The organism is Azospirillum endophyticum (assembly GCF_016595245.1).
GTDB lineage: Bacteria > Pseudomonadota > Alphaproteobacteria > Azospirillales > Azospirillaceae > Azospirillum > Azospirillum endophyticum.
On the sequence record NZ_JAENHM010000091.1, the window covers coordinates 1 to 108,483 of the forward strand.

The following is a 108,483-nucleotide window of genomic DNA, read 5'->3' on the forward strand; positions in this document are numbered from 1 at the left end:
AAAACGCCGTTGGCGTTTGGCCGATCCCGCCCCGCAAGGGGAGAAGGGCCACTCGCTACCATAGGATGTATTTTCTTCGCGGATGCGAGATCTGTGAATGCCGTAGCGCCCAGCGGGGGAGGGTCAGGGTGGGGGCTGGCTCAGCGTCCCCCAACTGTCATCCCCCCCGCTTCCACACCGTCGTCTCGATGTAGCGGCTCGCCAGGAAGCGGTAGGTTTGCTTCTGCAATGCCTCCACCCTCGGCGAGCGTTCCATCGTGACCTGGTCCCAACCGTGCAGCAGGTCCTCCCACTCCAGCAGCTTGGCGCGCAGGTCGTCGCGGATCTTGCGGATGAACTGGATGGTGGGATGGAAGTTGCGCAGCGCGCCGACGATGTCGCCGGTCTGGGCGTCGGCCTGATCGAAGATCATGTCGTACTCGCGCAGCGGCTTGCGGATCAGCCCCTGCATCCGGTTCAGCTCGCTGCAGAAGGTGCGGTCGGTGCGGTAGATGGTGGCGAGCTTGCCGATCGCCTGGTCGATGCGGCGGATATGCCTGAAGCGGTCGCGCAGCGCCTCGATGTAGGACAGCTCCTGCGCCAGATCGTCGACGCGGTCGGTCAGATACTGTTCGGCGTTGTTGGTCAGCTTCAGCCGCTCGGCGATCTTGGCGAAGGCCGCCTTCATCTTCTCGTGTGTCTGCGGATCGTCCAGCAGCTGTTCCAGTTGCGACTGGTCGGAAACGATGATCTCGTTCCCGGTGAAGGAGGAGACGATCTGCATGGTCAGCCGCCCTTTGGCGGTGATGCGGTGCCTGTCCTCCACAGACCAGGAGGCCCGGCCGTCCAGCAATTCGCCGGGAATTTCCTCGCCGGGACGGATGAGCTTCACGAAGGCCAGCCCCTGCTCGATGACCTCCAGCAGGCGGGCGTCGTGGGTGCCGTCCTCGATCTGGAAGGACTCCAGCAGGGTGGGGAAGGCCAGCGTCGCCTTCAGGTCGCCCAGCAGGATGTTCAGCACCGGCTCCTTGTTGTTCGGCTCCTGGCAGAAGAAGGCGCCGGGCAGGCTGAAGACCTTGTGCTGGAAATCGAAATGCGTGTCCCGCATCGGCTGTACCAGGACATTCTCCTGTGCCGCCTTCTCGGCGATGGCAGCGTCCGGAGCGGTATCCTTATCCGCAGAGGGGGGCGTCTCGTCGCTGCTGGAGATGTCGGTCATGGGCGGGGGTGGGACTCGGCGGGGGAGGGGGACCGTGGATTGCTTCCCCAGCCTACAGCAGATCGCGCAGACGGAACCACATCATTGCGAGGACAAGGGCCGGGGTGCGGAACCGCCGTCCGCCGGGGAAGGGCGTGTGGGGGATGCGGGCGAACACGTCGAACCGCTCGGCGGTGCCGCTCACCGTCTCCGCCATCAGCCGGCCGGCGATGCCGGCCAGCGCCACGCCATGGCCGGAATAGCCATGGGCGTACAGCGTCGTCGGCGACAGCCGGCCCAGATGCGGCATGCGGTTCATGGTGATGGCGACCCGCCCGCCCCAGAAATGATCGATGCGGGCATCCTTCAACTCCGGGAAAATGGCCAGCATCTTCAGGCGCATCGCCTGCTGCAGCCCCGGTCCGTCCACCCCCGAATAGCTGACGCCGCCGCCGAACAGCAGCCGGTGGTCGGCGGACCGGCGGAAGTAATCGAGCGAGAACTTCAAGTCCGACACCGCGATGTTCGTCGGCAGCAGCCCGCCCGCCCGCTCCGCCCCCAGCGGTTCGGTGGCGATCATGTAGGTCGCGACCGGCATGATGGTGCGGTCGAGCGCCGGGGAGAGGCCGCCGAGATAGGCGTTGCCGGCCAGGATCAGGTGCTTGGCCGTCACCCGGCCGCTCCCGGTGCGGACCCAGGGCGCGGCGCCGCTGTCCATGGCGAGGACGCGGCTGTTCTCGAAGATGCGCACCCCGGCGGCGTCGGCGGCGCGGGCCAGTCCCAGGGCGTAGTTCAGCGGATGCAGGTGGCCGCTGCCCTCGTCCAGCAGGCCGCCGATATAGGCGTCGCTGCCGACATGCGCGCGGATGCCGGCGCGGTCGAGCCGCCGCACCCGGTCATAGCCGTAGCCGTCGCGCATCTCGCGTTCCAGAGCCGCGACGTCCTGCAGGTGGCGCGGCTTCAGCGCGGCATAGGCGAAGCCCCAGGTCAGGTCGCAGGCGATGGCGTGGCGCTCCACCCGCCCGGCGAGCTGGGCCTTGGCCTCCTCGCCGAACTCCCACAGGCGGCGGGCATCCTCCTTGCCGACCCAGCCCTCGATCGTCGCCATCGGCTTGTTGTAGCCGGTGATGATCTGGCCGCCGTTGCGGCCCGACGCGCCCCAGCCGCAGCGTTCCGCCTCCAGCAGGACGACGTCGTACCCGCGCTCCGCCAGCTCCAGCGCCGCCGTCAGGCCGGTGTAGCCGCCGCCGACGATACAGACGTCGCAGGCGGCCTCCCCCTCCAGGGACGGGCGGTCGATACGGGGAGCGGCGGAGGCCGCGTACCAGCTGTTCAGGTAGGAGGCTTTCGGCATGGCCGCAGTTAAGTCCCAGCCGATGGGGGAGGTCAACGGAAAGGCGGATGTTTCACCGAACCGTCATGCGGAACCCTCTGGCGCGGCCCGCCGCAACGGCGTCATAGTGTCGCTGTCGTCCACAGCACGGAGGGGGCTGCCCATCGCCCGGAGCGGTCCGCCATACCCATGGGTTTTATGGAAGACTTCATCAAGAAGAACCGCATTACCGAAGTCGAATGCCTGGTGCCCGACATGTCGGGCATCGCGCGGGGAAAGATCGTCCCCGCCGAAAAGTTCCTCCGCATCCTGCGCGACCGTGGCCTGCGCCTGCCCGAGGCGATCTTCGTCCAGACCGTGACCGGGGAATTTCCCGACGACGAGGACATCACCTCGGACGAGAATTCCGACATCTACATGATCCCGGACGAACGCACCATCCGCTTCGTCCCCTGGTACAACGAGCCGACGGCACAGGTCATCACCGACTGCGTCTATGCCGACGGCCGCCCGGTCGACGTCTCGCCCCGCCATGTCCTGAAGCGCGTCCTGGCGCTGTACGAGGAACGCGGCTGGAAGCCGCTGGTGGCGCCGGAGCTGGAATTCTTCCTGGTCCAGGTCAACAAGGACCCCGACTATCCGCTGGTGCCGCCGGTCGGGCGCAACGGCCGGATGGAAAGCGGGCGGCAGGCCTTCGGCATCGACGCCGTCAACGAGTTCGATCCGATCTTCGAGGCGGTCTATGATTTCTGCGAGAAGCAGGATATCGACATCGACACGCTGACCCACGAGGCCGGTGCCGCCCAGATCGAGATCAACTTCAACCACGGCGACGCGCTCGAACTGGCCGACCAGGCCTTCCTGTTCAAGCGCACGGCGCGCGAGGCGGCGATCCGCCACCAGATCTACGCCACCTTCATGGCCAAGCCGATGCAGGGCGAGCCGGGCAGCGCCATGCACATCCACCAGTCGGTGGTCGATGCCGTCAGCGGGCGCAACCTGTTCTCCAACCCCGACGGCACCGACAGCGACCTGTTCATGGCGCACATCGCCGGCCTGCAGAAGTATCTGCCCTATGCGATGCCGATGCTGGCGCCCAACGTCAACAGCTACCGCCGGCTGGTCCCGAACTCCGATGCGCCGATCAACGTGCATTGGGGGCGCGACAACCGCACCACTGGCCTGCGGGTGCCGGTGTCGCAGCCCGACGCCCGCCGGGTCGAGAACCGGGTGGCCGGGGCCGATGCCAATCCCTATCTCGCCATCGCCGCGTCGCTGGCCTGCGGCTATATCGGCATGACCCAGGGGCTGGAGCCGAACGATCCGATCAAGGGCTCCGCCTATCGCCTCGCCTTCACCCTGGCGCGCCACCAGTCGGAAGCGCTGACCAAGTTCAATGCCTGCAAGCCGCTGAAGGAAATCCTCGGCGAGCGCTTCATCGACGCCGTCACCTGCGTGAAGCAGGCGGAGTACGAAGCCTACAACCGCGTCATCAGCTCTTGGGAGCGGGAAAACCTGCTGCTGAACGTCTGATATCGTAGGATATTCAACGAAGGGGCGGCCGGCGGAGGATTCTGCCGGCTGCCCCTTTTCGTATCCGGTTCCCGCATCTTCGGTTCCCGCGTCCGGCGCCTGTCCGACGTCGAGGCGCCGGCCGGTTGCATGGCGGTTCGCGCCGGCCCGGTCGACTTTCGTTTGCCGATCCGCGCCGAAGTCTCGAACGATCGGCCGGGACTCCTGCCGATCCATGGTGTCCACCGGCCGTTCTACCCCGACAAGCCTGTCCTTGCACCCCGATCGATCGACGATGGCGGCAGCCTGCCACGACCGCGCTGCGCGGCCATGGCGCTCAAGCTGAAAAACGCGAGATCTCCGCTAGTCCGTTGATGGCGCCTGAAACACGAAATCGAAGACTTTCGAAGCAAAACCGCAGTGTATTTTCAACGCTGTCGAAAGAGCTGAGAGGGGGGTGCGGTCGCAGCGAGGGTAAAGGCCGCACCGGAATTTATTATCTCCTTTGAGAATGTTCAACAATCGCAATCGATCGCATTTGGCGACGATTGCCCTCTCCCGCCCCGGGAGAGGGAGCCACGTGCGATTGCCTTGCCGGATCGTCTCGTCGCGGGAGGGCCGACGCAACGGCAATGTCCCGACGCAACCGATGGATGGCCAAGCATGAGCATGCAACCAGCGATCCCGTCCCTCCGGACAGGCCTCCTCGGCGTTGGCCGGGTCCAACGCATCATCATCCTGGCATCGATGTTCGTGGTGCTGACGACCGGACTGCTCGGGCTGGCGCTGCACCGTGGTGGGCATGCCAGCAACCTGACCGACATCCAGAACCTGTTCGTGCTGGAAAATCCGGATCTGATCCCGGTCGACAGCTGGGACCCGATGATCGCGGCACTGGACTGGCTGCACGAACGGCCCGGCGAGAATGTCTATGAGGGCGTGTTCTTCAAGCAGCAGATCAAGTTCCAATACCCGGTGACCTCGCTGCTGCCGTTGGAAGCGATGAAGGCGCTCGGGGTGCTGAATCTCGTGGCGTTCGAGCGCGTCAACCTGCTGTTCGTGCTGGCGACGGCGGCCGGCATGGCGATCCTGGTGCTGGACATGGCGGCCCGGCTGCAAGTGCCCGGAGCGCGGGACGACCGGCTGACGCAGGTGCTGCTCGGCGGCTTCGGCTTCGTTGCGACCCTGTGCTTCTACCCGGTGCTGAAGGCCTTCTCGCTGGGGCAGGTCCAGGTCTGGCTGAATGCCGCCTTCGTCTTCGCCTGCATTGCCCTGCTGCGCGACCGGCGCGTGCTGTGCGGCGCGCTGCTCGGCGCGTCGACCCTGATGAAGCCGCAGATGTCGCTGTTCCTGGTCTGGGCCGCCCTGCGCGGCGATTGGCGGATGGCGGCGGGGTGGGGGGCGGTCGTGGTGCCGGGCGTGGCGCTGGCGACCCTGGTCTACGGCTTCGCGCCGATGGTCGATTATCTGGACGTGCTGCTGTTCATCGGCCGGCACGGCGAGAGCTATCACGTCAACCAGACGGTCAACGGGCTGGTCAACCGCCTGCTGCACAACGGCAACAATCTGGACTGGTCGGCGGAGGCCTTCGCCCCCTACCACCCGGTGGTCCACGTCGCGACGCAGATCTCCGGCCTCGTCTTCGTCGGCTTCGGCCTGCTGTGGCGTCGGCGCGACCGGGGGGCGGAGCGCATCCTTCCCTTCGTCGCCGCCGGCATCTGCTTCACCGTCGGTTCGCCGGTTGCCTGGGTGCATCATTACGGCATCCTGCTGCCGGCCTTCGCGCTGGCCTTCCTGACCCTGCTGGAGCCCGGCCTGCGGCGTCCGGCCGGGGCGGCGGCGCTGCTGGCGGTGGCCTATTTCCTGGCCGGCAACCTGCTGTTCTGGCCGGTCAACGCGCTGGCCGACACGCCGCTGAACGTCCTGCAATCCTATCTGTTCTTCGCCACCCTGATGCTGCTGGGCCTGCTCGTCGTCCTGGCCGGCCGGCACGACCGCACCGCCACTCTCCTATGGGGAGAGGCGGGAGCCGACGGCCGTGGCCATCGCGGCCCCCCCGCGGGCGCTCCCGGCCTGACCGCGACCGAGGTCGCGTTTCCCCGGGCCGCCATGGCCGACTCGTCGGCCGCGACCGCCGTCGAGCCCTCCGTCGAAGGAGAGCCGCCGCTGTTCGTCGATCTCGACGGGACGCTGCTGAAGACCGACCTTCTCTATGAATCGCTGTTCGGCCTGATCAAGGCCAAGCCCTGGGCGGCGCTGCTCGTCCCGCTGTGGCTGGCCGGGGGAAAGGCGCGGCTGAAGGCGGAACTGGCCCGGCGGGTGGACATCGACCCGGCCGGACTCGTCTACAACCCCGCCGTCCTGGAGCGGCTGGAAGCCGAACACAAGCGCGGGCGCCGGCTGGTGCTGGCCACCGCCGCTCACCATCGCTATGCCGATGCCATCGCCCGGCATCTCGGCCTGTTCGATCAGGTCCTTGCCAGCAACGACGGCCTGAACCTGAAGAGCGAGCGCAAGCGCGACGCGATCCGGGCGCAGGTTCCGTCCGGCGTCTTCGACTACATGGGCAACGACGAGGCCGATTATGCCATCTGGCAGGCCGCCCGCCGCGGCATCGCGGTGGATGCCTCGGCCGCCGTGCTGCGCCATGCCGCCACCCTGTGCCCGCTGGAGACGGTCGCCACGCCGCGCCGGCCGCGCCTGCTGCTGATCCTGCGGGCGCTCCGCCTGCACCAGTGGCTGAAGAACCTGCTGGTCTTCGTGCCGCTCGTCGCCGGACAGAAGCTGGGGGAGGTCGGCCCGACCCTGCAGGCCGCGGCCGCCTTCCTCGCCTTCGGGCTGTGCGCGTCGAGCATTTATGTGCTGAACGACCTGCTCGACCTGCCGGCCGACCGCCGCCACCCGCGCAAGCGCCGCCGCCCCTTCGCCGCGGGAGACCTGCCGCTCGACCTCGGCCTGTCGCTGATCCCCGGCTTGCTGCTGGCGAGCCTCGCCCTGTCGGTGGTGGCGCTGCCGCCGCTGTTCCTGGCGGCGCTGGCGACCTATGCCGCCTCGTCGCTGTTCTACAACCTGTTCGCCAAGAACCGCGTGATCTGGGACGTGATGCTGCTGGCCGGGCTCTATTCGCTGCGGGTGCTGGGCGGCGCCACGGCGACCTCCATCGTGCCGTCCTTCTGGCTGCTCGCCTTCTCTATGTTCCTCTTCCTCAGCCTGGCGATGGTGAAGCGCTATTCCGAGATGGACAGCATGCTGAAGCTCGGGCTGGGGCAGGCGGAGGGGCGCGGCTACCTGACCGCCGACATGCCGGTCCTGCAATCCATCGGCGTCTCGGCTGGCTTCCTCTCGGTGCTGGTGATGGCGCTCTACATCAACAGCCCGGAGGTCGGTCGCGTCTATGACCGGCCGCAGGCGCTGTGGGTCATCTGTCCGCTCCTGCTCTTCTGGATCGGGCGGGTCTGGCTGCAGACCCACCGCGGGCTGATGCATGACGATCCGGTGGTGTTCGCCGCCCGCGACAAGTGGAGCCTCGCCATCGGCGTGGTCTGCGGCGCCGCGCTGTTCCTCGGCCGGACGTGACGAGTCGGTCCGCTCTCCCTTTCCCTTTCCCTCTCCGCCAGCCTTTTCGGAGCCCCCATGCCCATCACCGTCGTCGGATTGATCCTGCTGAGCGTCACCCTGTCGGCCATCGCCCAGATTTCCCTGAAGATCGGCATGTCCAGCCCGGCGGTGTCGACGGCGCTGGCACAGGGGGAGGCGGGGCGGATCGCCCTGTCCGTCGTCGCCACCCCGCACATCCTGACCGGACTCGGCTGCTACGGGCTCGGCATGATGGTCTGGCTGGCGGTGCTGGCCAAGGTCGACGTCACCATGGCCTATCCCTTCGTCGGTCTGGGCTTCCTGGTCACGCTGGCCCTCGGCGTCCTGCTGCTCGGCGAGACGATCAGCCTGACCCGCCTGATCGGCACGCTGCTGGTGGTGCTGGGCGTGGTGCTGACCGCGCAGAGCTGACGGCATGCCGCCGCACCCGCCCTCGGTCATGACAGGACTGTAACGATGCGGCGCCGGGTTTTCCGGCGCCGCATCGGCTTTTCGGCGCTTCTTCGATCCGTTTCGAAGGCAGGGCAACATCCGGCAACGCTTCCCGGCATGGTTCACTTCAAAGCCGAAATAAAACGCTACAATTGCGGCATTGACCGGAAAACCGCTGTGGCTATAACTGACGCCATAGTCGCGAGTGCAAATACTGGCGTATGCAATTTTAGAGTGGGCGACCCGGTCGACGGCCGACTGGCCATGGACCGGGGAAGGCTTTCCCTTGCCGGCCGCGCCACCTGCCAACGGACTCCCTGGTCCGTGGGCGGCGCGGCCGGCCGCCGCCTCTTTCAAGGGGTGTGTTTCAGACACCGCCAACCTCGACCCAAACCGTTGACAACACACCCGGGCCTGGGTGCAATAGCGCCCGCGAGCCGGGTCTGCCGTTGGGATGTGGCGGCGCCCGCAACACTCACGAACAGGTCGGGGCAAAACATGAAAAAACTCGCTCTCAGCCTCATCGGCGCGGTCGCCGCGATTGCCATCGCCGGCCCGGCGATGGCCCAGGCCAAGAAGCCGGTCAACATCTACATCTGGAACGACTATCTGGGTGAAACGACCCTCGCCGACTTCACCAAGGCCACGGGCGCTGAGACGAAGGTCGACCTGTACGACAGCCTGGAACTGCTGGAGCAGAAGGTGCTCGTCGGCAAGTCCGGCTATGACGTGATCGTGCCGACCGCCGAGCCGACCCTGTCCCGCCTGATCCAGGCCAAGGTGGTGGGCCCGCTCGACAAGTCGAAGATCCCCAACTACAAGAATCTCGACCCGAAGGTCCTGAAGCTGCTGGAGAACTCCGACCCCGGCAACAAGTACGCCGTGCCCTATCTCGGCGGCACCGTCGGCATCGCCGTCATCCCGGAGAAGATCAAGGCCGTCGCCCCCGACGTGGCGCTGGACAGCTGGGACCTGATCTTCAAGCCGGAGGTGGCGAAGAAGGTCGCGGCCTGCGGCATCACCGTGATGGATTCAGCCATCGACGTCATCCCGTCGGTGCTGAACTATCTCGGCCTCGACCCGAACTCCGAGAAGAAGGAGGATCTGGACAAGGTCGAGAAGACGCTGATGGCCGTCCGCCCCTACATCAAGCGCTTCGTCACCGGCGAGAACATCAACATCCTCGCCGGCGGCGACGCCTGCGTCGTGATGGCCTACAACGGCGACGCCATCCAGGGCGCCGCCCGCGCCGCCGAGGCCAAGAGCGCCAAGGTCGAATACATCACGCCGAAGGAAGGCGTGCAGGTCTGGTGGGACACGCTAGCGGTCCCGGCCGACGCGCCGAACAAGGACGGCGCCTACGAGTACATCAACTTCGTGCTCGACCCGGCCAACATGGCGAACATCTCCAACAAGGTCAGCTACGCCAACGCGGTGCCGGCCTCGCTGCCGATGGTCGCCGACGACATCAAGTCGAATCCCGGCATCTTCCTGCCGGCCGACAGCAAGCTGAAGCTGTTCTCGCTGAAGCAGATCAAGCAGACCACCGACCGTGCCCGCACCCGGGTGTGGACCAAGGTCAAGACCGGCAAGTAAGCCGGATTTCGTGAGGCGCCGGTCCATGGCGTCGGCCCGCCCCGGCCGATCCCCAGCGATGGGGAGCGGCCGGGGCGTTGTCATGAAAGAGGATACCGGATGGCCGGTCAGCCGATTCGCAAGCCCACCCGCCTGGAACCGTGGCAGGACGCGGGCCAGACCCCTTATGTCCGTATCGAGAAGGTGACGAAGACCTTCGGCGATTTCGTCGCGGTGGACGAGGTCAGCCTGTCGATCTACCGCAACGAGTTCTTCGCCCTGCTGGGCGGCTCGGGCTCCGGCAAGACGACGCTGTTGCGCATGCTGGCCGGGTTCGAGCAGCCGACCGAAGGCAAAATATACATCGACGGCGTCGACATGGCCGGCATCCCGCCCTATGAGCGGCCGGTCAACATGATGTTCCAGTCCTACGCCCTGTTCCCGCACATGACGGTGGAGCAGAACGTCGCCTTCGGCCTGAAACAGGATGGCGTGGCGAAGGCGGAGATCCGCGACCGCGTGACGGAGATGCTGGGCATGGTCCAGCTTTCGGCCTTCGGCAAGCGCCGCCCGCACCAGCTGTCCGGCGGCCAGCGCCAGCGCGTGGCGCTCGCCCGCTCGCTGGTCAAGCGGCCGAAGCTTCTGCTGCTGGACGAGCCGCTGGGCGCGCTGGACAAGAAGCTGCGCGAACGCACGCAGTTCGAGCTGGTCAACATCCAGGAGAAGCTGGGCGTCACCTTCATCGTCGTCACCCACGACCAGGAGGAGGCGATGACGATGTCCTCGCGCATCGCCGTGATGAACCACGGCGTCATCGCGCAGGTCGGCACGCCCACCGAGATCTACGAGTATCCGCACACCCGCTTCGTCGCGGAGTTCATCGGCTCGATCAACATGTTCGACGGCCGCGTCGTCTCGACCGAAGGCGATCAGGTGCTGGTCGCCTCGGAGGAGGCCGGCTGCGAGCTGCTGATCGCCCACGCTACCCCGGCGCCGGCCGGCTCGCCCGTCTCCGTCGCCATCCGGCCGGAGAAGATCGCCCTGTCGAAGGAGCCGCTTGCCGGCGGTGACGGACGCAACACCACCACCGGCATCGTGCGCGAGATCGCCTATCTCGGCGACGTCTCGATCTATCTGGTTCAGCTGCCGACCGGCAAGACGGTGCGCGTCACCGCCCCCAACGTCACCCGCCGCACCGAGATGCCGATCACCTGGGAGGACGAGGTGACGCTGAGCTGGCGCCCCTTCGCCGGCGTGGTGCTGACCCAATGAGCGCGGTCGTTTCCGTCCTCGTTTCCGGGCTCAGCCGGATCGGGCTGTGGGGGCGCGGCGTGGTCGTCGCCGTCCCCTATCTGTGGCTGCTGCTGTTCTTCCTGGTGCCCTTCCTGATCGTCTTCGGCATCAGCTTCTCCGAATCCGTCATCGCCCAGCCGCCCTATTCGTCGCTGGTGGAATGGCTGACCGACGAGGATGCCGGCACCTCGAAGCTGCAGATCCTGCTGAACGTCAGCAATTACTTCCGGCTCGGCGGGGACGACCTCTACATCCTCGCCTATCTGAACTCGCTGAAGATCGCGGCGGTCACCACGCTGCTGTGCCTCGCCATCGGCTATCCGATGGCCTATGCCATCGCCAAGGCCGACCCGGCGCGGCGCGGGCCGCTGATGATGCTGGTGATCCTGCCCTTCTGGACCAGCTTCCTGATCCGCATCTATGCCTGGATCGGCATCCTCAAGGGCAACGGCGTCATCAGCAACCTGCTGGAATGGATCGGCATCACCAGCGGACCGGTCGAGATCCTCTATTCCGACTGGGCGGTCTATATCGGCATGACCTACTGCTACCTGCCCTTCATGGTGCTGCCGCTCTATTCGACGCTGGAGAAGATGGACCCCAGCCTGCTGGAGGCGGCGGCCGACCTCGGCTCCCGCCCCTTCAAGTCCTTCCTGGCGATCACGCTGCCGCTGTCGCTGCCGGGAATCATCGCCGGTTCGCTGCTGGTCTTCATCCCGGCGGTGGGCGAGTTCGTGACGCCGGAACTGCTGGGCGGCCCGGACACGCTGATGATCGGCCGCGTCCTGTGGAACGAATTCTTCGCCAACCGCGACTGGCCGGTGGCGTCGGCCGTCGCCATCGCGCTGCTGCTGGTCCTGGTGGTGCCGATCATGATCTTCCAGCATGTGCAGGGCAAACAGGCGGAGGCCGGGCGATGAAACGGTTCGGGCTCCTGTCCTGGGCGCTGCTGTTCGGCTACGCCTTCCTCTATGTCCCGATCGCCCTGCTGGTCGTCTTCAGCTTCAACGAGTCGCGGCTGGTGACGGTGTGGAGCGGCTTTTCGACCAAATGGTATGGCGAACTGATCCACAACGACGCGCTGCTGTCGGCCGCCGGACTGTCCTTCCAGGTGGCGGCGGTTTCGGCGACGCTGTCGGTCGTGCTCGGCACCTGCGCCGGGCTGGCGCTGACCCGGTTCGGCCGGTTCCGCGGGCGCACCCTGTTCGGCGGCATGATCACCGCTCCCCTGGTCATGCCGGAGGTCATCACCGGCCTGTCGCTCCTGCTGCTGTTCGTGGCGCTGGAGCAATGGGTGGGCTGGCCCGATGGGCGCGGCGTCACCACCATCACCATCGCCCACACCACCTTCACCATGTCCTATGTCGCGGTGGTCATCCAGTCGCGGCTGGCCGGGATGGACGGCAGCCTGGAGGAGGCGGCGATGGATCTGGGCGCCCGCCCGGCCAAGGTCTTCTTCGTCATCACCCTGCCGCTGATCGCCCCGGCGCTGGTCGCCGGCTGGCTTCTGGCCTTCACCCTGTCGCTCGACGACGTGGTGGTGGCGAGCTTCGTCTCCGGCCCCGGATCGACGACGCTGCCGATGGTGATCTTCTCCAGCGTGAAGTTCGGCATCAGTCCGCAGATCAACGCGCTGGCGACCCTGATGGTGCTGGTGGTGGCGACCGGGATCTTCGTCGCCAGCATCGTCATGGCCCGCCAGGACCGCCAGCGCAAACGCGACGAGCAGATGGCGATCCAGAACGGCTGACCGGCCGTCTCTTCGGGCCCCGCCGGTCCGTTTCGCAAGCCTACCCATCCGCGCGCGGCAGACCTCTGCCGCCGCGGATGGCAATTGCCCGTTTCCTTTGCTATGTTGATGTCATCGTCAACAGCGAAAGAGGCTGTGCCATGCGCGCGCTCCTGTGGTTCCCTTTGTTGAGACTCGGATTCTTCAGTCCCGTTTCCACGGCTTATTCGACCAACCGCACGGTCACCGCCCGCCGCGCCCTGCGCCCGCCGTCCGGCCGCTGACCGGACCTCTTGCCGGCTCCCCCTCCCGGCAGGTCGACGCGACGTTCATCCGCGTCCTTTTCAAAAGTTCTTCTGCCATAAGGCCAAGTGCCCGCTGCGGTGGACGCGATTGCCAAACGCGCGCTCCCATGGTTAGGGTGGATCGGGATGGAAAATGTCCCGGCCTTACGGTTCGCCGGCCGCTGTTCGTGCCGCGACCGCGAAGGGCAGGGGCTTGAAAAAATGTAGGGGGATCGACGCATGACGACACCGGACGCCCCGATGCCGACGGGTCAAGGCTTCCGCATGCCCGGCGAATGGGCCCGCCACAGCGGTTGCTGGATGGCGTGGCCGTGCCGGCCGGAAACCTGGCCGGAGGGTGCCTTCGACGCCGCGTGCGACGCCTACGCCGAGGTCGCGCAGGCCATCTCCCGCTTCGAGCCGGTGACGATGGTGTGCGACCCGGCGGATGTGGCCGAAGCCTCGCTCGCCTGCGGCGCGGGCATCCAGATCCTGCCGCTGCCGATCAGCGATTCCTGGATCCGCGACACCGGCCCCAGCTTCGTCGTCGACGGCAAGGGCGGGCTGGCCGGCATCCATTGGGGCTTCAACGCCTGGGGCGGCAATTACCAGGGCAGCGACAAGGACCAGCAGGTCGGCCGCCTGATCCTCGACCATCTGAAGCTTCCGTGCATTCCGGCTCCCCTGGTGATGGAGGGCGGGTCCTTCCATGTCGACGGGGAAGGGACGCTGATCACCACCGAACAATGCCTGCTGAACCCCAACCGCAATCCCGGCCTGTCGAGGGACGAGATCGAGCGGCAGCTGAAGGGCCATCTCGGCGTCGAGACGGTCATCTGGCTGGGAGAGGGCTATCAGGACGACGAAACCGACGGCCATATCGACGAGATCGCGCTGTTCGTGCGTCCCGGCGTGGTGATGGCGATCACCACCGACGATCCCGGCGACCCCAATTTCAAGATCTTCCACGACAATCTCGACCGGCTGAAGCGTGCCCGCGATGCCCGGGGCCGTGAACTGGAGGTCATCCCGGTCCAGCAGCCCGCCCGCCGCGACGTCAATGGCGTGCGGCTGACCCTGTCCTACACCAACCTCTACATCGCCAACGGCGGCATCGTCATGCCGGCCTTCGAGGATCCGGCCGACGACGAGGCCTTCCGCGTCGTCCGCAAGGCCTTTCCCGATCGCGAGGTGGTGCAGATCGCGGCCATGGACATCGTGCGCGGCGGCGGCGGCATCCACTGCATTACCCAGCAGCAGCCGCTTCCCTGAGGCTTCGGCCGCTCTCGACCCCGTTGCCGGGCGGGCGAGGGAACGTGCGGGGGCGGCCGGTGTTCCTGTCGGGCATTCTCCCTTCCGGAAAGCCCGACGATCATGGCCGAGGACACCGCCCGCCGGCTGCAGGCACGCCCCATCGCGGTGACGAAGGCCGCTCCACCCGCCAACACCCAGACGATCCTGCTGATCATCACGCTGATCGTGGTGACGCTGTATGTGGCGGCGGACATCCTGATGCCGATCGCGCTGGCGGTGCTGCTCGGCTTCGTGCTGACGCCCATCGTCACCCGGCTGGAGCGCTGGCGGCTCGGCCGGGTGCCGTCGGTGCTGGCGGTGGTGGCCCTGCTGTTCCTCGCCATCATCGGCTTCGGTGCCGTGGTGGGCAGCCAGCTCGGCGATCTCGCCGACAATCTGCCGACCTACCAGCGCAACATCCACACCAAGATGGAATCCCTGCGCAGCGTCACCGCGTCGGCCGGCGACCGTGGCGTGCTGAAGCAGGCGACCGACGCCTTCCGCGACCTGCAGCAGGAGCTGGAACGGGCCACCGCCGGAACACCGGCGGACCAGCCGGGCGCCGCTGCCGGCCCCGCCCCGCAGGCCAATCCCGCCACGCCGCCGCGCCGGGACCCGGTGCCGGTGCGCATCGACCAGTCCGACAGCGGCGTCTTCGATCTCGTCGGCCGGGTGCTGGGCCCGGCGATGACGCCCATCGCCACCGCCGGCCTGGTGCTGGTCTTCACCATCTTCATGCTGCTGCAGCGGGAGGATCTGCGCGACCGCCTGATCCGGCTCGTCGGATCGGGCGATCTCAGCCGCACGACGGAGGCGATGAACGATGCCGGCGAACGGGTCAGCCGCTATCTGCTGATGCAGGTGGTGGTGAACGTGACCTATGGCCTGCCCATCGGCGTCGGGCTCTGGCTGCTCGGCGTGCCGAACCCGCTGCTGTGGGGCCTGCTGGCGACGGTGCTGCGCTTCATCCCCTTCCTGGGGCCGGTGATCGCCTCGGCCTTTCCGATCCTGCTGTCCTTCGCGGTGGACACCGGCTGGACGCTGCCGCTGCTGTGCATCGCCCTGTTCGTGGCGGTGGAGCTGTTCTCCAACAACGTGGTGGAGCCCTGGCTCTACGGCTCGGCCACCGGTCTGTCCTCGCTGGCCATCATCGTCGCGGCGGTGGTGTGGACGACGCTGTGGGGGCCTGTCGGCCTGCTGCTGGCGACGCCGCTGACCGTCTGCCTGGTGGTGCTGGGCCGCCATGTGCCGCAGCTGCATTTCCTGGAGGTGATGCTGGGCGACCGGCCGGTCCTGCCCGACGAGGCGAAGGTCTACCAGCGCCTGCTGGCCCGCGATCCGGTGGAGGCGACCGAGCTTGCCGAGGAACGGCTCGGCAAATGCACCCCGGTGGAACTGGCCGACGGCCTGCTGCTTCCCGCTTTGTCGCTGGCCGAGCAGGATCGCCAACGCGGCAGCCTGAACCCGGAGGGCCGTCAGGCGGTGGCCGAAGGCATGGCGGGACTGCTGGACGAGTTGACGGAGACCGCCGCCGCGTCCGGCGAGGCGCCGCGCGTGCTCTGCGTCGGCGCCCGCAACAACCTGGACGAGGCGGCGGCCGGGCTTCTCGCCTATCTGCTGTCCGGCCGGGGGCTCCGGACCGACGTCATCCCGTGCGAATCGGTGTCGACCCGCGCCATCGCCAGCCTCGGCACCTCCGGGGTGGATGCCGTGGTGCTGTCCTCGCTCAATCCGTCGGCGCTCGGCCACTGCCGGCGGATGGTGCGCCGGCTGCGCCTGCATTTCGGTCCGCGCGTGCCGATTTTGCTCTGCCTGTGGAGCGCCCATCCGGAATCGGAAGTGCCGGAACGCGCCGGCAGCGAAACCGACGCCACCCTGATCGCCACCGGCATGGCCGGCGCGCTGGCGAAGCTGGAGGAACTGGATATCGCCGTCACGCCGGCACCGGCGGCTGCTCCCTGACCCTTGCCGGTGCCGTTCCCTGTCAGGCTGCCGCCGCCCATCGGTTGCGTCCGGCGCGCTTGGCGATGTACAGCGCGTCATCGGCCGCCTGGATGCAGGCGTCGGCGGTCCAGCCCTGCCGACGGGCCGCGACGCCGAGGCTCAGAGTGACGGGGATGCTGCGGTCGTGATCGACGACGGGATGACGGGCGATGATCTCCCGCAGTTTTTCCGCCACCGTCTCGGCTTGGATCTGATCGGCGTCGGGGAGCAGGACCAGGAATTCCTCGCCGCCCCAGCGCGCGCACAGATCGTGTCCGCGCAGGTTCCGGCGCAGGAGGCTGGCGGTCTCGACCAGGACATGGTCGCCGGCGGAATGGCCGAAGGCGTCGTTCACGTCCTTGAAATGGTCGATGTCCAGCATGATGAGCGCGAAGCCGCCGCCGCTGCGGCCGACGCGGCACAGCTCCGACTCCAGCCTTTCGACCATGTGGCGGCGGTTGGGCAGCTCGGTCAGCGGATCGGTTTGCGAGGCGGCGTGCAGCGCCTGGGCGATCTGCCGGGTATCGGTCTGCATGCGGTCGCTGATCTTGGCGATCTTGGTCAGCTGCCGCATCAGCTTCAGATGATCGTCGGCCAGCGCGCGGAATTCTCCCATCAGGGGATGGGCGGCGTACTCCTCGTTCTCCGCAAGGCGGGCGAGCCAGTCCTGAAGCTTCCGTTCCTGCAGCATCATTCCAACCGTCCCCCGTCGCGATGCCCAGCGTCTGGGCAAACCCGTCGCCATTGCCCCTCCGGACCCGGTGCCGCCGATCATGACGACTCCTCCGTTACGGGAATTCCCGCCATGGCAATCGCCGTAACCGGAACCGCCTTCGCGACGACCGGGGGTTCGACCTTCGTAACGGGCAACCGGACGGTGAAAGCCGATCCCCGATCCGGCTCGCTCGCCACCGAGATGCCGCCGCCATGGCTGTCCACGATGCAGCGGGCAAGATGGAGTCCGAGCCCGGCCCCGGTCGTCCCGGCGGCATTGGACGCGCGGAAATACTTGTCGAACAGCCGGGCCGCGTCGGCCGCATTGACGCCGATTCCCTGGTCCGTGATCCGGACCGTCACATGACCCTCGCCGGTCGAGAGGTCGAGGCGGATCGTCCCCCCGTTCGGCGAATATTTGACGGCGTTTTCCAGCAGGTTGGAAAACACGACGGCCAGAAGGTCGCGGTCTCCGGGGATCGGCGCCGGCCGGTCGAGGCCGTGCAGCTCGAACCGGTGCTCGCCGGCCGCGGCACCGATCTCCCCCACCAGCGCCGTCAGCATCGCCGCGAGGTCGAAGGCGATCGGCCGCGCCGCGGCGGTGCCGAGCCGGTCGTTGGTCAGGCAGCGTTCGATCAGGTGCAGCATCCGCTGGACCGCGTTGCGGATCTTGCCCACCCGCGGCATCGCCGAGACCGGCAGCTTCGGTTCCAGTTCCAGCATCTGCGAGGCGCTGTCGATGATCGCCAGCGGCGTGCGGAATTCGTGGCTGACCATCAGCACGAACTGGCGCTGCTGGAGAGCCATCTCCTTGGTCTCGGTCTGGAGGCGGTCACTGATCTTGGCGATCTTGCGGAACTGGCGCAGAAGCTTGCCATGCCGTTCCGCCAGCTTCTGGAATTCCGCCAGCAGCGGGTTGCCGGCATTGGCCGGATCCCCGGCCAGCCGCTCAACCCACTCATGAAGCTCCTGTTCCTGCGACCGCATCATTATCCCGGGTGCTCAGTGCGCCATCAATGCGCCAAGATTTCAAAAGGCAGCGAGACGTCTTCGGCGAACTCTTCCGCCATGTCGAGCGCGCGGTCGTTGTCGCTGTCGTAATGCCAGCGCACCGAAACCGTCTGACCCTTCTGATGGGCACCGTCCAGCATCTCCAGCACGTCGATCATGCATTTGATGCTGCTGGTGTTGAGATAGCTCAGCCCGATGTCCAGCACCACCGCGGGAGCCGGGTCTTTCAGATAATCCTCCAGCCAGCTGAACACCGGCGCATAGAAGTCGAAGGAGTTCTCCGGATAGGATTCCCCTTCGATGCGCAGGAGCCCGGCCGCCGGATCGAAATCGATCAGGGGCGAGCAGGAGGTTGCCTCGATCCGCAAGCTGTCCATTATGCGTGTTCCGTGAATTCTTATAGCTGGACTTCAAGGCTGAAGAAGAAGTACGCGTCGTCCACCGCGCGTAGCGAATACTCCAGGGGCCGGGTGGCCTTGCGGGCCATGTCGATCAGCCCCAGCCCGGCGCCGGTGGCGCCCGCCTCGCGCGGCTTGCGCGACTGTTCCTTGTAGACCGCCTTCAGGCCGGCCTTGTCCAGTCCCCGCAGCTTCTCCAGCATCGCCGACAATCCGGGGACGTCGCCGGCCTCCATCAGATTGCCGGAACTGACGACGTAATGGTCGTCCTCCTTGCCGATCACGACGATGCCGCTGTTGGCCGGGATCGGGCGGCCCAGCGCTTCCCGCGAAGCCGTGTAGTTGCGGACGTTCTGTGCCTGCTCGACGTAGACGGAGAAGACGTCCATGATCGCCGATTTCTCGATCTGCTCGCTTTCCAGATGGTTGCGGACCGCCTTGCCCAGCTCCTCGATGACGCTGTGGCTGAAGGGGCCGCTGAAGCAGATCAGCAGCTTCTGCCGCGACAGCAGTTCCTGCAGGTTGAAGAGTTCGTTGCCTTTCATCGTGACTTGACGACCTGCCTTACGGGTGGACGGGGGTGGGTGAGGAAGCGTCGGTGCCGGCAGACACCACAGGAACCGGCCATGCGGCGGCGGCCGGCGAAATGGTGAAGCCGACCAGGGTGATGTCGTCGCGCTGGGCCCGGTCGCCCTGGTGGTCGGCGAGGGAGCGGGCGAAGGCGGCCCTGCGCTCGGCCATCGGGATCGCGCCGTGCTCCAGCAGCATGGCGTTGAAGCGCCGGTTGCCAAAGCCGAAGCCGCGGTCGCCGCCGGCCTGATCGAGGAAACCGTCGGTGGTCATGTAGAAGCTGCGCCCCGGCGTCAGCTCCACCCGATGGGTGGTGAAGCGGTGGCCGATGTCGGACCGGCGGTAACCCAGGCTCTGCGCGTCGCCCTTGATCTCCGTGACCGCTTCGCCGCCGGCGGCGCCATCGGTGCGGGCACCGGGATCGACGATGTGCAGACCGATCCGGCCCCCGGCGAACAGCAGGTCGCCGCGATCCGGCCGCACCAGGCACAGCCCGATGTCGAGGCCGTTGTCGAAACGCGGGTTGTCGCGTCCGCGGGCGAGCGCGGTGCGCACCATGCGGTTCAGCCCGCCCAGGATGGCCGCCGGATCGCTGTCGGGCGTTTCCGACAGGACATGGTCCAGGATGGCGGACACCGTCATCGTCATGAAGGCGCCGGGCACGCCATGGCCGGAGCAGTCGGCGACGCCGATCAGGAAGCGTCCGTCCTCCAGTTCGCGGAAGATGTGGAAATCGCCGCCCACGACGTCGCGCGGCCGCCACAGCACGCAGACGCCGTCCAGCCGCCGCGCCATTTCCCGCTCGTCGGGCAGGATGGCGGATTGCAGAAGGCTGGCATATTGGATGCTGTCCATGACCTGCCGGTTGACGACGGCGAGCTGGTCGTTGGACTGGCGCAGCTCCTCCGTCCGTTCGGCGACGCGCTGTTCCAGCCGCTCGGTGTAGTCGTGGACGGTTTCCGCCATGTGGTTGAAGGCGACGGTCAGCTGCCCGATCTCGTCGGCACGGCTGTTGCGCAGGCGCACGCGGTAGTCGCCGGCGGCGATGGCGCCGGCCGACCGGGTCAGCCGGGCGAGCGGCGCCAGGACCAGCCGGTTCAGCAGGACGCTGATCATGCCGATGACGGCGAGCAAGGAGAAGAAGACCAGCCCGGCCATCGGGGCCAGGGCCGTCATGGTGGCGCTTTCCGCCTCCTCCAGCGAGTAGGTCATGCGCAGCAGGCCGACCATCGTGCGCTCGCCGTTGCTGCCGGACATGACGATCTGCCGTTCGACCGTCGCCAGCTCCGCCCGGCCGGCCGGGCGTTCCAGCGCCACCAGCGGCTCGCCATGGCCGCCGCGGCCGCCCGACGCCGCCCAGACCTTGACGCTGCGCACCGCCGGATCCTCGGCCAGCAGGCCGCGGATCATCGCCTCCACCGCGCGGGTGTCGAACTCCCACACCGCCTGGCCCATGGCCGACGCCTGCAAGGTGCCGACCAGCGTCGCGCGGTGGGTCAGCGCGTCGCGCTGCTGCCGCCCGACCAGGACGGACGAGACGCCCATGGCGATCAGCCCGACCAGCAGCGTACAGCCGACGATCATCAGGATGACGCGCGTCAGAAGCGACGATCCGCCGGCGCGGGCGGCATCCTCGCCGGAACCCTGCGGGCCGGCGCCGCGAAGCGTATAGGATTCGGTGTCGTCCCAACCCGTGACGCTCATCCACATCCTCCTGGCCCGACCGATCGGGCTCCGTACATCCATGGCGGGTTTCACGGCAGCCCCGATCCGGTCGTCCAGGTCCGCGGTAATCCCAGGCCCATCAATAAAACCACCCTTGCGAGCAATACGCCGACAGTCATCGTACCGGCCGGCGGACATGATCCGTTTGGCGGAGAAGCCTATCCATAGCACGACCGTCCTAGCCCGTCGTGAAATAACATTCGGCAACAGCTTGGTTCATTGTTGGGAAGCTTGAAAATTCGGAACGATGGAAAACTGTCGGCGACCAATATCGTCCAATTGCAACGATCTGCAACATCGGTGGTCGCTGGGCCGTGAAAGCTTTTGAAAGGTAAGGGATTTTCATGGACGGACGCGCCATCGCCCATGTTACCCTCCGCCACCTCCGCTTTCGGGAAGGTGGCGGGTGCGTTTCTCTGGACTTGCGACTCGCGATATTTATGATTCTCCAGGCTGGAGTGCGAAGGATGGCGTTCGGTAGTCGTGCAGTCGTTGCCCCGAGTTTCGCCGCATTCCGCCTTGGCATCCCGGCCGCCGCCGTCCTGGCGGTTCTGCTTTCGGCGGCCCTGCTCCCGGCGGCTCGGCCGGCCGCCGCCCGTCCGGTGACGGTGCTGGCGCCGGAAGTGCCGCCGATGATGACCGCCGGCGGTACCGGGCGCGAGGCCTCCATCATCGCCGAGACGCTGGCCGCCTGCGGACATGAAGCGCAGTTCAAGGTGGTGCCCTTCGGCCGCCACTGGAACGAGTTCCGCGACGGCGCCCGGGGCCCCGCCCAGCTGGATGCCGTCGCCACCGTGCCGGAGGGCATGGAGATGCCGGGGTCGCGGTCCGTCCCCTACATCCTCTATCAGAACGGGGCGTCGGTGCTGAAAAGCAGCGGCTTGGCGGTGCAGTCGCTGGCCGATCTGGCGGGCAAGCGCGTCATCACCTTTTCCGGCGCTCCGGACGTATTGCCCGGACTGCGGGCCGCGATTCCCAGCTTCGGCGATTTCCGCGAACGCGCCGACCAGATGGTGCATTCCAACCTGCTGTTCGCCGGACGGGTGGATGCGGTGCTGGCCGACGGGCTGATCTTCGCCGAATACAACCGCCAGCTTCAGGAAAAGGCGAAGACCGCCGGCGGCCTGCCGTTCGATCCGGCCCAGCCGGTGCAGTTCACCGCGATCTTCCCGCCGACGCTCTACAGCATGGTGTTCCGCGACGAGTCGCTGCGCGCAGACTTCGACCGGTGTTTTGCGGAGTTGAAGGCGAAGGGCCGCATTGACGCCATCGACCGCGAAACGGTGGCCCGCTATGCCGCCACCGTCGGCGATAGATACCTGCCCCAAAAGTGAGAGATCGGAACCGATATTGCGTGTGCCTGATCGATCCCATCCGCCTGATAGGGTTTGCGTAACCCGTTCGGGCGATTAAGATAACCTGATCTGAACGTGAATGGGAGCGTGAGGGGTCGTGGCCCGGATCATTGTGGTCGAGGACGAAGCCGATCTTCGCGACGATCTTGTCGAATATCTCGACCGTTGCGGCTTCGAGGTGCGGGGTGCGTCGCGCGGTGCGGAGCTGGACCGGCTGCTGGAGGCGGGTCCGGCCGACGTGCTCGTGCTCGACATCAACCTGCCGGATGAGGATGGTTTTTCGGTCGCCCGCCGCATCCGCGCCAGCTCGTCGGCCGCCATCATCATGCTGACGGCGCGATCCGGCCTGATCGACCGCGTCATCGGGCTGGAACTCGGGGCCGACGTCTACCTGGTCAAGCCGGTCGAGTTCCGCGAGGTCGAGGCGCAGATCAAGGCGCTGATACGCCGGATGCAGAAGGGCGCCGGCCCGCTGCCGGCGGCGGAGCCGCTCCAGCCGCCGCCTGCCGCTATCCCCGTCGCCCATGCCGCCGTCAATGGCGCGGACGCACGCAAGGCCTGGGTATTCGACGACATCGAATGGCGCATCCAGCCGCCCGCCGGCGGCGCCGTGCCGCTGACCGCGACGGAGTACAAGTTCCTTTCCCTACTGGTCACCGCGCCCGGCGAGGCGGTGAGCCGCCAGGATATTTCCATCGCGCTGACGGGCCGCGACTGGGATCCCTACAGCCGCTCCATCGATTCGCTGGTCCGACGCCTGCGGATCAAGGTGGAGGAGCGCAGCGGCTGCGCCCTGCCGGTGCAGGCGGTGCATGGCGTCGGCTATGCCTTCGTCGGCCCGGTGGTGAGCAGCGCCGCGGAGGACGGCGCCGGCTGACGGGGCCTTCCCGTCGGGCTCCAGAGGGGGCTCTACCCCGGTCTCGGCACTCGACTCCCGGCCTTCCTTCGGCGATGGTAGCGCCCGCAAGGAAGGGACGAGAGACCATCATGACCGCCGAAACCGCTGGCGCCGCCACCGACTCCGAGAGCACCGCGACCGAAGCCAAGGCCGCCCCCGGCGGCGACGGCAGCGGCCTCTATCTGGTCGACGGCTCCGGCTTCATCTTCCGTGCCTTCCACGCGCTGCCGATGCTGACGCGGCCGGACGGCACGCCGGTGAACGCGGTGCTGGGCTTCTCCAACATGCTGCTGAAGCTGCTGGCCGACGCCAAGGCGGAAGCCGTGGCGGTGGTCTTCGACAGCAAGCGCCTGAATTTCCGCAACGAGTTCTATCCCGACTACAAGGCCCACCGTCCGGAACCGCCGGAGGAGCTGAAGCCGCAGTTCGCCCTGATCCGCGAAGCGACGGAGGCCTTCTGCCTGCCCTGCCTGGAGCTGGAAGGGTTCGAGGCCGACGACCTGATCGCCACCTACGCCCGTCTGGCGCAGGAGGCCGGCCGTCCCGTCACCATCGTGTCGTCGGACAAGGACCTGATGCAGCTGGTCCGTCCCGGCGTCGGCATGTTCGACCCGATGAAGAACAAGGCCATCGGCCCCGACGAGGTGTTCGAGAAGTTCGGCGTCGCGCCGGACAAGGTGGTGGATGTCCAGGCGCTGGCCGGCGACAGCGTCGACAACGTCCCCGGCGTGCCCGGCATCGGCGTCAAGACCGCGGCCCAGCTGATCACCGAATATGGCGACCTGGAGGCCCTGCTGGCCAATGCGGAGAAGATCAAGCAGCCGGCCCGCCGCCAGAAGCTGATCGAATTCGCCGATCTGGCCCGCGTCTCCCGCCGGCTGGTCCTGCTCGACGACCAGGTGCCGCCGCCCAAGCCGCTCGACGAGCTGCGCGTGCGCGAGCCCGACCATCAGCGGCTGATCGATTTCCTGCGCGCCCAGGGCTTCCGCAGCATCGTCTCCCGCGTCGAGATGGAGATGCAGAAGGACGGCCGCATCGCCGATGGCGCGGGCGGCGGCTCGCTCCCGTCCCCCGGTTCGCTCCCCACGCCCGCCGCGAAGTCTCCGGCGCCCGCCGGAAGCTCGGCCAGTGACGACCGCCCGGCCCGCAAGACGGTGCTGAACGTGCCGGAGGTGCGCTACGAGCTGGTGCAGGATGCCGACGCCCTGCGCCGCTGGGTCGACCGGGCGCGCGAGACCGGCGTGCTGGCGGTCGATACCGAGACCGACAGCCTGACTCCGGCCACCGCCACGCTGGTCGGCGTCTCGCTGTCGACCGAACCCGGCATCGCCTGCTACATCCCGCTGGCCCATGGCAATTCGGCCGCCGCCGCCGGCCAGCTCGATTTCGACGCCCCGCCGCCGCCGGTGCAGATCGCGACGGCCGAGGCGATGGCGATCCTGAAGGACGTGCTGGAGGACCCATCGGTCCTGAAGATCGGCCACAACTTCAAGTTCGACCACCAGCTGTTCGCCCGCAACGGCATCACGGTGTCGCCGGTCGACGACAGCATGCTGATCTCCTACGTGCTGGAGGGCGGTTCCCACGGCCACGGCATGGACGAGCTGGCGGAGCTGCACCTCGCCTATACGCCGATCCCCTTCAAGGAGGTCTGCGGCACCGGCAAGAACCAGATCACCTTCGACCGCGTGCCGCTGGACAAGGCGCTGGCCTATGCCGCCGAGGACGCCGACATCACGCTGCGCCTGTGGACGCTGCTGAAGCCGCGGCTGGTCGACGACCGCATGGTCACCGTCTACGAGACGCTCGACCGTCCGCTGGTCCCGGTGGTGGCCGACATGGAGCGGGCCGGCGTCCACATCGACAAGAAGGCGCTGTCCGACCTGTCGCAGAGCCTGTCGCTCCGCCTCGCCGAGATCGAGAAGGACGTCCATGCGCTGGCCGGCCAGAGCTTCAACATCGGCTCGCCCAAGCAGCTCGGCGAGATCCTGTTCGACACTCTCAAGCTCGGCACCGGCAAGAAGGGCAAGACCGGCGCCTATTCCACCGACAGCAGCGTGCTGGAGGAACTGGCGGAGCAGGGCCATGCCATCGCCCAGCGCGTGCTCGACTGGCGCCAGCTCGCCAAGCTGAAGAGCACCTACACCGACGCGCTGCAGGAGAAGATCTCGCCGGTCACCGGCCGCGTCCACACCGCCTTCGCCCTGGCGGCGACCAACACCGGCCGGCTGTCCTCGACCGACCCCAACCTGCAGAACATCCCGGTGCGGACGGAGGAGGGCAAGAAGATCCGCCGCGCCTTCGTGGCATCTCCCGGCCACAAGCTGCTGAGCGTCGACTATTCGCAGATCGAGCTGCGCCTGGTGGCGGAGATGGCGAACATCCAGGCGTTGAAGGACGCCTTCCGCGACGGGCTGGACATCCACGCCGCCACCGCCGCCCAGGTCTTCGGCATCCCGCTGGAACAGATGACGCCGGACATCCGCCGCAAGGCCAAGGCGATCAACTTCGGCATCATCTACGGCATCTCCGGTTTCGGGCTGGGCCGCCAACTCGGCATCGCGCCGGGGGAGGCCAATGCCTTCATCAAGACCTATCTGGAGCGCTTCCACGAACTGAAGGTGTGGATGGAGGCGACCAAGGCCTTCGCCCGCCAGCATGGCTATGTCGCGACGCTGTTCGGCCGCCGCTGCTACATGCCCGGCATCCAGGACAAGAACGCCGCCCGCCGCGCCTTCGCCGAGCGTCAGGCGATCAATGCCCCGATCCAGGGCACGGCCGCCGACATCATGAAGCGGGCGATGAACCGCATGCCGGGGGCGCTGGCCGCCGCCGGCAGCAGCGCGCGGATGCTGCTGCAGGTGCACGACGAACTGCTGTTCGAGGTGCCGGAAGCGGAAGCCCAGGATGCCGCGCGGATCGTGCGCGAGGTGATGGAGGGGGCTGCCCACCTCGGCGTGCCGCTGGTGGCGGAAGCGGGGATCGGCGACAATTGGGAAGAGGCGCATTGAGGGATGGGGAAATCCCCCTCTCCCCCCCGGGGAGAGGGTCGGGGTGAGGGGGATGCATAGGGTGGATTCGGTGGGGATCGGGGAGTGAGCGATGCTTGAAGAACCTCGCTTCGCGTCCCCCTCACCCTAACCCTCTCCCCGGGAGGGAGAGGGGACTTCCATCGTCGACGCATCCGCCACGATCCGCACCGGCACCCCCTTCGCGGCCGGCGTCTTCGACGCCTCGTCATGGTACCAGAGCGGGATCAGCGGGTTCATTTCCGGGTAATAGGACCCGATGCAGCCGCGCGGCAAATGGAAGGGCGTCACCGTCAGCCCGCCCACCCGGCGGTCGACCCCGTCGCCGGCGTCGCTGGCCAACCCGACCACCTGACCCTCCTGCAAGCCGGCCGCGGCGATGTCCAGCGGGTTCATCAGCAGCACGTCGCGCGTGCCCTCGATCCCGCGCAGCCGGTCGGAATAGCCGTAGATCGTCGTGTTGAACTGGTCGTTGGAGCGCATGGTCATCAGCCGCCAGCGCCCCGGCGCATCCTCGAAGCCGATGGCGCGCAGCCGGCCCGGCGCGGTGAACTGCGCCTTGCCCGACTCCGTCTTCCAGATCCGCTCGCGCGCCGGATTGCCGCGGTAGAAGCCGCCGGGGGTGAAGACCCGCTCGTTGAAGCGGTGGAACTGGTCGGGATAGGTCTCCTCGATCAGGGCGCGGATGCGGCGGTAATCGGCGACCCAGTCGTCCCAGGTCACCTTCGGGTTGGGCGACAGGGTCGCCTTCGCCATGCCGGCGACGATGGCGACCTCGGACTTCAGATCCGGGCTGGCCGGTGTGTTGTTGCCGAGCGAGCCGTGGATGCAGCTCAGGCTGTCCTCCATCGTCACCGCCTGCGCCCCGCTCTCCTGCACATCCTCCTCCGACCGCCCCAGGCAGGGCAGCAGATAGGCGACCTCGCCGTTGATCAGGTGGCTGCGGTTCAGCTTGGTCGCGATCTGCACAGTCAGGCGCATCCGCGTCCAGGCCGCCTCCATCCGCTCGCGCTCGGGGATGGCGCGCACGAAGTTGCCGCCCAGGCCGATGAAGGCCTTCACCTCGCCCGACAGGATCTTCTCGCAGGCCTTGACGGTGTTCAGCCCTTCCTTGCGCGGCGGCTCGAATCCGTATTGTTCGGCCAGCCGGTCGAGCGGCACCAGCTCCGGCTTTTCGGAGATGCCGACGGTGCGCTGGCCCTGGACGTTGGAATGGCCGCGCACCGGCGAGATGCCGGCGCCGTCGCGGCCGACATTGCCCTTCAGAAGCCAGAGGTTGACCAGCGCCGCCAGCGTCTCCGACCCGCGCACCTGCTGGGTCAGGCCCATGCCGTACATGGCGATGGAGCGTTCCGCCTCGACATAGATGTCGGCGGCCTGCTTCAGGTCCTCGCGGCTCAGGCCCGATTCCTCCTCGATCTCCTCCCAGCCGACGGCGTTCACCCGCGCCTTCATCTCGTCGAAGCCGATCGTATGCCGGGCGATGAAATCATGGTCGAGGACCTGCTTGCCCTGCGCCTGCCGCTCCTCCTCCGCCGCCAGAACATGCTTGATCAGCCCGGTGATCGCGGCGATGTCGCCGCCGGCCTTGACCTGGAAATACAGGGTGGAGATCCGGGTTTCCTTGCCGGTCAGCATCTCCAGCGGGCTTTGCGGGTTGCGGAAGCTCTCCAGCCCCTTTTCCCGCACGGGGTTGAAGGTGACGATCTTCGCCCCGCGCTTCACCGCCTCCTGCAGCGGGTGGAGTAGGCGGGGGCTGTTCGACCCGGTGTTCTGGCCGAAGAAGAAGATGGCGTTGCAGCTCTCGAAATCGTCGAGCACGCAGGTGCCGACCGGCGAGCCGATCACCTTCTTCAGCCCGACCGACGTCGTCTCGTGGCACATGTTGGAGCTGTCGGGCAGATTGTTGTGCCCGTAGAGCCGCGCGAACAGCGCGTAGAGGTAGGAGGTCTCCAGGCTGGCGCGGCCCGACGCATAGAACACCGCCCGGTCCGGGTCGATGGCGCGCAGCTCCGCCCCGATGGCGGTGAAGGCCTCGTCCCAGCCGCAGGGCACATAGCGGTCGCTCGCCCGGTCGTAGCGCATGGGGTGGGTCAGTCGCCCCTGCTGTTCCAGGTCGTAATCCTTCCAGCCCTTCAGTTCGGTGACCGTGTGCTGGGCGAAGAAGTCGGGCGTGCAGCGCCGGCTGGTCAGTTCCCAGATCGTCGCCTTGGCGCCGTTCTCGCAGAACTCGAAGGTGTGCGGCTTGGCCGGTTTGCCCCAGGCGCAGGACACGCACATGAAGCCGCCGGGCTTGTTCTGCCGGCGCAGCGTGTCGAGCACGGCGGGGGTCGGCCGCTCTTCCCCCATGATGCGGGCCATCGACCCGACCGATCCCCAGCCGCCGGCCGGGCCGTCATAATGCGGGGTGTCCTTGTCGTCCGACAGTCCGTCGATGCTCATGGGGTGGTCTTCCGGCATTTTGGGGGCAAGCTCATGGGGAGTGGCGTGGCGGCTCCAACTGAATCCAACCCGCTGGATGCCGGACGGTTCCCCCCTTGGCTCACGGCTTCCTCTGGGCGCTGGTGTCCCGCACCTCCGGCTTGGACAGCACGCTCCGCAGCAACTCGGCGTTCTTCCGCGCTTCCTGCATCTGGATGTCCCAAGCGGCGGCGACGTGGCTCTGGCCGCGGTCACGGGCATGGTCGCCCAGACGCTGGAACAGTTCGATCCGATCTTCATGGGTGCGCAGGGCGATCCACAAGGCGCTTTCCATCGCTTCCGCTTGGGCGGTCTCCATGTTTTCGGGGCTGTAGGCATGGCCGACCCGGCAGCGGAAACGCAGCATCGGGCCGTCGCGGATTTCACTCAGGCCGCCGCCGCATTCCGGGCAGGACAGGGTGGTCGGCCTGCCGACCGCCTGGGTATCGTCGGACACGGTCGTGAACTCCTTCTCGGCGACCCGCGCCTCCGTGGCGATGTCGAACGGCACGGGCGGGCTCGACGGCGCCGGTTCGGCGGTCAGCCGGGTCAGCAAGGCCGGCATCGCGTCCAACGCCAGGACATAATCGGCCACGCCGCGGTGGATGGCGCTTTGCGGCATGCCGGGCCATTCCGCATCGTCCGGATCCTGGACGACGCTGGTCCCGCCGCAGCGGCGGATCGCCCGCAGGCCGGATGTCCCGTCGTCCAGCGTGCCCGAGAGAACGATGCCGATCACCCGGCTGCCGAAGGCGACGGCGGCGGAGCGGAACAGCGGGTCCACCGCCGGCCGCGTCCGGTTTTCCCGCGGCCCGCGGCGGATCAGGACGCGGTCGCGATGGACCAGCAGATGGTGGTCCGGCGGCGCGACATGGATGTGGCCGGGGCGGATCGGTTCCCCGTCGACGGGATGGAAGGCCGGCAGCCAGCCGATCCGGTCGAGCAACTGCGGCAGGAGGCTGCGGGCGTTGGGCGTGATATGGATGACGACGAACACCGTCGGCGCGCAATCCTTGGGCATTGCGCCCAGCAGGCGGGTAAGGGCGGTCAGTCCGCCCGCCGATGCGCCGATGGCGATGATGTCACGCTTCTCCATGGAACCAGAACAGCACCGGCGTCGCGGCGTTTCACGATCGCCCGAATAATCGCTGTCATCCTTCGAACGTTTCCCGGATGGAGCGCAGCGCGCCACGCCGCTTGAGCGGGAAGCAGACAGACGTCTATATTCTACCCGACGCCGTCACGATGTAAGATGATGACCAAGAAGACCGACGATCCCGACAGCGACTTCACCAATCTGATCCGCCATATCCAGGAAAGCCGCGGGATCGATTTCCGCGGCTACAAGCGTACCAGCCTGGAACGGCGCATCCGCCGGCGGATGGAGGAGGTCAGCTGCGACAGCTTCGCCGCCTACCACGCCTTCCTGGAAGCCCATCCGCAGGAATTCATCGATCTTCTGAACACCGTGCTGATCAACGTCACCTCATTCTTCCGCGACAACGAGGCGTGGGACGTGCTGCGGCGGGAGGTCGTTCCGCGCATCCTGGAGCGTAAGGGCGACAAGGGGCCGATCCGGATCTGGAGCGTCGGCTGCGCGTCTGGCGAGGAGCCCTATTCGCTGGCGATGATGTTCGCCGAAGCGCTGGGAACGACCGAGTTCTGCCGCCGGGTCAAGATCTACGCCACCGACCTGGACGATGCGGCGCTGAACACGGCGCGCCATGCCACCTATGCCGCACGCGACGTGGAGACGGTGCCGGAGCCGTTGCTGGAGCGTTATTTCGAGCGCACCAACAATCACTACGTGTTCCAGCGCGAGCTGCGCAAATGCGTGATCTTCGGCCGCCACAATGTGGTCAGCGACGCGCCGATCTCCCGCATCGACCTGCTGGTCTGCCGCAACCTGCTGATCTATCTGGAGGCCGATACCCAGGGGATCGTCCTGCCGCGTCTGCATTACGCGCTGGTCAACGACGGCTTCCTGTTTCTGGGCAAGGCGGAAACCCAGCTGGCGCGGTCGCGCATGTTCGAAGCGGTGGACCTCAAGAGCCGCATCTTTTCCAAGGTGCCCCAGGAATGGCGGCGGACCGCCGGCGGCAGCCTGTCCCTGGCCAACGATGCCAACGGCGCGCGCACCAACACGCAGGCGCGGCTGCTGGAAAGCATCGTCGACAACAGTTCCGCCGGGTATCTGGCGGTGAATGCCGAAGGGCTTCTGATCTTCGCCAATACCCATGCCCGGCGCCTGTTCGACGTCGAGGAAAGCGACATCGGCCGCCCCTTCCACGACCTGACCATTTCCTACCGCCCGACGGAACTGCGCAGCCGGATCGAGGAGGTGCGCAATTCCGGCCGCATGATCCGGATCGAGCACCAGCCCTTCACCCGGACGGGGTCCGAGCCGGCTCGCCTGACCATCGAGGTGGCGCCGCTCTACAGCCGCGACGGCAAGGCCTTCGCCACCCTGCTCACCTTCTTCGACACCAGCCGGGTCTTCCTGCTGCAGCAGGAGATCGAAGCGGCGCAGGAAAGCCTGGAAACCACCATCGAGGAACTCCAGTCCTCCAACGAGGAGCTGGAGACGACCAATGAGGAACTCCAGTCCACCAACGAGGAGCTGGAGACGACCAACGAGGAACTCCAGTCCACCAACGAGGAGCTGGAGACGATGAACGAGGAGCTGCGCTCCACCAACGAGGAACTGGAGGTCGCCAACGAGGAGATGCGCCGGCAGAGCGAGGAGGCCGGCGAGTATCGCCGTTATTCGGAATCGATCCTGCGCAGCATCGATGTCGGCATCATCGTCCTGGACGACAATTTCATCGTCCAGTCCTGGAACCGCTGGAGCGAGAATGTCTGGGGCCTGCGGAACGAAGAGGTGACCGGCGAGGCCTTCCTGGATCTGGACATCGGCCTGCCGGTGCAGCGGCTGCGCCGCCAGCTCCAGGATACCCTGAAGACCGAGGCTCCGGTCGAACTGGTGGAAATGGACGCGATGGACCGCCGCGGCCGGCGCATCACCTGCCGCATCCGCCTGTCGCCGCTGCTCTACGACAACCGGGCGGCCCGCGGCGTCGTCCTGATCATCGAGGACGTGACGGAACGCGTGCGGTCCGACGCCTTCGCCGAATATCTCGGGCGGATCATCGGCCAGTCGCTGAACGAGGTCTATTTCCTCGATCCGGCCACCTTCAGCTTCCAGCTGGTCAACAAGGGGGCGGAGCTGAAGCTGGGCTATTCCCTGGAGGCGCTGCGCCAGATCGCCCTGCATGATCTGATGCCGGACATCAATGCCGCGGCCTTCAGCCGGCTGATCGGTCCGCTCCTGTCCGGCGAGAAGGCCGAGATCGTGTTCGAGACGACGATCGAGCGTCCCGACCAGACCTTGCGTCCGGTGGAGATCTGCATGCAGTATTTCGCCGAGGAGCAGCCGCCGATCCTTGTTGCCATGGCCCATGACGTGACCGAGCGGCAGCATATCGGTCTCGACGACAGCCGTGCGGAGCCGGTTTCCGGCTGACGGTCGAAGCGACCGGTCCGCCGGCTTGAGGAACGGGCAATGGCAACGGGATTCGGAGCAACCGGATGTCCGGTAATTCTCCTATGTCTGGCCTAAAGAAATATTACCGGAACTTTCGCTCCAACTGACGGTTTAGGTGTTTGCTTATTGCTGGTTTACCCCAGCAAGTTGAGGCAACGTGGCTCACCATTGTTTGGGCAAAGGCTGGGCGATATGCCGGACGCACGCGGATCCAAGGAGGAAAAGGCGGCGGCTTCTGGCGTGAAAGCCAGGCCGCTGATCGTGCAGCCGCTTTGGGACCGGCTGGACCAGGCGGTCATCGTCACCGACTGCAATCTCGACGCTCCCGGGCCGACCATCCTCTATGTCAACCGCGCCTTCACCGCCCTGACCGGCTATCGGGCCGACGAGGCGATCGGCCGGTCTCCCCGCTTCCTGCAATGTCCGCGCACCGATCCGGTGGTCGCCGCGACGATCAGACAGGAGCTGCTGGAGGGAGAGTTCGCCCGCTGCACCCTGGTCAACCGGCGCAAGGACGGCACCGAGTATCTGTGCAGCCTGGTCATCACGCCGCTGGTGGGGCCGCGGGGCGACACCGAGCATTTCATCTGCGTGGCGGAGAACTTGAAGGAGGACCGGACGCCGGAGGCGATGAAGCGCCTGTCGGCCGAACTGGAGCAGGCGCAGACGCTGATCGAGGACATGGAGCGGCGTCAGAGCGAGGCGGAAGAGGAGATCGACCGCCAGCGTCGCGACTTGGCGATCGTAACGGAACGCTACCGCGACTCCCTGGCGCAGCTGGACGCGATCCAGGAGCGGCTCGCCATTCGCGAAAACGCCCTGGAGCGCAGCGGCCGGGAAATCGACCGGTCTGATTTCGAACTCCATGCCTCGCTGGAAGAATTGCGGGCCATGGACGAGGAACTGCGCGCCACGCTGGAGCAGATGGAGGAGGCCAACATCCAGCTTGGCCTTACCAACGAGGAGTTGCGCCGCCTCCAGGCCGCGGATGCCGACAAGCTGCAGCTTCTGGCATCCGCCAGCCACGACCTGCGTCAGCCGGTCATGTCGATGGGGTTGTTCCTGGACGTGCTGCGCAACCGGCTGGGCGAGGCGGAACGGCCGATCATGGGCGGGTTGCTGGCGGCCCACCTGTCGATCCGCACCCTGCTGGAGGGCATGCTGGACACCGCCAGGCTCGATGCCGGGGCGATGGAGCCGATCATCGAGCCGTTGCCGATCGCCTTGATGCTGGAGATGATCCATGGCGAATTCCTGCCGCAGGCGGAAATGCGCGGCCTGCGCTTCCGCGCCGTGTCCAGCGGCGCGATCGTGCTCAGCGATGCGCAGCTGCTGGAACGCATCCTGCGCAACCTCGTCGCCAACGCACTGAAATATGCTGTTTCCGGAACGATCCTGATGGGGTGCCGCCGCTGCCGCGACCATCTGCGCATCGAGGTGTGGGACACCGGCCCCGGCATTCCCGAGGCAAGCCAGAAATCGATTTTCGAGGAGTTCCGGCAACTCGACAACCCCGGCCGCGACCAGGCGCGTGGGGTGGGGCTGGGGTTGGCGATCGTTGCCCGGCTCAGCCGCCGGCTCGGTCACGAGATCGGCCTACGGTCCTGGCCGGGGCGGGGATCGGTGTTTTCGATCACGTTACCGCTGGCCCAGCCCGGCAAGCGAAGGCGTCGCCGCTGACGGAGGTCTTCTACCTTCGGTTTGGCGGACGGCTATACCCATGACCCTTTGGGCATCCGCATGAGGCGGTTCACCGGGATGAGCGCCTGGCGCTAAGGTTTCAACAATGCCCGCGGCTTGCGGGATACGGCACGTTGGACGAGTGAGAGGGAACAAAAGTGGACCATCACATGCAGCATGCCCAGGTGCCCGCACAGTTGGACGCGGTGTCTGACCGCCTGGCCCGGTCCGAAGATACGCTCAAGTTCCTGATCGTCGACGATCATGCGCTGGTCCGCTATGGTCTATCGCTCGCCTTGCGCCAGCGCTATCAAGATGTGGTGATCGTCGAGGCGGGATCGCTGGCCGAGGCCATGCGCAAGGCGCGCTCCGAACCGGGGCTCACCGCCATCCTCTACGACCTGCAGATGGGCGACAGCGACGAGCACAGCGGCTTGGCCGACATGCTGGAGGTGGCCGGCGACGTGCCGCTGATCGTCGTTTCCGGGGCGACCGACGGCAACGTCATCGCGTCTTGCATCCGCGCCGGTGCCCGCGGCTTCGTCCACAAGGGGTGCGAGGGCGGGATTCTCGACCAGGCGCTGCCCATCGTTCTGGAAGGCGGGATCTTCGCCCCGGCGCCGCCCACCCCGCGCGACGGCCGGCCGGTCCGCATCGCGTTGACCGCCGCCGCCAGTCCGGTGCGCACCGAAAGCGACGCGGTGAACGGCCTGACCGAGCGTCAGCGCGAGGTCCTGCGCCTCCTGCTGGAAGGCCAGTCGAACAAGGAGATCGCCCGTGCGCTGGGCGTGCTGGAGGGCACCATCAAGGTGCATCTGCGCACGGTGATGCAGCGTCTGGGCGTGCGCAACCGCACCCAGCTGGCGCTGGCGACCATGAAGGCCGGGATCAAGCTGTCCTCCTGACCCGCATCCGGCTGTGTCGGGCCCCGATCGGACCGGGCTTGCGATCCGGATCAGGACTGTTGCGGTGTCGGGCCGATGCCGCGCTGCTGGGCTGCGTCCAGCAGGCTGACCAGCTCGCCCGACACCCACCAGCGGCAGCGGCGGCGTTCCTCGGTCGCGACGGTCACGACGCGCTCGATCAGCTTGCCTTCGCCGGCATTCAGCTCGCGGCCGTCGCGCAACGCCCGTTCGGTGATGCCCAGCAGGGTCTTGTCGATCGCCGTCACCTCGATGGGATAGCCGGTCTCTTCCGACAATTCGCACAGGTCGGCCATGGCGGTCAGCGCATCCTCCCGGCCATAGGCGCCGACCTGCCGGAACAGCCCGGCCAGATGCTCCCCGATCGCCGTCAGCCAGGGGTTGGCGGAGGCGGCGATGCCGCGGCGGCGCAGCCGGTGGTTGAAGCCGTTGATGAAGCGCACCGGAGCGATCAGCGGCCGGGCCGAGCTGCTGGCGTTCAGCGTCAGCAGGCGGTGGCTCAGCACCGGCACCACCTCTCCCTCCACCAGCCCGGTCGCCCGGCCGACCGCGGCCGACACTGCCGCCCAGTTGCGCCCGCCGCGCTCGACGCCGAAGCCCTGCAGCGAGTCGTACCAGCGGAAGGCGCGCTCCTCGAGCCGGTCCACCGGCTCCCCGGCGGTCAGCTGCGGCGGGGCGGGGCGGCCGAGATGCAGGTCCTCCAGCTTCTGGCGCAGGCATTGCCAGGCGAACTGCACATGGCCGACGGCGGACTCGACCAGGATCGGGTTGGGAGAGAGGCCGTAGAGCGCCAGCGCCTGATCGGGATCGCGCGACCCGTTCAGCAGAGCCAGGGCGTAGTGCATGGCGCCGTCCATGGACTCATCCAGGGTGCCGCCGCTGGAGTTGCCGGCCGGGCCGCCAGTCGGGCCGCCGCGCTCCGCCGCCATCTCCGACACCATATGCAGCATGCCGATGGTGTCGCGCGGGCGCACGGCGCCTTTCCACAGGGGGGCGTGCTCCAGCAGGGAGTCCAGCATCGCCAGATCGCCCATCGACAGCGGCGCCACGCCGAGCAGCCCGCGCTTGCGCAGCAGGGTCAGCCGTTCGGCATTGGCGGTCGCCAGCAGCGGCCTGGCTCCGCCGCGCTGGCGCAGAACCTCCAGTGAGCGGACGCGAAGCTCCTCCGCCCAGTCCAGAGCGGCCGGGGAGGCGAGGACCGACTCCAGCGGATGCTCGCTGGCCCGGGCGGCGATGTCGGACTGCACCCGTCCGGCAAGCTCGCGCAGGTGCGGCAGCAGGGCGAACCACCAGGCGCCGGCGTCGACCACATGCATGCAGCCGGGCGGCCGGCTTTCCGCCAGCATCAGCGCGTCGGTGCGCAGCATCACCGGATCGAACCAGCCGGTCCAGATGCGGCGCGCATGTTCCGTGCGCGGGCCGTTCAGCATGGCGACGATCAGGCGGCCGACCTCCACCGTCATCTGGTCGTCTTCCAGATGCCCGGCCTGCACCAGCTCGAACAGCTTGGACTTCTGCGCCCGGTCGAGCGGAGCCAGGATCGCCTTGACCTTGTCGAGGCTGACGGTCGCCGGATCCGGCTCCACCACGTGAAGCGGCACGGTCTGAAGGGAGGCGCTGCGGTTGGGGCGGCCGGCCATGGCGTTCACGGGCAGTGCTGAATCGCGTCGATTTTAGATACCGGCAGCAATGATTGCTACTGGTATGTGGTGACATATTCTGTCGAGCTGTGTCGGAGCCGTATCCGCCGTCCCGGTTGCCGCTTTTCGGCTTCGGCTCTGGGCATATGAAACGAATTGCTTCAAATGTTGCCTAAATTTATTTCATTTAAGTGCTAAATGGCGCCTTCACACCCGCCGGTCCCCGATCCATTATCGTTCAAGGCAACGGCTCCATCACAAGGCGCCCCGATGATTCCGCAGCAGATCGCCGACACCACCCCCAGGTTGTTCACCGTCATGACCCATGCCGACACGCACAGGGCCGAACAGGTCGTGGACGACTTCGCCGCCCGCCTGGCGGCGGCGGGCTTGTCCGAGGGCGCGCGCGCCGAGGCTTACGAGGCGGCGTTGAAGCACCTGATGGGCCACCTGATCCGGCAGGAAGGCTGGCTGGCCGAAGAATTCACCGCCGTCGCCCGGTCGCTCGGCGCCTACTGACTGCCGACGATAGTCGTTCCCGTCTTTCCGCAGGCCGCCCGTCCCGTCCAGGACCGGCGGCCTTTCCTGTTTGTGCGATGTCGGCGATGAACGCCGGCATGGGGAAACCCCCCGTCATAGGCGCTGACTGACAGATTCGATTGCTGTCGAAGCCAAATACGTCCCTGATCGACCGTCATCCCCACCTTCGAGTTGATGAAGAAATCAGGGGCTAGCTGAGAGAAGCCTCAGGTTTGAAGCCGTTCTACATCGGATTCCATCATGATCCTCTCTCGGCCGTCATTCCCGCGAAGAAGCCTGTGAAGAAATCGAACTTACATGAGAAAGCCCCGATCTGGCAGGCGTGCACATCTCCCACTCGTCATCCCCGCGGAGGCGGGGAACCAGGATTTCCAACACAAGTGCTTGTAAAGGCTGGATTCCCGCCTTCGCGGGAATGACGGCCGAGGGACGCGCAAGATGCGATCCAACGCGACGTGGTTCGAACTTGGGGCTTCTCTCAGCGAGTCACCGATTTCTTCACAGGCTCCTTCGCGGAGGTGACATAGAAAAAGGTGCCGGCCCATTGGTAAATGGGCAAAGTCCTTTAAGTCAGCGCCTATGGAAAGTCCCCCTCCCGGCGCTCCCCTCAGCGCTCGTTGAAGCTGTCGGACAGCGCGAAGTAGATCGGCTTCAGCAGATATTCCAGCAGCGACCGCTCGCCGGTGGGCAGCTCGACCTGGGTGGTCATGCCGGGCAGGACCGGATGCTGGACGTCGTCGCGGCCGACATGGTTTCGGCTCAGCGCCACGACCGCCTTGTAGTAGGGGCGGTGCTGCTCGTCCAGGAAGGTCGAGGCGGAGATGCGCAGCAGCTTGCCGGTGATGGCGCCGTAGCGGGCGAAGTCGTAGGTCAGCACCTTGACCGTCGCCTCCTGCCCGACCTCGAGATGGCCGATGTCGCGCGGGGTGACATGGGCCTCGACCGTCATCTCATGGTCGACCGGGACGACCTGCATCAGGACGCCGCCTTCCGGGACGACGGCGCCGATGGTGTTGACCCGCAGATCCTGCACCAGGCCGCGCACCGGCGACGGCACCGTCAGGCGCTGGGCACGGTCGTCCAGCTTGGCCCGCGCCTCGCGCAGTTGGGCGATCTCGGCGGTGACGGTGCCCATCTCGGTCACGGCGTCCTGCGACAGCTTGGCCGACTGGTCGAGGATGCGGTTGCCCGCCTCGGTGATCGCCTGATGGGTGGCGATGATCTGGCCCTCGATCCGCCGCTGCTCGCCCATCAGGCGCGACTGCTCGCGCTGGGTCTCCAGCGATTGCAGCTTCGACGACAGCCCCATGGATTCCAGCTTGTTGCGGATGTCGACCGATCCGGTGATGAAGGTGATCTGGTCCTTGATGTTGGCGAGCTGTCCCTCGTACAGCGCCAACTCCGCCTCGCGTTGCGACACCTGGGCGCGCAGCACGGCGATGGCGGTGTCGCGCGCCTGGCGCTGGGTGTCGGAGATCAGCCGCTGGTCGGCGACCTGTGCCTCCGTCTGGGGGGTGTCGGGGCCGGAGACGCGGGCGAAGTCGGGGACCCGTCCGGCGGCGAAGGCGCGCAGCCGTTCCGCCCGCAGCTCCAGCGTCAGCAGTCGCGCGTTCATCTGATCCCGCTCGGCCTGGACCTGCTTGGGGTCGAAGACGATCAGCGGCTGCCCGGCCTCCACCAGGTCGCCTTCCTTGACCAGGATGGCCGACACGATGCCGCCTTCCAGATGCTGGACGACCTGGGCGTTGCCGGACGGCACCACCTGCCCGGCGGTGACGACGGCCTCCTTGACCGGCATCAGCGTGGCCCAGGTCAGCAGGGCCGCCAGCAGCAGGACCAGCACGAGGATGGTGGCGCGGACGAGCGACTGGGTCGCGTCGTCGGCGCTCAGCGATTTGCCGGTGGGGCGGGCGAGGTCTGAAGCGGCCATCTTGCGGTTCACACGGAAATCGGAAGGGGAGGATCGGGAAGGACGGAGCGGAACCGGTCAGCGCTGCGGCGTCGCCGCGACGCCGGGCGGGCGCTGCAGCCCGATCCCGCCGAGCAGCGCCCCGGCGATGCCGTTGGCGACGCTGTTGCCGCCTCCCGAACCGGAACCGCCGCCCGGCCCGACCGGCCGGGGGCCGGGAAGGCTGCCGGCCGGCGGGGCGGGGGCGATCATGCCGGCGTCCATCGTCAGCACGGTGTCGGCCAGCGTCAGGTGGCTCGGCCGGTGGGTGACCAGGAAGATGGTGCTGTGCCCGCGCAGCGCCGCCAGCGCCGCCTGCAGCGCCTTGTCGCCCTCGAAGTCCAGCCGGCTGGCCGGCTCGTCCAGCAGCAGGATGCGCGGCCGGCGGATATAGGCGCGGGCCAGGCAGATCTTCTGCGTCAGGCTGGGCGACAGCCGCAGCGACTGGTTGTCGCCGATGCGGGTGTCCAGCCCGCGCGGCAGCGCCTCCACCTCGTCCAGCGCGCCGGCCAGCGACAGCGCCCAGCGCAATTCGGACAGGTCGGCGGTCTGGTCGGCGAAGCGCAGGTTCTGGGCGATGGTGCCGTAGAACAGGGAACTCGCCTGCGGCACGTAGCCGATGGACTTGCGCAGGTCGACCGGGTCCATCTGGCGGATGTCGACGCCGTCGACGCGCACGTTGCCGGCCTGCGGGGCGTAGAGCCCCAGCATCACCTTCAGCAGCGACGACTTGCCGGCGCCGTCCGGGCCGACGATGGCGACGATCTGCCCCGGCTTGACGGTGAAGCTCACGCCGACCAGCGCCGGATCGGCATCGTTGCGATAGCGCAGCGAGACGCGGGAGAGGGAGACCTCGCCCTTCAGCTTGCGCGGCTGCAGGGTGGCGCAGCGCGGCTCGCGCTCCGGCCGGATGCTCATCAGGCCGTTGATCTGGCGGGCGTTGGCACGCAGCTGCTCGATGCGCGGCAGCATCGACACGGCGGTCTGCAACGGCACCATCACCCGCCACAGCAGCATCATCGACGCCATCAGCGCACCGGGCGTCATGGCCCCGGCGAAGACCTGCAGGGCGCCGACGCCGACGGTGGCCAGCCCGGCGATCGGCACCACCAGCCCGGCCAGCGCCGCGTGGGTCGCCGACAGGTTGGCGGCGGTGTGGCCCGAGCGGGCGGTGCGGGCCGACAGCCGGTCGTAGCGGTCGCGCCAGTGGGCCAGCCCGCCGATGGCGCGCAGCGCCGGCATCTTGGCGACCATCTCGACGAAGAATTCCTGGCGCTCGGTGTCGGCGCGCGCCGTGGTGCCGGTGCGGGCGCGCACCAGCGGGTGGACGGCGGCGCCGATCGCCGCGGTCACCAGCACCGCGGCCAGCGGCACCAGGGCCAGCGGCCCGCCCAGTATTCCCATCACGCCCAGGTAGAGCAGGGCGAAGGGCACGTCGAACAGCGCCGCGACCTGCCCCTGGCTGATGAAGTCGCGGATCGACTCCAGATCCTTCACCCGGGCGATCTGCGTGCCGATGGCGGCGCGCTCGCTCATCCCGACCGGCAGCATCAGGATGCGTTCGATGGTGGCGTTGCTGATGGTGCGGGCGATGCGCGACCCGGCATGGGCCAGCGCCCGGCCGCGGATCTGGCGCAGGGCGAAATCGCCGGCGATCACCAGCCCGGCGCCGACGGCGATGGTCGCCAGCGTGTCGAAGGATCCGGTGCCGATGACCTTGTCGTAGACCGCCATGGTGAAGAGCGGGGCGGCGACCGACAGCAGGTTGATGACGGCGCTCAGGCCCAGCACCGACCACAGCAGCGGCAGATAGCCGTGGATGACCGTGCCGACCCAGTTCTGGTTGCCGGCGCCGGCCGCCGTCTCCAGCGGCGTGAAGGCGTAGGCCGTCCCCTTGCCGAAATTCAGCGTCACCGTCTCGCGGGCGCTGCCGCTGAAGGCGGTGACGCCGTCGGCATCGGCGGACAGCAGTGTGTAGATGCCGCCGTCGCGCCCGCGGAACAGGCAGGGCAGCAGCGACGCCTCCGGCCGCGCGAGGTCGAAGCGCAGGCTGCGCCCGTCGAAATGCAGGCGCTGGAAGACGTCGCACAGCTCCTCCACCGTCTGCACCTCGGAGAAATGGGGCAGGGCCTCCGCCAGCGTCTGCGGGGCGCCGCGCCAGCCGAGCGCGTCGAGCAGCGGGACCATGCAGGCGCCGACCTCCGACGCTTCCGCCAGCCGGCGGCGCAGGATGTCGGCGTCGTCGTGGGCGGCGCGGATCGGCTCGGAAGCCGGCCCGGACTCCCGCTTGGTCTCCGCATCGGCCGCGGGCGCGGCGGAGGTGGCGATCAGGGTCGGCTGCCCGCCGGCGCCCTCGGCGCCGGCATTGCGGGTGACCGCGCGGCCGTCGACGATCTGCACGACCCGGTCGGCCAGCGACAGCAGCGACGGGCGGCTGCTGACCAGCAGGATGGTGACGGTGCCGCGCAGCTCGTCCAGCGTACGGCGGAAGGCGTTGTCGGATTCGACGTCGAGGGAGGAGTTCGGCTCGTCCAGCAGCAGGACAGCCGGTTCGCGGACCAGCGCGCGGGCAAGGCAGATCATCTGGCGGGCGCCGCGCGGCAGCGCTTCCTGCGAGGCGTCGCCGACGATGGTCTCATAGCCCTGCGGCAGGCTGGCGATCCGGCGGTCGAGGCCGAGGCGCCGGCAGACCTCCATCGCCAGGTCGGCCCGGCCGGGATCGAACAGGGTCAGATTCTGCAGGATGGTGCCTTTGAACAGCTCCGGATGCTCGCCGACATAGACGACGCCGCCGATGCCGATCATGGCGTCGGCATCGGCCAGGGTGCGCACGCCGACCCGGACCTCGCCGGCGGTCGGCCGCAGTACGCCCAGGATCAGGCGCAATAGGGTCGTCTTGCCCGAACTGTTGGTCGCCACCACGCCCAGGAACTCGCCCGGCCCGACGCTCAGCGACAGCTCGTTCAGGATCTCCGGGCCGCGGTCGTAGGCGAAGCGGACCTTGTCCATCTCGATCGAGCCGGGGGCCAGCGGCGTGGCGACCGCCCCGCCGGTCGGGGCCTCGGTCCCGGTCCCGGTCTCGCCTTGCGGCGCGGCGCCGTCCGATCCGACCTCCAGCAGGACATGGCCGATGCGGCGCAGCGCCAGCGACACCGACTGGTAGCGCACCCAGCGGTCGAACAGCGCCTGGACCGGCTGCACGCAGCGCCCGGCGAGCATCGAGCAGGCGGTGAGCACGCCGGTGGTCATCGCCCCGTCGATCACCGAAACGCTGCCGATGAGGACCACCAGCATCATCGTCGCCTGCGCCAGCGTGCCGGCGACCACCGAGGCGGAGCCGCTGAGCCGGGCGACGGTGAAGTCCTCCTCGCTGCAGCCCTGCTGCAGGCGCTCGTGGCGGCGCAGCAGGCCGGCCTCGGCCCCCAGGCCCTTCACGGTATGGACGCCGCCCAGCACCTCGCTGATGAAGTTGAGGCGCCTCTCCTCCAGCGTGTGGCGGCTTTCCAGGGCGCGGCGCATCCGCCGGCCCAGCACGGCGGCCAGCACCAGGAACAGCCCCAGCACCGCCACCGGGATCGCCGCCAGCCAGCCGGCGAGCAGGGCGATCAGCCCCAGGTAGAGGACGGCGAAGGGGATGTCGATGGCGGATTGCAGCGCCTGGCCCGAGTAGAATTCGCGCACCAGCTTGATGGCGCGGTAGACCTCGAAATGGGTGCCGATGCCCTGCTGCGAGAAGGTGTTCAGCGGCATGTGCATCAGCCGGTCGATCAGCGACGCGCTCGACTGGTGTTCGATCCGGGCGCCCATCCAGGTGGTCAGCGCCGAGCGCGCCACCCGCAGGATCGCCTCCATCACCGCCGCCGCCCCGCAGCCGATGCCGAGCAGGAGCATGGTGCCGTAGGATTCGTTCGGCAGGATGCGGTCGTAGACGTGCAGCAGCGTGACCGGCAGCGCCAGCCCGAAGATGTTCAGCGCGAAGGACGCCAGGATCAGCATCGCCCGGTCCCGGCGCGGCCCCAGCATGCCGGACAGCAGACGCCGTGCCGCCTTTTCGGCCGCGCGGTCGCGGTCGACGGAGGCCGCCGCCGATTCGGCGGGCGGTATGGTGCGGGAATTGGGCGGGGCTGCGGACGACAAGGGGACTGACCTGTACACAGGATTAACCGATCAGATAATCAACAGCATAATTGCTAGTGATAGGTAAATCCGCGAATAGCAACAAAAGGCAACCATGTGACAAAGCTTTCAACGGGCTACCCGTCCGAATCTGCGCAAAAGAGGTAATAAGCCATAAATTTCGAGGGGGTTTCGTGAGGTTCGGGTGATCGCGGCCGAACGGCCCCAGGATGCAGGCGCCATCCAAGCTGTTGAAACTCATCACAGGAAGTTTCTTATCACAAGCAAGTTGGAGCGCTAGAACCTAGGGTCGTGACGAGTGGCGCGGTGCGACTCTGCACCCGACTTATGGAGCGGTCCGATGGCTGAGGAAGCGGTTCAGGGGAAAGTCCCGGCGGTCGACGATCGTCAGATCCTGGACGATCTCACCCTCCTGCAGCAGGTCGACGGGACCCGGCTGGGCGGCGTCATCCATGAGGCGAGTGCCGTGCAGTTGCAACGGCCGGACGACACGCTGGGTTACGTCCAGACCGACTATCGCGGCAGCGAAGGTCTGATGATCGGCGGCGCCGTCCAGACCAGCAGCGTCGTCGGGGAAGCGGTAGGCGTCAACACTGACCGTTCGTTGAACGCGCTGCTGCTGGATGGCGATGTCCTGCGCACGCAAGGGACCCGGGGGTCCGGGCCGTCCGGTCCCGAGGGCTCCGGCCCGTCGGACGGGGAGCGCCGCGATGCCGCCGGCGGCACGGCGGAACTGCTGTCCAATGCCCGCACGACCACCAGCTTCACCGAACTCGCCATCCCGCAGCCGGACATTCCCGTACCCGATACGCCCGAGCAGGTGATCGACGACGGCACGGTTCCGAATGCCGATCCGTTCCTCATCAATCAGGCAGCCGTGGCGGGCGTTGGCCCCGCCACGCCGCAGGCGCCGGTGTCCGACAGGCCGAACCTGACGGTGAACGGCGTTTCGGGCGACGAGGACACCGCCATCGCCCTGAACATCACCGCCGCCCTCACCGACACCGGCGGGACGGAGGTGCTGAGCGTCACCCTGTCCGGCATTCCCGACGGGGCGGTGCTGCGCGACGGGTCCGGCACGGTGCTGGCGGTGGTGAACGGCAGCGTCGTGCTGACCTCCTCGCAGATCTCCGGCCTGACGCTGACCCCGCCGCCCAACGGCGGCGACAGCTTCGCCCTGACCGTGACGGCCACCAGCGCCGACGGCAGCGCCGCTCCCAACAGCGTCACCGCCACCTTGCCGGTCACCGTCAATCCGGTGTCCGACACCCCGACGCTCGGCGTCGCCGCGGTCACCGGGGCCGAGGACACGGCGATCCCGCTGACCATCGACCCGGCGCTGACCGATACGGACGGGTCGGAGACGCTGACGGTCACCATCGGCGGCATCCCGGCGGGTGCGGTGCTGACCAACGCCGCCGGCGAGGTGCTGGCCATCTCCGGCGGCTCGATCACCCTGACGCCGGGCCAGCTGGCCGGTCTGGCGATCACGCCGCCGGCCAACAGCGACGCCGATTTCACCCTGACGGTCACGGCGACCAGCCGGGACGGCAGCGCCGCTCCGGCCAGCACCAGCATGCCGCTGGTCGTTAGCGTGAATCCGGTGACCGACACCCCGACGTTGAGCGTCGCTGCAGCGACGGGCAACGAAGACGGCGCCATTCCGCTGACGATCGATCCGGCGCTGACCGACACCGACGGGTCGGAGACGCTGAGCATCACGATTGCCGGCGTTCCCGCCGGCGCGACGCTCAGCGCCGGGACTGCGGTCACGCAAGCAGACGGCACCACGACCTGGACGCTGACGCCTGGCCAACTGACCGGCTTGGCGATCACCCCGCCGGCAAACAGCGACGTCGATTTCAATCTGACGGTGACGGCCACCGCCAGGGACGGCGTGGCTGCTCCGGTGTCGGTCAGCCAGACGCTGGCGGTGACGGTCAACCCGGTGACCGACACGCCGACGCTCTCCGTGAGTGCTGCGGCCGGCAACGAAGACACGGCGATCCCGCTGTCCATCAGCCCGGCGCTGACCGACACCGATGGCTCCGAGACGTTGAGCATCACCATCGCCGGTGTTCCGGCCGGTGCCACGCTCAATGCCGGTACTTCGGTGACGCAGCCGGACGGGACCACGACCTGGACCCTGACGCCGGGCCAGCTCACCGGCCTGACCATCACGCCGAAGCATGACAGCGACGCCGACTTCAACCTGACGGTTACCGCAACGGCCAAGGACGGTGTTGCCGCACCGGTGTCGGTCAGCCAGACCCTCGCCGTGACGGTCAATCCCGTTTCCGACACGCCGACGCTTTCGGTCTCCGCTGCTACCGGCAACGAAGACAGCGCCATTCCGCTGGCGATCAACCCGGCCCTGACCGACACCGACGGTTCCGAGACGCTGAGTATCACCATCGCCGGGGTTCCCGCCGGTGCGACGCTCAGCGCTGGCACGTCGGTCACCCAGCCGGACGGCACCACGACCTGGACGCTGACGCCGGGCCAGTTGACCGGCCTGACGATCACTCCCCCCGCCAACAGCGACCTCGACTTCACGCTGACGGTCACCGCCATCGCCAAGGATGGTACTGCGGCGGCGGCGACCACCAGCGCGCCTCTGCTCGTGACCGTCAACCCGGTCACCGACACGCCGACGCTGAGTGTCACTGCCGCCGCCGGCAACGAAGACAGCGCCATTCCGCTGACGATCAACCCGGCTCTGACCGACACGGATGGGTCGGAGACGCTGAGCATCACCATCGCCGGGGTCCCGGCCGGCGCGACGCTCAGCGCCGGCACCTCGGTGACCCAGCCGGATGGCACCACCACTTGGACGCTGACGCCGGGCCAATTGAGCGGTCTGACGATCACCCCGCCGGCCAACAGCGACGTCGACTTCACGCTGACGGTCACTGCCACTGCCAAGGATGGCGTGGCCGCTCCGGTATCGGTCAGCCAGACGCTCGCCGTGACGGTCAACCCGGTGTCCGACACGCCGACGCTTTCGGTCTCCGCTGCCACCGGCAACGAAGACAGTGCAATCCCGCTGACGATCACTCCGGCGCTGACCGACACCGACGGGTCGGAGACGCTGAGCATCACCATCGCCGGGGTTCCGGCGGGTGCGACGCTCAGTGCCGGCACGTCCGTGACGCAAGCGGATGGCACCACCACCTGGACGCTGACGCCGGGCCAACTGACTGGGCTGACCGTCACGCCGCCGGCCAACAGCGACATCGACTTCACCCTCACTGTTACGGCCATCGCCAAGGACGGTACCGCCACGGCGGCGACCACCAGCGCACCGCTGCTGGTTACCGTCAATCCGGTGACCGACACCCCGACGCTCTCCGTGAGTGCTGCGACGGGCAACGAAGACAGTGCGATCCCGCTGACGATCAGCCCGGCGCTGACCGACACGGATGGGTCGGAGACGCTGAGCATCACCATCGCCGGGGTTCCGGCTGGTGCGACGCTCAATGCCGGTACTTCGGTGACGCAAGCAGACGGCACCACCACCTGGACGCTGACGCCGGGCCAATTGACCGGCCTGACGATCACGCCGCCGGCCAACAGCGACGTCGACTTCAATCTCACGGTCACCGCCACCGCCAAGGATGGCGTGGCCGCTCCGGTGTCGGTCAGCCAGATACTGGCCGTGACGGTCAACCCGGTGACCGACACGCCGACGCTGACGGTCTCGGCCGCGACGGGCAACGAAGACAGCGCCATTCCGCTGACGATCAACCCGGCTCTGACCGACACGGATGGCTCGGAGACGCTGAGCATCACGATTGCCGGCGTTCCCGCCGGCGCGACGCTCAGCGCCGGTACTTCGGTGACGCAAGCAGACGGCACCACCACCTGGACGCTGACGCCGGGCCAGCTCACCGGCCTGACGATCACGCCGCCGTCCAACAGCGACGTCGACTTCAATCTCACGGTGACGGCAACCGCCAAGGACGGCGTGACCACTCCGGTGTCGGTCAGCCAGACGCTGGCCGTGACGGTCAACCCGGTGACCGATACCCCGACGTTGACGGTCTCGGCCGCGACGGGCAACGAAGACAGTGCGATCCCGCTGACGATCAACCCGGCGCTGACCGACACGGATGGCTCCGAGACGCTGAGCATCACCATTGCCGGGGTTCCGGCCGGTGCGACGCTCAGTGCCGGCACCTCGGTCACCCAGCCGGATGGCACGACCACCTGGACGCTGACGCCAGGCCAGCTCACCGGCCTGACCATCACGCCGCCGTCCAACAGCGACGTCGACTTCACTCTGACCGTCACTGCAACCGCCAAGGACGGCGTTGCCGCGCCGGTCTCCGTCAGTCAGACGCTCGCCGTGACGGTCAACCCGGTCACCGACACGCCGACGCTGACGGTCTCCGCCGCCAGCGGCAACGAAGACAGTGCGATCCCGCTGACGATCAACCCGGCGCTGACCGACACGGATGGGTCGGAGACGCTGAGCATCACCATTGCCGGCGTTCCGGCGGGCGCCACGCTCAGCGCCGGCACCTCGGTGACGCAAGCAGACGGCACCACGACCTGGACCCTGACCCCGGGCCAGTTGACCGGTCTGACGATCACTCCCCCCGCCAACAGCGACCTCGACTTCACGCTGACGGTCACTGCCACCGCCAAGGATGGCGTGGCCGCTCCGGTGTCGGTCAGCCAGACGCTGGCCGTGACGGTCAATCCCGTTTCCGACACGCCGACGCTGACGGTCTCCGCGGCGACGGGCAACGAAGACAGCGCCATTCCGCTGACGATCAACCCGGCTCTGACCGACACGGATGGGTCGGAGACGCTGAGCATCACCATCGCCGGGGTTCCCGCCGGTGCGACGCTCAGCGCTGGCACGTCGGTCACCCAGCCGGATGGCACCACCAGCTGGACCCTGACGCCGGGCCAGTTGACCGGCCTGACCATCACGCCGCCGGCCAACAGTGACGTCGACTTCACGCTGACGGTCACCGCCATCGCCAAGGATGGCACCGCGGCGGCGGCGACCACCAGCGCGCCTCTGCTCGTGACCGTCAACCCGGTGACCGACACCCCGACGCTGAGTGTCACTGCCGCCACTGGCAATGAAGACACCGCGATCCCGCTGGCGATCAACCCGGCCCTGACCGACACCGATGGGTCGGAGACGCTGAGCATCACCATCGCCGGTGTTCCGGCCGGCGCGACGCTCAGCGCCGGCACCTCGGTGACCCAGCCGGACGGCACCACGACCTGGACCCTGACGCCGGGCCAGTTGACTGGCCTGACCATCACGCCGCCGGCAAACAGCGACGTCGACTTCACCCTGACGGTGACGGCCACCGCCAAGGATGGCGTGGCCGCCCCGGTGTCGGTCAGCCAGACGCTCGCCGTGACCGTCAACCCGGTGACCGATACGCCGACGCTCTCCGTGAGCGCGGCGACGGGCAACGAAGACACCGCCATTCCGCTGACGATCACCCCGGCGCTGACCGACACCGACGGGTCGGAGACGCTGAGCATCACCATCGCCGGGGTTCCGGCGGGTGCGACGCTCAGTGCCGGCACCTCGGTGACCCAGCCGGACGGCACGACGACCTGGACGCTGACGCCGGGCCAGCTCACTGGCCTCACCATCACCCCGCCGGCCAACAGTGACGTCGACTTCACGCTGACCGTTACCGCAATCGCCAAGGATGGCACTGCGGCGGCGGCCACCACCAGCGCTCCTCTGCTGGTTTCCGTCAACCCAGTGTCCGACACGCCGACGCTGACGATCTCCGCCGCCAGCGGCAACGAAGACGCGGCAATCCCGCTGACGATCAACCCGGCGCTGACCGACACGGATGGGTCGGAGACGCTGAGCGTCACCATCGCCGGGGTTCCGGCCGGCGCCACGCTTAGTGCCGGCACTTCGGTCACCCAGCCGGATGGCACCACCACCTGGACGTTGACGCCGGGCCAGTTGACCGGCCTGACCATCACGCCGCCTGCCAACAGCGACGTCGACTTCACCCTCACTGTTACGGCCATCGCCAAGGACGGTACCGCCACGGCGGCGACCACCAGCGCACCGCTGCTGGTTACCGTCAATCCGGTGACCGACACCCCGACGCTCTCCGTGAGTGCTGCGACGGGCAACGAAGACAGTGCGATCCCGCTGACGATCAGCCCGGCCCTGACCGACACGGATGGGTCGGAGACACTGAGCATCACCATCGCCGGGGTTCCCGCCGGTGCGACGCTCAGCGCCGGGACTGCGGTGACGCAAGCAGACGGCACCACCACCTGGACGCTGACGCCGGGCCAATTGACCGGCCTGACGATCACGCCGCCGGCCAACAGCGACGTCGACTTCAATCTCACGGTCACCGCCACCGCCAAGGATGGCGTGGCCGCTCCGGTGTCGGTCAGCCAGACGCTGGCCGTGACGGTCAACCCGGTCACCGACACGCCGACGCTGACGGCCTCGGCCGCGACGGGCAACGAAGACACCGCCATTCCGCTGACGATCAGCCCGGCCCTGACCGACACCGACGGGTCGGAGACACTGAGCATCACCATCGCCGGGGTTCCCGCCGGTGCGACGCTCAGTGCCGGTACTTCGGTGACCCAGCCGGACGGGACCACCACCTGGACGCTGACGCCGGGCCAACTGACCGGCCTGACGATCACGCCGCCGGCCAACAGCGACGTCGACTTCACCCTCACTGTTACGGCCATCGCCAAGGACGGTACCGCCACGGCGGCGACCACCAGCGCACCGCTGCTGGTTACCGTCAATCCGGTGACCGACACCCCGACGCTCTCCGTGAGTGCTGCGACGGGCAACGAAGACAGTGCGATCCCGCTGACGATCAGCCCGGCCCTGACCGACACGGATGGGTCGGAGACGCTGAGCATCACCATCGCCGGGGTTCCCGCCGGCGCGACGCTCAGCGCCGGGACTGCGGTCACGCAAGCAGACGGCACCACCACCTGGACGCTGACGCCGGGCCAGCTCACCGGCCTGACCGTCACGCCGCCTGCCAACAGCGACATCGACTTCACCCTGACGGTGACGGCCACCGCCAAGGACGGCGTCGCGGCCCCGGTCTCCGTCAGCCAGACGCTAGCGGTGACGGTCAACCCGGTCACTGATACGCCGACGTTGAGCGTGCAGGCCGCCACCGGCAACGAAGACAGTGCGATCCCGCTGACGATTACCCCGGCGCTGACCGACACGGATGGGTCGGAGACGCTGAGCATCACCATCGCCGGCGTTCCCGCCGGTGCGACGCTCAGCGCCGGCACCTCGGTGACGCAAGCAGACGGCACCACCACCTGGACGTTGACGCCGGGCCAGCTCACCGGCCTGACCGTTACGCCGCCGGCCAACAGCGACGTCGATTTCAATCTCACGGTGACGGCAACCGCCAAGGACGGTGTGGCCGCCCCAGTGTCGGTCAGCCAGACGCTCGCCGTGACGGTCAACCCGGTCACCGATACGCCGACGCTCTCCGTGAGCGCGGCGACGGGCAACGAAGACAGCGCGATCCCGCTGACGATCACCCCGGCGCTGACCGACACCGACGGATCGGAGACACTGACGATCACCATCGCCGGGATTCCCACCGGCGCCGTCCTCGCCAATACTCTCAACGGCACGCTGACCGTCACCAACGGCTCGATCACGCTGACACCGGACCAGCTTGCCGGCCTGAAAATCACCCCGCCGGCCAACAGCGATGTCGACTTCACCCTGACCGTCACTGCCATCGCCAAGGATGGCACCGCGACAGCGGCGACCACCACCGCGCCGCTGCTGGTAGCCGTCAACCCGGTGACCGATACGCCGACGCTCACGGTCTCCGCCGCCAGCGGCAACGAAGACAGCGCGATCCCGCTGACGATCACTCCGGCGCTGACCGACACCGACGGGTCGGAGACGCTGACGATCACCATCGCCGGGGTCCCGGCCGGCGCGACGCTCAGCGCCGGGACCTCGGTCACGCAAGCAGACGGCACCACCACCTGGACGCTGACCAAGGCCCAGCTCGCCGGCCTGACGATCACGCCGCCGGCCAACAGCGACGTCGATTTCACTCTGACGGTCACCGCTACCGCCAAGGACGGCGTCGCCTCCCCGGTATCGGTCAGCCAGACCCTCGCCGTGACGGTCGATCCGGTGACCGACACGCCGACGCTCTCCGTGAGCGCGGCGACGGGCAACGAAGACACGGCCATCCCGCTGACGATCGGCTCGGCGCTGACCGACACCGACGGGTCGGAGACGCTGAGCATCACCATCGCTGGCGTCCCCGCCGGCGCGACGCTCAGCGCCGGCACCTCGGTGACGCAAGCGGACGGCACTTCCACCTGGACGCTGACCAAGGCCCAGCTCGTCGGCCTGACCATTACGCCGAAACACGACAGCGACGTCGACTTCACCCTGACGGTCACCGCCACCGCCAAGGACGGCGTCGCCGCGCCGGTATCGGTCAGCCAGACCCTGGCGGTGACGGTCAATCCCGTCTCCGATACGCCGACGTTGAGTGTCACGGCCGCGACGGGCGACGAGGATACCGCGATCCCGCTGACGATCACCCCGGCCCTGACCGATACCGACGGTTCGGAGACGCTGACCGTCACCATCACCGGCATTCCCACCGGCGCGGTCCTCGCCAACAGCCTGAACGGCACGCTGACCGTCAGCAACGGCTCGATCACGCTGACGCCGGACCAGCTTGCCGGCCTCAAGATCACGCCGCCGGCCAACAGCGACGTCGATTTCACCCTGACCGTCACCGCCATCGCCAAGGACGGCACCGCCACGGCGGCAACCACCAGCGCGCCGCTGCTGGTCACCGTCAACCCGGTGACCGATACCCCGACGCTGACGGTCTCCGCGGCGACGGGCAACGAAGACACCGCCATTCCGCTGACGATCAATTCCGCCCTGACCGACACGGACGGGTCGGAGACGCTGACGATCACCATCGCCGGGGTCCCGGCCGGTGCAAGGCTCAGCGCCGGCACCTCGGTCACCCAGTCCGACGGCACCACCACCTGGACGCTGACCAAGACCCAGTTGACCGGCCTGAAGATCACTCCGCCCACCAACAGCGACGTCGACTTCAATCTTACGGTGACGGCAACCGCCAAGGACGGCGTCGCCGCTCCGGTGTCGGTGAGCCAGACCCTGGCGGTGACGGTCAATCCCGTCTCCGATACCCCGACGCTGAGCGTCACGGCCGCGACGGGCGACGAGGACACCGCGATCCCGCTGTCCATCACCCCGGCGCTGACCGACACCGACGGGTCGGAGACGCTGACCGTCCGCATCACCGGGATCCCCACCGGCGCCGTCCTCGCCAACAGCCTGAACGGCACGCTGACCGTCACCGGCGGCTCGATCACGCTGACGCCGGACCAGCTTGCCGGCCTGAAGATCACGCCGCCGGCCAACAGCGACGTCGATTTCACCCTGACCGTCACTGCCATCGCCAAGGACGGCACCGCCACGGCAGCCACCACCAGCGCGCCGCTGCTGGTCACCGTCAACCCGGTGACCGACACGCCGACGCTCTCCGTGAGCGCAGCGACGGGCAACGAAGACACGGCGATTCCGCTGACGATCAATTCCGCCCTGACCGACACCGACGGCTCCGAGACGCTGACGATCACCATCGCCGGGGTTCCGGCCGGCGCGACGCTCAGCGCCGGCACCTCGGTCACGCAAGCGGACGGCACCACCACCTGGACGCTGACCAAGGCTCAGCTGAGCGGACTGACCATCACGCCGAAGCACGACAGCGACGTCGACTTCACGTTGACGGTCACCGCCACCGCCAAGGACGGCGTCGCCTCCCCGGTGTCGGTCAGCCAGACCCTGGCCGTGACCGTCGCCGCGGTCGCCGATGCGCCGATCGTCACCGTCACCCCGATCACCTACGACCTCGCCGTCGGGCAGAGCGACACGCTGACCGGCACGGCCGGCAACGACACGCTGTCGGGCGGCGCCGGCAACGACACGATCAGCGGCGGTGACGGCGACGACGTGATCTATGGCGACGGCACCGGCCTCTTCACCCGGGCGCTGACCATCACCGCCGCCCTGTCCGACGTCGACGGGTCGGAATCGATCTCCAAGGTGACGATCGCCGGCGTGCCGGCCGGTGCGACGCTCAGCGCCGGCACCTCGGTCACGCAAGCGGACGGCACCACCACCTGGACGCTGACCAAGGCCGAGCTCGCCGGTTTGACCCTGACTGCCAGGGAAGGCGCCGGCAACGGCACCATCAACCTCTCCGTCACCGCCACCACGGTGGAGCAGGAGAATGCCAGCACCGCCACCAGCACGCCCAAGACGCTGACGATCACCTTCCAGAACACGCCGCAGGGCAACGACAGCCTCGACGGCGGCGCCGGCAACGACACCATCTTCGGCGGTGCCGGCGCCGACACCCTGCGCGGCGGTTCGGGCGACGACAGCCTGGACGGCGGCGCCGACAACGACCTGCTGGCCGGCGGCCCCGGCAACGACACCATCGACGGCGGCCTCGGCAACGACACGGTGACCTACGCCGACTCCGCCACGGCGGTGAACGCCAACCTCGCGACCGGCATCGGCACCGGCGAGGGCACCGACGTCCTGCGCAACCTGGAGAACGTCACCGGCTCCGCCTTCGACGACGTCATCACCGGCGACGGCGGCGCCAACATCCTGATCGGCGGCGCCGGCAGCGACACCATCTCCGGCGGCGGCGGTGCCGACACCGTCTTCGGTGGGGCGGGCGACGACCTGTCGATCTTCACCGTCGGCACCGACGGCGGCACCGCGGCCAATCCCGAACTGCAGGACGGCGACACCGGTATCGATACCTTCCGGGTCATGCTGACCGCGGCCCAGCTCTCCACGCCGGCGATCCTGGCTGACCTGCGCACCCTGCGCGACCAGATCGAAGCGGCGGCGGCCAAGCCGAACGCCGCAACCGCCGACACTTCCACCGGAAGCGCCGCCACCCTGACGGCGCTCGGCCTGAAGGTGGTGGATTTCGAGAAGCTGGAACTCTACGTCGACGGCCGGCCGGTCACCGTACGCGAGGCGCTGAACTATGCTCCCACCGCCACCGTCGCCACCACGGTAACCAACGAGGACCATGCGGTCACCAGCCGCCTCGTCGCCACCGACCAGGACACCCTCAACGGACGCACCGACGACAGCCTGACCTTCAAGGGGCCGGGCAACGACGGCGAGGCGGTCCGCCTGTCGCACGGCACGCTGGTGGTGAGGGCCGACGGCAGCTTCACCTACACCCCCGACGCCGATTTCAGCGGCACCGAGACCTTCACCTTCACAGTGACCGACGCCTATGGCGGCACCTCCACCGCGGTGCAGACGATCACGGTGGCCCCGGTCGCCGACCCCTTCCAGATCACCACGCTGAACGCCCGCGGCAACGAGGACGCGGCCGGCGGCATCCCGCTCGCCCCGACCATCACGCTGAGCGACGTCGATGCCGCCAGCCCGGAAAAGGTCGAAAGCGTCACCCTGACCATGGCGGCGTCGCAGCAGGACGTTGCCGGCGCCAAGCTGTACCTGAACGGCGTCGAGCTGACGCGCAGCGGCCCCGACGCCTCGGGCAACTACAGCTGGACGATCCCGACCTCGGCGCTGGCCGCGGCCGGCGGCACGGCCGGCGCCTGGACGGTGCAGGGCCTGAGCGTCGTCACCCTGCACGACTCCGACGCCGACCTCACCTATACCCTGAAGGTCGGAACCGTCGACGGCAGCGGCGCCAACGCGTCGCACCTGGTGCAGACGGCGACCGGCACCATCACCGTCGACGCGGTGGCCGACGCGCCGACCGTGACCGCCGCCGCCGCCGCGACGAACGAGGACACCTCGGTCGCGCTGAGGATCACCCCGGCGCTGACCGACACCGACGGGTCGGAGAGCATCGGCTACGTCACCATTTCCGGCGTGCCGGACGGCGCCACCCTGTCCGTCGGCACCATGCTCGGCACCCAGAGCGACGGCAGCACCACCTGGAAGGTCAATGCGGCCGATCTGGCGAGCCTGCGCCTGACCCCGCCGCACGACTTCTCCGGCACCATCACGCTCAGCGTCACCGCGACCTCGGTGGAGCGGGAGAACGGCTCGACCGCCACCTCCAGCCCGGCATCCCTGTCGATCACCGTCACCGGCGTGGCCGACGCCCCCATCGTCACCCTGCCGCCGGCAGCCGGCAACGAGGACACCGCCATCGCGCTGTCCATCGACGCCCGGCTGTCCGACCTGACGGGGGAGACGCTGGACCACATCACCATCACCGGCGTGCCGGAGGGGGCGAGCCTGTCGGCCGGCATCCACAACGCCGACGGCAGCTGGACCCTGACCCCGGCGCAGCTGTCCGGCCTCACCTTCAACCCGCCGTCCAATTATTCCGGCACGGTGACGCTGACCGTCACCGCCACCTCGGTGGAGGGCAGGACCACCGCCACCTCGGCCCCGCAATCCTTCGCGGTGACGGTCAACGCCGTCGCCGACACCCCGGTCCTGTCGGCCTCTGACGCGGTCGGGCGCGAGGACACCGCCATCCCGCTGTCGGTGGTCGCAGCATTGACCGACCGCGACGGCTCGGAGAGCCTCAGCATCCTGGTCGGCGGCGTTCCGGCGGGGGCCACGCTGAACCACGGCCACTATGATGCCGGCCTGGGCAAATGGGTGCTGACCCAGGCCGACCTGAGTGGGCTCACCATCACCCCGCCGTCCAATTCCAACACCGCCTTCAACCTGACCTTCACCGCGCGGGCGACGGAAGGTTCCAACGGCTCCTTCGCCGACGCGGCGGCGGTGACCGTCCATGTCGACGTGCAGGGCGTCGCTGACGTCGTGACGCCGAACGGCCCGCTCGGCGCCCGTGGCGACGAGGACACGGCGATCAACCTGCGCCTCGGCGATCTGGTGATGGTCGACAACGACGGTTCGGAGCGCCTGTCGCTGGTGGTCAGCAACCTGCCGTCGGGCTCCTGGCTGTCGCTGGCGCCGGGACACGAGAGCGGGCTGGTCTATCTCGGCAACGGCCGCTGGTCGGTCGATGTCGACTACCGCAACGAACTGACCCTGACGACCAGGCAGGACTTCGCCGGAACGGTCACGCTGAAGGTCGACGTCATCACCACCGACAGCAACGGCGCGCCGATCATCACCGTGAACGGCGTGACCTCCGGCGGGACGCTGAAGGACACCCGCGACCTGACGGTCACCGTCGATGCCAAGGCGGACGAGCCCATCGTCTCCATCGGCGCCAGCGCGCTGGAGGACGCCGCCGGCGGCATCCCGCTGACCATCTCGGCGCTGACCAGCGACATCGACCATTCGGAGCAGATCTCCGCGATCGTCATCTCCGGCCTGCCGGCCTGGGCGACGCTGACCAGCACGATCGCCGGCGCGCTGACCGACAACCATGACGGCAGCTGGACGGTCGACCCGGCCAAGCTCGGCGGCCTGCGACTGATCGTGCCGGCCAACAATGCCAACGACTTCACCATCACCGTCAAGGTGACGGTCACCGACGGCAGCGACAGCCTGACCAGGACCTACACCCCGACGGTCGTCGTCACCGCCGTCGCCGACGCGCCGGTGTCGCATGCCGCCGACGGTTCGGCAGTCCCCTACCATGTCGACGACCAGTCGACGGCCGGCGTGCCGGACGGCATGGTGCTGAACCTGAACGCCTTCCTCCAGGACACCGACGGGTCGGAAAAGCTGGCGGTCACCATCCGCGGCGTGCCCAAGGGCACGGTGCTGTCGCGCGGCCTCGACAACGGCAACGGCACCTGGACGCTGACCGCCGACGACTACGCCGCGGCGCTGGCCGAAGGCGGCCTGAAGCTGACCGTCAAGGACGCCAACGCCACCGGCATCACCCACAGCGTGGCCGGCAGCGCCGACACCGCCAGCCTCATGCTGACGGTCAACCCCTACAGCATCGAAAGCGAGGGCGACCGCAACACCAGCGTGTCCGACAGCTTCGTGCTGAGCTGGACCACCACGGCCTCCTCCGGCGGCGGCTCGACCGATCCCGGCGGCGGAAACAACGGCGGCGGCACCAGCCCGCCTCCGCCGCCACCCCCTCCGCCCCCGCCGCCGCCTCCGCCCCCGATTCCGCTGGATCCCAGCGTCGGCAGCGACCGGCCGCATGCCGTGACCACTGCCGAGGATACGGCGGTCGCGCTCGGCCTCACGGACGGCCTGGCGAACTGGCAGGGCGTGTCCACCGTCACGCTGTCGGGTATCCCGACCGGCGCCGGCCTGACCAACACCGCCGGCGACACGCTGACCGTCACCGGCGGCTCGATCACGCTGACCAAGGCGCAGCTGGCCGGCCTGACGCTGACGCCGCCGGCCAACAGCGACGCCGATTTCAGGATCACCATCGACGTGGTGTCGGGCAGCAGCAACGCCCACACCACGCTGACCCAGGACGTGACCGTCACCGCCGTCGCCGACAGCCCGCTGCTGACCGTGCAGCCGGCTTCCGGCGACGAGGACACGTCCATCGCGCTGAACATCACCGCCGCGCTGGCCGACACCGACGGGTCGGAGACCCTGGCCAGCATCGTCATCGACGGGCTGCCGGCCGGCGCCTCGCTGTCGGCCGGCTATCTCGACTCCACCACCGGCCGCTGGCTGCTGACCCCCGGCCAGCTCGCCGGGCTGAAATTCACGCCGCCCCATGACGCCAGCGGCACCATCCAGCTGACGGTGACCGCGGTCTCGCGGGAAAGCAGCAACGCCGACCGGGCGACCACCACCAGGACGCTGAACGTCGAGGTGGCGCCGGTCAGCGACGCGCCCGCCATTTCCGTCCATTCCGCGACGGCGCTCGAAGACCAGGCCGCCAGCCTGTCGATCGACGCCGCGGTCACCGATCTGGTCGGCACCGGCGAGGTGATCACCGCCCTGAAGGTGACGGTGCCGGCCGGCTTCACCCTGTCGGGCGGCACGGCGCTCGGCAACGGCGTCTACGATCTCACCGGCCTGTCCGCCGCCGACCGCGCGGCCCTGACGCTGACGGCGCCGGCCAACTATGCCGGCACGGTGACGCTGACGGTGCAGGCGGCGTCGCAGGACGGCACCGCGGCGCCGGCCTGGTCGACCAAGACCTTCTCGGTCACCTACACCGCCGTCGCCGATGCGCCCGCCGTCACGGTGCATGATGCGACGGGGGCGGAGGACACGCCGATCGCCCTGACCCTGTCGGCCGGCCTCGTCGACACCGACGGGTCGGAGTCGATGGCGATCATCCTGTCCGGCCTGCCGGCCGGCGCGGTGCTGAACCACGGCTCCAACAACGGCGACGGGTCCTGGACGCTGAAGCCGGCGGAGCTGTCCGGCCTGACCGTCACGCCGCCGCGCAACTATTCCGGCGGCATGGACCTGACGCTGACCGCGACCAGCCTGGAAAGCTCCAACCGGGACATGGCGAGCACCAGCGCCAACATCCATGTGACGGTGACGCCGGTCACCGACGCGCCCACCGTCATCGTCGCCAACGCCTCGGGCAGCGAGGACACGCTGATCGCGCTGAACCTGAGGGCGGCCCTGGTCGACACCGACGGCTCGGAGACGATGACCGTCGTCCTGTCCGGCCTGCCTGCCGGCGCGCTGCTGGTGGATGCGAACGGCAACACCCTCACCCCCACCGGCGGCTCGGTCGCCCTGACCGCGGCACAGCTCAGCGGGCTGAAGCTTCTGCCGCCGCTCAACGCCGGCAACGACTTCAACCTGACCCTGACCGCGACGACGACGGAGACGGCCACCGGCCTCTCCGCCACCACCAGCCAGCTGTTCCGGGTCAGCGTCGATCCGGTCGCCGACCAGCCCATCGTCACCTGGGCGCCCCTGAACGGGACGGAGGACATAGTTCTGCCGTTGAACCTGTCGGTGGCGCTGTACGACACCGACGGGTCGGAGCGGCTCGGGCTGGTGACGATCGCCGGCGTGCCGGCGGGGGCGCTGCTGTCGGCCGGCACCCGCAATGCCGACGGCAGCTGGACCCTGACGCCGGACCAGCTCGGCGGCCTGAAGCTGACGCCGCCGGCCGACAGCGACGCGCCGATCACCCTGACCGTCACCGCCGTCAGCTTCGAATCCAACGGCAGCACGGCGACCAGGGTCGTCACCGTGCCGATCACCCTGAACGCGGTTTCGGATACCCCGACCCTGGCGGTGACCGCGGCGAGCGGCAACGAAGACACGTCCATCGCGCTGACCATCACCCCGGCGCTGACCGACACCGACGGCTCGGAGACGCTGACCGTCACCATCAGCGGCATCCCCGCCGGCGCCCACCTGTCCAACGCGGCGGGCGACGTGCTGACCGTCTCCGGCGGCTCCATCACGCTGGCGGCCGGGCAATGGACCGGTCTGGCGATCACCCCGCCGGCCAACAGCGACGCCGACTTCACCCTGACCGTCACGGCGATCGCCAAGGACGGCACCGCCGCTGCGGCGACCGCCAGCGCGCCGCTGCTCGTCACCGTCGCCCCGGTGACCGACACGCCGACGCTGACGGTCTCGGCCGCCACCGGCGACGAGGATACGGCCATCGCGCTGTCGATCACCCCGGCCCTGACGGATACCGACGGGTCGGAAACGCTGAGCATCACCATCTCCGGCATTCCGACCGGAGCCAGCCTGACCAACGGTGCCGGCGACGCCCTGACGGTCAGCGGCGGCAGCATCACCCTGACCCCGGGCCAGCTCGCCGGCCTGAAGGTCACGCCGCCGCACGACAGTGATGCCGACTTCACCCTGACCGTCACCGCGACGGCGCGGGATGGCGCCGCCGCTCCGGTTTCGGTGACCCGGACGCTGCCGGTGACGATCAACCCGGTGTCCGATACGCCGACGCTCTCCGTGAGTGCTGCGGCCGGCAACGAAGACACGGCGATCCCGCTGACGATCAATCCCGCGTTGGCCGACACCGACGGCTCGGAGACGCTGACGATCGCCATCTCCGGGGTTCCGGCCGGGGCGACGCTCAGCGCCGGCACGTCGGTCACCGAGCAGGACGGCACCACCACCTGGACGCTGACCAAAGCCCAGTTGACCGGCCTGACGATCACGCCGCCGCACAACAGCGACGTCGATTTCAGCCTCACCGTCACCGCCATCGCCAAGGACGGCAGCGCGCCGGCCGCGACGGCGACCGGGACGCTGCACGTCGCCGTCAACCCGGTGACCGACACGCCGACCCTGGCGGTGACCGCGGCCACCGGCAACGAAGACACCGCCATCGCGCTGACGGTCACCCCGGCCCTGACCGATCTGGACGGGTCGGAAACTCTGAGCATCACCATCAGCGGCATTCCGACCGGAGCCAGCCTGACCAACGGTGCCAACGACACCCTGACGGTCAGCGGCGGCAGCATCACCCTGACCCCAGGCCAGCTCGCCGGCCTGAAGGTCACGCCGCCGCACGACAGTGATGCCGACTTCACCCTGACCGTCACCGCGACGGCGCAGGATGGCACCGCCGCTCCGGTCTCCGTGACCCGGACGCTGCCGGTGACGGTCAACCCGGTATCCGACGCCCCGACCTTGACCGTGGCTCCGGCGGCGGGCGACGAGGATACGGCGATCCCGCTGGCTATCACGTCGGCGTTGACCGACAGTTCGGAGGTGCTGAGCATCACCATCGCCGGCATCCCTGCCGGGGCGCGGCTCAGCAACACCGCCAATGGAACGCTGACCGTCACCAACGGCGCCGTCACCCTGACCGCGGCCCAGCTTGCCGGCCTCAAGATCACGCCGCCGCAGAACGACGACGGCGACTTCACCCTGACCGTCACCGCGACCTCCACCGACGGCGGTGCCGCCCCGGCTTCCGTGGTGGCGCAGCTGCCGGTCACGGTCCATCCGGTGTCCGACACGCCCACGCTTCAGGTCGATCCCGCCGCGGTCCTGGAGGACGGCACGGTCGCCCTGTCGATCAACCCCGCCCTGACCGACCCGTCCGAGACGCTGAGCCTCACGATCGGCAACATCCCGACCGGCGCCGCCCTGTCGAATGCGGCGGGCGACACGCTGACCATCGTCAACGGTTCGATCACGCTCGCATCCGGGCAGCTGGCCGGCCTCGCGATCACGCCGCCCCATGACAGCGGCAGCAGCTTCACCCTGTCGGTCACCGCCACCTCGACCGACGGGACCGCGGCCCCGGCGAGCGTGTCCCGCTCGCTGGCGGTGACGGTGACGCCGGTCGCCGACGCGCCGACCCTGGGCACGCCGGCCGCCCATGGGACGGAGGACACGGCGATCCCGCTGGCGATCACCGCCGCCTCGACCGATGCCGACGGGTCGGAGACGGTGACGGTGCGGATCACCGGGATGCCGGCGGGCGCCAGCCTGAACCACGGCACCCACAATGCCGACGGCAGCTGGAGCCTGGGCGCCTCGGATCTGGCCGGCCTGACCTACACCCCGCCGGCCGACGCGAACGGCACGGTCACCCTGTCGGTCACCGCGACCACCCAGGACGGGAGCAGCACCGCGACGGTGACCCAGGCGCTGACGGTGACGGTCGATCCGGTGAACGACAAGCCGACGCTGGCCGCCGGCCATACGACCACGGTCATCGCCGCCGATGCCGCCGACCACCCGGCGGTGGCCGCCGACGCGACGATCGCGGATGTCGACAGCAGCGTCATGTCCGGCATGTCGATCCGCATTTCCGCCGGTTCGCAGACTGGCGACCGGCTGAACCTCGACAGCCTGGCCATCGACACCGATCCGTCCACCGGCCGCAGGACGGTGTCGGGCACCGGGATCGAGGTGAGCTGGGACGACGGCACCCACCGGCTGTCGCTGGCCGGCACCGCCTCCACCGCGACCTACACCGACATCCTCCACCACCTGGCCCTGTCTCCCAACGGCGGCGGAGCCCGGACGCTGGAGGTGATGGTCAGCGACGACCAGGGGCTGTCCAGCGACCCGCTGGCGCTGCAGGTGCAGGTCGCCACCGGCACCACGATGACCGGCGGCAGCGGCGCCGACATCCTGCATGCCGGCAGTGGCACCACCAGCATGTCGGGCGGTGACGGCGACGATCTGTTCATCTTCGCCCCGCGCGCCGGCAACCTGACCATCGACGGCGGCACGGGCTGGACCGATGTGGTGGAGGTCGGCGGCTTCGTCGCCAATGCCGGTGCCAACTGGCTGCAGCAGCTGGACGGGCATGGCTACACCCTCGACCCGTCGGGCCACGGGCTGACCTTCAACCAGGAGACGACGGTCACGCTGGAGGACCAGAACCATCACCAGTTGGTGCTGCAGAACATCGAACGGCTGACGTTCTGATGCGGATGGGGCAGGGGAGCGGGACGGAGCAGGAGCGGCCGGCCGATCAGGCGGCCGGCGTCCCGTCCGTCTTGTGGCCGCTTCCCTGCCGGCCGCCGTCTCTGCCGCCCTCCTGGGGCTCGGTGCCGGCCTGCATGTGGGCGATGATGCGCTTCATCAGGCCGCCCAGCACCGCCTGTTCGCTCTCGGCCAGGGCGGCGAGGGGCGGACCCAGCGACTGGCGCAGGGGATCGCGCTCCAGCAGGGTCCGGCCCTCCCCGGTCAGGTCGAACAGCCAGCCACGCTTGAACCCCGGATGCGGGCGGCGGGTCAGCAATCCCTTGTCGACCAGGGTGGAGACGGTGCGCGACACCGGGGCGAGATGGATCTTCTGGAAGCGGGCCAGCGCGGTCAGGGTGCGCGCCGGTTCCGGCGCGTCATGGAAATAGCGCAGCGCCACCCATTGCGCCGGGAAAAGCCCGTCGGTGAAGCTGATGCCATAGACAAGCCGGCTGAGCTGGTCCAGCAACATGACCAGATCGTCGCCTGTCGGCCACGCATCGCCATCCCCCGGCCTATCGGACACGCGCAATTCCTCTCCCGGCATCCCGCCGACGATCCGCCGGCAAGCTTGGCGGTGGACTGTAACGAAGTCAACGCGTCAGCGGAAGCGGCAGTCTACGCGCGCCCGTGGTGAAAGGTGATAAAGATTCGCGTGGGTTATCGTTGTCGGAAATCCGTTGCCGTCCGTCGCAAATCCTTGGCGAAAACCCGCGGCCGGCCCCACTTCCGGTCCTGTCCGCCGGCTTAAGGGCCGGCAGCCTCGCCCAACCCACGATCGCCCCACCCATTCCGCGGGACAATGGACATGACCGGTTTTCCCCACCTGACCAACGCTTTCCTGTTCGACCTGGACGGCACGCTGACCGACACGGTGTACCAGCATGTGCTGGCCTGGAAGGAGGCGCTGGACGAGGAGGGCATCGCCCTGTCGGTCTGGCGCATCCACCGCAAGATCGGCATGAGCGGCGGGCTCTTCACCAACATGCTGCTGCGCGAGACCGGGCTCGCCATCGACCAGGATCTGCTCGACCGGCTGCGCCACCGGCATTCGCAGGCCTACAAGCGTCTGGCGGCCGGCGTGGTGCCGCTGCCCGGCGCGCGCGACTTGCTGGACACGCTGACGGAGCTGGGCCTCCCCTGGGCCATCGCCACCAGTGGCAGAATGGAGACGGCGCGGCCGGCGCTGGAAAAGCTGGGCGTCGATCCCGCACGGGCCGCGGTGATCACCCGCGACGAGGTCGAATACGCCAAGCCCGATCCGGACTTGTTCCTGGCCGCCGCCGCGCGCATCGGCGTCGACGTCACCAGCGCCTTCGTGGTGGGCGACAGCATCTGGGACATGATCGCCGCCAAGCGGGCCCGTGCCCTCGGCATCGGCCTGCTGTCTGGCGGCTATGGCCGGGAGGAGCTTGAGCGCTCCGGCGCGCTGCGCGTCTACGAGGATCCCGCCGACATGCTGAAGCATCTGGACGAAGTGGGCGGACGGCGCTGAGCCATGGCCAGTAATGGCCGGCCTCTGTCCAAGTAACCGTCTTGGTGCCGCCCCGAGGAACCGATCCGAGCGCTGCGATCCATTTCCATGGTCTGAAGCATACACGGTTGCAGCGCTATGATGCAGTGCAATATGGTCATGAAGGACATGCGGTATCGGTGCGTTTCCTGACTGCCGGCCGATGGCAGCATGGGGTTGCCGATGACGTTGACGCCGCTTCCCGACGCCTGGTCATCGCTTTCGGGAAACCCCAGATCAGGAGCAGCCGCATGTCCGCCCATCAGCCCACCCCGCGCCATACCGTCGCCCGCGCCCTCGTCGCTTCGGCCTTCGCGCTGGCCTCGCTGCTGTCGGTCGCTGCCGCGGCCGCCGTCCCCGCCCAGCCGGAACGCGCGGTTCCCGCCGTCGGGATCGACAGCCAGTCCTTCCTGTTCAACTGAGCGTCGCCGGGAACCGCGGTCCTCTCGCTCTTGTCCGGAGGAAAGGCCTGAGCGAGGGGCCGGACAAAAAATGAGCCGCCGGGAATGCCGGCGGCTCTGAAGTCCGAGAGGAACGTCCAACAAGTTGTGCCGGGTCAACCCACGGCGCATCCAGCGGTACAGGATTGATATACTAATATCTCATCCGTCTGGCAAGCGGCTTTCCCTCCCCGGCGGGCTTTTTCGCCCGATCGGATTGTCCAGTCGGATTGCCCGACCGGAAAACGATCGGCGCAGAACGCGAAACGCCCCCCGGCGCTGTGCCGGAGGGCGTCTCGATCACGCTGATCGTGACCTTCGCAACAGGACGGGGCGTCAGTCGGCGCCGGCCGTGGCGTTGGGGATGGCGGCACCGTGTTTGCTGCCGCGCTGGCCCAGGACCAGGGCGATGATGACGAAGGCGGTTAGGTCGAACACGGTCAGGCAGGCGAACAGCGGCTCGTATCCGATGGTGGTGGCGAGCTGGCCGATCATCAGCGAGAAGATCATGCCGCCGAGGTAGCCGGCCATGCCGCCGAACCCGGTCGCCGTGGCGACGTCCTGCTTCTCGAAGGTGTCGGTGACCAGGGCGTAGAGCAGGCTCGACAGCATCTGGTGGGCGAAGGCACCCAGCGAGAACAGGAAGATGGCGGCGATCGGGCTGACGGCGAAGCTGATCAGGGCCGGGCCGACCATGCACACCGCGCCGACGCCGACGCCGGCGATGCGGGAGTTGACCAGCGACATCTTGAAGCGCTTCACGAAGAAGGGCGACAGGTAGCCGCTGAGGATGCAGCCGATGTCACCGGCCAGGAAGGGCAGCCAGGCGAACAGGGCGAACTGCTTGATGTCCATGCCGCGGGTGGAGACCATGTACAGCGGGATCCAGAAGCTGAAGGTCTGCCAGGCCGGCTCGGTCAGGAAGCGGGCGGCGGCGATGCCCCAGAACTTGCCCTTGCCCAGCACACGCTTCATCGACGGCTTGGGCAGTTCGACATGCTCCTGGCCATCCAGGATGTAGCTGTGCTCCTCCTTGGTCAGGCGCGGATGGTTCTCCGGGTTGCGGTACAGCATGTACCACAGGGCCGACATGCCGACACCCAGCAGACCGGTGACGAGGAAGGCTTCCTGCCAGCCGTAGGTCAGCGACAGCCAGATGACGAAGGGCGGGGCGATCATCGCGCCGATCGAGCTGCCGGTGTTGAACCAGCCGGTGGCGATTGAGCGTTCCTTGGCCGGGAACCACAGGGTGGAGGTCTTCACGCCCGACGGCATGGCCGCCGCTTCGCTGACGCCCAGCAGGCCGCGGAAGAAGGCCATCGACTGCCAGCTGCCGGCCAGCGCGTGCATGGCGGCGGCGATGCCCCAGACGCCGGCGAACATCGCATAGCCCAGCTTCAGCCCGATCAGGTCGGTGATGTAGCCGGCGACCGGCTGCATCAGGCTGTAGCAGAGCTGGAAGGCGCTGACGATGAAGGAATACTGCTCGGTCGTGAAGTGGAGCTGTTCCTTGAGCGTCGGCGCCAGGATGCCCAGAGTGTTGCGGTCGATGTAGTTGACCACGGTGCCCAGCATCATCAGGGCAAGGATTTGCCACCGCAAACCACGGATCTTGTTCATCTTTTCCTCACATGCCTGCCACGGCAGGCGCCGGTGCGCACGTACAGGCCCTTCAGGCGGCGGTCCTTGGACAGGACGCCCTGCCGGCGGGTGTTCGGTGCCGGGCGAATGGGTCGCTTCCGCTCCGGTTCAATAAGGGGCGGGAGCATCGCTGACGGAGTTATATTAATATATCAGTGTTGGCCGCAAGTGGTTTTCCGAGACCGCGTTCGGCTCCTGCGAAAATGTCGCAGACCGATGGTGCGGTGCGCTGATTTCTTCGCAGTCGCAGCATAACCGCCTCCGTCTCCGGGGGCTTCCGCATGCTGCAATGCACTGTAATTTCGGGTTGAGACGCCTGTTTCACTGTTCGGATTTCAGCGTCGGGTCGATCGTCCCGCCGCATCCGCCTGTAGTAAGCCACGGCACCCGGTTGCGATAAATGACCTGGATCAATGGCCTAGGATCCCTCCGCCGCGGCTTCGGTGAACGGATTCCCGCCACGGGCCGCCGTCACCGTCCCGGCTGCTCCCGGACGGCGTTTTATGCTGCGGTGCGACAAATTGGGGTCTTCCTTGCAAAAGTAATATATCAGACCTTTGTGCGGCGCAGGACGACGTCACCCGGAAATTCCGCATCGGACTGACACGAGTCAATGTATCCGGCCCGCTTCGGACGGAGCATTTCTCCCGGCCGACTGCCGTTTCCTGCCGCTTTTCACACCGGCTTTTCAAAGACCCGCCGGCCCCCGTCATCGAAGACGCCCCACGGAGACGACCGTCGCCACCAGAGAGGATATTTCCGGCATGACCCAGAGCCCGCCCCCCATCGCCCCCACCCGCAGCCCCGCCGCCCGGCCCGTCCCCTCCGCCCGCATCATGGACGGCAACGAAGCGGCGGCATCGGTGGCCTACCGCGCCAGCGACGTCATCGCGATCTATCCGATCACGCCGTCCTCCCCGATGGGGGAATTCGCCGACGAATGGTCGGCGGCGCGTCGCGTCAACCTGTGGGGCGGCGTTCCCCAGGTGGTGGAGATGCAGTCGGAAGGCGGTGCGGCCGGCGCGGTCCACGGCGCGTTGCAGGCCGGTGCGCTGGCGACGACCTTCACCGCGTCGCAGGGTCTGCTGCTGATGATCCCCAACATGTACAAGATCGCCGGAGAGCTGACGCCCTTCTGCATGCATGTGGCGGCGCGCACGCTGGCGACCCACGCGCTGTCGATCTTCGGCGACCATTCCGACGTGATGGCCTGCCGCCAGACCGGCTTCGCCATGCTGGCCTCGGCCAACGTGCAGGAGGCGCACGACATGGCGCTGGTCGCCCATGCCGCCACCCTGCGGGCGCGCGTGCCCTTCCTGCATTTCTTCGACGGCTTCCGCACCTCGCATGAGTTCAACTGCGTCGAGACGCTGGCGGATGACGATCTCCGCGCCCTGATCGACGATTCCTGCGTCGACGCCCACCGCCGCCGCGGCCTGAACCCGGACCATCCCGTCATCCGCGGCACGGCGCAGAATCCCGACGTCTTCTTCCAGGCCCGCGAAGCGGCCAATCCCTATTACGATTCCTGCCCGGCCGTCGTGCAGGACATGATGGACCGGCTGGCCGCCCGCACCGGCCGCGCCTATCGCCTGTTCGACTATCACGGCCATCCGCAGGCGGAGCGGGTGATCGTCGTCATGGGATCGGGTGCCGAGACCTGCAACGGGGCGGTGGACCGGCTGGTCGAGGAGGGCGAGCGGGTGGGCTGCCTCACCGTCCGCCTGTTCCGTCCCTTCGCCATCGCCGACTTCGTTTCGGCCCTGCCGCGGACGGTCCGGCGGATCGCCGTGCTCGACCGCACCAAGGAGCCGGGGGCGGTCGCCGATCCGCTCCACCTCGACGTGGTCGCCGCTTTGGCGGAAGCCCGCGCCGCCGACGCCTCCGCGGTCGACCCCATGGTGATCGGGGGGCGCTACGGCCTGTCGTCGAAGGAATTCACCCCGGCCATGGCGAAGGCGGTGTTCGACGAACTGCGCCGCGACCGGCCGAAGCGCCGCTTCACCGTCGGCATCACCGACGACGTCACCCACCGGTCGATTCCCTGGGATGCCGGCTGGGGCGTCGAGGAGCCCGGCGTGTCGCGCGCGGTCTTCTTCGGGCTGGGCGCCGACGGCACGGTGGGCGCCAACAAGAACTCGATCAAGATCATCCAGTCCCGCAGCGCCAAATCCCAGGGCGGCGGCCACGCCCAGGCCTATTTCGTCTATGACAGCCGCAAGTCCGGCTCGACCACCGTGTCGCACCTGCGCTTCGCCAAGGCGCCGATCCGCGCGCCCTACCTGATCGGGCAGGCCCAGTTCGTCGCCTGCCACCATCTGCCGCTGATCGAACGGGTGGAGGTGGTGGAGATGGCCGCCCCCGGCGCCACCGTGCTGCTGAACGCCCCCGGCACGCCACGACAGGTGTGGGACGCCCTGCCGGCCGAGGTGCAGCGCGTCTGCATCGAGCGCAAGCTCTCGCTGCACGCCATCGATGCCGGTGCGGTCGCGCGCGAGGTCGGGCTCGGCCGCCGCGTCAACACCATCATGCAGACCTGCTTCTTCGCTCTCGCCGATGTGATTCCGCTCGATGAGGCCATCGCCGACATCAAGGCGGCCATCGTGAAGACCTACGCCCGCCGGGGCGAGGAGGTGGTGAAGCGCAACATCGCCGCCGTCGACCGGGCGCTGGCCCATCTGCACGGCGTTCCGGTGCCGGACCATGTCACCGCCGACCACGATCGCCCGTCTCCGGTGCCGGAGACCGCTCCCGATTTCGTCAAGCGCGTCACCGCCATGATGATCGCCGGGCATGGCGACCGGCTGCCGGTTTCCGCCTTCCCGGTCGACGGCACATGGCCGACCGGCACCTCCAAGTACGAACGCCGCAGCATCGCGGCGGAGGCGCCGGGCTGGAACGCCGACCTCTGCATCGAATGCAACAAGTGCGTGCTGGTCTGCCCGCACGCCGCCATCCGCGCCACCGTGGTGCCGGACTCGGCGCTGGCCGGCGCCCCCGCCGGTTTCGAGACCATCCCCTACAAGGGCCGCGAGTTCCCCGGCGGACGCTACCGCCTGCAGGCCTCGCCGGCCGACTGCACCGGCTGCACCCTGTGCGTCGCCGTCTGCCCGGTGCAGGAGAAGACCAATGGGGAGAGGACCGGCCGCAAGGCGCTGGAAATGCGCCCGATCGCGGCGCTGGCGGGCCAGCAGGAAGCCTTCGACTTCTTCCGCAGCCTGCCGGCCATCCCGCGCGAGGCGGTGCCGGCCACCGTCAAGCACACCCAGCTTCTGGAGCCGCTGTTCGAGTTCTCCGGCGCCTGCGCCGGCTGCGGCGAGACGCCCTACATCAAGATGCTGACCCAGCTGTTCGGCGACCGCATGGTGATGGCGAACGCCACCGGCTGCTCGTCGATCTTCGGCGGCAACCTGCCGACCACGCCCTACACTACCGATGCCGGCGGCCATGGCCCGGCCTGGGCCAATTCGCTGTTCGAGGACAACGCCGAGTTCGGCCTCGGGCTGCGCGTCGCCATCGACCAGATGAGCGAACAGGCCCGCGACCTCGTGGCGCAGCTGTCGGCGCATCTCGAACCCGGTCTGGTGGCGGAACTGCTGGAGGCCGTCCAATCGGACGCCGCCGGCATCGCCGCCCAGCGCGGCCGTGCCGCCGCGCTGATGGAACGGCTCGCGGGGTTGAAGGACCCGCAAGCCCGCCGGCTGGAGCAGCTCGCCGGCTATCTGGTCCGCAAGAGCGTCTGGATCGTCGGCGGCGACGGCTGGGCCTACGACATCGGCTATGGCGGGCTCGACCATGCGCTGGCCTCGGGCCGGGACGTCAACATCCTGGTGATGGACACCGAGGTCTATTCCAACACCGGCGGCCAGCAGTCTAAGGCGACGCCGACCGGCGCCTCGGCCAAGTTCGCCACCGCCGGCCGCTCGGCGGCCAAGAAGGATCTGGGGCTGATGGCGATGGCCTACGACCATGTCTATGTCGCCCGCACCGCCTTCGGCGCCCGCGACAGCCACACGCTGAATGCGCTGATGGAGGCGGAGTCCTACCGCGGCCCGTCGCTGGTGCTGGCCTACAGCCACTGCGTCGCCCATGGCTACGAGCTGTCGCACGGGCTGGAGCACCAGAAGCTGGCGGTGGACAGCGGCCACTGGTCGCTCTACCGCCGCGACCCGCGCCGGTTGGCCGAAGGCGGGACGGCGCTGCAACTGGACAGCGGCGCCCCGTCGGCCGGCCTTGCCGCCTTCATGGCCGGCGAGTCCCGCTTCAGCGCCGTGGAACGCGGCAACCCCGAGCGCTACCAAGCCCTGCTCGGTGAGGCGGAGGCGGAGATCCGCCGCAAGCGCCACCTGTTCGAGCATATGGCGGGGTTCAAGGAGTAGGGAGAGGTCGGGCCGCAGCTGTCCCCTCCTGGACAAGCACTTGCTCCCTCCTCCGCCCGGCGGGGGAGGGGGCTGACGCCGCTCCCCCGACCACAATGCCGCACCCTTTTCCCCTTGCTCCAACGATTAATATATTAGTATATTTAAGCCATCGTCCGTTCCCGGTCCCTCCGATCCGGACCCAGCCTTTCCGCTCCTGTAAGGATGCCCAGTCATGCATTCCCTGACCCGTGACCAGCTTGCCGGCGGCGCGTTCGACGTCGCCCGCACCGATGGTGCGCCGATCCTGCCCGTGACCATCCTCCAGGTCGGCGACGGCAATTTCCTGCGCGGCTTCGTCGACTGGATGGTCGACGTCGCCAACGGCCAGGGGCTGACCAAGGCCGGCGTCGCCATCGCCCAGCCGCTGGACCAGGGCATCGCGTCGCTGCTGGCGGCGCAGGACAACCTCTACACCGTCCTGCTGCGCGGCATCGAGAACGGGCGCGAGGTCGAATCCCGCCGCGTCGTCTCCTGCGTCTCGGAAGCGCTGAACCCCTATGCCGATTGGGCGCGGATGGTCGAGCTGGCCACGTCGCCGGCGTTGCGCTTCTTCGTCTCCAACACCACCGAGGCCGGCATCGCCGACCGCGAAGAGCCCTACACTCCCGGCACCTGCCCGGACAGCTTCCCGGCCAAGGTCGCGGCCCTGCTGCATGCCCGCTACACGACGCTGGGCGGCAGCGCCGACAGCGGCCTCGTCTTCCTGCCCTGCGAGCTGATCGAGGCGAACGGCGCCAACCTGAAGCGCATCGTCCTGGCCCATGCCAGGCGCTGGGGGCTGGAGGCCGGCTTCGCCGACTGGATCGAGACGCACAACCACTTCCTCAACACGCTGGTCGACCGCATCGTCCCCGGCTATCCCCGGGACGAAGCCGAAGCGCTGTCCGCCAAGTGGGGATACCAGGACAAGCTGGCCGTCGCCGCCGAGCCCTTCCATGTCTGGGTGATCGAAGGCCCGGCCCATCTGGCGGAGGAGCTGCCGCTGCACAAGGCCGGGCTGAACGTGGTCTGGACCGACGACCTGCAGCCCTACCGCACCCGCAAGGTCCGTATCCTGAACGGCGCCCACACCGCCAGCGCGCTGGCCGCCTATTGCGCCGGGCTGGACACCGTCAAGTCGATGATGGACGACGCGACCGTCTCCGCCTACCTGAACCGGGTGATGTTCGAGGAGATCGTCCCCTACGTGCCGCTGCCGGAGGCCGAGCGCCAGGATTACGCCCGGACCATCATGGAGCGCTTCGGCAACCCCTATATCCGGCACGAGCTGATCTCGATCACGCTGAACTCGGTGTCGAAGTGGCAGGTGCGCGTCCTGCCCAGCCTGAAGGATGCGGTGGTCCGCAACGGCTCGGCTCCGGCCGGCCTGTCCTTCTCGTTGGCGGCGCTGCTGCGCTTCTACCGCGGCCGGCTTGCCGACGGCGCCTATGCCGGGCAGCGCGAGGCCGGGTCCTACCCGATCAGCGACAATGCCGACGTGATCGCCGCGATGAGCGCCGCCTGGACCGCCCATGCCGGCGATCCCAAGGCCCTGGTGGCGGCGGTGCTGTCCGACGCCCGCCTGTGGAAGGAGGACCTGACCGCCATCTCCGGCCTCGCCGAGCGGGTGGCCGGCAGCCTGGCCGCCATCGAGGCGAAGGGCATGAAGGCGGCCCTAGCGGATCTCGTCGGGGCGGATCTGGTCGCCGGCTGATCCGGCCTGCCGCAACTCAAGGAAGCGGGGCGCATCCATCGGGACGCGCCCCGAAGGCATGACATCGATGACACCCCTTCTCAGCCGGCGCATCGCCGAACTGGAACTTGACGCGGCCGTGCTGCGCCATCGCCTGCTGCATGTCCCGCTCGCGTTGCAAGAGGATTGCGGTTTGCGGGCAAGCCATAGGATCATCGGCCGCGAGGCACTGAGCCTGTTCCGGGCCGTAAGGCGGGAAACGCGTGACAGCGAAGACGACTGCGATCGGGCGCTCGGCCGGATCGAGGCCGCCTATCAGCTGGTTCACGACGCGATCCTGGCCCTGTCCGGACTGGCCTTGGGCGACCCGCCGACGCGGCACTGAGTGGCCGCATCCTGATGCGTGAGGAAGATCGACGATGCAGGTGACCGAAACCAGGAAGCGGACGCGCCGCGGCACCCAGCGGGTGACGATGACCGACGTGGCGACCGCCGCCGACGTGTCGCCCAGCACCGTCTCGCTCTATCTCCGCCGGCCGGAGTCGGTGTCGCGCCACCTCGCCGAACGCATCGCGCGGGTCATCGACGAGATGGGCTATGTGCCCAATCTGGTGGCCGGCAGCCTGGCCGCCGCGCGCAGCCGCACCGTCGGCGTCATCCTGCCGTCCATCTTGAACTCCTTCTTCGCCGAGACCTACAACACGCTCCAGGGCATGTTCCAGGCGGCGCATTACCAGACCCTGCTCGGCGTCAGCGAGTTCAGCCCGGAGGAGGAGGAAAGCCTGATCCGCGCCTTCCTCGCCTGGTCGCCGGCGGCGATGGTGGTGACCGGCTTCCACCACACCGACCGCACCCGCGCCATGCTGGCCTCCTGCGGCGTGCCGGTGGTGGAGATGTGGGACATGCCCGGCCATCCGGGCGAGGCGGTCGGCATCAGCGTCGGCTTCTCGCATTTCGAGGTCGGCCGCATGCAGACCAGCCACCTCTACGACCAGGGCAGCCGCAAGGTCGCCTATATCGGCGCCGCCGCCCACCAGGATCTGCGCGTGCGCAGCCGCACCGACGGCTACGATGCGGAGGTGCTGCGCCGCGGCCTGCACGAGCCGATCGACTTCACCGTCCCCGATGCCGCCACCACCGAGGTCGGCCGCTGGCTGATCGACGAAATCCTGACCCGCCATCCCGACATCGACGGGGTGGTCTGCTCCAACGACGCGCTGGCGCTCGGCGTCCTGTTCGAGGTGACCCGCCGCGACCTGAAGGTGCCCGACGATCTGGCGGTGGTGGGATTCGGCGATCTGCCCTTCAGCAGCTCCTGCCCGCCGCCGCTGACGACCGTCCGCCCGCCCCAGCGCGAGATCGGCCGGCTCAGCGCCACCCAGATCCTGGCGGCCCTGGACGGCGTCCGCGTCACGCAGAAGCACCACAACCTGGACTGCGAACTGGTGATCCGCGGCAGCACCCGGCCGGTGGCGAAGCGGTAGATTCCCCAGCTTGTCGTTTCCCGATTGCCAGTCCTACCCTCGGTTCCGGTTATGGCTTTCGGCGTAATCCCGCCGGGCCGCTCACTGGATGGGGGCAGATGGCATGCAGGCGCAAGGACGGTCCGGATCCAGCGGTTTTCAGCGTCTTATCGGGCGCTTGCCCCGGCTGATGCCGGGTCTGGCCCTGCTGCTGACCCTTGCGGTTCCATGGTCCGATGCCGGAGCCGCCAGACCCGACCGCCTGCAACGCCTGCTCGACCGCTTCCTCGCCGAGGAGGAACTGGATGGCGGCATCCTGCTGGTGTCGGGCCCCGAGGGACGGCGGGTGGTGGTTTCCGGGATCGCCGACCGCAGGGAAAAGCGGCCGGTGACGGAGGACACGCGCTTCTACGTCGCTTCCGTCGGCAAGATGGCGACCGCCGCCGCCGTGCTGCAACAGGTGGAGGAAGGGGCGCTCTCTCTCGACCGGCCGGCGCGGGACCTGGCTCCGGACCTGTCGCTGGGCAAGATCGCCAATGCCGACCGGGCGCGTCTGGTCCATCTGCTCGACCACAGCTCGGGCATCCCCGATTACCTCACCGACGCCTATCAGGAAGAGGAGGCGGCCAAGCCGGAGCGGCTGCCGCGCAACGGCGCCCTGCTCGCCTATGCGGCGGGGGAGAAGGCCACCGGTCCGGTCGGGGGGCACTACGCGTATTCCAACAGCAACTATGTCCTGCTCGGCCACATCGCCTCGCTGCGTGACGGCATCCCCTTCGCGCAGGTGCTGCGGAACCGGGTGCTGGAGCGGGCCGGGATGGGGTCGACCAGCGTGGGTGCCGACCCGCGCGACCGCAGCCTCGCCCATGGCTATACCGAGGACGGGGACGTCAGCCGCCGCTCCTGGGCGGCGACCACCGGCGACGGGCCGCTGGTCACCACCGCCGGCGATCTGGAGCGCTTCGTCTTCGCCCTGTTCCGGGATGACCGGCTGCTGAAGGCGGCGACCGTCCGGCGCATGCTGACCCCCTCGGAGAACGAGGAAGGGCAGGGGCTGGGGGTCGCGCTGTGGAAGGACCGCTGGGGCCGCGGCGTCGGCCATGACGGGCGCTATGACGGGTTCGAGGCCGATGTCCGCTATTACCCCGGCCGCCGCACCGTGCTGGTCTTCCTGACGAACGGCAACCAGCAGAGCGACGATGCCTTGCTGGATGCCGTGGCGGAGGAGGTGTTCGGCCCCTGAGCAACGTCATGTGCCCAATGACGAAAGATATCATCGCTCAGCAGCTCTGAGCGTGTCCTGTTGACGAAATTTGTTATCAAAAAGATACTATATTTCATAAAAAACAATTTTTGACTCAGGATGGACAGGCTCATGGCGCTCGGACTGCACTCATCCCGCCGCAATTTTCTCGTCGGGGCCGGCCGTTTCGCCGGGGCGGCGGCCGCGGTCCGGCTGCTGCCGGGCTCAGCCTTCGCGGCGGAGACGGGCGGGGCGCTCTGCCCGCCGCCGTCGGCCTGGTCCGATCTGGCGAAGGTGGTGAAGGGCGGCGTGCTGCGGCCGGAGGATCCCTTCTTCGCCGACGTCTGCCGCCCCAACAACCTGCGCTATGGCGCCACCCTGCCGGCCGGCATCGCCCGCTGCTCGCGGCCTGAGGACGTCCAGGCCTGCCTCAAATGGGTGACGGAGCAGGCGATGCCCTTCGCCGTGCGGTCCGGCGGCCACAACTACGCCGGCTTCTCCACCACGCCCGGCCTGCTGGTCGACATGACGCTGATGGCGGGGGCGGAGCCGGTGAAAGGCTCCGACAGGCTGGTCAGGGTGCTGGGCGGCACGCTCAACTCTTCCGTCTACAAGCAGATGGAGCGGCTGGGCCGCACCATCACCCATGGGCGCTGCGATTCGGTCGGCGCCGCCGGCTTCCTGCTCGGCGGCGGCATCGGCTTCAACATGCGCAAGTTCGGCATGGCGTCGGATCTGCTGCAGGCGACGGAGCTGGTGACGGCCGACGGCAGTCACGTCAAGGCCGATGCCGGTACCGAGTCCGCCCTCTATTGGGCCTGCCGCGGCGGAGCCGGCGGGAATTTCGGCATCAACACCTCCTTCACCCTGGAAACCCGCCCGGCGGAGCCGGTGACGGTCTTCAATCTGGTCTGGACCAAGGATCTGCCGAAGGTCCTGAAACTGCTGCTGACCGAACTGGCGGCAGCGCCCGACGAATTCGGCAGCAAGATCAACGTCACCATTCCCGGCTGGCAGGAACGCTGCGCCGGCGTGCCGCTCAAGCTGTCGATCCTCGGCCAGCTGCACAAATCCAATATGACGCTGAAGGAGATCTTCAAATCCACCTGGGAACTGGTCGACAAGGACCAGTCGCAGGTGAAGGAGAATGTGCCCTACTGGACCGGGCAGGATTTCCTCACCGAGACGACCTTCCCCTATTATTATCAGGAAAAGTCCAGTTTCATGAAGGCGGCGGACATCGGCGACGAGGCCGTCGCCGCGATGTTCGACTGGGCGGCGCGGATGCCCGCCACCTCGATGCCGGTCGCCTTCAAGTTCTTCCAGGTCGGCGGTGCCATCGACAAGGTCGGCCCGACCGAGACCGCCTATGTCCACCGCGGCTACGACTGGCTGTTCTCGGTCGAGGCCAACTGGTGGCGGCCGACGGATTCCGCCCTGCTGATCGAACGGGCGCTGGAGTGGCAGCAGCGCTTCTACGACGACGTCAACCGCCGGACCAGGGCGGCCGGCGCCTTCCAGAATTTCCCCGACCCGTCGCTGGCCGATTGGCAGCGGGCCTATTACGGCGAGAACCTCGCCCGGCTGGCCGAGGTGAAGACGGCGGTCGACCCGGCCATGCTCTTCACCTTCGCGCAGGCCATCCGCCCGGCCTGATCTTTCACCCGGCGCGACAAGCTCCCCATCGCCAGGACAATGGCAAGGATCGGCCTTATACCAGCGGCTTTCGATCCTGACCTGCCTGGATCAAAAACTTCGGCGGCATGGATACCGNCCGGTTTTCAGTCGGAGCGGAAAAGCGTTTCCGCCGTGTGGTCGATGAACGCACGCAAGCGAGGCGACACGAGGCGGTTGGACGGCCATAGAATACTGAACTGCCCCTGATCGACCAGATGGGCGTCGAGAACAGTGCGCAGCAAGCCGGATTCCACATCGGCTCTCGCCAGGAAATCCGGCATGTAGGCAATTCCCAAACCGGCAACCGCCGCTCCCCGCAAAGCCTCCATGTTGTTGCAAGTCAGTGGCGATGGACGACGGAAGGCATCGACCCCGTCCGCGTCCCCAAGTTGCCATGCCTGGAGCTTGCCCGAGGTCGGGAAGCGGAACCGCAGGCAGTCGTGCTTTTGCAAGTCGCGGGGAAACTGCGGAATGCCCTTCCGCTCCAGATAGGATGGAGATGCGCACAGGACGAAGCGGAACGTCCCGAGACGGCGCGACATCAGGCTTGAATCACTCAGCGGACCGCTGCGGATCACCGCATCCAAGCCTTCTTCCACAACGTCGACGAGGCGATCGTTGAAGTCGATGTCCAATTCAATATCGGGGTAACGGCGACGAAACTCGGGAATGACCGGCAGGAGAAAATGATAACCGATCGTCGGCACGCCCACGCGCAGCCTGCCGCGCGGGTGGCGTGTCGCCGTCGACAACATCGTCTCGGCGTCGCGAAGATCATCGAGAATACGACGGCATCGCTCATAGAATGCCGCGCCCTCTTCCGTCAGCGCAACACGCCTTGTCGTGCGGTGAAACAGCCGGGTACCGGCGCTTTCTTCAAGCTTCGCGATGCTTTTGCCGACAGCGGAGGCGGATACCCCAAGCGCGCGGCCAGCAGCCACAAAGCTCAGATGCTCCGCTGCCTGCACGAAAGCGATGATGCCGCTCAAACTTTCCATGTCTCCAGTTTAAAGAATTTATTTCCGCAATCAATGGACCTCCAAGCTGTTTATCGCGATTCCGTTCCGCGATAGCTCTGCTTGGCGGCCGGATCGCTGTCTGCGTCGCAATCCCCCCAGCGACGGAGAACCGTACATGTCAGCGGCATCGTCTGAAACTCCGACCGGCAAGATGCCGATCCTGTTGGCGGTCTGCTTGGCCGCGCTGGTTTTGCCTCTCAGTTTTTCCGGCGGGGCTGTTGCGACGCCGGCGATCGGCGGTGATCTCGGTGGCGGCCCGACCGCACTGAATTGGATCACCAACGCGTTCATGCTCACATTCGGCAGTTCGCTCATGGCCGCAGGTGCCTTGGCCGACCAGTTCGGTCGCAAGCGTCTTTTCATGATCGGCATCATCGCATTCGCAATTCTCTCGCTTGCGCTGAGCGTGGCCCCATCGATCCTCGTCCTGGATATTCTCCGTGCCGGGCAAGGCTTCGCGGCTGCGGCGGCGCTCGCGGGCGGAACGGCTGCACTCGCACAGGAGTTCGAGGGCCGGGCGCGGACGAGAGCCTTCAGCCTGCTTGGCACGACGTTCGGCGTCGGGCTGGCCTTCGGCCCCCTTCTGGCCGGCGTCCTGATCGCGGCCTTCGACTGGCGGGCGATATTCCTGTCGGGGACGATCATCGGCCTGCTCTCGCTGCTCCTGACCGCCAGGAGGATGCGGGAAAGCCGGGACCCCGATGCGACCGGCCTCGACCATGCCGGCGCGCTCACCTTCACGGCGATGCTGGGCCTCTTCACCTACGGCGTGATCGAAGCGCCGGAGATCGGCTGGAGCCATCCGGTCGTGGTGGCGGCGCTGCTGGGCGCGGCCACGATGCTCGTCGCATTCGTCCTCGTCGAAACGCGATCGGAGAGGCCGATGCTCGACCTGTCGCTATTTCGCTACCCCCGCTTTGTCGGCGTGCAGGTTCTGCCGGTCGCCACCTGCTATTGCTACGTCGTCCTTCTCGTCCTGCTGCCGCTGCGCTTCATCGGGGTGGCCGGGCTCGGCGAGGTCGATGCCGGCCTGCTGCTCGTCGCCCTGTCCGCCCCGATGCTGGCCATGCCTCTCGTGGCGTCGTCCCTCGTCCGCTGGTTGCCCGCGGGCGTTCTTTCCGGTGCCGGCCTGTCGGCGGCGGCAATCGGGCTGTTCTGGCTCGGCCGCGCCGATCCCGCATCGAGCGGCATTGACGTGATCCTGCCAATGCTGCTCATCGGCATCGGCACCGGCCTGCCATGGGGGCTCATGGACGGGCTTTCCGTCAGCGTCGTTCCCAAGGAACGCGCCGGCATGGCGACCGGGATCTTCAGCACGACACGCGTGGCAGGAGAAGGTGTCGCACTGGCAATCGTCAACGCCGTTCTCGCAGCGCTTGCGAAAGCCCGGTTGGCTGCCGTGCCCCCGCGGCACGGATGGGATGTGTCGCAGGCTGCTCAAAGGCTCGCAATGGGCGATGTCCGGGGAGCATCGGCACTCCTGCCCGGCCTCACGGAATCGGAAATCCATGAGAGCTATGCGGTTGCCTTTCGGCATCTGAGCATCGTGCTCATCGCCATCACCGTCGTCTCGGCACTTGTCATCCTCGTCCTGCTCGGCCGTCGCGATCCGCAGGCGGAAGATGCCGATGAGAATGGTTTCTCGGGCCGCGGCCCGGCGAGGAGTTCCGAAATCCAGACTGCGATCGGTTCAGACGGAATCGTGTGAAGCGTGAATCGCACGGAAAATCAGAAGGACAAGGTCTATCGAGTGCTTCAATAAGCAACTGATAGACTCCAGAGTCCTGTGTTTCGAGCCGGAGACCTTGAACTCTGCCACCTTCAGGAACGACCGATCGGGCGCCGTCTGCGTCGCCGCCAACCTCGCATACCGGGGATGAGTCCGGGTCCTGCAGCGTCGCGCGTTCCACATCGGACGCACGACGCTGCAACCCGTCCGGCCATATTGCGGGGTGATGATTGAGAAAACCGTCGGCCAACAAGGCTGACGGCTGGCCGCCCGGTCTCGCTACTCCACCGGAACCTCGCGCTCCAGTTCCTCCAGCCAGATGCGGGCGTTGCCGTCCGACGGCGCGCGCCAGTCGCCGCGGGGGGAGAGGGAGCCGCCGGCCGTCACCTTCGGGCCGTTCGGCATGGCGGAGCGCTTGAACTGGCTGAAGCCGAAGAAGCGGCGCAGGAACACGCGCAGCCAGTCGCGGATCTCGGCCGGGCTGTAGGCGCGGCGCTTCTCCAGCGGATAGCCCTCCGGCCAGTCGCCCTTGGCGGCGTCGGCCCAGGCATGGCGGGCCAGGAAGGCGATCTTCGACGGGCGGAAGCCGTAGCGCAGCACGTAGAACAGGGTGAAGTCCTGCAGATCATAGGGCCCGACCACCGATTCGGAGCTCTGCAGCGCCTTGTCGGAGCCGGCCGGCACCAGTTCCGGCGAGATCTCCGTCTTCAGGATGGCGTCGAGGGTCTCGGACACCTCCTGCTGGAACTGGCCGGTGCGGCCGACCCAGCGGATCAAATGCTGGATCAGCGTCTTCGGCACGCCGGCATTGACGTTGTAGTGGGACATCTGGTCGCCGACGCCGTAGGTGCACCAGCCCAGCGCCAGTTCCGACAGGTCGCCGGTGCCCAGAACCAGGCCGTTGTGGTGGTTGGCGAGGCGGAACAGGTAATCGGTGCGCAGCCCGGCCTGCACATTCTCGAAGGTCACGTCGTATACCGCCTCGCCGCGGGCGAAGGGATGCTCCATGTCCTTCAGCATCTGGTTGGCCGCCGGCCGGATGTCGAGTTCCTTGGCGGTCACCCCGAGCGCGGTCATCAGCTTCCAGGCATTGGACTTGGTGCCCTCGCTGGTGCCGAATCCGGGCATGGTGTAGCCGAGGATGCCCGTGCGCGGCAGGCCGAGCCGGTCCATGGCGCGGGCGGCGACGATCAGGGCGTGGGTGCTGTCCAGCCCGCCCGACACGCCGATCACCACCGTGCCGATCCCGGTGGCGCGCAGCCGCTGCACCAGCCCGGCGACCTGGATGTTGTAGGCCTCGTAGCAGTCCTGCTCCAGCCGTTCGGCGCTGGCCGGCACGAAGGGCAGGCGCGGCACCACGCGCAGCAGCCCGACATCCGCCTCCGGCGCGTCGAGCCGGAAGGCGACGGTGCGGAAACCGCCGGTGGCATCCCCGTGCAGGCGCCGGTTGTCGTCGAAGGTGCCCTGGCGCAGCCGTTCCTGGCGCAGCAGGTCGAGGTCGACGTCGGCCACCGCCATCTGGGCGCCGTCGGGGAAGCGGTCGGTCTCCGCCAGCATCTCGCCATTCTCGAAGATCGAGGTCTGGCCGTCCCAGGCGAGGTCGGTGGTGGATTCCCCCGTCCCGGCCGACGAATAGAGATAGGCCGCCAGGCAGCGCGCCGACTGCGACTTCGCCAGCAGGCGGCGGGTGTCGGACTTGCCGATGGTGATGTTGCTGGCCGACAGGTTGGCCAGCACGGTGGCGCCGGCGAGTGCGGCCATGGCGCTGGGCGGCACCGCCACCCACAAATCCTCGCAGACCTCGGCATGGACGACCAGGCCCGGCTGGTCCTCGGCGGAGAACAGCAGGTCGGGGCCGAAGGGGGCGGTCAGGTCGCCGATGCGGATCGTCCCGCCTTCGGTGCCGGCGCCGGAGGCGAACTGCCGGCGCTCGTAGAATTCGCGGTAGTTCGGCAGATGCTGCTTCGGCACCACGCCGAGCAATTCGCCGCGATGGATCGCCACCGCCGTGTTGTAGAGCCGCCCGTCATGCAGCAGCGGCGCACCGACCAGCAGCAGCGGCATCAGCCCGGCCGAAGCCTGGACGATGTCGAGGATCGCCTGTTCCACCGCGTCGATCAGCGGATCCTGCATCAGCAGATCGTCGATGGCATAACCGGACAGCGCCAGTTCGGGGAACAGCGCCACCGCAACCGACTTGTCGTGGCAGGCGCGGGCCGCCTCCAGGATGGCGGCGGCGTTGGCCGCCGGATCGGCCGGGGTGCTGCGCGTGGTGCAGGCGGCCACCCGCGCGAAGCCATGCCGATAGATCGAGGTGAAGCTCATGACCCGTTCCCGCTGCCTTGCATGCCCTTGACGCTCCAGGATGTGGCGCCCGGGAAGCAAACATAGCAGGAATTTCGCCGACGTCAGGCCCCCCCGATCCCGGCACGGCTCCCCTGGCGCCCGGGCGCCTTGGCCGTCCCGCCTTTCGATCGTCCTGCCGGAGGAAAGGGGACCGGCCGAAATACTTCGAACCCGATACATTCGTTATAAAACCAAGGTTAAATCGATAGGGGCCCGATGCAGCTCCAGTTAAAATGATGAGATCGTAGAAGGACGCCTACGAGAGCCAAGTTGACCAAACCATATGCGTTGGATATAGCGAGGGACTCGCTTGCAGTGAGAACCGGCAGGCCGACGCCAGAAGGACTCGTTTATCATCGTGCCAACGGACTTGCCGGCCACGCAGCCTGCTACAAGCAACACCGTGTCACCGGCCGCCACCCCCGACGCTGCGGATGCCGGAAGCTTGCCGACGGAAGACGGCGCCCCGCCGGAGCAGGTCTGCTGCATCGTCGGCATCGGTGCGTCGGCCGGCGGGCTGGAGGCGCTGCAGCGGTTCTTCGATGCGGTGCCGGGCGACAGCGACCTCGCCTATGTCGTGGTCCAGCACCTGTCGCCGGTGCACAAGAGCCTGATGGTCGACCTGCTCGCCAAGCATACGGCGATGGAGGTGGTGCAGGCGACCGACGGCGTGCCGGTCCAGCGCAACACCGTCTATCTGCTGCCGCCGGGCAAGCATCTGACCATCGAGAATGCCCGCCTGCGGCTGACCGCCAAGGATGCCGGCAGCGGGATGAGCCTGCCGATCGACATTTTCCTGACCGCGCTCGCCCGCGACCAGGGGGCTTGCGCCATCGGCCTGATCCTGTCGGGTACCGGGTCGGACGGCACGCGCGGCCTGATGGCGATCAAGTCGGCCGGCGGCTTCACCGCGGTCCAGCAGCCGGAGACGGCGCAGTTCGACGGCATGCCGCGCAGCGCGCTCGCCACCGGACAGATCGACGCCACCCTGCCGCCGGAGGAACTGCCGGCCCGGCTGATCGAGCATGCGCGCAGGGTGCTGGCCCGCGCCCGCCCCCTGCCCAGGCGGCGGCCGGCCGAGGACGGCGACGACCCGCTGGCCCAGATCATCGCGGTCATCCGCTCGGTCACCGGCGTCGATTTCTCGCATTACAAGCTGGCGACCCTGCTGCGGCGGATCGAGCGGCGGATGCAGGGCGCCGGGCTGGAGTCGATGGAGGAGTATGCCGCCCTGCTGCGGCGGAACAGCGCCGAAACGGTCAACCTCTACAAGGAGATGCTGATCGGCGTCACCCGCTTCTTCCGGGATGAGGCCGCCTTCCGCGTCCTGGCCGACCGCGTGATCCCCGGCCTGCTCGCCAACCGCAGTTCGACCGACATGATCCGCGTGTGGGTCTGCGGTTGCGCCAGCGGGGAGGAGGCCTATTCCATCGCCATCTTGTTCGCCGAGGCGCAGGAACGGATGGGCCGCCTCTTCGACGTCAAGATCTTCGCGACCGACATCGACCAGGACAGCATCGAGGTGGCGAGCCTGGGCGAATATCCGCGCGTGATCGCCGAAGACGTGTCGCAGGAACGGCTCGCCCGCTTCTTCACCGTGCGGGGCGACAGCTATGTGGTGGCCCGCGACATCCGGCGCATGGTGGTGTTCGCCGCCCACAACATCATGCGCGATCCGCCCTTCACCAAGATCGACCTGCTGAGCTGCCGCAACCTGCTGATCTACATGGACCATCCGCTGCAGCGGAAGGTCCTGAGCCTGTTCCAGTACGCGCTGCGCCAGAGCGGCTTCCTGTTCCTCGGCACCAGCGAGACGCTGGGCGACCTGCAAGCGGATTTCCACACCGTCGACAGCCGCAACAAGGTCTTCCAGAGCCTGCGCGCCGGGTCCTTCCGGCTGTCGCGGCTGCTGGTGCCGACCGTGGCGGCGCCGCTGGCCCGTCCTGGCGACGACGTCTCGTCCCCGGCGATGGAGGAGGGGGCGGCGATCGACGAGGCGATCGGCACGCTGATGAAGGCCTATGTGCCGCCCTGCCTGCTGGTCAACGAACAGATGACCATCATGCATGTGTTCGGCGACGCCTCGTCCCTGCTGAAGGTGCCGCCGGGCGAGGCGACGCTGAACGTGCTGAAGCTGCTGCCGTCCTCGATCGCCATGGTGGCGGGCACCGCGCTGAACCGCGCCTTCCGGTCGGGCGAGGAGTTCGCGCTGTCCAGCATCCCGGTCAAGGACCGCGAGGGGGTGGCGGCGCTCAGCCTGCGGGTCCAGCCCTATGTCGCGCGCAAGACCGGGCGCCGCTTTGCCCTGGTGGTGCTCGACCGCGCCAACATGCTGCCGCTGTCGGTGCCGGAGTCCGACTTCGACCTGAACGCCGATGCCGCCGAGCGCATCCGCGGGCTGGAACAGGAACTGCTGACGCGCGGCGAAAATCTGCAGGCGACCATCGAGGAGCTGGAAACCGCCAACGAGGAATTGCAGGCCACCAACGAGGAACTTCTGGCTTCCAACGAGGAATTGCAGAGCACCAACGAGGAACTGCAATCGGTCAACGAGGAGCTTTATTCGGTCAACGCCGAGTATCAGGCGAAGGTGGAGGAACTGACGGAGATCACCACCGACCTGGACAATCTGCTGCGCTCGACGGAGATCGGCACGGTTTTCCTGGACGGCGACTTCGTCATCCGCCGCTTCACGCCGGCGGCGGCCGGCTTCATCAACATCATCCCGCGCGACATCGGCCGGTCGATCACCCATCTGTCGACCAACATCGACTACCCCGACTTCCTCGACGACATCCGCAAGGTGTTCGGCGGCCACGAGGCGATGGAACGCCATGTCCGGGTGTATGACGGCCGCTGGGTGCTGACGCGCATCCTGCCCTACCTGACCGACAAGAAACAGGTCGGCGGCGTGGTGGTGACCTTCGTCGACGTGACCGCGACCAAGCAGGCGGAGGAGCGGCTGCAGAAGGTGCTGGACAGCCTGCCCGAGCATATCGCCGTCACCGACCGGCAGGGCCGGATCGTCATGGTCAATGCCGCCTGGCGCGGCTTCGCCCGGCGCAACGGCGCCCCGGCGATGGAGCGCTGCGGCATCGGCACCAACTATCTGGAGGTCTGCCTGAGCCCGGAGGCGGCGGAGAAGGACGACGTCGCCCGCGCCGTCCATGACGGGCTGCATCGCATCCTGGACGGCAAGGCCGACGACTTCACCATCGAGTATCCCTGCCATTCGCCGGACGAGCAGCGCTGGTTCCTGATGCACGCCACCCGCATGAACGACCATGACGGCGGCATCGTCGTCAGCCACATCAACATCACCAACCGCAAGCGGATGGAGTTGCGGCTGGCCCGTGACGAGGACGCGGGCGGCGACGGGGGCGCAGAATGACCGAAGACACCTCCGGCCGCCTGCGGCGCCGCGCCGAAACCATTCTCAGCGGCGGAGCTTTCGAGGTGTCGGACGTCGCCGCCACGTCGATCAAGGAACTGCTGCACGAGCTGTACGTCCATCAGGCCGAGCTGGAGATCCAGAACGAGGAGCTGCGCGGCGCCCAGCAGGCGCTGGAGGCTTCGCGGCTGCAATATCTCCAGCTTTTCCAGTCGGTCCCGCTGGCCTGCCTGGCGGTCAACGCCGCCGGCATCGTCGGCGAGGCCAACGCCGCGGCGGAGCGGCAGTTCGGCCTGCCGATGCTGCGGCTGAAGGGCCGTCCGCTCACCCTGCTGGTCGCTAGCGTGGACCATGGCCGGCTGTTCACGGCACTCGGCCGGCTGCGCGAGAGCGGGGAGTGGATCCGGCAGGAATTCCGCTACCTCGGGCCGCGGGGCACGATCATCGATGGCCTGACCGATGCCCGCAGGGTGACGCTGGACGACGGCGACCGTGGCGACGTGCTGCTGACCATCACCGATCTGACCGAACGCAATGCCTGGCTGCGGGAGGTGCAGCAGGCCCGCGACGATGCCGAACGCGTCCGCGCCGACTACCACCACATCCTGCAATCGGTCGGCGACGGCATCCTGGGGGTCGACGCCGATGGCCGTATCCGCTTCGTCAACGCCGCGGCGACGGCGATGACCGGCCATCTCGACCTCGACCTCATCGGCCGCCCGCCGTCGGACCTGCTGGCCGGCCCGGCCGCCGAGACCGAAGCCGGCCTGTCGGGAACCGGGACGGCCGACCCGGCGCCGGCGGACGGGGCGGCCCGCGCGCTGGCCCTGTCGCTGACCGACGGCCGTCCGCGCAACGTCGTCTGCGAACGGCTGCGCCGCGAGGACGGCGGCATGATGCTGGTGGAGGTCACCATCTCGCCCATGCTGGCATCCGGCAAGCGCCTCGCCCCGATGCAGGAGCGGGTCCAGGGCGCGGTCGTCGCCTTCCGCGACGTCACCGCGCGGCGGACGGCGGAGGCGGCGCTGAACCTCAGCGAACGGCGGCACCGGGTGCTGGTCCAGTCGCTGCACGACGCGCTGGCGATGACCGCCGTCGATGGCCGCAGCCTGCTGGCGAACGCCATGGCCGACCGGCTGCTGGACGGCCCGGCCCGCGCGCTGCTCGACCCCACGGCCCCTGCCTTCGACGGAGAGGGGACGGTCGACGGGCAACTGGCGCCCGCCACCGCCCCGGCGACCATCGTCCCGACCACCGCCGGCCGCCGGTTCATCGATGCCGACGGCAACCGCCTGCACGGGCTTCCGCCCGCGGCGGAGGCGGCCCGCAGCGGCAGGACGGTGGCTGAGCGCATCGTCGGCGTGGTCGAGGGGGAGGAGGCGACCGCCCCGACCCGCTGGCTGCGGGTGTCGAGCCGCCCGGTCGCCGATCCGGCCGGCCGGGTGGAGGCCGTGGTCTCCAGCGTCGCCGACATCACCGCGGTGAAGGCGCTGGAGCGCGAGCTGAACGTGGCGATGGACGCCCGCGAACGCTTCCTGGCGGCGGCGAGCCATGACCTGCGCCAGCCGGTGCAGGCGCTGCTGCTGCTGTCCGACCTGCTGATGAAGGAGACCCTTCCCGCCGGCGCCCGCCGGATGGCGGAGCAGATCCAGTCCTCGCTCGGCGGGCTGGGCGGCATGCTGGACGGGATGCTCGACATCTCCAAGCTGGAAGCCGGGCTGGTCGCACCCAATCCGGAACCGGTCGACATCGCCGCCCTGCTCGGCCGGCTGCATGGCGAATTCGCCCCGCTGGCCGAGAAGGCGGGGCAGAGCCTGCGTCTGGTGGCGCAGCCGCTGACGACGCGGACCGACCCCCGCCTGCTGGAGCGGGTGCTGCGCAACCTGCTGACCAACGCGCTGCGCTTCGCGCCCGGCGGTCGGGTGCTGCTCGGCGCGCGGCAACGCGGCGGCCGTCTGCAGATCGAGGTGTGGGACACCGGCATCGGCATCGCCGACCAGCACATCGACCGCATCTTCCAGGACTTCTTCCAGGTCGGCAACGCCGCCCGCGACCGGCGGGAAGGGCTGGGGCTGGGGCTGAGCATCGCCAAGCGGCTGGTCACCATGCTGGGCGGCATCATCGACGCGACCTCCTCGCTCGGTCGCGGCAGCCGCTTCATCGTCAGCCTGCCGCTGACCGAGACCAAGCTCGACGTGGCGCCGCAGGCCGGCGCCGGCGGATATGCCGGGGGGGACCGGCCCGGCAGCGATGCCCAGCGGCTGGTCATGCTGGTGGAGGACGACGCCGTCATCCGCATGGCGCTGGTGTTGATGCTGGAGGATTGGAACTATCGCGTGGTGGAGGCCGGCAGCGGGGCCGAGGCGGAAGAGGTTCTCACCGCCCTGATCGAGTCCGGGGAGGAGCCCGACCTGATCCTGGCCGACTACCGCCTGCCGGAAGGAACCACGGGGCTGATGGTCATGGACATGGTCCGCCGCCGCCTGTCGCGCGAGGTTCCCGGCGTGTTGCTGACCGGCGATACCTCGGCCGACCGGCTGCGCGAGGCGGCCGGCGCCCAGTGCGCGCTGCTGCACAAGCCGATCCAGCCCAGCCGCCTGCAGGACACGCTGGCGTCGGCGCTGAACGGATAAAGTGTGATCGGTTCAAGCGGACCCGCTCGACCCGCGACCCGCGTGGGCAAACCAGAAGGGAGTCCATCCGATGCCTGCCGAAGCACCGGATGGACTCCGAAGCCGTCTCCCGTCGCATCCCGCTTCGGGCCGCCCTGGTGTCGGGACGGGCATTTTCCGGGAAGAAGACCGCCACGACGGTCGGTCGACAAAGCGATTTTTTTGATTCACGTCATTGCTGCCGATAGGGGGAAATTTAAATTGTTTAGACCGCATACGAGGTGATCGGCGGTGCGACGCGGGGACGGCTCATGCCCATCGATACGGATGCCAGCTTTGCGCGCCGGACGGTGCGTGCCCGTGCCGCCAGACTGTCGGCGCTGCTGCTCGGCGGGCTGTTCGTCGGCTTCCTGCTGCTGGTCGTCGTTTTCATCGAGTACCGCCGAGCCATCGATTGGGTGGACCACACGCACGAGGTCATCTCCACCGTCGAGGAAGTGTGGTCGAGCCTGTCCCATGCCGAATCCGGCCAGCGCGGATACCTGTTGTCGCAGGACCGGCGCCATCTCGCTTCCTACGAGGAGGGGGCGGAGCGTAGCCGGACGTTGCTGGACCGTCTCGGTTCGCTGACCGCCGACAACCAGGACCAGCAGGACAAGGTGAAGGCCCTGCGGGGGCTGGCCGCCGACAGGCTGAACCAACTGGCCGAGGTCCTGCGGCAGGCGGACGAGGCGGGGCTGGAGCGGGCGCTGGTATTGGTCCGCGAGGGGGCGAGCGGCACCACCATGGGTGAGGTCCGGCGGCTGATCGCCACCATGCGGGCGGAGGAGGACGTGCTGCTCGCCGGGCGAAGCCGCAATGCCTCCTTCCTCGAACTGCTGATGATCGGCTACGGGCTGACCTTCCTCACTGTCGCCGCCTGGCTCGGCGTCTCCACCGTCCGCCGGCTGGAGCGGGATTATCAGGCGGAGCGGGCGGAGGGGCAGGCGCTGGCGGCGTCGTTGCAGGACAACCGGATCCTGCTCGACGAGGTCAACCACCGGGTGAAGAACTCCTTGCAGATCGTCGCCAACCTGCTGCGGACCCAGGCGCTGAAACACCGCAGCCAGGAAGTGCGGCAGGAGTTGCTGGACAGCAGCACCCGCGTGCTGGCGATCGCCGAGGTTCATCGCCGCCTCTACGGCGAAGGGGCGGTTTACGACACGGTCGAATTGTCGGACCTGATCCGCAGCATCGCCGAGAATGCCGTCCCGTCCGCCGGCACCGGCGAACAGTCGATGGATATGGCGGTTCAGGCGTCGCTGTCGGCGCCGGTCGAAACGGCGGTGCCGGTCGCGCTCATCGTCAACGAACTGCTGACCAACAGCTATAAGCACGCCTTTCCCGACGGCCGGCGCGGTACGGTCAAAGTCGATATGGCGGTGCAAGGCAACGAGGTCCGCATCGACGTCGCCGATGATGGCGTCGGTCTGCCCGAGGAAGTCGCGAGCAGTGCCGGCGGCGGCTTCGGCTTGAACACGGTCCGCAATCTTACGCGGCAAATAAGGGGGCGTCTGGAGATCGAACGTTTGACACCGGGGACGCGCTTCCTTTTAACTTTCCCCATAAAGCCGAGAACGCCAACCCAGGCGTGACGACCCCCGTCATCGTGCGAAATTTACAAGAAAAACAATGAAGATATTGATCATAGAAGACGAATATCTTATCGCCGAGGGCGTGTCGCTGACGCTTCAGTCGGCCGGCCACGAGGTGACGGGGATCGCCGAGGATTTGTCCTCCGCCCTTGCCCTGGCGGGACAGGAGAGGCCCGACATGGCCTTCGTCGACATCAAGCTGGCCAACGGGTCCAGCGGGCTCGACGTCGCCCGCGCGTTGAAGGGCATGGGCGTCACCTGCGTCTTCGCCACCGGGAACCCGCCCAACAAGGCGCAGGCCGGCGGAGTCGGCCTCGGCTATATCGCCAAGCCCTTCTCGCCGCGCGTGCTGGTCCAGACCGCGGCCTTCGTCGCCGGGGTGCTGTCCTCCGGTGCGTCGGCTGCGATGGCGCCCAACGGATTCAATACGCTGTAGAGTGTGATCGGTTCGAGCGGAATCGCCTGGACCGTGAGTCACACGGAAAAATCAAAATCCTGGAGTCCTCAGAAGCCGGTGAACCGGGTGAACGCCGCCGCCGGTTCGCGGTCGGTCGGGAAGTTGTTTTCCGGCGCCGACCAGTCGGCGAAGCCCAGCGCCATGCCGCTGGCGATGATTTCCGTGTCGGGCAGGCCCAGATGGCGGGCGGTGATGGCGTGGCGGTAGCAGAAGGCCGCTTGCGGGCAGGTTTCCAGCCCGAAGCCGCGGGCGACGATCATGACGTTCTGCATGAACATGCCGAGGTCGAGCCAGGCCCCCTTGCCCATGTCGCGGTCGATGCTGAAGAACAGCCCGACCGGCGCCCCGAAGAACAGCCAGTTGCGGCCATGCTGGCGTGCCATCCGCTCGTGGGCGCCCTTGCCGATGCCGAGCGAGCCGTAGAGCGCCCAGCCGACCGCGCGCCGACGGCCGAGATAGGGTTCCCGCCAACTCTCCGGGTAATAGGGATATTCCGGCAGCTCCGGCTCTCCCGCCTCATGGGCGGCCAGCAGCTCCGTCGACAGGGCGGCGCGCGCCTCGCCGGCGATGGCATGGACCTTCCAGGGCTGGATGTTGGAACCGCTGGGCGCCCGGGCGGCGAGGTCCAGGATGCGCAGCACCGTCTCGCGCTCCACCGGGGTGGGCAGGAAGGCGCGGATGCTGCGCCGGCCGGCGACGGCATCCAGGACGGAGGGGGGAGCGGCGTCGGCCATGTGCATCTTCCTGCTGGTGGTGTGAGCCGGCCGGATCAGTGATCCGCACCCGCAATCTCCACCGCCGGCTCGTGCCGGACCGGGAAGTTGACCGACCGGGCGATGAAGCATTTCTCCGCCGCCTCGTGATGCAGGGCGAGCGCCTTGTCGGCGTCGGACCCCGGCGCCAGGGTCACCCGGGGACGCAGCACGACGGCGGTGAACTGGCCCGCGCCGCCGGCCTCCTCCTCCATCACCCCCTCCGCATCGTCGGTATAGGCGGTGACGACGATCCCGGCGGTGGCGCAGAGATGCAGGTACCAGAGCTGGTGGCAGGACGACAGGGCGCCGACCAGCAGTTCCTCCGGGTTCCAGCGGGCCGGATCGCCGCGGAAGGCCGGGTCGGAGGTGGCGGGGATCGCCGGCTTCGTCCCGGCGCTCAGCGCATGGTCGCGGCTGTAGGCCTTGTAGGCCGAGGTGCCGGTGCCGAGATTTCCGGTCCAGTCGAGCCGGACGGAATAGCGGTGTTCCCTGTGCGCCATGGAATCCTCCCCTCTCTATTGCATCACGATCATCAGGAGCGCCGGCAGGCCGACGAAGGCCATGGCGGTGGAGCCCAGGACCATGCCGGCCACATCCTCCGGCGCGTTGCCGTAGCGGAGCGCCCACAGATAGTTGAAGACCGCCACCGGCATCGAGCTCTGCACCAGCACCACGCCGCGGGCCGCCCCGGTCAGCCCCATCGCCCAGGCCACCAGCAGCCCCATGGCGAAGCCCGCCACCAGCCGGAAGGCCGACATCGACAGGGCCCGCACCGCACCCGACAGCCGCAGCTTCGACAGCGCCACCCCCAGCGAGAACAGCATCAGCGGCACGGCGCAATTGCCCAGCAGCGTGGTGGTGTTGCCGATCCAGACCGGCAGCGGCAGCCCGGCCAGCTGGATCGTCACCGCCAGCGCCACCGCATAGATCGTCGGCGTGCGCGCCATCTGCCACAGGTCGAAGCGCCCGGCGGCCAGTGCCGGACCCAGGGTGAACTGGCCCACCGACATCACTGCATAGAACAGCACGGCGAGGCTGAGGCCGTTCTCCCCGAAGGCGAACAGACAGACCGGCAGTCCGAGGTTGCCGGCATTGGGGAAGGCCATCGCCGGCACATAGACCCGCAGCGACAGCCCGCTCGCCAGCAGCACCGGCACCGAGGCCAGCGCGGTCAGCGCCATGCAGAGCGTCGCCGCCAAGGCCATCTCCCCGATCGCATCGGCCGACAGGTGCAGCCGGGTCAGGGCGGAGAAGACCAGGCAGGGTGACGACACGTTGATCGCGAAGGTGGTGATGAAGGCACTGTCGTAGGGAAGCTGCCGTCGGGTCCAGCCATACCCCAGCGCCGCCACGACGAAAACCGGGGCCAGCACGGCGAATGCATCGGACAGAAGCGCGAAGGTGGGCATGGACGGCGACAAGACCCTGCTGCAACCGGGGGGTGGACGAATTGTCCGTCACCATGGCGGCATTCCTGCGCCGCGTCATCCCCCCAAGCCCAAGCCGGCATGCAGGGCAGCCGCGCAAAGCAACCTGTTGCGGCATCGCCGGGCCGCCGCGGACCGCCACGAGTCGCGGCTCCCCGGCCGAAGAAGCGCCGGCTTCCGGCAAGCGGGGCGCCGTTACTCAGATGACACAGGTCCGGCGAACATGGCTTTTGAGCAACCTTTGTCGCAAGTCAGTAACGATTTGTAACGAAGCTTGAGCGATAAGGGGGCGCCCGTTAAGGTGGAATGGCCTCTTTCCGCGGATCTACATGACTACCTCGCCCGGCGCCAAGACCGTTGTTCGGCCCCTGAACAATAGCGCGCAACAAGCCAAACGACAGTCCGGCATGAAGACACGGCGCTTCTCACTGCGATCCGTTCTGCTTTGGATTTTATTGTTGCTGTCGGCGGGTTTGTTTCTTGCTTTGGCAGCGCTCCCCGTTGGAAGATTTGCCAGTGCCGCCATCTCGGTCGGCGTGGTCGCCGCCGCCTTCGTGCTGGGGCGCTTCGCCCGGCGCTTCTGGCATGCCCGCACCCTGACCGTGCTGCTGCTGGCCTTCGTCACCTTCCGCTATTTCTTCTGGCGGCTGACCGGCACGCTGCCGCCGGTGGACGATCCGGTGAACTTCATTCCCGGCGTGACCCTGTTCGCGGCCGAAGCGCTGTCCTTCGTGCTGTTCCTGACCTCGCTGTTCGTCATCATCGACCCGCTGTCCCGCGAGCCGTCGGAGCCGACGGGCGATCCCGCCTCCTGGCCCAGCGTCGACGTCTACATCCCCTCCTACAACGAGGAGCCGGAGCTGCTGGAGACGACCCTGGCGGCCGCGGTCTGCATCGACTATCCCCGCGACAAGCTGCACGTCTATCTGCTGGACGACGGCGGCACCGACCAGAAGCTGGCCCATGCCGACCCGGAGCAGGCCGCCGCGGCGAAGCTGCGGCGCGAGACGCTGACCGCGCTGTGCGAGCGGCTGCAGGTCACCTACATGACCCGGCCGCGCAACGAGCATGCCAAGGCCGGCAACATCAACCACGCCTTCCGGAAGACGTCGGGCGATCTGGTGCTGATCCTGGATGCCGACCATGTTCCGACGGTGGGCATCCTGAAGGCGACGGTCGGCTTCTTCCAGCAGGATTCCGGCCTGTTCCTGGTGCAGACGCCGCATTTCTTCGTCAATCCCGACCCGGTCGAATACAACCTCGGCACCTTCGAGCGGATGCCGAGCGAGAACGAGATGTTCTACTACTCGATCCAGCCGGGGCTCGACCGCTGGAACGGTTCCTTCTTCTGCGGGTCCGCCGCCATCCTGCGCCGTGCGGCGCTGGAGGAGGTCGGCGGCTTCAGCGGCGACACGGTGACGGAGGATTGCGAGACCGCGCTGGAGCTGCATGCGCGCGGCTGGCGCAGCGTCTATCTGCCGCGCCCGCTGATCGCCGGGCTGCAGCCGGAAACCTTCGACAGCTTCATCGCCCAGCGGTCGCGCTGGACCCAGGGCATGATCCAGCTGTTCCTGCTGAAGAACCCGCTGTTCAAGCGCGGCCTGTCGGTCTCGCAGCGGCTCTGCTATCTCAGCACCATGCTGTACTGGTTCTTCTGGTTCTGGCGGCCGATCTTCCTGCTGTCGCCGCTGTGCTATGCCCTGTTCGGGCTGGAGATCTATCGCATCAACCTGCCGGACTTCGCCTGCTTCGTCATTCCGCACGTCTTCGCCGCCGCCTTCCTGTCGCAGTTCCTGCACGGGCGGATGCGCTGGCCGCTGTTCTCGGAACTGTACGAGTATCTGCAGTCCTTCCATGTCTCCCGCGCCGCCCTGGCGACGTTGATCCGGCCGCGCGATCCGGTCTTCAAGGTCACCGCCAAGGGCCAGTCGGTGGAGGAGGACGGCTTCTCCCCGCTCGCCACCCCGTTCATCGTCACCACGCTGCTGCTGGCCGCCGGGCTGGCGGCCTGCGCCTGGCGCTATTCCATCTTCCCCGAACACCGGGCGGCCATCGTTCCGGTGGCGGTGTGGTGTTCCCTGAGCTTCCTGCTGGCGCTCGGCGGCCTTGCCGTCGTCTACGAGCGCAAGCGCGTTCGCCGGCAGGAGCGCTTCACCGTCGACCGCGCGGCGGTGCTGAAGTTCGAGGACGGGACCAGCATCGACCTGACGGTCGCCGACGTGTCGGCCGGCGGTGTCGGGCTGCTGGTCGACCCGAAATGGCGCGAGCTGGTGAGCCGGCCCGACCAGACGCCGGTCCTGACCATCGCCGCGACGGAGACGGAGGCGGCGACCACCACCGGCGTCCGTTTCTTCCGCATCGAGATGCGCGGCGGCGAACTGGCGGTCGGCGCCGGCTTCGCCCCGCGCGATCGCCAGGACATCGTGGAGATGGCGCGCTTCGTCTTCGGCAACAGCGTCGGCTGGGACATCTTCCTGGACCGCAAGCGGGTGGCGGCCCCGACCTTCTTCGGCGGCCTGCTGTTCTTCGCCACGCGGGTGGTGCCGCGGCTGGGGCATGTGCTGCTGGCCCTGCCCGGCGCGCTCCGCCGCATCCTGACCTTCCAGGCTCCGTAAGGCGATGGCGGGGATGCGGAACCATACCGGCGCCGGCCGGGCAGGGTGGATCCTGCTGGCGCTTCTGTCCCTGTGGCTCGGCTGCACGGCCCCGGCGCTGGCCGTCGACCGCCGGGTGATCCCGCTGTCGAATTTGCGCGACGGCCAGCCGGAGGTCACCCTCAACGGCGAAACCGAGACGGTGGCCCTGCGCGCCGTCCTGCCGCCGGTGGTCGGGCTGACCTCCGCCGTCCTGGCGCTGAGCTACGAGAACGGCATCGACATCCTGCCCGAAAAGGGATCGTTGTCGGTCTTCATCAACGGCTCGCCGGTCGCCGACCTGCCGCTCGCCGCCTTCAAGGGACCGGTCAACGCCTCCATCACCCTGCCGGGCAGCCTGATCCGCCCGGGCGAGAACCAGATCGTCTTCCAGACCACCGCCCAGCACCGCGCCATCTGCACGGTCCGCGGCACCTACGATCTGTGGGCGCGGGTCAATCTGGCCGCCTCGTCGCTGACGCTGCTGTCCGACGGCGGGGTGCCGGAGCCGGATCTCGCCATGCTGCGCCAGCTGCTGGCCGGCGCCGACCGGGGGCGCGAACCGCTGGCGATCCTGTATCCGGGCAACGAGGTCGACGTCGATCATCTGGGCTGGGGCTCGATGGTGGCGCAGTCCTACGGCCTGCTGCTCGGCGACCAGACGCCGCGGGTGATGGCGGTGCCGGTGCCGGGCAAGCCTGCCGGCGGCGCCGCGCCGACGCTGGAGACCCTCCCCCTGCCGGGTGGCAAGAACATCCTGATCGGTACCCGCGACCGCATCGCGCCGCTGCTGGGCGAGACGCGTGCCGCCGCCGTCACCGGCCCGTTCCTCGCCGTCTATCCCGTCCCCGCCGCCGGCGGGACGGGCGGCGGCCCGGGCGGCGGTTTCGTCGCCGTCGCGTCCGGCCGCACGCAGCAGGAGGTCGATCAGGCGGTGATGCGGCTGGCCGACATCGGCCGGCCGCTGCCGACCCAGACCGCGATGATCGTCACCGACGCGGCGGCGCCGGCTGCCCCGCCGATCCCGCCGGTGCAGGCGGAGGGGCGCTACCGCCTGTCGGATTTGGGCTTCCAGACGGTGCAGCACAGCGGCTACCGCTATGCCGGCCGCATCGGCCTGACCCTGCCGGCCGGCTTCGCACCGGTCGGCGACCGCTCCATCCTGTTCCATGTCAACGGTGCGTTCGAAGGCGATCTCGGCCCCGGCGCGGTGTTGAACGTCCGGGTGAACGGCAAGTCGGCCGGCGCCATGGAGATCGACAAGCGGTCCAGCGGCGTGATCGACAATGGCGAGATGCCGCTGCCGATGGCGCTGTTCCGCCCCGGCCCCAACCTGATCGAGATCGAGGCGGAACTGCCGCCGGCCGGCGGCACCGATTGTGTCTTCGCGGTTCGGCGCCCGACCTTCACGCTGCTCGACACCTCGAGCATCGAGATTCCCGGCTTCGCCCGGCTGGTCACGCTGCCCAGTCTCGGCGGCTTCGCCAACACCGCCTTCCCCTATGGCGGCATCGCCGGGGGAGAGCCGGCGCCGCCTTTCGATCTCGTCGTCGTCGGACGCGATCCCGCCTGGTTCGGCGCCGCCTGGAGCCTGGCCGCCAAGCTGGCGCAGCGGGCGGGCGACCTGATGGCGGTGGTGCCCTATGTCGGCTGGACCGCTGCGCCGGCCGACAACGCGCTGATCGTCGGTCCGATCGCCGCGGTGCCGCAGGCCGTCTTCGCCTCCGCCCCCCTTCCCGCCGACCGTCTGGCCGGGCTGCTGGAGGCGGGGGCGCTGATCGCGCAGGCCAAGGCCCGCGGCGAACCGATGGCCGCCGCCGACCGTCGCGCCCTGGCCGACCGGCTGCGGCAGGGCTGGTCCGGCAATGCCGCCCGTGCCGGCGCGGTGCGGACGGGGATGGTGCCGCAGCCGCCGGGCATGGCCGGGCCGGCGCTGGCGGCCGACGGCGGCGCCACGAACCGCTGGCAGAGGATGGCCGGCGATGCCAAGGAATCGTCCACCGCCGCACGCGGCTGGATGCCGGACTGGGCGCGGCGGGTCATGGCGGCCGCGGCGCGCTACGTCAACCATTGGACGGAGGAGGATGCGCCGGTCGACGTCGCCGCGCTGGCCGAAAATACCGAGATGCTGCCGGAAGCCGCCCTGCTGCAATACCGGGCGCCGGGTGCCGAACCGCTGACCTGGACGCTGCTGACCGCCTCGGATCCGCGCTCCATCGACCGCGCCATGCGCAGCCTGGGCGAGGCGGGGGTGTGGGACAAGCTGCGCGGCGGCGGCGCGCTGTGGAGCAGTGCGGCGCCGGCCGTGACCACGCTGGAAGCGTCGCGTCCCTACCAGATCATTCTCAATCCCTTTGACATCGGCAACCTGATCCTGATTCTGGCCCGCAACCTGTCGCAGCGGATCGAGCTTCTGTTCGCCCTGCTGCTGGGAACGGCGGTCGTGCTGACGGTCAGCATGCGCCTGCTGCTGAAGAGCGGCCACCAGGAACGGAGCGGGCAGGGGCGGAGCGGATCATGATGGCATCGAGGCGCGACATGCTGGTCGGAACCGCCGCCCTCGGGCTGGCCGCCGCGCTGCCGGGGCGCGTGGGCGCGGCGCCCTTCGACGGGGCGGCGTGGCGCCGCTATGCCGAACGGTTTCTGCTGCCGGAAGGGCGGATCGTCGACACCGGCAACAAAGGCATCAGCCATTCCGAAGGGCAGGGCTACGGCATGCTGCTGGCGGTGGCGGCGGGCGACCGCGCCGCCTTCGACCGGCTGTGGGGCTGGACCCAGCGCGTGCTGATGGTGCGCGGCGACGGGCTGGTCGCCTGGCGCTGGACGCCGGACGGCGGCGTCGCCGACCGCAACAACGCGTCCGACGGCGACATGCTGATCGCCTGGGCGCTGCTGCGCGCCGCCGAGGTCTGGCAGGCCGAGGCCTACCGCACCGCCGCCGCCGCCATCGTCAAGGCGCTGGCCGCCGGGCTGCTGGTCGAGCATGCCGGGCTGGCCGTGCTGCTGCCGGGGCGCGACGGCTTCCGCAAGGGCGACACGCTGGTCCTCAATCCCAGCTACTGGATTTTCCCGGCCATCCGCGCCTTCGCCGCCCTTCCGGGGGGAGAGCGCTGGGGCAGGCTGTCCGATGCCGGGCTGGTTCTGCTGTCCAAGGCGCGCTTCGGCGGGTTCGAGCTGCCGCCGGACTGGATGGCGCTGGACGCCGCCGGGACGGTGACGGTCGCCGACGGTTTCAAGAAGCAGTACGGCTACGACGCCGTGCGGGTGCCGCTCTACTTGGCGTGGGACGGCTACCGCGATCCCTATTATTTCCGTCCCTACGCATCCCTGGTGGCGAAGTTCGGCGGGACGGCTGTTCCCGCCACCGTCTCGCTGCCGGGGGGCACCACCACCCAGGTAGCGGCGTCGGTCGGCATGCTGGCGGTCTACCGGCTGGCCTGCCGCCTCGCCGGTTCCGCAGCCGCCGACGCGATGACGGTGCCGCCGCTGGCGCCGGACGAGGATTACTACTCCACCACCTTGGCCCATCTTTCCGCGCTGGCGGCGCAAAGCCTGGGGATCGATCCGTGAGCCGTTCCGTCCTTCTTTCGGCCCTTCTTCTGGGTGGCATCGCCGCGACCTTCGGCGGCCCCGATGCCTTGGCGCAGGCGAACGGCAACGGCCGCGCGCTCGCCCCCGGCGTGAAGGTGGAGGTGGCGCCCGCCCCCGGCAGCGGGCCGGCCCCGGCCGCCGGCAAGCTGGACGAGTCGGCCTTGCGCTATTACGCCCGGATCGGCGACGGCGAAAGGCTGGAGGCCGAAATCGCCCGCCTGCGCGCCCTCGACCCGGGCTGGGAGCCGCCCAAGGATCTGTTCGCGCCGCAGCCGGCCGCCGCGGGAGTCGACGAAAGCCCGTTCTGGACCCTGCTGTCGGCCGGCAAGGTGGCGGAGGCGCGGGCGGCCATCGCCGAGCAGCGGCGCAAGTCGCCGGCCTGGCAGCCGTCCGAGAAGCTTCTCCAGGAACTCGACCTCGCCGAGAGCGCCGGGCGCATCCGCTCGGCCAGCGACACCAAGCGCTGGCAGGACGTGGTCGATGCCGCCACCGCCAATCCGGAGGCGGTGGCCTGCAACCGCCTCGACAATGCCTGGCGCCTGGCGGAAGCCTATGCCGAGCTGAAGCAGGCCGACCGCGCTTTCGAGACCTACAAGACCATCGTCACCACCTGTCCCAAGGCCAAGGAGCGGCGCGACACCCTCTTCAAGGCGTCCCGCTATCTCGGACCCGACCGCCTGCGCGAGCTGGCCGCGCTGGGGGCCACCGCCAATCCGGCGACCGGGGAGGATTACTCGACCGTCCGCGCCGCGGAAGCCGAGCTCGAGACCGGCCGGCTGCTGGAGCGTCTTGGGAACGCCAAGCCCGGTGCCCTGTCGGCGGCCGACCTGTCGCGCGTCCAGGGCATCATCCGCGACAAGCAGGATGCCGACGGCGCCATCGCGCTCGGCTGGTATTTCCAGAAGCAGAAGAACTACGCCGAGGCTCAGAGCTGGTTCTCCCAGGCCAATGGCTGGGCGCCGTCCGACAAGGCGGCGGAAGGGCTGGTCCTGGCCTACAATGGCTTGGGCGAGAAGGCGCAGGCCCGCGCCGCCGCCGAGCCCTGGAAAGGCAAGTCGAGCCGCATCGACCAGGCGCTGAAGGCGGTCGACCCGCCGCGCGGCCCTTCGGGTCCGGGCGGTGGACGCAGTGCGCCGCAGGGGCCGAGCGAGCTCGACCGGGCGCTGGCCCGCCACGACTTCGCCGGCTGCATCGCCATCATCCGCAGCAGCATCGAGCGGAGCGGGCCGACCGCCGTCCTGTTGCAGCAGCGCGGCTGGTGCCTGCTGGAGCTGAAGCGCCCGTCGGAGGCCGAGGCCGCCTTCGTCGAGGCGCAGGCCCTGGCCGCCCGCGAACCGGCCCCGAAACCGGCCAAAGGTGGTGCATCTGCGACCGGAAAGGGAAGCGATCGCAATCCGGCCGCATCAGGACTGCCGCAGACGCCGACGCCGGCGCAGGAGAACGCCTATGGGCAGGCGATCGCCCGGCTGACGACCGGCGACGTCACCGGCCTGACCCGCGACCTGCCGCGCGCCAACCTGACCCCGACGCAGAAGGCGGAAATCCGCGCCTCGCTGATGGCGACGGAGGCCGGCCGGGCGCTGGAGGACAAGCGCTACCACGATGTGCTGCGCCTGCTCGACGCCCGCCGGGAGCTGGAGCCGGAGCCACGAAACCTCGGCATCCTGCGCGGCTGGGCGCTCTACAACCTGATGCGCTATGACGAAGCCTATGTTCAGTTCAAGTCCATCGACGACCGGCTGAGCACCGAGGACTCGCGCGAAGGCGTCAGCACTGCCTGGAAGACGATCTACCATGACTGGTAAGGGAGCCCCGATGCCCGAGACGTCGATGGTTGGGACTGCGAGGCGCGCCGCGCTGTGGGCGGCTCTGGCGGCAGCCACGCTTCTGACCTCCGGCTGCGCCGGCTGGGTTCGCGACAACCTGACCCAGTCGCCCACCCCCTGGCGCCGCATCCAGCCGGCGGCATTGCCGGTGACCCTGGGGGAAAGCCGCGACTTTGCCATCGTCGCCGCCCGCATGCGCGACACCGGCACGATCTACAAGACCTACAATGTTGCACTCGGCAACCCGACGACCCTGCCCGGCGAGAACCGCTTGACCATCGACGTGCAGACCCTGCCCGACAGCCTGTTCGGCGCCCTGGTCCAGCCGCCGCGCGTCTTCCCGGTGCCGCTCTACACGATGGAGACGCTGACCGTGACCACCCGGCGCGAGTTTCCCGACATGAAGGTCAAGGTCGCCGACGCCGCCCGCCGCAACCGCTACGGCGACTACGACTACGCCACCGCCCAGGACGAGCAGAACAGCTGCGTCCTGGCGTGGCAGCTGATCAACGACCACAAGCGGGTTCTGCCGGAACGGATCGAGGCGGTGCGGGTGGAATACCGGGTTTGCAGTGTCGGCTCCAACATCCGTGCCCTGCTGGCCCCCTTCGACGGCATGACCCTGACCCTGCCGGAGACGATCCTGGACGCGCAGGATCTCGGGGGGATGTAGGGGCTTGCAGGCCGCTCACGCCGCCTGCGCCGGACGCTCCCGCAACCGCTGTTCCAGCGCCCGCCAGCGCGGCTCGACCGCGTCCATCGCGCGATGCTTCACCGGGCCGAAACCGCGGATCTCCTGCGGCAAGGCCGCCAGCTCCACCGCGGTGGCGAGGCGGTCGGTCGACAGATGCTCGACGATGTCCGCCACAGTCGCCTCATAGCGGGCGATCAGCGCGCGTTCCATCCGGCGTTCCGCCATGTAGCCGAACGGGTCGAGCGCGGTGCCGCGCAGCCGTTTCATCGCCGCCAGCCCGCGGAACACCGGCAGGATCCAGGCGCCGAGCGCCATCTTGCGCGGCTCGCCATACCCGTTGGTCTCGCGCGACAGCAGGGGCGGGGCAAGGTGGAAGACCGGCTTCCAGCCGCCCTCGAAACGCTCCGCCAGGCTCTTGGCGAAGGCCGGATCGCTGTGCAGGCGGGCGACCTCATACTCGTCCTTGTAGGCCATCAGTTTGAAGGCGCTGCGCGCCACCGCTTCTGCCAGCGCGGTCGATCCGGGGGCAACGCGACCCTCGGCCTGCCGCGCCCGCTCCACCAGGGCGCGGTAGCGGTCGGCATAGGCGCGGTCCTGATAGTCGGCCAGGAACGCCGCACGCCGTTCCACGATGCTGGCGAGGTCGCCGGCCGGCGCCTCCTCCTCCGCGCCCAGGGTCGCCAGCAGCTCCGGCCGGTGCGCGGCGAGGCGGCCGAAGGCGAAGGCGCGCAGGTTGGCGGGAACGCCGGTGCCGTTCAGTTCGATGGCGCGGGTCAGCGCCTCCAGCCCGACCGGCAGCAGCCCCTTCTGGAAGGCGACGCCCATTAGGAAGACGTTGGCGAGGATGCTGTCGCCGAACAGGGCGGTGACCACCCGGTTGGCGTTCATCACCTCCACCCGGTCGGGTCCGGCGGCACGGCGCAAGGACTGCAGCAGCCCGCCGGCATCGGGCAGCTTGCCGCCGTCGCGGGTGAAGGCGCCGGTCGGCGCGACATGGGCGTTCGCCACCACCCGCGTGCGGCCGAGCCGTACCGTCTTCAGCGCGTCGGGCGACGCCGCGACCACCGTGTCGCAGGCCAGGACAAGCTGCGCCTGCTTCGGGTCGATCCGCGCCTGATTGAGCCGCGCCGCGTCCTCCGCCACCCGCAGGTAGCTGTAGACCGCGCCGCCCTTCTGCGCGAAGCCCATGAAGTCGAGCACGGAGGACGCCTTGCCCTCCAGATGCGCCGCCATCGCCAGCACCGCGCCGATGGTGACGACGCCGGTGCCGCCGACGCCGACGATCAGGATCTCGGTCGGGTCCTCCGGCGCGCCGTACTGCGGCACCGGTAGCGCCGCCAGATCGTCGGCGAAGCGGGCGGCGACCCGGTCGGGGTCCGGCTTGCGCAGGGTGCCGCCGACCACCGAGACGAAGCTGGGGCAGAAACCGTCGGCGCAGGAATAATCCTTGTTGCAGCTCGACTGGTCGATCTGCCGCTTCACCCCGAATTCTGTCCGCTTCGGCTGCACCGACAGGCAGTTCGACTTCTTGCCGCAATCGCCGCAGCCTTCGCAGACCAGATCGTTGATCACCATCCGCCGTGCCGGGTCGGCCAGGGTACCGCGCTTGCGCCGGCGGCGCTTCTCCGCCGCGCAGGTCTGCTCGTAGACGATGGCGGTGACGCCGGGAATCTCGCGCATCTCGCGCTGGACGGCGTCCAGCTCCTCGCGGTGATGCACGGTGGTGAAAGGGGCCAGACCGCTGCGGCTGTCGTATTTCTCCGGCGCGTCGCTGACCACGGCGATGCGGGTGATGCCCTCCGCCGCCAGCTGACGGGTGATGGCGTCGACGGAGATCGGGCCGTCCACCGGCTGGCCGCCGGTCATGGCGACGGCGTCGTTGAACAGGATCTTGTAGGTGATGTTGATCTTGGCGGCCACCGCCTGCCGGATCGCCAGCAGGCCGGAATGGAAATAGGTGCCCTCGCCCAGATTCTGGAAGATGTGCGGGCGCTTGCTGAACGGCGCCTGCCCGACCCAGCTGACGCCCTCGCCGCCCATCTGGCTCAGCCCCACCGTGTCGCGGTCCATCCAGGAGGCCATGAAATGGCAGCCGATGCCGGCCATCGCCTTGCTGCCCTCCGGCACCTTGGTCGAGCTGTTGTGCGGGCAGCCGGAGCAGAAATAGGGCGTGCGGGGCAGGGCAGGGGCGGCGGGCGTCTCGCCTGGCAGCAAGTCAGCCAAACGGGCGGAGAAATCACGCTGCGGGAAACGGTGGCGGATGCGCTCCACCAGCGCCTTGGCGACGATCCAGGGCCGCAGCTCGCCGGTGGCGGGCAGGAGATGGGCGCCGAACTCGTCGGTCTTGCCGATGACGGCGCGGGGTCGCTCGCCGGCCGGCAGGTGGAACAGCAGATCCTTCAACTGGCCCTCGACGACGGCGGCCTTCTCCTCGACCACCAGGATCTCCTCCGCGCCACGGGCGGCGGCCAGGGCGAAGTCCGGCTCCAGCGGCCAGGACAGGCCGATCTTGTGGACCGACAGCCCGATCTCCGCCGCCTCCGCCGGACCGATGCCCAGGACGCGCAGTGCCTCCATCAGGTCGAGATGCGCCTTGCCGGTGGTGACGATGCGCAGCCAGCCGCCGGTCCCCAGCACCGTACGGTCGATTCGGTTGACGCGGGCGAAGGCCTTCACCGCCGCGACCTTGGCGGCCAGCCGTTCCTCGATGGCGAGGCTGGGCAGGTCGGGCCAGCGGTAATGCAAGCCCCCCGGCGGCGGGTCGAACGCCACCGGCAGGAAGCCGCGGTCCGGCGACGGCAGCCGCACGGTGGCCGAGCTTTCCACCGATTCCGAGACCGCCTTGAAACCGACCCAGGCGCCGGAAAAGCGCGACAGGGCGTAGCCGTAGAGGCCGAACTCCAGATACTCGCGCACGCCCGCCGGGTTCAGCACCGGCATCGACCACGCGATCATCGCGAGGTCGCTCTGGTGCGGCATGCTGGACGACACGCAGCCATGGTCGTCGCCGGCCACCGCCAGAACCCCGCCGTGCGGCGAGCTGCCATAGGCGTTGGCATGCTTCAGCACGTCGCCGGAGCGGTCCACCCCCGGCCCCTTGCCGTACCACATCCCGAACACGCCATCGACCGTGCCCTCGCCCGAGGATTCGACCTGCTGGGTGCCCATGACGGCGGTGGCGCCGAGATCCTCGTTCACGCCGGGGACGAAGGTGACGGCATGGGCGTCGAGATGTTTGCGCGCCTGCCACAGCGCCTGATCCAGCCCGCCCAGCGGCGAGCCGCGATAGCCGCTGACGAAGCCGGCGGTGTTCAGCCCCGCCCGCCGGTCGCTTTCCGCCTGGAGCAGCAGCAGCCGGACGAGAGCCTGGGTGCCGGACAGGTAGACTTGGCCCTCCGTCCGGCCGTAACGGTCGTCCAGGCGATAGCTGCGGTCGATCTCCGCCTGTTCTGCCCGCAGACCTTTCGGCATGCCGTCCATCACTCGTCCCCTCGGATTTCCATTCCGGGGACGAGTGTGCGCCGTTCGCAGGCAAATGATTTTGCGGGTTGACCGGGGATCGGGGGGCTTCGGAAAATCCTGTTGCGGATTGTTGGGGTATGAAGCGAAATTTTTGCGCGGTGCCGGCGCCTTTCGGCCGGGTCACCCCCGCTGGGCTGCCCGGCGCTCGGCCCGCATCAGGGCGGCGCCGCGTTCGGCGATCATCACCGTGGGCGTGTTGGTGTTGCCGGAGGTCAGGGTCGGCATCACTGAGGCGTCGATCACCCGCAGGCCGCGCACGCCCTTCACCCGCATCTCCGAATCGGTGACGGCGCCGGCATCGTCCTTGCCGCCCATCCGGCAGGTGCCGACCGGGTGGAAGATGGTGGTGCCGATGTCGCCCGCCGCTTGCGCCAGCTCCGCCTCGGTCCGGAAGCTGGGACCGGGCTTGTATTCCTGCGGGTGGTAGGGGGCGAGCGCCGGCTGCGAGACGATGCGACGGGTCAGCGCCAGCGCCTTGGCCGCCTTCGCCCGGTCGGCCGGGTCGGACAGGTAGCAGGGCGCGATGGCCGGATTCGCGTGATGGTCGGCCGTGGTGATCCGGGTCCAGCCGCGCGACGCCGGGCGCAGGTCGCAGACGCTGGCGGTGAAGGCCGGGAAGCCGTGCAGCGGGTCGCCGAACTTCTCCAGCGACAGCGGCTGCACATGATATTCCAGGTCGGCGCTCTCGACCTCCGTCGAGGATTTGGCGAAGACGCCGAGCTGGCTCGGCGCCATGGTCAGCGGCCCCTTGCGGAACAGCGCGTATTCCAGCCCCATCATCGCCTTGCCGAACAGGCTGCCGGCCCGCTTGTTCAGCGTGACGATGCCGTCGACCTTGTAGATCATGCGCAGCTGCAGATGGTCCTGCAAATTGGCGCCGACGTCCGGCGCGTCCAGCACCACCGGAATCCCGAGCCCCTTCAGATGCTCCGCCGGGCCGATGCCGGAGCGCTGGAGGATCGCCGGGCTGCCGATGGCGCCTGCCGCCAGCACCGTCTCGACCCTGGAGGTCGCCCGCGCCGGCTGCCCCTTCACGGTGAAGCGGATGCCGGTGGCGCGGCCGTCGGCGACCTCCACCCTGTCGATGGCGGCCTCGATGGCGAGCTTCAGGTTGGGACGGGAGAGCGCCGGGCGGAGGAAGGCCTTGGCGGCGCTCCAGCGGATGCCGCCCTTCTGGTTCACCTCGAAGCTGCCGACGCCGAGATTGTCGCCGCGGTTGAAATCGTCGTTGCGGGGAATGCCGGCCTGCTGCGCCGCCTCGGCGAAGCGGTCGAGCAGGTCCCAGCGCAGCCGCTGCCGCTCCACCCGCCATTCGCCGCCGGTCCCGTGCATCTCGTCGGCGCCGCGCCAGTAATCCTCGCTGCCCTTGAAGACCGGCAGCACCTCCCGCCAGCTCCAGCGCGAATCCCCGGTGAGGGCAGCCCATTCGTCGTAATCGCGCGCCTGTCCGCGCATGGCGATCATGCCGTTGATCGACGAACAGCCGCCCAGAACCTTGCCGCGGGCGTAATGGATGCTGCGGCCGTTCAGGCCCGGCTCGGCCTCCGTCTTGAAGCACCAGTCGGTGCGCGGGTTGCCGATGCAGAACAGATAGCCGGCGGGGATGTGCAGCCAGACCCAGCTGTCCTTGCCGCCGGCCTCCAGCAGCAGGACCGAGACGTCGGGATCGGCCGACAACCGGTTGGCCAGCACGCAGCCCGCCGTACCGCCGCCGGCGATGATGTAGTCGAAGCTGCCGAAGTCGAGCACGTCCGCCATCGCGTCCTTCCCAGGGAGACCCATTGATCTTTCGGACTTATTAGATTGCTGGTCGTGCAAACGATCCAGCGAAATTTCGCCGCACCGCCCTCAACTGCAACCCTGGCCGTAACCCTGGGCGCAACCGCTCAGGCTCTGCCACGCAGGCGTTCGCGTTCGGTCAGAAGATCCAGGAAGGCGCGGACCTTGGTCGGGCGGAAGCGGGCGGCGGGGAAGACGGCGTGGATGCCGCCCGACGGCAGGGTCCAGTCCGGCAGGATGTGGACGAGGTGGCCGGCAGCCAGATCCTCCGCCACGCAGTAATCCGGCAGGACGGACAGCCCCGCTCCCAGCCGCACCGCCTCCCGCACGGCGAAGGTGGCGTCGAACGCGATGGTCGCCCGGGCCGTGACCGTGCGCGGCTCGCCGGCCGTCCCGGTGAACTGCCACAGCAGCGGATTGCGCAAGGCCGTGTTGGCGATGAAGGGAAGGGCGACGATCTCCTCCGGTCCTCCGCCGCTCCCGATCCGCCGGGCGAGGTCCGGCGTGCCGACCAGAAGCTGGCGGAAGCTGCCGAGCTGGCGGGCCTGGAGGCTGGTGTCGGTCAGCCAGCCGACGCGGATGGCGAGGTCCAGGGTTCCGCCGACGAGGTCGAGCGACTGGTCGGACAACACCATGTCGGTCTTGCAGGCGGGGTGGGCGGCGGCGAAGGCGGCGATGGCCGGAACGACCACCGCCACCCCGTAATCGAAGGGGGCGGTCAGCCGCAGCAGGCCGGACGGCGCCGCCGCGCTTTCCGCCAGTTCGCCGAAGGCGTCCTCCGCTTCCCGCAGGATCACGACGCAGCGGCGGTGGAAGGCGATGCCGGCCTCGGTCGGCCGGACCTTGCGGGTGGTGCGGACCAGCAGGCTGGCGCCGACCTCCTCCTCCAGCTTCGCCACCTGCTGGCTGACCACCGCCTTGGTGATCCCCAGCCGGTCCGCCGCCGCGGTGAAGGAGCCGGTCTCCGCCACCGCCGCGAAATAGGCGATGCGGTTCAGGTGCCTGGGATCGCCCATGATGCGGAACTGCTGCGATTGTTTGCCAATGCCATACGATATGTCAGTTTTGTGCCGGCTACACAGCATAATCGCCGATGGTTAAAGTCGCTCATCACGTCATCGCCATGCACGGATGCGACAATGAGCCGGACTAGGATCATCACCTATCTGTTCGACCCGCTTTGCGGCTGGTGCTACGGCGCCTCGCCGGCAATCGCGTCGCTGTCGGACATCGATGATCTTGTGCTGGAAATGCTGCCGACCGGCCTGTTCTCCGGAGCCGGCGCCCGGCCGCTGGACGACAGCTTCGCCGGCCATGCCTGGGCGAACGACCAGCGCATCCATGAGCTGACCGGGCAGGTCTTCAGCGAGAAGTACCGTGCCGAGGTTCTGGGCGACCGTCGGCAGTCGGTCGACAGCGGCCCGGCGACGCTGGCCCTGACGGCGGTGGCGATGACCGCGCCCGACCGGGAACTGGCGACCCTCGCCGCCATCCAGTCCGCGCGCTATGCCGACGGGCGCGACATCACGGATCCGGCGACGCTGGCCGACATCCTCGGCGGTCTGGGGCTCGAAACGGCGGCGGCGCTGTTGACCGAGGGGCTGGACGAACTGATGGTCGTCGATGCCCTGCGGGTGGAGCGCGGCCGGCAGTTGATGGCCAGCTACCGTGCCAACGGCGTGCCGACCCTGCTGTTCGACGACGGTTCGCACCGGCGCAAGCTCGATTCGGAAATCCTCTTCTCCAAGCCCGGCAGGCTGGCCGCCCTTCTGCGCGCCCACTGACCGTCACCGCACAAAGGACATCGACGATGCTGACACGCAGGGACCTCCTTGCCACCGCCGCGCACGCCCTGACGCTGGCCGGTACCGCGACCCTCCTGGCCCCGGCCGGCAGCCTCGCCGCCACGCCCGCTTCGTCGGCGGCTCCATTGAGCTGGCGGGCGTTTCCCGCCGGTGAGGCCGGCTTCTTCCGCGCTCCGGTCCTGCTGTCCGGCCGCCGCGAAGCGATCCTGATCGACGGCGGCTTCACCCTGGCGGACGGCAAGGCGCTGGCGGAGGAAATCAAGGCGACCGGCAAGACGCTGACCACCATCTATGTCAGCCAGAGCGATCCCGATTATTATTTCGGCCTGGGTCCGGTGAAGGCGGCCTTCCCCAAGGCCCGCGTCATCGCCGCCTCGGCCACGGTCGCGGCGATCAAGGGCAATGTCGAGAAGAAGCTGGCGGTCTGGGGGCCGAAGCTGAAGGAGAACGGCCCGCAGACGCTGGCCGAGGTGGTGATGCCGCAGCCGTTCGACGGCGCCGCACTGACGCTGGACGGCCAGACCATCGAGATCGTCGAGGCCCAGGGGCTGCCGAACCGCCGTCACCTGTGGGTGCCGTCGCTGCAGGCCGTCTTCGGCGGGGTGCTGGTGTTCTCCGGCCTGCATGTCTGGACCGCCGATACCCCGACGGCGGAGGCGCGGGCCGCCTGGGTGAAGGCGCTGGACGCCATGGCCATCCGCAATCCGGCGGTGGTGGTCGCCGGTCATGCCGCGCCGGGCGCCACGCCCGATGCGGGCGCCATCGCCCATACCAAGGCCTATCTCCTCGCCTTCGAGGAGGAGCTTGCCAAGGCGAAGACCGGCGCCGAGCTGATCGCCGCCATGAAGCGGCGCTATCCCGACGCCGGGATGGGCATCGCGCTCGACATCGGCGCCAAGGTGGCGACCGGCGAGATGAAGTGGGGCTGACGCCACCCCGCCACGTCCGAAAAAGGGGTGTTTCCGAGGCAAAGCCCTTCTCCCCTTGCGGGGCGGGATCGGCCAAACGCCAACGGCGTTTTGCCGACCCGCG

59 protein-coding genes are annotated in these 108,483 nt (G+C 68.4%); 37 read left to right on the forward strand and 22 right to left on the reverse strand.

What is annotated here, in order from left to right:
• Nucleotides 1-157: 157 nt before the first annotated feature.
• Complete coding sequence (locus JHL17_RS35720; protein WP_200199420.1) at nt 158-1,198, reverse strand: hypothetical protein; 1,041 nt, start codon at nt 1,196-1,198, stop codon at nt 158-160.
• A gap of 52 nt (nt 1,199-1,250) precedes the next feature.
• Nucleotides 1,251-2,531, reverse strand: coding sequence for an NAD(P)/FAD-dependent oxidoreductase (locus JHL17_RS35725; protein ID WP_200199421.1), 1,281 nt, complete (start codon nt 2,529-2,531; stop codon nt 1,251-1,253).
• A 168-nt stretch (nt 2,532-2,699) separates the two neighbouring features.
• On the opposite strand from JHL17_RS35725, the gene JHL17_RS35730 reads away from it, so the two are divergent.
• From JHL17_RS35730 to JHL17_RS35770, 9 genes are all read left to right on the forward strand, one after another.
• Nucleotides 2,700-4,043, forward strand: a complete 1,344-nt coding sequence (locus tag JHL17_RS35730; protein ID WP_200199422.1) for a glutamine synthetase family protein — start codon at nt 2,700-2,702, stop codon at nt 4,041-4,043.
• Between the two features lie 642 nt (nt 4,044-4,685).
• Nucleotides 4,686-7,598, forward strand: coding sequence for a UbiA family prenyltransferase (locus JHL17_RS35735; RefSeq protein ID WP_200199423.1), 2,913 nt, complete (start codon nt 4,686-4,688; stop codon nt 7,596-7,598).
• A gap of 57 nt (nt 7,599-7,655) precedes the next feature.
• The gene (locus JHL17_RS35740) at nt 7,656-8,030 is read left to right on the forward strand and encodes an EamA family transporter (protein WP_200199424.1); all 375 of its coding nucleotides are present in this window, start codon (nt 7,656-7,658) and stop codon (nt 8,028-8,030) included.
• Between the two features lie 519 nt (nt 8,031-8,549).
• Complete coding sequence (locus JHL17_RS35745; protein WP_200199425.1) at nt 8,550-9,647, forward strand: extracellular solute-binding protein; 1,098 nt, start codon at nt 8,550-8,552, stop codon at nt 9,645-9,647.
• A gap of 99 nt (nt 9,648-9,746) precedes the next feature.
• A complete protein-coding gene (locus JHL17_RS35750) occupies nt 9,747-10,898 on the forward strand; it encodes an ABC transporter ATP-binding protein (protein ID WP_200199426.1) in 1,152 nt (383 codons plus the stop codon).
• Nucleotides 10,895-11,839, forward strand: coding sequence for an ABC transporter permease subunit (locus JHL17_RS35755; protein ID WP_200199427.1), 945 nt, complete (start codon nt 10,895-10,897; stop codon nt 11,837-11,839). Before JHL17_RS35750 ends, JHL17_RS35755 begins: the two co-directional genes overlap by 4 nt.
• Nucleotides 11,836-12,669, forward strand: coding sequence for an ABC transporter permease subunit (locus JHL17_RS35760; RefSeq protein ID WP_200199428.1), 834 nt, complete (start codon nt 11,836-11,838; stop codon nt 12,667-12,669). Before JHL17_RS35755 ends, JHL17_RS35760 begins: the two co-directional genes overlap by 4 nt.
• A 503-nt stretch (nt 12,670-13,172) precedes the next feature.
• The gene (locus tag JHL17_RS35765) at nt 13,173-14,204 is read left to right on the forward strand and encodes an agmatine deiminase family protein (RefSeq protein WP_200199429.1); all 1,032 of its coding nucleotides are present in this window, start codon (nt 13,173-13,175) and stop codon (nt 14,202-14,204) included.
• A 102-nt stretch (nt 14,205-14,306) separates the two neighbouring features.
• Complete coding sequence (locus tag JHL17_RS35770) at nt 14,307-16,187, forward strand: AI-2E family transporter (protein WP_200199430.1); 1,881 nt, start codon at nt 14,307-14,309, stop codon at nt 16,185-16,187.
• 22 nt (nt 16,188-16,209) lie between these two features.
• Here JHL17_RS35770 and JHL17_RS35775 read toward each other — a convergent pair whose 3' ends face one another.
• The 5 genes from JHL17_RS35775 to JHL17_RS35795 form a co-directional block, all read right to left on the reverse strand.
• A complete protein-coding gene (locus JHL17_RS35775; protein ID WP_247894066.1) occupies nt 16,210-16,902 on the reverse strand; it encodes a diguanylate cyclase in 693 nt (230 codons plus the stop codon).
• Nucleotides 16,903-16,979: 77 nt separating this feature from the next.
• Entirely contained in the window at nt 16,980-17,912 is a 933-nt protein-coding gene (locus tag JHL17_RS35780; protein ID WP_211113702.1) for a sensor histidine kinase, read from the reverse strand.
• Between the two features lie 23 nt (nt 17,913-17,935).
• Entirely contained in the window at nt 17,936-18,310 is a 375-nt protein-coding gene (gene siaC / locus JHL17_RS35785) for a biofilm regulation phosphoprotein SiaC (protein ID WP_200199432.1), read from the reverse strand.
• Nucleotides 18,311-18,330: 20 nt separating this feature from the next.
• Nucleotides 18,331-18,876, reverse strand: coding sequence for a SiaB family protein kinase (locus tag JHL17_RS35790; RefSeq protein ID WP_200199433.1), 546 nt, complete (start codon nt 18,874-18,876; stop codon nt 18,331-18,333).
• 19 nt (nt 18,877-18,895) lie between these two features.
• The gene (locus JHL17_RS35795; RefSeq protein WP_247894067.1) at nt 18,896-20,605 is read right to left on the reverse strand and encodes a SpoIIE family protein phosphatase; all 1,710 of its coding nucleotides are present in this window, start codon (nt 20,603-20,605) and stop codon (nt 18,896-18,898) included.
• 488 nt (nt 20,606-21,093) lie between these two features.
• Here JHL17_RS35795 and JHL17_RS35800 point away from each other — a divergent pair, with 488 nt between their 5' ends.
• The 3 genes from JHL17_RS35800 (at nt 21,094) to polA (ending at nt 25,890) form a co-directional block, all read left to right on the forward strand.
• Nucleotides 21,094-21,960, forward strand: a complete 867-nt coding sequence (locus JHL17_RS35800) for a type 2 periplasmic-binding domain-containing protein (RefSeq protein WP_200199434.1) — start codon at nt 21,094-21,096, stop codon at nt 21,958-21,960.
• 118 nt (nt 21,961-22,078) lie between these two features.
• Complete coding sequence (locus JHL17_RS35805; RefSeq protein ID WP_200199435.1) at nt 22,079-22,858, forward strand: response regulator; 780 nt, start codon at nt 22,079-22,081, stop codon at nt 22,856-22,858.
• Between the two features lie 110 nt (nt 22,859-22,968).
• Nucleotides 22,969-25,890, forward strand: a complete 2,922-nt coding sequence (polA, locus tag JHL17_RS35810) for a DNA polymerase I (RefSeq protein ID WP_200199436.1) — start codon at nt 22,969-22,971, stop codon at nt 25,888-25,890.
• A gap of 126 nt (nt 25,891-26,016) precedes the next feature.
• Here polA and JHL17_RS35815 read toward each other — a convergent pair whose 3' ends face one another.
• Both JHL17_RS35815 and JHL17_RS35820 read right to left on the reverse strand, forming a co-directional pair.
• Nucleotides 26,017-28,350 (reverse strand): FdhF/YdeP family oxidoreductase, encoded by a 2,334-nt coding sequence (locus tag JHL17_RS35815; RefSeq protein ID WP_200199437.1) that lies wholly within the window; start codon nt 28,348-28,350, stop codon nt 26,017-26,019.
• A gap of 100 nt (nt 28,351-28,450) precedes the next feature.
• Nucleotides 28,451-29,464 carry a chemotaxis protein CheB gene (locus tag JHL17_RS35820; protein WP_200199438.1) on the reverse strand — a complete coding sequence of 338 codons (1,014 nt, stop codon included), beginning with the start codon at nt 29,462-29,464 and terminating at the stop codon, nt 28,451-28,453.
• Between the two features lie 156 nt (nt 29,465-29,620).
• Here JHL17_RS35820 and JHL17_RS35825 point away from each other — a divergent pair, with 156 nt between their 5' ends.
• The 3 genes from JHL17_RS35825 to JHL17_RS35835 all read left to right on the forward strand — a co-directional run bounded on the left by JHL17_RS35825 (nt 29,621) and on the right by JHL17_RS35835 (nt 34,497).
• Nucleotides 29,621-31,891 (forward strand): CheR family methyltransferase, encoded by a 2,271-nt coding sequence (locus JHL17_RS35825; protein WP_200199439.1) that lies wholly within the window; start codon nt 29,621-29,623, stop codon nt 31,889-31,891.
• A 261-nt stretch (nt 31,892-32,152) separates the two neighbouring features.
• Entirely contained in the window at nt 32,153-33,592 is a 1,440-nt protein-coding gene (locus JHL17_RS35830; RefSeq protein ID WP_345773946.1) for a sensor histidine kinase, read from the forward strand.
• A gap of 170 nt (nt 33,593-33,762) precedes the next feature.
• The gene (locus JHL17_RS35835; RefSeq protein WP_200199441.1) at nt 33,763-34,497 is read left to right on the forward strand and encodes a LuxR C-terminal-related transcriptional regulator; all 735 of its coding nucleotides are present in this window, start codon (nt 33,763-33,765) and stop codon (nt 34,495-34,497) included.
• Nucleotides 34,498-34,547: 50 nt separating this feature from the next.
• On the opposite strand, the gene JHL17_RS35840 is transcribed toward JHL17_RS35835, so the two are convergent.
• Nucleotides 34,548-36,155, reverse strand: coding sequence for a hypothetical protein (locus tag JHL17_RS35840; RefSeq protein WP_200199473.1), 1,608 nt, complete (start codon nt 36,153-36,155; stop codon nt 34,548-34,550).
• A gap of 270 nt (nt 36,156-36,425) precedes the next feature.
• Between JHL17_RS35840 and JHL17_RS35845 the strand changes: the two genes are divergently transcribed.
• Complete coding sequence (locus tag JHL17_RS35845) at nt 36,426-36,674, forward strand: hypothetical protein (protein WP_247894068.1); 249 nt, start codon at nt 36,426-36,428, stop codon at nt 36,672-36,674.
• Between the two features lie 628 nt (nt 36,675-37,302).
• Here JHL17_RS35845 and JHL17_RS35850 read toward each other — a convergent pair.
• Together JHL17_RS35850 and JHL17_RS35855 are read right to left on the reverse strand one after the other, a co-directional pair.
• Nucleotides 37,303-38,625, reverse strand: a complete 1,323-nt coding sequence (locus JHL17_RS35850) for an HlyD family type I secretion periplasmic adaptor subunit (RefSeq protein WP_200199442.1) — start codon at nt 38,623-38,625, stop codon at nt 37,303-37,305.
• 57 nt (nt 38,626-38,682) lie between these two features.
• Complete coding sequence (locus JHL17_RS35855; protein ID WP_247894069.1) at nt 38,683-42,780, reverse strand: peptidase domain-containing ABC transporter; 4,098 nt, start codon at nt 42,778-42,780, stop codon at nt 38,683-38,685.
• Nucleotides 42,781-43,120: 340 nt separating this feature from the next.
• Here JHL17_RS35855 and JHL17_RS35860 point away from each other — a divergent pair, with 340 nt between their 5' ends.
• On the forward strand, nt 43,121-62,122 hold the full coding sequence (locus tag JHL17_RS35860) for a beta strand repeat-containing protein (protein ID WP_200199443.1): 19,002 nt from the start codon (nt 43,121-43,123) through the stop codon (nt 62,120-62,122).
• A gap of 46 nt (nt 62,123-62,168) precedes the next feature.
• On the opposite strand, the gene JHL17_RS35865 is transcribed toward JHL17_RS35860, so the two are convergent.
• Nucleotides 62,169-62,687, reverse strand: a complete 519-nt coding sequence (locus JHL17_RS35865) for a MarR family winged helix-turn-helix transcriptional regulator (protein ID WP_345773947.1) — start codon at nt 62,685-62,687, stop codon at nt 62,169-62,171.
• A 282-nt stretch (nt 62,688-62,969) separates the two neighbouring features.
• Between JHL17_RS35865 and JHL17_RS35870 the strand changes: the two genes are divergently transcribed.
• Nucleotides 62,970-63,656, forward strand: a complete 687-nt coding sequence (locus JHL17_RS35870) for an HAD family hydrolase (protein WP_200199445.1) — start codon at nt 62,970-62,972, stop codon at nt 63,654-63,656.
• A gap of 269 nt (nt 63,657-63,925) precedes the next feature.
• Nucleotides 63,926-64,096, forward strand: a complete 171-nt coding sequence (locus tag JHL17_RS35875) for a hypothetical protein (protein WP_200199446.1) — start codon at nt 63,926-63,928, stop codon at nt 64,094-64,096.
• A gap of 354 nt (nt 64,097-64,450) precedes the next feature.
• On the opposite strand, the gene JHL17_RS35880 is transcribed toward JHL17_RS35875, so the two are convergent.
• The gene (locus tag JHL17_RS35880) at nt 64,451-65,734 is read right to left on the reverse strand and encodes an MFS transporter (RefSeq protein WP_200199447.1); all 1,284 of its coding nucleotides are present in this window, start codon (nt 65,732-65,734) and stop codon (nt 64,451-64,453) included.
• An 857-nt stretch (nt 65,735-66,591) separates the two neighbouring features.
• On the opposite strand from JHL17_RS35880, the gene nifJ reads away from it, so the two are divergent.
• From nifJ to JHL17_RS35910, 6 genes are all read left to right on the forward strand, one after another.
• Entirely contained in the window at nt 66,592-70,134 is a 3,543-nt protein-coding gene (gene nifJ / locus JHL17_RS35885) for a pyruvate:ferredoxin (flavodoxin) oxidoreductase (protein WP_200199476.1), read from the forward strand.
• Between the two features lie 214 nt (nt 70,135-70,348).
• Nucleotides 70,349-71,869, forward strand: a complete 1,521-nt coding sequence (locus tag JHL17_RS35890) for a tagaturonate reductase (RefSeq protein ID WP_200199448.1) — start codon at nt 70,349-70,351, stop codon at nt 71,867-71,869.
• A 67-nt stretch (nt 71,870-71,936) separates the two neighbouring features.
• Nucleotides 71,937-72,233 (forward strand): hypothetical protein, encoded by a 297-nt coding sequence (locus tag JHL17_RS35895; protein WP_200199449.1) that lies wholly within the window; start codon nt 71,937-71,939, stop codon nt 72,231-72,233.
• A gap of 34 nt (nt 72,234-72,267) precedes the next feature.
• Nucleotides 72,268-73,332 (forward strand): LacI family DNA-binding transcriptional regulator, encoded by a 1,065-nt coding sequence (locus JHL17_RS35900; RefSeq protein ID WP_200199450.1) that lies wholly within the window; start codon nt 72,268-72,270, stop codon nt 73,330-73,332.
• Between the two features lie 169 nt (nt 73,333-73,501).
• Nucleotides 73,502-74,554: a serine hydrolase domain-containing protein gene (locus JHL17_RS35905; protein WP_247894070.1), complete on the forward strand. Its 1,053-nt coding sequence runs from the start codon at nt 73,502-73,504 to the stop codon at nt 74,552-74,554.
• Between the two features lie 132 nt (nt 74,555-74,686).
• Nucleotides 74,687-76,210 (forward strand): FAD-binding oxidoreductase, encoded by a 1,524-nt coding sequence (locus JHL17_RS35910; protein WP_247894071.1) that lies wholly within the window; start codon nt 74,687-74,689, stop codon nt 76,208-76,210.
• Nucleotides 76,211-76,335: 125 nt separating this feature from the next.
• On the opposite strand, the gene JHL17_RS35915 is transcribed toward JHL17_RS35910, so the two are convergent.
• Complete coding sequence (locus JHL17_RS35915) at nt 76,336-77,229, reverse strand: LysR family transcriptional regulator (RefSeq protein WP_200199452.1); 894 nt, start codon at nt 77,227-77,229, stop codon at nt 76,336-76,338.
• Between the two features lie 136 nt (nt 77,230-77,365).
• Between JHL17_RS35915 and JHL17_RS35920 the strand changes: the two genes are divergently transcribed.
• Nucleotides 77,366-78,958, forward strand: coding sequence for an MFS transporter (locus JHL17_RS35920; protein ID WP_200199453.1), 1,593 nt, complete (start codon nt 77,366-77,368; stop codon nt 78,956-78,958).
• 300 nt (nt 78,959-79,258) lie between these two features.
• Here the strand turns inward: JHL17_RS35920 and JHL17_RS35925 are convergent, their stop codons facing one another.
• Nucleotides 79,259-81,304, reverse strand: a complete 2,046-nt coding sequence (locus JHL17_RS35925; protein WP_200199454.1) for an NAD(+) synthase — start codon at nt 81,302-81,304, stop codon at nt 79,259-79,261.
• Nucleotides 81,305-81,770: 466 nt separating this feature from the next.
• Between JHL17_RS35925 and JHL17_RS35930 the strand changes: the two genes are divergently transcribed.
• The 4 genes from JHL17_RS35930 to JHL17_RS35945 all read left to right on the forward strand — a co-directional run bounded on the left by JHL17_RS35930 (nt 81,771) and on the right by JHL17_RS35945 (nt 89,398).
• On the forward strand, nt 81,771-84,716 hold the full coding sequence (locus tag JHL17_RS35930) for a chemotaxis protein CheB (protein ID WP_200199455.1): 2,946 nt from the start codon (nt 81,771-81,773) through the stop codon (nt 84,714-84,716).
• Nucleotides 84,713-87,349 carry a PAS domain-containing hybrid sensor histidine kinase/response regulator gene (locus tag JHL17_RS35935; protein ID WP_200199456.1) on the forward strand — a complete coding sequence of 879 codons (2,637 nt, stop codon included), beginning with the start codon at nt 84,713-84,715 and terminating at the stop codon, nt 87,347-87,349. Before JHL17_RS35930 ends, JHL17_RS35935 begins: the two co-directional genes overlap by 4 nt.
• Nucleotides 87,350-87,639: 290 nt before the next feature.
• On the forward strand, nt 87,640-88,962 hold the full coding sequence (locus JHL17_RS35940; protein ID WP_200199457.1) for a sensor histidine kinase: 1,323 nt from the start codon (nt 87,640-87,642) through the stop codon (nt 88,960-88,962).
• A gap of 37 nt (nt 88,963-88,999) precedes the next feature.
• The gene (locus JHL17_RS35945; protein WP_200199458.1) at nt 89,000-89,398 is read left to right on the forward strand and encodes a response regulator; all 399 of its coding nucleotides are present in this window, start codon (nt 89,000-89,002) and stop codon (nt 89,396-89,398) included.
• 68 nt (nt 89,399-89,466) lie between these two features.
• On the opposite strand, the gene JHL17_RS35950 is transcribed toward JHL17_RS35945, so the two are convergent.
• The 3 genes from JHL17_RS35950 to JHL17_RS35960 are packed head-to-tail and all read right to left on the reverse strand — an operon-like array spanning nt 89,467 to nt 91,583.
• Nucleotides 89,467-90,153, reverse strand: coding sequence for a nitroreductase (locus tag JHL17_RS35950; RefSeq protein ID WP_200199459.1), 687 nt, complete (start codon nt 90,151-90,153; stop codon nt 89,467-89,469).
• A 35-nt stretch (nt 90,154-90,188) separates the two neighbouring features.
• Nucleotides 90,189-90,674, reverse strand: a complete 486-nt coding sequence (locus JHL17_RS35955) for an OsmC family protein (RefSeq protein ID WP_200199460.1) — start codon at nt 90,672-90,674, stop codon at nt 90,189-90,191.
• A gap of 15 nt (nt 90,675-90,689) precedes the next feature.
• A complete protein-coding gene (locus JHL17_RS35960; RefSeq protein WP_200199461.1) occupies nt 90,690-91,583 on the reverse strand; it encodes an AEC family transporter in 894 nt (297 codons plus the stop codon).
• 347 nt (nt 91,584-91,930) lie between these two features.
• On the opposite strand from JHL17_RS35960, the gene bcsA reads away from it, so the two are divergent.
• The 5 genes from bcsA to bcsN are packed head-to-tail and all read left to right on the forward strand — an operon-like array spanning nt 91,931 to nt 100,324.
• Nucleotides 91,931-94,216 (forward strand): UDP-forming cellulose synthase catalytic subunit, encoded by a 2,286-nt coding sequence (gene bcsA / locus JHL17_RS35965; protein WP_200199462.1) that lies wholly within the window; start codon nt 91,931-91,933, stop codon nt 94,214-94,216.
• A 13-nt stretch (nt 94,217-94,229) separates the two neighbouring features.
• The gene (locus JHL17_RS35970; RefSeq protein WP_247894073.1) at nt 94,230-96,755 is read left to right on the forward strand and encodes a cellulose biosynthesis cyclic di-GMP-binding regulatory protein BcsB; all 2,526 of its coding nucleotides are present in this window, start codon (nt 94,230-94,232) and stop codon (nt 96,753-96,755) included.
• Nucleotides 96,752-97,804, forward strand: coding sequence for a family 8 glycosyl hydrolase (locus JHL17_RS35975; protein ID WP_200199464.1), 1,053 nt, complete (start codon nt 96,752-96,754; stop codon nt 97,802-97,804). The genes JHL17_RS35970 and JHL17_RS35975 overlap by 4 nt, the downstream gene beginning before the upstream one ends.
• Nucleotides 97,801-99,630, forward strand: coding sequence for a tetratricopeptide repeat protein (locus JHL17_RS35980; RefSeq protein WP_200199465.1), 1,830 nt, complete (start codon nt 97,801-97,803; stop codon nt 99,628-99,630). Before JHL17_RS35975 ends, JHL17_RS35980 begins: the two co-directional genes overlap by 4 nt.
• A 10-nt stretch (nt 99,631-99,640) precedes the next feature.
• Entirely contained in the window at nt 99,641-100,324 is a 684-nt protein-coding gene (gene bcsN / locus JHL17_RS35985) for a cellulose biosynthesis protein BcsN (protein WP_247894074.1), read from the forward strand.
• A gap of 15 nt (nt 100,325-100,339) precedes the next feature.
• On the opposite strand, the gene JHL17_RS35990 is transcribed toward bcsN, so the two are convergent.
• From JHL17_RS35990 to JHL17_RS36000, 3 genes are all read right to left on the reverse strand, one after another.
• A complete protein-coding gene (locus JHL17_RS35990; protein WP_247894075.1) occupies nt 100,340-103,816 on the reverse strand; it encodes an indolepyruvate ferredoxin oxidoreductase family protein in 3,477 nt (1,158 codons plus the stop codon).
• Nucleotides 103,817-103,987: 171 nt separating this feature from the next.
• Complete coding sequence (locus JHL17_RS35995) at nt 103,988-105,625, reverse strand: GMC family oxidoreductase (RefSeq protein WP_200199468.1); 1,638 nt, start codon at nt 105,623-105,625, stop codon at nt 103,988-103,990.
• 128 nt (nt 105,626-105,753) lie between these two features.
• Nucleotides 105,754-106,662, reverse strand: coding sequence for a LysR family transcriptional regulator (locus JHL17_RS36000; RefSeq protein ID WP_200199469.1), 909 nt, complete (start codon nt 106,660-106,662; stop codon nt 105,754-105,756).
• Nucleotides 106,663-106,785: 123 nt separating this feature from the next.
• Between JHL17_RS36000 and JHL17_RS36005 the strand changes: the two genes are divergently transcribed.
• Both JHL17_RS36005 and JHL17_RS36010 read left to right on the forward strand, forming a co-directional pair.
• A complete protein-coding gene (locus JHL17_RS36005) occupies nt 106,786-107,430 on the forward strand; it encodes a DsbA family protein (RefSeq protein ID WP_200199470.1) in 645 nt (214 codons plus the stop codon).
• Between the two features lie 26 nt (nt 107,431-107,456).
• Complete coding sequence (locus JHL17_RS36010; RefSeq protein WP_200199471.1) at nt 107,457-108,380, forward strand: MBL fold metallo-hydrolase; 924 nt, start codon at nt 107,457-107,459, stop codon at nt 108,378-108,380.
• The last annotated feature ends 103 nt before the right edge of the window (nt 108,381-108,483 follow it).

Coding starts and splice junctions, on each gene's coding strand:
- JHL17_RS35720 (WP_200199420.1), bottom strand. CDS start 1,198: ATGACCGACATCTCCAGCAGCGACGAGACGCCCCCCTCTGCGGATAAG.
- JHL17_RS35725 (WP_200199421.1), bottom strand. CDS start 2,531: ATGCCGAAAGCCTCCTACCTGAACAGCTGGTACGCGGCCTCCGCCGCT.
- JHL17_RS35730 (WP_200199422.1), top strand. CDS start 2,700: ATGGGTTTTATGGAAGACTTCATCAAGAAGAACCGCATTACCGAAGTC.
- JHL17_RS35735 (WP_200199423.1), top strand. CDS start 4,686: ATGAGCATGCAACCAGCGATCCCGTCCCTCCGGACAGGCCTCCTCGGC.
- JHL17_RS35740 (WP_200199424.1), top strand. CDS start 7,656: ATGCCCATCACCGTCGTCGGATTGATCCTGCTGAGCGTCACCCTGTCG.
- JHL17_RS35745 (WP_200199425.1), top strand. CDS start 8,550: ATGAAAAAACTCGCTCTCAGCCTCATCGGCGCGGTCGCCGCGATTGCC.
- JHL17_RS35750 (WP_200199426.1), top strand. CDS start 9,747: ATGGCCGGTCAGCCGATTCGCAAGCCCACCCGCCTGGAACCGTGGCAG.
- JHL17_RS35755 (WP_200199427.1), top strand. CDS start 10,895: ATGAGCGCGGTCGTTTCCGTCCTCGTTTCCGGGCTCAGCCGGATCGGG.
- JHL17_RS35760 (WP_200199428.1), top strand. CDS start 11,836: ATGAAACGGTTCGGGCTCCTGTCCTGGGCGCTGCTGTTCGGCTACGCC.
- JHL17_RS35765 (WP_200199429.1), top strand. CDS start 13,173: ATGACGACACCGGACGCCCCGATGCCGACGGGTCAAGGCTTCCGCATG.
- JHL17_RS35770 (WP_200199430.1), top strand. CDS start 14,307: ATGGCCGAGGACACCGCCCGCCGGCTGCAGGCACGCCCCATCGCGGTG.
- JHL17_RS35775 (WP_247894066.1), bottom strand. CDS start 16,902: ATGATGCTGCAGGAACGGAAGCTTCAGGACTGGCTCGCCCGCCTTGCG.
- JHL17_RS35780 (WP_211113702.1), bottom strand. CDS start 17,912: ATGATGCGGTCGCAGGAACAGGAGCTTCATGAGTGGGTTGAGCGGCTG.
- siaC (WP_200199432.1), bottom strand. CDS start 18,310: ATGGACAGCTTGCGGATCGAGGCAACCTCCTGCTCGCCCCTGATCGAT.
- JHL17_RS35790 (WP_200199433.1), bottom strand. CDS start 18,876: ATGAAAGGCAACGAACTCTTCAACCTGCAGGAACTGCTGTCGCGGCAG.
- JHL17_RS35795 (WP_247894067.1), bottom strand. CDS start 20,605: ATGAGCGTCACGGGTTGGGACGACACCGAATCCTATACGCTTCGCGGC.
- JHL17_RS35800 (WP_200199434.1), top strand. CDS start 21,094: ATGGCGTTCGGTAGTCGTGCAGTCGTTGCCCCGAGTTTCGCCGCATTC.
- polA (WP_200199436.1), top strand. CDS start 22,969: ATGACCGCCGAAACCGCTGGCGCCGCCACCGACTCCGAGAGCACCGCG.
- JHL17_RS35815 (WP_200199437.1), bottom strand. CDS start 28,350: ATGAGCATCGACGGACTGTCGGACGACAAGGACACCCCGCATTATGAC.
- JHL17_RS35820 (WP_200199438.1), bottom strand. CDS start 29,464: ATGGAGAAGCGTGACATCATCGCCATCGGCGCATCGGCGGGCGGACTG.
- JHL17_RS35825 (WP_200199439.1), top strand. CDS start 29,621: ATGATGACCAAGAAGACCGACGATCCCGACAGCGACTTCACCAATCTG.
- JHL17_RS35835 (WP_200199441.1), top strand. CDS start 33,763: ATGCAGCATGCCCAGGTGCCCGCACAGTTGGACGCGGTGTCTGACCGC.
- JHL17_RS35840 (WP_200199473.1), bottom strand. CDS start 36,155: ATGGCCGGCCGCCCCAACCGCAGCGCCTCCCTTCAGACCGTGCCGCTT.
- JHL17_RS35845 (WP_247894068.1), top strand. CDS start 36,426: ATGATTCCGCAGCAGATCGCCGACACCACCCCCAGGTTGTTCACCGTC.
- JHL17_RS35850 (WP_200199442.1), bottom strand. CDS start 38,625: ATGGCCGCTTCAGACCTCGCCCGCCCCACCGGCAAATCGCTGAGCGCC.
- JHL17_RS35860 (WP_200199443.1), top strand. CDS start 43,121: ATGGCTGAGGAAGCGGTTCAGGGGAAAGTCCCGGCGGTCGACGATCGT.
- JHL17_RS35870 (WP_200199445.1), top strand. CDS start 62,970: ATGACCGGTTTTCCCCACCTGACCAACGCTTTCCTGTTCGACCTGGAC.
- JHL17_RS35875 (WP_200199446.1), top strand. CDS start 63,926: ATGTCCGCCCATCAGCCCACCCCGCGCCATACCGTCGCCCGCGCCCTC.
- JHL17_RS35880 (WP_200199447.1), bottom strand. CDS start 65,734: ATGAACAAGATCCGTGGTTTGCGGTGGCAAATCCTTGCCCTGATGATG.
- nifJ (WP_200199476.1), top strand. CDS start 66,592: ATGGACGGCAACGAAGCGGCGGCATCGGTGGCCTACCGCGCCAGCGAC.
- JHL17_RS35890 (WP_200199448.1), top strand. CDS start 70,349: ATGCATTCCCTGACCCGTGACCAGCTTGCCGGCGGCGCGTTCGACGTC.
- JHL17_RS35895 (WP_200199449.1), top strand. CDS start 71,937: ATGACACCCCTTCTCAGCCGGCGCATCGCCGAACTGGAACTTGACGCG.
- JHL17_RS35900 (WP_200199450.1), top strand. CDS start 72,268: ATGCAGGTGACCGAAACCAGGAAGCGGACGCGCCGCGGCACCCAGCGG.
- JHL17_RS35905 (WP_247894070.1), top strand. CDS start 73,502: ATGCCGGGTCTGGCCCTGCTGCTGACCCTTGCGGTTCCATGGTCCGAT.
- JHL17_RS35910 (WP_247894071.1), top strand. CDS start 74,687: ATGGCGCTCGGACTGCACTCATCCCGCCGCAATTTTCTCGTCGGGGCC.
- JHL17_RS35915 (WP_200199452.1), bottom strand. CDS start 77,229: ATGGAAAGTTTGAGCGGCATCATCGCTTTCGTGCAGGCAGCGGAGCAT.
- JHL17_RS35920 (WP_200199453.1), top strand. CDS start 77,366: ATGTCAGCGGCATCGTCTGAAACTCCGACCGGCAAGATGCCGATCCTG.
- JHL17_RS35925 (WP_200199454.1), bottom strand. CDS start 81,304: ATGAGCTTCACCTCGATCTATCGGCATGGCTTCGCGCGGGTGGCCGCC.
- JHL17_RS35935 (WP_200199456.1), top strand. CDS start 84,713: ATGACCGAAGACACCTCCGGCCGCCTGCGGCGCCGCGCCGAAACCATT.
- JHL17_RS35940 (WP_200199457.1), top strand. CDS start 87,640: ATGCCCATCGATACGGATGCCAGCTTTGCGCGCCGGACGGTGCGTGCC.
- JHL17_RS35945 (WP_200199458.1), top strand. CDS start 89,000: ATGAAGATATTGATCATAGAAGACGAATATCTTATCGCCGAGGGCGTG.
- JHL17_RS35950 (WP_200199459.1), bottom strand. CDS start 90,153: ATGGCCGACGCCGCTCCCCCCTCCGTCCTGGATGCCGTCGCCGGCCGG.
- JHL17_RS35955 (WP_200199460.1), bottom strand. CDS start 90,674: ATGGCGCACAGGGAACACCGCTATTCCGTCCGGCTCGACTGGACCGGA.
- JHL17_RS35960 (WP_200199461.1), bottom strand. CDS start 91,583: ATGCCCACCTTCGCGCTTCTGTCCGATGCATTCGCCGTGCTGGCCCCG.
- bcsA (WP_200199462.1), top strand. CDS start 91,931: ATGACTACCTCGCCCGGCGCCAAGACCGTTGTTCGGCCCCTGAACAAT.
- JHL17_RS35970 (WP_247894073.1), top strand. CDS start 94,230: ATGCGGAACCATACCGGCGCCGGCCGGGCAGGGTGGATCCTGCTGGCG.
- JHL17_RS35975 (WP_200199464.1), top strand. CDS start 96,752: ATGATGGCATCGAGGCGCGACATGCTGGTCGGAACCGCCGCCCTCGGG.
- bcsN (WP_247894074.1), top strand. CDS start 99,641: ATGCCCGAGACGTCGATGGTTGGGACTGCGAGGCGCGCCGCGCTGTGG.
- JHL17_RS35990 (WP_247894075.1), bottom strand. CDS start 103,816: ATGCCGAAAGGTCTGCGGGCAGAACAGGCGGAGATCGACCGCAGCTAT.
- JHL17_RS35995 (WP_200199468.1), bottom strand. CDS start 105,625: ATGGCGGACGTGCTCGACTTCGGCAGCTTCGACTACATCATCGCCGGC.
- JHL17_RS36000 (WP_200199469.1), bottom strand. CDS start 106,662: ATGGGCGATCCCAGGCACCTGAACCGCATCGCCTATTTCGCGGCGGTG.
- JHL17_RS36005 (WP_200199470.1), top strand. CDS start 106,786: ATGAGCCGGACTAGGATCATCACCTATCTGTTCGACCCGCTTTGCGGC.
- JHL17_RS36010 (WP_200199471.1), top strand. CDS start 107,457: ATGCTGACACGCAGGGACCTCCTTGCCACCGCCGCGCACGCCCTGACG.